Raw genomic sequence first — 115,343 nt, 5'->3', positions numbered from 1 at the left:
CGTCCGGACCCCGTCCGGTCGGGCGGTCACGGACCTGCTGACCACGGTCGTCGACATCGCGCTGACGCAGGAGCTCCGGCGCTCCGTCCCCGTGCTCGACGTCGCGTTGCAACGTGGCACAGACCGCGCGGCGCTCCAAGCGGAACTCAGCTCCCGGTCCGCTGTGCACGGCCGGGACCGTGCGCGGTTCGCGATCGCGTTCGCGGACCAGCGCACTGGATCGGTCGGGGAGTCCATCGCCCGGGTCGCGCTGGACGAGGTCGGGGCACCACGGCCGCGACTCCAGGTCGACTTCCAGGACCGAGCGGGTTTCGTCGCGCGGGTCGACTTCTGGTTCCCCGACCAGGGCGTCGTCCTCGAGTTCGACGGCGCGGCGAAGTACCGGGACCCGGCTCTGCGCGCTGCCGGCCTCACCGCCGAGGACGTCCTCGTCCAGGAGAAGCGTCGCGAGGACCGACTCCGACTCGTCCCGGAGGTGCGGCGGGTCGGGCGGTTCGGCTGGGCGGAGACGCAGGACACGAGCCTGCTGCGGGCACTGCTCGTGGGCCTCGGCCTCCCGCTGGAGGAGCGACGGTTCCGGACGATCCGGTGAACGACGGCAGCGGCACCGCGGGGTCCCAGCGCGGATCGGCGCCGCACAACGAAGACCGCCCCGAACCACGGATGGCCGTGGTTCGGGGCGGTTCGTGTTGTGCGGGTCCGACCGGCACCGCGGGGCACGCCGCGCGGCCCGCGCTACGCGAGCTCGAGCAGGACGTGCCCGGAGGAGACCGTCTGGCCCACGGGGGCGTTCAGCCCCGTGACGACGCCGTCCTTGTGCGCCTGGACGGGCTGCTCCATCTTCATGGCCTCGAGGACGACGAGCAGGTCGCCCTTGACGACGGTGTCGCCCTCGGCGACCGCGAGCTTCACGACGGTGGCCTGCATCGGCGACGCGACCGAGGAGCCCGACGCCGCGCGTCCACCCTTGACGGCCGAGGACCGGCGCTTGGGCGGCGCGGAGGGGCCGGACGGACGACGGGCGCCACCGGAGCCACCGACGATCGACGGCATCGTGACCTCGATGCGCTTGCCCTGCACCTCGACGACCACGCTGTCACGCTCGCCGGGGACCGGGAGCTCCTCGGGCTCACCGCTCCAGGCCGGGATCTCGTTGACGAAGTCGGTCTCGATCCACTGCGTGTAGATCGAGAACGGCGTGGCGTCGTCGGTCGCGAAGGCCGGGTCGCTGACGACCGCGCGGTGGAACGGGATGACGGTGGGGAGCCCGGCGACCTCGAACTCGGCGAGGGCGCGGCGGGAGCGCTCGAGGGCCTCGGCGCGGGTGGCGCCGGTCACGATGAGCTTCGCGAGCATCGAGTCGAACGAGCCGGAGACGACGTCGCCCGACACCACGCCGGAGTCGACCCGGACGCCGGGGCCCGACGGGGCGTTGAAGACGTGCACCGGACCCGGCGCGGGGAAGAAGTTGCGGCCCGGGTCCTCCCCGTTGATGCGGAACTCGAACGAGTGCCCGCGCGGGGTCGGGTCGGCGTAGTCGAGCGTGCCGCCCTCGGCGATGCGGAACTGCTCGCGGACGAGGTCGATGCCGGTGACCTCCTCGGACACGCAGTGCTCGACCTGGAGACGGGTGTTCACCTCGAGGAACGACACCGTGCCGTCGGCGCCGATGAGGAACTCACACGTGCCCGCGCCGACGTAGCCGACCTCGCGGAGGATCGCCTTCGACGACGCGTACAGCCGCTCCTGCTGGGAGTCCGTCAGGTACGGCGCCGGGGCCTCCTCGACGAGCTTCTGGTGCCGACGCTGCAGGGAGCAGTCACGCGTCGACACGACGACGACGTTGCCGTGCTCGTCGGCGAGGCACTGGGTCTCGACGTGGCGCGGCTTGTCGAGGTACTTCTCGACGAAGCACTCGCCGCGACCGAACGCGGCGATGGCCTCGCGCGTCGCGGACTCGAAGAGCTCCTCGACGGAGGCGCGGTCGCGCACGACCTTGAGGCCTCGACCACCGCCTCCGAAGGCGGCCTTGATCGCCACGGGCAGGCCGACCTGGTCGACGAAGTCGAAGACCTCGGACACGTCCTGCACCGGCTCGATGGTGCCGGGGGCGAGCGGCGCCCCGACCTTCTCGGCCACGTGCCGCGCGGAGACCTTGTCGCCGAGGCGCTCGATCGACTCGGGCGACGGGCCGATCCAGGTGAGTCCGGCGTCGATGACGGCCCGGGCGAAGTCGGCGTTCTCGGCGAGGAAGCCGTAGCCCGGGTGGACGGCGTCGGCACCGGAGCGGCGGGCGACCGAGATGATCTTCTCGATGACCAGGTAGGTGTCGGCGCTCGTGGTGCCGTTCAGCGCGTAGGCCTCGTCGGCGAGGCGTGCGTGCAGGGCGTCACGGTCCTGGTCGGCGTAGACCGCGACCGAGGCCTTGCCCGCGTCGCGGGCCGCGCGGATGATGCGGACGGCGATCTCGCCGCGGTTCGCGATGAGGACCTTGCTGATGCGGGGCATGGAACATCAGCGTATTCGTGTGCCGAGGTCGTGTTTTGACCGGCATCCACAAGAAACCCCTCGGGATGCAGGTGGATGTCTACAGCGCCCAGAGGTCGTGCCAGGCGAGCCCGAAGCCCCGGAGGAGCATCGACCGGAGCACGGGGAGCGAGAGTCCGACGACCGCGGACGGTGTCCCGTCGATCCGCGCGATGTAGGCGGCCGCCCGGCCGTCGATCGTGAAGGCCCCGGCCACCTCGAGGGGCTCGCCCGTGGCGACGTAGGCGTCGATCTCCGCCGGGGACATGTCGTCGGCGAAGGTGAGGACAGCGCTGTCGACCGCGACCACGCGGTCGCCGTCGACGACGAGTGCCGACCCGCCGGCCGCGACGGCGCCCAGCGACGGGACCGCGTCGGTCGACGCCGACGTCCCGGACCCGGTCCGCGCCGGTGCTGCGGATCGGACGGGAGGCTCGTCGCCCGCCCGCCCCGCGCCTCCCGGCCCCGACACGGCCGGTCCGCTGCTGGCCCGCCGGTCGATGACGCAGTGGCCGCTCCACAGCGTCCCGCCACCGGCGGCGAGCATCTGTCGCCAGCGCTCCCGGGCGACCTCCGGGTCGTGCGGCTTGCCGTACAGCTGCCCGTCGACCTCGAACGCCGAGTCGCCGCCGAAGACGATGCCGTCGAGCGGAGCGCCGTCGTCGACCGCCACCGAGCCGTCGGCGACCGCGGTGGCCTTGGCGACCGCGAGCAGCGCCACGAGCTCCGGTCCGGTGAGGTCCCGCCCGAGCCGCTCCCGTTCCGCGGCGCCCACCGCGTCCTCGTCGACGCCCGGCGACACGAGCACCGGCTCGATCCCGGACTGCGCCAGGAGCGCACGACGGGCGGGGGAGGTGCTCGCGAGGTACAGACGCATGGGAACATCGAACCATGGGTGAATCCGTCGGCACACTGCTCGAACTCGACGTCACCGGGATCGCCCACGGCGGCATCTCGGTGGCACGGCACGAGGGACGCGTGGTGTTCGTCACGGACGCGGTCCCCGGGGAGCGGGTCATCGCCCGCGTGACCGAGGACCGGAAGAAGTCGTTCTGGCGCGCCGACACGGTCGAGGTCCTCGATCCGAGCGAGCACCGTGTCGACCACGTCTGGCCGGAGGCGGCTCTGGACCGTGACCCCGCCGTCCGCCCGGGCGGCGCCGAGTTCGGGCACATCGCCCTGGCCCACCAGCGGACCCTGAAGCGGGACGTCCTCGTCGACTCGTTCTCGCGGTTCGGCCGGATCGACCTCGACGACCTGCTCGGCACGCCCGTCGTCGTGGAGTCGGCGCCTGGCGACGACGAGTCGGACGGCCTCGGGTGGCGCACCCGCATCCGGCTGCACGTCGACGCCGACGGCACGCCCGGCCCCTTCGCTGCGCGGTCGCACACCGTCGTCCCGGTCACCTCGCTGCCGCTCGCGACCGCCGCCGTGCAGGCGTCCGCACCGATCGCCCGCGGCTCGATGCCGGGGGCGGAGGTCGTCGACGTCCTCAGCCCGAGCGGCTCCGAGGGAGCCCGGCTCGTGGTCGACGCCCAGCGTCCGACCGTCGTGCACGAGGTCGTCGGCGACCGGACCTTCGCCGTGGACGACACCGGCTTCTGGCAGGTGCACCGGGCGGCGCCCGCCGTCCTCACCGCCGCCGTGCACGACCTGGTCGACCCCGCGCGCCTGGACCCGGAGGGCCAGCACCTCGACCTGTACGGCGGCGTCGGCCTCCTCGCCGCCGCGCTCGCCGACCTCGCCGGCCCACGTGCCCGGGTCACGAGCGTCGAGAGCGCGACCCGGGCGACGGAGCACGCGCAGGAGAACCTCGCCGAGTGGATCGGTGCCCGTGCCGAGACCGGCCGGGTCGACCGCTGGTTGGCCCGCACGGTCGAGCAGGCCTCGCGTCCGGAGCGCGACCGCCTCCGCGCCGGCACCGTGGTGCTCGACCCGCCCCGGGCCGGTGCCGGTCGGGACGTCGTGGTGTCCGTCGCGGCGCTGCAGCCGGCCCAGGTCGTCTACGTCGCCTGCGACCCGGTCGCACTGGCACGGGACGTGGCCACCTTCGCCGACCTCGGCTACCGGCTGGAGGCCCTGCGTGCCTTCGACCTCTTCCCGCACACCCACCACCTGGAGGCCGTGGCCCGTCTGGTGCCGGTCGCCTGAGCCGGTCGGCGCATCCGGCCCGGCACTTCCGTCGCGGGGTACGAAGCTGGCCCTGACCTGGGTATCCTTGGTGTCTGGACGGCCGTCGGGACAGGGCCCGGTGCGTCGTCACAACGAGAGGCAACCGTGGGAGACACCACCAGCACATCGACCGGCACGACAGGGACTGCCGGTCTCGGGACACGACCGGTCCGGGTCGCCGTCGTGGACGACCACGAGTCGGTCCGACTGGGCATCCAGGCCGCCTGCCAGAACGAGGGGTTCGAGGTGGTCCTCACCGCCGCGAGCGTCCCGGAGTACATCGCACAGCTCGGCGGACGCGAGGTCGACGTCGTCGTCCTCGACCTGTCGCTCGGTGACGGCTCGACGGTGACCGAGAACGTCAAGGGCGTGCAGGGCACCGGCTCCGCCGTCCTCGTGCACAGCATCGCCGACCGCGTTGCGAACGTGCGCGAGGCACTGGCGGCAGGGGCCGCCGGCGTCATCCCGAAGTCCTCCGCCACGAAGACCGTGATGGCGGCCGTGGCGACCGTCGCTCGTGGCGACGTCCTCAACAACCTCGAGTGGGCGAGCGCGATCGACGCCGACCGGGACTTCGCGAAGGCGCAGCTCGGCCGACGTGAGCGGGAGATCCTGCACCTGTACGCATCGGGGCTGCCGCTCAAGCTCGCGGCCCAGCAGCTCGGCATCGGGTACTCGACCGCGCGGGAGTACCTCGACCGCATCCGCGTGAAGTACGTCGAGGTCGGCCGTCCGGCCCCGACCAAGGTCGACCTGCTCCGTCGTGCGGTGGAGGACGGGATCCTGCCGGGGCTCGACTCCGGCATCGACCCCGACGGCGATGGCCGCTGACGACGTCTGCGCCCGGCGGTCCTCGTGACGGCCGAGGCGGTCGTCACGTCGACGTCCACCATGGCGGACCCGTCCCGGTCCGTGCGCGCCACGATCACGCAGGCGTCCCTGGACCGGGCGTTCACGATCCTCATGGCGATCGCGGCGATCGGGTTCGGCGCGGTGAACACACCGTCGCTGTTCAAGCAGCTGCCGTTGCTCGATGCGTTCTGGGCGCCGGCGACGACCATCGTGGTCGGGCTGTCGCTCCTGGCGGTCGGCGCGTCGGCGTTCGCGCAGCGGTGGGCGCAGCCCGCGCAGATCCTCTGCGCGCTGCTGTTCTTCGTCGCGCTGGTGACCTTCCCGCTGACCGTCCGTGAACCGCTCTCGGCGGCCGAGATCCCGTGGCCGTGGTGGCTCTGCAACGTCGGCACCATCGCCGCGTCCCTCAGCTTCGCCACCTGGCGGGCGGCGGTCTACAACGCGCTCGTCCCGATCGTGTACATCGTGCTGCGGTTGTCGCCGGCGGGTGGGGCGGTCGGCCTCCAGCGCGCGCTGCTCGACGGCGTGTACACCGCCGTCCTCGGCACCGCGGCGCTCGTGCTCATCGTGGTGTTGCGTCGGGCCGCCGCGGCCGTGGACGTCGCCCAGGCGACCGCGGTGCGCCGCTACTCGCGGGCGATCCGCGAGCACGCCACCGAGGTCGAGCGCGTCCAGGTCGACGCGATCGTGCACGACAGCGTGCTCACGACCCTGCTGTCCGCAGCCCGGGCGGACACGCCCGAGGCGAAGACGCTCGCGGCCCGGATGGCACGCAACGCGATCGACCACCTCGCCGCCGCGGCCGCGGACGGTCCGGGGGAGGACCCGGCGGTGCCGTTCTCCGCGCTCCGGGACCGGATCGTCACCTCGGTGACCACGCTCGCCGCTCCCGTCGAGGTGCGCAGCGTCCCGTCCGACGGACCCGCCGTGCCGACCTCCGCCGCCGACGCCCTCGCGTCCGCCGCACTGCAGGCAGCGGTCAACAGCGTCCAGCATGCGGGAACGGACGCGCACCGGTGGGTGACGATCGACGCCGCGGACGGCAGGGTGCGGGTCGAGGTGGCCGACGACGGTGCCGGGTTCGACCAGCGGACGGTCCCCGCCGCGCGACTCGGCGTCCGGCGGTCGATCATCGAGCGGATGGCGGCGGCAGACGGCGTCGCCGAGGTGCTGTCGGCGCCGGGGTCCGGGACGCGTGTCGTGCTCCGGTGGCCCGCGCCGCAGCCGGCCCTCGGGACGGAGGGCCTCCGGTGAGGGCGTCGGTCACGGCCGGCAGCGCCACCGGGCTGGCTGCGTTGTTCTCGCTCGTGCACCTGGTGCTCGCCGTGTCCACGCTGCCCACCGACCCCGCCGACGCTGCCCGTGTCGTGTCGTGCATGGTCCTCTACGCCGCGGCCACCGCACTCGCGCTGTTCGTGCGCGGTCCGGTGTTGCCGGTGTGGGTCGCGTGCTTCGCGCTCGCCACCGCGATCGTCATGCCCGTCGTCTGTGCGCCGGCGGTCGACCTCAGCGTCGCACCGACCTACTCGACGTGGTGGATCGCGGCGGTCGGCACGCTAATGGTCGTGCTCGCCGTCCGGCAGCGTGGCCCGTTCGCCTGGGCCGGGGTGCTTTTCTGCACCGTGCACTCGGTCGCGTGGGCCGGGCCCGGTGCGCTCGGCGAGCTCGGCGCACTCGGCAGCGTCATCTGGCTGTCGGTGGCGACCGGGTTCGCGATCGCGATGAACCACGCCAACCGGATCACCCGGGACTTCGTCCGGGCCGAGCAAGAGACGGTCGACTGGCAGGCGGCGCAGGACGCGCACGTGTCGGAGCGGCAGGTGCGCCTCGGGCAGACCACCCGGATGGCGCTGCCGATGCTGCAGCGCATCATCGACACCTGCGGCGACCTCGACGCGGACGAGCGCGCGGAGAGCCTGCACCTCGAGCAGGCGATCCGGGACGAGATCCGTGGACGCTCCCTGCTGTCCGACGACGTCCGGGGCGAGGTGATGCGCCTCCGTCGCCGGGGCGCGGTCGTCCAACTGCACGACGACGGCGGTCTCGACGACCTCGACGCGACCGAGCTGGCACGCGTGCACGCCGAACTCGCGGACGCACTGCGGCGTGCGTTCGCTGCCCAGGCGGACAACGTGATCGTGCGGACCGTCCCGGACGGTGCCGACGAAGCCGTGACGGTTGTCGGGCTGCGTCTCGACGCGGCGGAGAGCGAGTCGGCGGCCCTGGGCGCGGCGGACGAGGACGACGACGAGGACGACGACTCGGTGGCGCTCTGGCTGGAGATCCCGCGGGCGGCGCCGGCGACCGCGAGCGGCGCGTAGCCGTACCGCCGCGGGCTCGTGTCGGCACTGCCGCAGGTGCGGGGCCGCACTACCGCGGGCGCAGCACTGCCGCAGGCGCGCCCGCACTGCTGCACGGGGTGCCGGAGACGGGAACGGGCCGGTCGGAGCTACCGACCGGCCCGTTCGCGACCCGAGGCAGAGCGACAACCCGAATATCGCCCTGACTCGTCACGGTGGTGGCTTCGTACCCTAGTCGGCCACCGACCGCCGATGCACTTCATCGAAGAACACCGAACAGGGACAATCCTGCCCGCACCGCCGCGGGGTGTCAGTCGTCATTTCGGGGGACAATCGTGCGGATCTGCGCGGATCGGCGGCTTACACGTCCCCCGAGTGAGGGGAGACGGAACGGTGTGTCGCCGCCGCCGACCCCGACGCGACGCCCACCTGGGCAACAGCTGTCGACCGGCTGCGATCGGGGTACACGCGGGTCAGCGGAGTGACCGACTCCACGTGCCCTGGTGGAGAGGGACGCGCATGCCCCGAGCGGAGGCGTCCCACCCCGACCGCGGCGAGTCCTCGGCGCGAGCGCGCCCAGCGGCCGCGGCCTCGTCGGCCTGGCGTTGCAGCACCGCGATGACGGCGGCGAGCTCTTCCGGCGTCGGGTCACCTGCGACGACCCGGACGTCCGCGACCGACGCGGGGGCGTCAGCGGGGACGGCGGCAGCATGACGCGGGGTCACAGCGGGATGTTCCCGTGCTTCTTCGGCGGCAGGGTCGCGCGCTTGCCGCGCAACGCCCGGAGCGCCTTGATGACCGAGACCCGGGTGGCGTGCGGCTGGATGATGCCGTCGAGCTCACCACGCTCGGCGGCCAGGTACGGCGACGCGACGTTGTAGGTGTACTCGTTCGCGAGCTTCGTCCGGACCGCGGCGACGTCCTCGCCGGCCTCCTCCGCCCGCTTGATCTCGCTGCGGTACAGGATGTTCACCGCGCCCTGACCGCCCATGACGGCGATCTCGGCGGTCGGCCACGCGAGGTTGATGTCGGCACCGAGCTGCTTCGAGCCCATGACGATGTAGGCGCCACCGTAGGCCTTGCGGGTGATGACCGTGACGAGCGGCACGGTCGCCTCGGCGTACGCGTAGAGCAACTTCGCGCCACGACGGATCACGCCGGTCCACTCCTGGTCGGTGCCGGGCAGGTAGCCGGGCACGTCGACGAGGGTGAGGATCGGGATCCCGAACGCGTCGCAGAAGCGGACGAAGCGCGCGGCCTTCTCGCCGGCGTCGATGTTCAGCGTGCCGGCCATGGCCTGGGGCTGGTTCGCGATGATGCCGACGGTACGACCCTCGACGCGGCCGAAGCCGATCATGATGTTCGGCGCGAAGAGGGGCTGCACCTCGAGGAACTCGCCGTCGTCGACGACGTGCTCGATGATCGTGGTGACGTCGTAGGGCTGGTTCGTCGAGTCGGGGATGACGACGTCGAGCTCGCGGTCGGCGTCGGTCGTCTCGAGTTCCGGTGCGACGTCGTAGCTCGGCGGGTCCGACAGGTTGTTGTCCGGCAGGAACCCGATGAGCGACCGCGCGTAGTCGAGCGCGTCGGTCTCGTCCTCGGCCAGGTAGTGCGCGACACCGGAGACGGCGTTGTGCGTCTGGGCGCCGCCGAGCTCCTCGAAGCCGACGTCCTCGCCCGTGACGGTCTTGATGACGTCCGGCCCGGTGACGAACATGTGGCTCGTCTTGTCGACCATGATCACGAAGTCGGTGAGGGCGGGGGAGTAGACCGCTCCGCCGGCCGCGGGCCCCATCACGATGGAGATCTGCGGGATGACCCCGGAGGCCGCGGTGTTGAGCCGGAAGATCTCGCCGTACTTGCCGAGCGCGACCACACCCTCCTGGATGCGGGCGCCGCCGGAGTCGAGGATGCCGATGATCGGCACGCCGGTCTTCAGGGCGTGCTCCATCACCTTGACGATCTTCTCGCCGGCGACCTCGCCGAGGGAGCCGCCGAAGACGGTGAAGTCCTGCGCGTAGACCGCGACCTGACGGCCGTGGATCGTGCCGTGTCCGGTGACGACCGCGTCCCCGTAGGGGCGCTTCGACTCCATCCCGAACGCGAAGGTGCGGTGGCGGACGAACTCGTCGAGCTCGACGAAGGAGTTCTCGTCGAGGAGCTGCGCGATGCGCTCCCTGGCGGTCATCTTGCCCTTGGCGTGCTGCTTCGCGATCGCGGTCTCGCCAGCGGCGGTCACGGCTTCGTGGTACCGGTCGCGGAGGTCGGCCAGACGGCCGGCGGTCGTCGAGAGATCGGGGGTGTCTCCTGTGGTCACCCGCTCACCCTACCGGCGGTCCCGACCGCACCCGTTGGAGGACCCCCACGGTTCCGCGCCGTAGGTTTGCGTGCATGTCCACACCGGTCGCGCCCTCGTTCCCCCGTGCCCGTGCCCTCGTCGAAGCGGCCGGAGCGGCGTTCGTGGTGCATGCGACGACAGGCTCGACGAACGCCGACCTGCTCCGTGACGCACCGGGCCTCGCGGACGGCAGTGTCGTCGTCACGCTCGACCAGACCGCGGGGCGGGGCCGACTCGACCGCTCCTGGGTGGCACCGGCAGGGCAGACCCTCGCCGCGAGCGTGCTCGTGCGGGCGGGACTCGAACCCCGCGACCGCGGGTGGTTGCCGCTCGTGGCCGGCGCCGCGGTGCGGGACGCGGTCGCCGGGGTCCTCGCCGCCCGGGCACCGGAGCAGGGGCAGCCGGATGAGCCGGGGCGGTCGACCGGGCAGCGGGTCCTGGTGAAGTGGCCGAACGACGTCCTCGTCGACGGCCGCAAGGTGTCCGGCGTCCTCTGCCAGGTGGCGTCCGACGGGTCCGTCGTCGTCGGCGTCGGCGTGAACACGACGATCCCGGTGGAGGCCCTGCCCACCCCGACGGCGACCTCCCTGCTGGTCGCCGGCGCGACCGAGCCGGCCGCAGTGCTCGCCGACACGGTCCTGGCGGACCTCTGGACGGGCCTCCAGGACGCGGTGTCGGGGCTCGCCGCCGGCGGGGCGGCGGCCGAGGCGGTCCGCTCCCACGTGCGGGCGGTCTGCGGGACCGTCGGCCAGCGGGTGCGGCTCGAGTTGCCCGACGGCTCGACGGTCGAGGCGGACGCCACCGGTGTCGACGACGACGGGCGCATCACGATCCGGGACCGGAGCGGCGTGCCCAGGGGCGTCGCGGTGGGGGACGTCACCCACCTGCGCTATGCATGACGGCATGACCGACGAACCGCCGCCCGAGCTGGTCGTGGCGCGGCTCCGACCGCACGCCCGACGGCTCGTCCGTCCGGCGGTGACGGTGGTGCTCGCAGCCGCCGCCGGCGGGTTCGGCTTCGGGGTGTTCCGGGCTGAGCTGGCCTGGCTGAACGTGGTGGTCGCCGTGGTGGCCCTCGCGCTCGTCGTGCTCGGCGGGGTCGTCCCGCTCCTGCGCTGGCTGTCGCAGCGGTACGTCGTCACCACGAGGCGACTCGTCGTCGTGCAGGGTCTCGGGACGCGCACGAGACGCGAGCTCCTGCACTCCCGCGGGTACGACGTGACCGTGCGACGCCGTGGTGCGCAGGGCCTGTTCCGGTCCGGGGACGTGCTCGTGTTCCCGGGGGACGACCCCGCGCTCGTACTCGCCGACGTCCCGCACGCCGACCTCGTGGTCGCGGTGCTGCACGACCTCGTCGAGGCGCACGAAGCCCGTCGTCGGCACCGGGAACCGGACTGGGACGACATCGTCAGGGGCACCGCACCGCGCGACGCGTGAGTGCTCCGTGGGTCGGGTGGCCGGCCGCGCGGACCACCGTCACGTGGATCGGCCCGGGAACCGGTAGCGTCGTGGCGTGCGTATCTCTGTCATCGGCTGCGGCTACCTCGGTGCCGTGCATGCCGCCTCCATGGCCAAGCTCGGACACGACGTCGTCGCCGTCGACGTCGACCCGGAGAAGATCGAACGGCTCGCCGCCGGTGAGGCACCGTTCTTCGAGCCGGGACTGCCCGAGATCCTCGGCGAAGCGATCGCGTCCGGGCGCATCCGGTTCACCACCGACATGGCCGAGGTGGCCGGGGCACAGGTGCACTTCCTCGCCGTCGGCACCCCGCAGGGCCCGACCGGCGCCGCCGACCTCCGCTACGTGGACGCGGCGATGGCCTCGCTCACGCCGTTCGTCTCCGCCGGCGAGTTCGTCGTCGGCAAGTCCACGGTCCCCGTCGGCACGGCCGCCCGACTCGGCGCCGACCTGACCGCGGCCGTCCCCGGTGCCACGCTCGTCTGGAACCCCGAGTTCCTCCGGGAGGGCTTCGCCGTGCAGGACACCATCACGCCGGACCGCTTCGTGTACGGCGTCCCGGAGGGCGAGGACGGCCAGCGCGCGGTCGCCGCGCTCGACGAGGTCTACGCCACGGCCCTCGCCGACGGCACCCCGCGCCTGGTCGTCGACCTGGCGACCGCGGAGCTCGTGAAGATCAGCGCGAACGCGTTCCTCGCGACGAAGATCTCCTTCATCAACTCGATGGCCGAGATCGCCGAGGTCGTCGGCGCGGACGTCACGGCGCTCGCCGACGCCATCGGACACGACGCCCGCATCGGCCGCAAGTTCCTGAACGCCGGCCTCGGCTTCGGCGGTGGGTGCCTGCCGAAGGACATCCGTGCGTTCCAGGCCCGGGCCGACGAGCTCGGGGTCGGCGAGTCGCTGGCGTTCCTGGCCGACGTCGACGCCACGAACCTCCGTCGTCGCGCGCACGTCGTCGAGCTCGCGCAGGAGCTGCTCGGCGGTGCCGTCGCGGGCAAGCGGATCGCGGTCCTCGGCCTCGCGTTCAAGCCGAACTCCGACGACGTCCGCGACTCGCCGGCCCTCGACATCGCCGCGCGCCTGCGCGACCTCGGGGCGACGGTCGCCTCGTACGACCCGGAGGCCGTGGTCACCGCACGCCGCGTGCACCCCGAGCTCGACTACGCCGAGACCGCCGAGGACGCCCTCACCGGTGCCGACCTGGTGCTCGTGCTGACCGAGTGGAACGAGTTCCGCGAACTCGACCCGACGGCGGTGGCGGCCCTCGTGTCCTCGCCGGTCGTCGTCGACGGTCGGAACTGCCTGGACCGCGAGGCCTGGCGCGCCGCCGGCTTCACCTACCGCGGCATGGGGCGCTGACCGCAGCACCGGTCACCGGCTGCGGGACCACCGTCGGGTGGCCCTGCAGCCGAGGACGTCCGGGTCAGCCGGAGCGCCGACCGCCGCGGAGCGCCGAGCGGAGCACGTCGCGGTAGCGTGCGCCGATCCGCACCGTCGCGTACTCGGCGGCGGCAGCGGCAGCGCCTGCCCCGTGGCGCGTCCGTGCCTCGTCGTCGGTCAACTCCCGAACGAGCGCGGCCCGCAGGGCGTCGACGTCGCCGGGGGCCACGAGCAGCCCGGACCGGTCGTCCCGGACGACCTCACGGATGCCGGGCAGGTCGCTCGCGACGATCGCGGCCCCGACCGCGGCGGCCTCGAGCAGCGTCACCGGCAGTCCCTCCTGGTCGCCGTTCGCGGCGGCGACGGAGGGCAGTGCGACCACGGTCGCCGATGCGAGCGTGGCGAGCACCTCCGACTTGCCGCGCTGCCCGAGGAAGGTCACCGGCAGACCGGCGGCCTGCCGTTCCAGGCGCTCCCGCCACGGACCGTCGCCGACGACGGTGAGCGACCACGGGACGTCCTCGACGCCCCGGAGGGCCTCGATGAGGTTCCCGAAGCCCTTCTTCTCGACGAGACGACCGACCGCCACCACGTGCCCCGGTCGGCGGGTCGCCTGCTCGCGGGCGGCGCGGGCCGGTCCGAGGTCGACGCCCATCGGGATCACGCTCGACCGGTCCTCCGGCACGCCCCACTCCGTCAGACGCTCGCGCATCTCGTCGTTGACCGTCGTGACGTGGGCGGAGCGCCCGAACACCCACTGCTTGAGCCGCACCAGCGGAGCGGCACGCAGCGCGTAGACGTCCCCGCCGTGGGTCGTCACGACGAGGGGGACGCCCGGGGCCGCGAGCGCCGCGACGAAGGCCTGCGGGATCGCCCAGTGCGCGTGGATGACGTCGGGCTTCCCGGCGCGGACGGCACGACGGACGGCGAGCCACTGCGCGGCCACGAGCGCCGGGACCTGCAGGACACGCTTCCGGTCGGCCTTGAGGTTGTCGAGGATCGCGCCGTCCGCCAGGTCCTCGAACCGTCGCGGGAAGTAGGCGAACCGGCGGACCCGGACGCCGTCGACGGTCTCGGTGCGCGCGGCACCCGCGACGCGCGGCGTGAGCACGGCGGTGTCGAACTCGACGGCCTCCTGTCGCGCGAGGTCGAGCACGAACGCGGGGACGCCGTCGTCGGGGTGCGACGGGAACGTCGAGGCGAGCACGAGCAGGCGCGGCCGACCGGACCCGGCAGCCCGGGTCATCTGTCGCTCGACCGCAGGGTGCCCGCCTCGAGCTGTCGGATCAGCTCGTCCGGGTTCGAGAGGTCCATCTGCCGCGTGTTGACGTAGAGCAGACGGTCGAACTGGCGGAGCAGAGCCACGAGGACCCGGTGCTCACGCTCGATCATCGCGGTCAGTCGCGGGTCACCGTGCAGGATCGCCGCGAGGCTGTCGTTGAGGTCCGCGGACGCCGCGATGCCGTCGGCCAGTTCGTCGACGTTGTCGTCGGTGATGTCGACGGACTCGACGCCGGGGCCGGTCTTCCGGAGGAACCCGACCGCCGTGTACGGCACCGCCTTCGCGAAGACCTCGCCCGGGTAGAGCTCGTCGGCATGGATCCGCGTCGAGATGAGGAACTCGCGGTGCAGGAGGCGTTCGAGCACCCAGCGCAGCACGTTCTTGGCGTACACCGCGGAGGAGTACTTCAGCGGCACCTTCGCGCCGACGAGGTTCTGCACGTTGTACGTGAAGATGTGCAGCGGTCGCGGGTAGGGGTGCACGATCCCGCTCGTCAGGTCGACGAACTGCAGGTCGTCACCGAGCAGCTTGTAGCCCGCCGCCATCAGCGACATGCTCAGCGTCGTCTTGCCGGTCCCGCCGTAGGCCGGGAGCAGGAAGCCCTTGGTGTCGGACGCGACACCGCCGGCGTGCATCAGCAGGACGTCGCGCTCGAGCAGCTTCGCGTAGATGATCGGCTCGAGCACCTGGGCCTGCAGGTACACGCCGATCGCGTTCATGTAGACCCGGTCGAGCCAGTGGCTGCGGAACCAGATCGTGACGTGGTCCGTGTCGAGTCCACGGATCACGTAGGAGAACTTGAACAGCCCCTTGAACCGCTCCGTACCGCGGACGTCACCCGGCTCGCGGCTGGGCGCCTTCTCCTCGATGCGGACGTCGACGGTGAGGGTCGCCCTCGGTGCGTCGGCGCTGGGCTTCGCTATGCGCGCGTACTCGTTGTCGAAGTAGCGGCGCCAACCGCGGTGCTCGGTCTGGAGGTTGACATCGAGAATGCCGTAGAAACTGTACGTGGTGGCCATCTCGGTGGATGCTACTGCAGGCTGACGCCCAGATCGAACTGCCCGCGCCCGCGCGTCTCGTACACTGGGGCGTCATCGTGGAGGGTGTTGTGGAGCAGACAGAGTCAGGAACGGGCGGCCGCGGCCGTCGCGTCCTCCGACGGGCCGTACCGATCGTCTTCTACGTGGCCCTCGCCGGCTTCCTCTTCCTGTACGTCCGGAGCGTCGACTGGGGCCAGCTCGCCGGCGTCGAGTGGAACTGGTGGTGGGTGGCCGTCGCCACGGTCATCAGCCTCGGCTTCCGCTACTGGGGCGTCGGCATCTGGTTCTTCCTGCTGCGCCGCCTGGGTGCGGAGAACCTCCGTGGCAGCGGCGTGACCCTGACCCACGTGTACGCCAAGTCGTGGATGGGGCGCTACATCCCCGGCGCTGCGACCTGGATCATCGGCAAGGTCTACTTCGCCTCCCAGCACGGTGTCTCCAAGGCCCGTCTCGGGGTCAGCGGCTTGCTCGAGGGAGCGTTGCAGATCGCGGCGACCCTGGCACTCGCCCTCGTGCTGCTGCTGATCGACCCCCGGACGCACGCGCTCGATCCGTGGATCATCGTGCTGATGATCGCGGCCTTCGTGGTGTGCGTCATCTGCCTGGTTCCGCGGGTGTTCGTCGCCCTGATCGGGTTCGCCCTCCGGATCCTCCGACGGCGCCCGCTGGAGGACGACGTCAAGCCCGCGCTCGGCACCGTCGTCGTCGGTGCCGGGCTGTACGTCCTCGGCGCGGTCATCTCGGGGACCGGCTACTACTTCATCTCGCTCGCGGTGTACCCGTCGCTGCGGGTGCAGGACGCGGCGTTCGTCATCGGTGCGGCGAGCATGGCGTCGGCGATCAGCATGCTCGCCGTGTTCGCGCCCGGCGGTCTGGGGGTCCGGGAGGGCGTGCAGGGGCTGTTGCTCGCCCTCGTCATGCCCGGGCCGGTCGCGCTGATCGTCGTGGTCGTGACGCGCATCTGGAGCCTCGCCGTGGACGCGCTCTTCCTGCTGACGACCGCCGTGCCGACGTGGTTCGGGCGCGGCAAGCGCGCAGCGGTGACGACCTCGCCGACGAACGCCGACGCGACGAAGGCCTGACGAGCCTCCAGGACCGACCCGAGCGGATCGGATCGGCCGGGGCCCAGACCGGTACTGGCCGGAGCTGCGTGCCGTCGGCTCAGGCGGAACCGCGCACCGGCTCCACCGCTCCTCTGGGCGACGGGTGTGGAGCGCGAGCCACCGCGATGGCCGAGACCACGAGCCCCACGACGACGAGGACGAGCACCGCAGCCACCAGGCCCGGCGGCACGGGGCCGAGTTCCCGGTACCGCTCGACGGCGGTGCCGGACGGCAGCGGGTGCGCGGCATTCCAGAACCAGTTCCCGGCGACCGCGACGCCGTACAGCCCGATGGCCGGCGCGACGATCGCCACGACCACGGCGACCACCCGACGGCCACGCGGGAAGACCCGGCGCCAGGCGACCGCGCTGATCGCGACGAGGCACAGCACAGCGGGGAAGTAGTAGCGGCCCTGGGTCGCGGCGACCTCGGTGGTGGTGAGGTACGCGCGGGCGCTCGTCGCGGTCTGCACGACGATGAGGAGCGCGGGGAACACCGCCAGCACGACGACCGGGCGGAGCAGCGGTCCGCGACGGAAGGCGAACGCGACGACCACCACGAGCACCACGATCGTCAGGACGGCGGTGAAGAGGTCGCCGATGCTCACCTGCGCTTTGATGCCGGGGCTGCCCCAGAACGTCCGGGTGAGGGTGCCCCAGCTGACGTCGAGGAAGTGTGTGAGGGACGGACCCCCTCCGGACGGGAAGTCGGCGGGCGGGCGCATCGCGGTGTACCCGTTCGGCTGGATCCGGCCGGTGGTGACGAGGTTGTGCACCCACCACCAGGAGCCGAGGGTCGCGCAGATGCCGAGCGTGACCACGGTCCGGAGGCAGCGTTGCCCGAGCCGGAGCGTCCCGGTGCCGGCCACCAGGACCGCGATGCCGACGAACGGGACGGCGGGCAGACCAGTGCCCTTCAGCCACACCAACACGCTGAGGGTGAGCCCGAGCGCGACGGTGGTCCGCCACCGGAGGTCGCCGGTCAGCAGGCGCGTGACGAGCCAGACGACGACGCCCGCCACCAGCAGGACGGGGGCGTCGTTCGAGACGGAGGCGCCGATGGAAGCCAGCTCGGGTGTCGCGAAGAGCGCCAGGGCTCCGACGAGGCCGGCGCGCGGGGACCGCGTGAGGCGGCGGACCGTGGCCCAGGCGAGTGCTGCGAGCGGCGTCACCGCGACGGCGTCGGCAACGCGGAGTGCGAGCACCGCATGGTCCCACCGGAGATCGCCGAAGTGCACCGCGCGGAGGACGACTGCTCCTGCCGCGTACACGGTCGGCGGGTGCTGCGTCATCTGATCGACCGTGTCGGACGTCCCGGGGGCGCCGGCGAGCAGTTCGGTCATGGTCGACCAATGGTCGCGCGAGACCGAGCCCTGCTGCGCGGCGGCGGCCTGGACGGCGTTCAGGACGCGGAGGTCGCCGGGGGCGGCCCAGGGGTCACCGACCGCCAGGTGCACGGCGGAATCGAAGTGGGCTGTCTCGTCGGGCGCCTGGAACGCGGGGACGACGACCGTCCAGAGGATCAACCAGAGGCCGAAAGTGGCGGTCACCACGACGACGGCGATCCGCTCCCACGCGGCGACCGGGGGGTGCGCTGACTCGACGTCGGGCATCGGTGCTGAGTGCGGTTCCGTTCCCGTCGCCATCCGACGATCCTACGGGAGCGGGGTCACGCCCCGCGCGCGTGGGTCCCGTGCTGGGCGGGCTCGTCGTCGCGGAGCGCGGCCACACCGTCGGCAGCATCGAGACGGTCGACCCGGTCGGCCCGGTCGGGGTGGTACACCCACGTCTTGTAGAGCCAGAACCGGAAGGCAGTGCCGAGCGCCAGGCCGATGACGTTGCCGGAGACGTTGTCCGCGAGCGCAGAGGTGAAGTGCAGCACGTAGTGGGAGACGGCGAGGCAACCGAGCGAGATGACCATGCCGCCAAGGGAGACGATGACGAACTCGACGCCTTCCTTCGCGGCGACGGAGCGGCGCTGGTGACGGAACGTCCAGTACCGGTTGCCGATCCAGTTCACGGAGATCGCGACGACCGTGGACACGACCTTCGCCCAGAAGGGTCCGGAGTGCACCTCGTCCGGTGCGAACACCGTCGCCCGCAGCAGGTTGAAGACGGAGAAGTCGACGACGAAACCGACCGCGCCGACGATGCCGAAGCGGGCGAGCTGGGCGATGAGGCGCCGCACGTGGTCTCCAGGATTCCGTAGAGTTGTCGCTGCCGGTCTGGTGGTCGGCAACGGGCGGATCGACGATCGGCCTCGCAGGATTGTAGTCGAGCGGGTCCGAGTCGATGGCTGCGGACCGAGGAAGGAAGCTCCCATGGCGTTGCGGGTCGGAGTCGTCGGCGGAGGCCAGCTCGCTCGGATGATGGTGCCGGCGGCCGTGGAGCTCGGCATCGACATCCGCGTCCTCGCCGAAGGTCCCGGCATGTCGGCGGCGATCGCCGCCACGGCCGAGGGGGACTACCACGACGCCGAGACGGTGCTGGCGTTCGCACAGGACGTCGACGTGGTCACGTTCGACCACGAGCACGTCCCGCAGGACGTGCTGCGCGCGCTCGTCGGCGCCGGCGTCCCCGTGCACCCGGGACCCGAGCCCCTCGCGGTCGCGCAGGACAAGATCCTCATGCGCACCCGCCTGACGGAACTCGGGTTGCCCGTCCCCGAGTGGGCGGCCGTGCACGACGCCGACGAGCTCCGCACGTTCCTGGCCGACCACGGTGGTCGTGCCGTGGTGAAGACCGCACGCGGCGGCTACGACGGCAAGGGCGTCCGTGTCGTCGACGACCCGTCCGACGTCGACGACTGGTTCGTCGCCGTCGCCGAGGCCGGCGGCGACCAGGCCCTCCTGGTCGAAGAGCTCGTGCCGTTCACCCGGGAGCTCGCGCAGTCCGTCGCCCGGCGCCCCTCCGGAGAGGTCGTCGCCTGGCCGCTCGTCGAGAGCGTCCAGCGGAACGGCGTCTGCGCCGAGGTCATCGCGCCCGCCCCCGGCAGCGCCGGACGCATCGCCGACCAGGCCGAGTCCCTGGCAGTGCGCATCGCCGAGGAGCTCGGCGTGACGGGTGTCCTGGCCGTCGAACTGTTCGAGACCGCCGACGAGCGCATCCTGGTCAACGAGCTCGCGATGCGTCCGCACAACACCGGTCACTGGTCCATCGACGGTGCCACGACGAGCCAGTTCGAGCAGCACCTGCGCGCCGTACTCGACCTGCCCCTCGGCGCCACCGGCATGCACGCGCCCGCAGCGGTGATGGTCAACCTGCTCGGTGGGCCGGCCGACGGTGACCTGGCCGGGCGGTACCCGTCCGCGCTCGCCGCCTTCCCGGAGGCCAAGTACCACCTGTACGGCAAGGCCCCGCGGCCCGGTCGGAAGATCGGGCACGTGACGGTGACCGGAGCCGACGTCGACGACGTCGTCTACCGAGCGCGGGCGGCGGCGGCCCACTTCGACTGACGCCGGGTCGGCCGACGAGCGTTCTCGGGGGCCGTCCTGGAGGTGTGGGCCGCCTCGACGACGTCGGCCACGTCCGCGACGTGGGCCGGGCCTCCAGGACGCCTGGTGGCGGCCCCGGCACGGCGTGCGGCCCGCAGGCGTCCACCCGCGGCTCGCGTGCGCGCGCCGGTTAGGCTCTCCTGCGTGACCGACACCACCGCCACCGCTCCGCTCGTCTCGATCATCATGGGGTCCGACTCGGACTGGCCGACGATGCGGGCCGCTGCCGACGTCCTGACCGAACTCGGCATCGCGTTCGAGGCGGACGTCGTCTCGGCGCACCGCACCCCGGACAAGATGGTGCGGTTCGCCCGTGCCGCCGCAGGGCGCGGGATCCGCGTCGTCATCGCCGGTGCGGGGGGAGCTGCGCACCTGCCGGGCATGGTGGCGTCGATGACCACGCTCCCGGTCGTCGGCGTGCCGGTGCAGCTCGCCCGCCTCGACGGGATCGACTCGCTCCTGTCGATCGTGCAGATGCCCGCAGGCATCCCGGTCGCGACAATGGCGATCAACGGAGCCGCGAACGCCGGACTCTTCGCCGCCCGGGTCATCGGGAGCTCCGACCCCGTCGTCGCGGCTCGACTGGCCGACCACGCGGACGGGCTCGTCGAGATGGTCGAACGCAAGGCGGAAGCGCTCCGCGAGCAGCTCTGACGCGGACGCAGCGCGACGGGTCGGTCGAGCTGCGCCGTGCGCGGCGGTGACGCGTGGAGTGCTGAGTCTGCGGCTTCCTGGGTCCCACGTGGCGCTGAGCCGCCGTCCCACGACCTGCCGACCGGCACTGTGTCGACCGGCACTGCACCGACAGGCACTGTGCCAGCTGGCACCGTGCCAGCTGGTGCCGTCAGCTCGCGGTGGCCGCGCCCGTGCGGGCGTCGACGGTGACCGTGCGCTGCGCGCCGTCCACGGTCACCAGGACCGTCCACACCGGCGCCGACTCCGGACCGCCGAGCTCGGCGGACACCAGCCTGCTGCCGGACACGGTGTTCGTGGCGGTGCTGACCGCGGCTGCGGCGTCGACCGTGGCCGCGGTGGCGCGCGCCGCGTCTGCCGCCTTGGTGGGCGCGTCGCTGTCCCTCGGGAACGGACCCGAGGTCACCCGACCGAGCGTCGCCGAGACGACGGACTGCGTGCGGGAGCCGTCCGGACCCGCGACGAGCACGGTCCAGTTGTCGCCCGAGCCGGCGAGCGAGATGACCGTGCCACCGCCGGCTGCGGCGACACCCTGCGCCGAGACCGCGGCGAAGTCGACGGTCTCGGGGTCGTCGACGCCGCTGCCGTTCCCCGTCCCGGTGCCGGTGCCGTCATCGGCCCCGGCCGACGGTCCGGCGGACGGGACCGCCGGGGCGGACGTCGACGAGGGCGACGACGCAGGTGACGACGGAGCGGCGCTCCGGGTCGGGGTCGGGGAGGCCGTCCGGTGGTGTGAGGCCGAGGGGGTCGGGTCGGGGGTACCACCACCCGAACAACCGGTGAGCACGGTCGCCGTCACGGCGACCAGGAGGATCGAGGCGGTGCTGACCGGACGGAGACGACGCGACATGGGTCCGATCCTGACAGGCCACCCGGCGCACACCCGACGACGACACGGGCGGTTCACCGCATCGATGCCGAGCCGTGACCGGCGCTGGTGACCCGGGCCGTCAGAGGTCGGCGTGCAGCTGCCAGGTCTCGAGTGCCGAGTCCCGCCAGTCGAACATCCGGGCTCGGTCCGGTCCGACGACGGCGAGCTTCTCGGCCAGGAGGCGGTCGTTCACGACCTGGTAGACCGCCTGAGCCAGGCGCGTCGGGTAGGAGTCGAGCGGCATGCGCTCGACCGTCACGCCGGCGTCGGAGGCGACTTCCCGGACCGCCGGGTCGTCGGAGTGGATGACCGGGGTGCCGAAGCTCATCGCCTCGACCACGGGGAGGCCGAAGCCCTCGGCGAGGCTCGGGAACACGAACACCGTCGCGCGGTCGTACACGGTGGCGAGGTCGGCGTCGTCGATCCGGCCGAGGATCTTGACCCGGTCGGCGGACAGACCGGCGCGCTCGGCCGTCTCGACCACGTCCACGTCGCCCCAGCCGTCGGGTCCGGCGATGACGAGGGGTACGTCGGTGGGCGCCTCGGGGTGGGCCATCGCCCGGATGAGGTGGTCCAGGCCCTTCCGGGGCTCCAGCGTGCCGACCGCGAGGACGTAGCGATCCGGCAGGCCGAGCCGCTCAGCGCGGACGGCGGCGTCCACCGGGACCCGGAGTCTGCTGCTCGGCGCGCCGCCGATGACCCGGATGCGGTCGTCGAAGCGGTGGATCCGGTTGAGGTCCTCGGCGACGGCGTGCGTCGGGACGACGACGGCGTCGGCGTGGCGGAAGGCGCGCTTCACCATCGCCTTGTGGAAGTGCACCCCGCGCGGCGTCAGGGTCTCCGGGTGCGACCACGGCACGGTGTCGTGCACGGTGACGACGATCTGGTTCCCGAGGTCACGTGTCCGGTCGTGCCGGACGAGGGGCGCCAGCACGCTCGGCGCGTGCACCATGCCGTGCGACGCTCCGCGGGCCATCCCGAGCTGCCACGCGAGCGAGAGCTCGCGGCGGGGGAGCGCCAGGCGGTCGATGCCGGCGATCCCGGGGAACAGGGTCCGCAAACGCTGCATCTCCGACGGCGACGCCGCCGACACGATGCCCTCGACGTCGCACCCGTCCGGCGCGGTCTCGACGAGTTGGCGGGTGAGTTCCTCCGCGTAGCGTCCGACACCGCCCGGGACCGGGGAGATCACCTGGTCCACGATCACGCGGAGTGTCGTCATGGAGCTCCTCTTCGGATCGCGGGGTCGGACAGCGGCCCAGACACTACCAGGGCCGCCGGGAGAGGCGCCGACCGTGCCCGGTGAGCGATCCTCGCGCGCTAGGCTTGTGCGGCAATCGACGAGGGGAAGCCTTGACCACCGTGAGGAACGACGCGCTGCGCCGCATCGCAGACCCGCGACGCGTCATCGTCGTGCTCGAACACCCGTGGACGCTCCGGGTCACACTGATCGTGTTCGTCGTCGTCGGCGCGTTCCTGTCCGTGGCCGTGCACATGCCGGTCGTGGACGGGGTCGGGCACGTGCCGTACGCCGGCACGATCGCCCCGGACGAGGGGCGACACATCGCCAACATCCTCTTCTACGCCGGACGCAGCTGGACCGCCGGGCCGATCATCACCGATGCCGCGCCGCACCTGTTGACGATGGGTGAGATCGAGCGCTTCCCGAGCTACGTCTACTACTACGTGATGAGCTTCCCGGTGAAGCCCCTGATCGACCTCGGGGCGCCGTACACCGTCATCGTCGTGATGCTGCGGGCCGTCAACGTCGTGATCGGCGCACTCGGCCTGGTCGTCATCCACCGGCTGTTCCGCGTGATGGGCTTCTCTGCGTCCATCGGCGCACTGGCGGTCATCGTGGTCGCACTGACCGGGCGCTACGAGTGGCAGAGCGCCGGCGTGACCTACGACACCCCGGCGAACACCCTGTTCTTCCTGTGCCTGTACTGGTGTGCCCGGATGATCCGTTCGTCGGACCGGCACTGGGGGCACCTCGTCCGTGCCGTCACGTTCGGCATCGCGGCGATCATCGTCAAGTACACGTTCGTGCCCTTCGTGATCGTGGCCCTCGTCGTCGCTGTCGTCCTCGTCATGCAGCGTGACGGTCTGCAGGCGTACGCGCACCCGGTCCGGCGACTCGGTGCTGCCTTCCGTCTCCGCCCGGTGGTGTCGTCGCTGTGGGCGCTCTTCCTCGCCGTCACCGCCGCGATCATGATCGAACGCACCGGCGGCAACCTGCTGCGCTACGGCCAGTTCAACCCCGCGTGCGTGAAGGTGCACACGCACCAGCAGTGCCTGTCGTTCGACATCTACCGCCGCAACTACATGGCCGAACGGGCGCACGACGTCGCGATCCTGCACGGCACCCCGCCGGACCAGTTCGACCTGTTCCGCTTCATCGGCGACTGGGTCAGCTCCTACTTCCAGACGATGTTCTTCTACCGCGGTCGCGACACCGAATGGCAGGTCGTGACGGGCGTCCAGGTGGTCGGTGGCGTCGTCCTGATCATCGCGGTCGTCGCCATGCTGCTGACCATGCGCACCCTGCTCCGGACACGGGCGTTCGTCTGGGGCACCGTGGTCACGTCGACCTACCTCGTCGCGATGTTCTTCTTCAACCTGCGTACCTTCCTGCGGCTCGACAACCAGTACGCCTTCGCCGGCCGGTACATCCTGCCCGTGTACCCGCTGCTCGTCGCGTTCGCGATCGTGTCGGTGATCGCCCTGTGGCGCACGCTGCCGCCCGGATGGCGCCGAGCACTCGCGCTGCCAGCCGTGGTCATCGCCGTGGTGGTCGCCGCGACCTACGCGGGTCCGTTCGCCTTCGCGGCGTACGCCCACGACCCGAGCTGGTACACGCCGCTGGCGCAGCGGGTCCTGCCGCACTTCCTGACGGGGGTCCGATGATGAGCACGCAGACGACACCGTGGTACCGCCGCCGTCGATGGTCCGTCGGCACGGCCGTACTGGTCCTGCTCGTCGTGGCCGTCGGGTACGAGTACGTGTCGGCCGGGCCCGCACCGACCACGGTCGCCGGGTGCACGATCGTCCCGGGCGCCTCGGTCGGATCGCACGCCGAGTGCGCCGGGCTCGACCTCGTGGACGCCGACCTCGCCGGGGCTGACCTCCGGCTCGCCGACCTGCACGGTGCCGACCTGCGTGGCGCCGACCTGAGCGGAGCGATCCTCTACGGCGCTGACCTGCGCGGCGCGGATCTCCGGCGGGCCGACCTGTCCGACTCCGACCTCTCCCAGGCGGACCTGACCGGCGCGTCGCTCGGCGCCACCGACTTCACGAACGCCGGGATCTCCGGCATGGTCGTCGAGGACACCGTGCTCGCGTCGTCGCAGTACTCCCGCTGGGTGGAGGACGACGACCCGGTGCTCGTGACCCTGACTGCCGGCAACCAGCCCGGGATCACGAACAACACCTGCCGCGAGCTCGAGGGGCTGTACTACCCGGGGCAGACCGTCGTGACGTGCCGGCTGAGCACCGATGCGCGCTACGACAACACCCTGTCCTACGGCCGGACCGTCGAGGTCAAGCGGCCGCCGGTGATCACCGCACCCGAGCAGGTCTCGCTCCGGGTCGGTCGCCCCGCATCCGTGCAGCTCCACGCGGAGAGTCCGTTCCCGACCGTGTTGACGGCGTTCTCGAAGTCGCTCCCGGCCGGGCTGCAGTGGGACCCGGAGACCCAGCGGATCGTCGGCGAGCCCACCGCGCGCGCCGTCGGCACGCGGACGCTCGAGTTCATCGCGGACAACGGCCGACAGGTCCGCTCGACGATCACCTTCACCGTGACGCGCTGACCGGACGACGACGGCCGATCCCGCGGATGCGGTGGTCGGCCGTCGTCGTCGGTCCGGGCGAGGCCCGTCTCAGGCTGCGAGGACCCCTGCTGCGATCGCCGCGTCCAGCGCGTCACGCCAGTCGCGGAGCGGCGCGATGCCGACGGCGGTCCAGGCATCGTGACCGAGCACGCTGTACGCCGGTCGGGGTGCCGGGCGCACGAAGGCGGCGCTGTCCGTCGGGAGCACGCGCTCCGGATCGAGCCCGGTCCCGGCGAAGATCGCCCGGGTGAAGTCGAACCATGACGCCTGCCCGCTGTTCGTCCCGTGGTAGACGCCGGCCGGGGCCTCCACGTCGAGCATCGCGACGATCTGCCGCGCGAGGTCTCCGGTCCAGGTGGGCTGGCCGACCTGGTCCGTCACGACGCTCACCGTGTCGTGCGATGCGGCGAGTCGGACCATCGTCTTCGCGAAGTTCGGGCCGCCCGCCCCGTACAGCCAGGCCGCGCGCACGATGTACGACGAGTCCGGGGCGATCGCGCGGACCGCGTCCTCGCCGGCGGCCTTCGTCCGTCCGTACGCACCGATCGGCCGCGTCGGTTCGTCCTCGGCGTACGGCGAGGTGCCGGTCCCGTCGAACACGTAGTCCGTCGACACCTGGACCAGCCGGGCACCGGCTGCGACGGCGGCGGTGGCGAGCACCGCCGGCCCCCGCGCGTTCACGGCGAAGGCGTCGTCCTCGTGCGACTCGGCGTCGTCGACCTTGGTGTACGCGGCGGCGTTGACGACGACGTCGTGTCCGGCGACGGCGGCGGCCACCGCGTCCTGGTCGGTGATGTCGAGGTGGGCGCGGGACAGTGCGGTGACGTCACGACCGGCGAGGGCCTGCTGCAGGTCCTGGCCGAGCATGCCGGCCGCCCCGGTGATCAGGTACCGGGTCATGCGATGGCCGCGCGCTCCTTGAGCGGCTCCCACCAGGCGCGGTTGTCGCGGTACCACTGCACCACGTCGGCCAGACCCTGCTCGAACGGCACCTGCGGCTCGTAGCCGAGCTCGGCCTGGATCTTCGAGATGTCGACCGAGTAGCGCAGGTCGTGCCCGAGACGGTCGGCGACGCGGTCGACGTACGACCAGTCCTTGCCGGTGGCGTCGAGGAGGAGCTGCGTGAGCTCCTTGTTGGTCAGTTCGGTGCCGCCGCCGATGTTGTAGATCTCGCCGGCACGACCGCGGGTCAGGACCATCGCGATGCCGCGCGTGTGGTCGTCGACGTGCAGCCAGTCACGGATGTTGTCGCCCTCGCCGTAGAGCGGCACGTGCCGGTCGTCGATGAGGTTCGTGACGAAGAGCGGGATGACCTTCTCGGGGAAGTGGTACGGACCGTAGTTGTTCGAGCAGCGCGTGATCGACAGGTCCAGCCCGTGCGTGCGGTGGTAGCTGCGGGCGAGGAGGTCGCTGCCGGCCTTCGACGCCGAGTACGGCGAGTTCGGCTCGAGCGGACGGTCCTCGGCCCAGGAGCCCTCGCTGATCGAGCCGTAGACCTCGTCGGTCGAGACGTGCACGAAGCGCTCGGTGCCGTGGCGCAGGGCCGCGTCGAGCAGGCGCTGGGTGCCGACGACGTTCGTCTCGACGAAGATCCCGGAGTCGCGGACCGAGCGGTCGACGTGCGACTCGGCGGCGAAGTGCACGATGGCGTCGACCGTCGGGACGACCTCGTCGAGCTTCGCGGCGTCGCGGATGTCGCCCTGCACGAAGGTGTAGCGGGGGGAGTCGGCCACCGGGGCCAGGTTCTCGAGGTTGCCCGAGTAGGTCAGGGCGTCGTAGACGACGACCTCGGCGCCTTCGAGACCCGGGTAGGCGTCCTCCAGGGTCCGACGGACGAAGTTGGAGCCGATGAAGCCGGCCCCTCCGGTGACGAGGATCTTCACGCTGGTTTCCTTTTCGGTGGCCGATGGGCGTCGGCGGAGGAGCCGACGGCGGTCGGCCAGCAGTCTAGTGGGGGAGGCGTGCCGCCGGGGAGGAGGCGCTCAGTCCCCGTACCGCGCGAGTTTCTGCAGGTCGAGCTGCTCCTCGGCGAGCGTCCGGTTCAACCGGGTCAGGTCCGCGACCACACCGATGGTGATCGAGAGCAGGGCGCTGATCATCAGCACCATGCCGAGGATGAGCGACTGCAGGTGGTTGCCGCCGCTGTCGGTCCAGAGGAGCACGAGGTACCGGACGAAGGGGATGAGCCCGGCGACGCCGAAGACCGCGCTGACCCAGGCGAACAGGGCCATCGGGCGGTACATGAGGTACACGCGGGCGATCGCCGACCCGGACTGGAACATGTGCTGCCAGATGTTCTTGAACAGCCGCGACTCGCGGGTCTTCGCGTTGGTCGTGATCGGGATGCTGGCGATCGCCAGGCGCTTGTAGCCCGCCTGGACGATGGTCTCCATGCAGTAGCTGAAGCGCGTGACGATGTTGAGCCGGATGAGCGAGTACTTCGAGTACGCGCGGAACCCGCTCGCGGCATCCGGCAGGTCGAGTCCCGCGGCCCGGCTGGCGACCCAGGAGCCGAACTGCTGCATGGCCTTCTTGAAGCCGGAGAAGTGCTCGATGGTGCGGGTCTGCCGGTCGCCGATGACGATGTCTGCCTCGCCGTGCAGGATCGGCTGCACGAGCTCGGTGATGTGCGCCTGCGGGTACTGGTTGTCACCGTCGGTGTTCACGACGATGTCCGCACCGTGCAGGAGCGCGTAGTCGACGCCGTCGCGGAACGAGCGTGCGAGGCCCATGTTGGTGGTGTGCCGGACGAAGTGCCGGACGCCGTGCGCCTTCGCGACCTCGACCGTGCGGTCGGTCGAACCGTCGTCGATGATCAGGACCTCGATCTCGTCGATGCCCGGGATCGAGGTCGGGATCGTCTCGAGGACCGAGGGGAGCGTCTGCTCCTCGTTGAGGCAGGGGATCTGGACGAACAGTTTCACGAGTCGGTGGGTCCCTGGTGTCGTCGGCCGGCGCGGTGATCCGGGTGTGGGAAGTCGGCGACCATCCTACGTGGGCGCACAGACTGCCAAGTCTATGCAGCCTCATGTGCCCGCGTGCCACGATGGGGCCATGGCAGCCCTCCGGTCGACCGTCGCCCGTCTCCTGGGGCGGACCACCCCGACCCCGTCCGCTCCGACCCCGCCGCTCGTCGGCTTCGTCGTGCACGGCGCAGGTGGCGTGCACCCCGCTTCCGCGCACGTCCGCGTGACCGGCAGGATGACCGCTCTCGCCGCCTCCGGCGCTGCACGGGTCGCGCAGGTGGACCCGGTGCGCTGGGCGGACGGCTCCGACACCGCGCACCTCGACGTGCTCCTGGTGCAGCGCGACGCGTTCCCGCTCGCCGCGCTCGACGCCGCCCTCGCCCGCGCGGCGCGGGAGGGCACCCGGGTCGTCGCGGAGGTCGACGACGACTTCTTCACCCCGGAGGCCCGTGCCCGGTTGGCGCAGGCCGAGTACGACCCCGACCGCCTCGCCGCCGTCGACCGCGTGGTGCGGTCCGCCGATGCGGTCGTGGTGTCCACCGAGCCGCTCCGGCGGGTGCTCGCCGCGGAGGGCGTCGACGCCGTGGTCGTGCCGAACGGTGTACAACCCGGCCTCTGGGACGCCGACTCGGACGGGGTCCGCGCCCGTGACACCGGCGGGACCCGTCGCGTGCTCTACATGGGGAGCGCCACGCACGGCGGCGACCTGGACCTGCTGCGCCCGGTCTTCGCGGAGGCGACGGACGACGAGGGCCGTCCGGTCCGGCTCGAGGTCGTGGGCGTGACCGGGGACGACGCGACCTGGTTCGACCGCCTGCCGTTGCCGGGTGACGCCACCCACTACCCGGACTTCGTCGCGTTCCTCCGCGCGCACGCCGGACGCTGGTCCGCCGGGGTCGCCCCGCTCACCGGGGACCGGTTCAACGACGCGAAGAGCGACCTCAAGTTCCTCGAGTACACGATGCTCGGGCTGCCCTTCGTCGGGTCCGACCGGCCGTCCTACCGCGGCGCGGACCGGCACGGCGGCCTGCTCGCCGGCGACGACCCGGCGGCGTGGCGGGACGCCCTGCGCACCGCCTTCCGCGAGGCCGACGACCGGGTGGCGCGCGCTCGCCGGTACGTCATGACGGAGCGCACGGTCGGGGCCGACCAGCCCGGCGAACGGGCCTGGCGGGCTGCGCTCGGCCTGTCCTGAGCCGGTGGGGTGAGGCGTCCGCACGGCGTGCGGGGGCGCTCCCCGCGGCGGCCGTGCCCCTTGCTAGGCTGCAGCGGTGCAGATCCGCGAACTCAAGATCCCCGGCGCGTGGGAGTTCACGCCCGTCCAGCACGGCGACGCCAGAGGTGCCTTCCTCGAGGCCTACCGCGCCGACGTGCTCGAGGAGACGGTCGGACACCCGCTCGACCTGCGGCAGGTGAACATGTCGATCTCGTCGAAGGGCGTCGCCCGCGGCATCCACTACGCCCTCGTCGCACCGAGCCAGGCGAAGTACGTCACCGCCGTCCGCGGCGCGTTCATCGACTACATCGTCGACATCCGCGTCGGCTCCCCGACGTTCGGGCAGTGGGACGCGGTCCGGATCGACGACGTCGACCGCCGTGCCGTCTACCTGTCCGAGGGACTCGGCCACGCCATCGTCGCGCTCGAGGACCAGAGCACGGTGAACTACCTGGTCAGCGCGCACTACGACCCCGAGCGCGAGAAGGGCATCAGCATCCTCGACCCCACGGTGGGCCTGGAGCTGCCGGACGGCATCGGCGAGCCGGTCCTGTCCGAGAAGGACACGAGCGCTCCGACCCTCGAGCAGGCCGCGGAGCAGGGGCTCCTCCCGACGTACGAGGAGTGCATCGCCTACACCGAGTCGCTCCGGACGAAGAACTAGGAGGGGCAGCCGATGAAGGGCATCATCCTCGCCGGGGGATCCGGCACGCGTCTCTGGCCGATCACCAAGGGCATCAGCAAGCAGCTCATGCCGATCTACGACAAGCCGATGGTCTACTACCCGCTGTCGACCCTCATGATGGCCGGCATCCGCGAGGTCCTCGTCATCACGACGCCGGAGTACAACGACCAGTTCCGGGCGTTGCTCGGTGACGGGTCGGCGCTCGGCATGGACATCCAGTACGCCGTGCAGCCCTCCCCGGACGGCCTCGCGCAGGCGTTCGTCATCGGCGAGGAGTTCATCGGGGACGACAGCGTCGCCCTGGTCCTCGGCGACAACATCTTCCACGGCACCGGCCTCGGCACGAGCCTGCAGAAGAACAACACCGTCCAGGGCGCGACGATCTTCGCGTACCACGTGGCCGACCCGACCGCGTACGGCGTGGTCGAGTTCGACGACGACTTCACCGCCGTCTCGATCGAGGAGAAGCCGGCCGAACCGAAGTCGAACTACGCCGTCCCGGGCCTGTACTTCTACGACAACGACGTGGTCGAGATCGCGAAGACCATCGAACCGAGCGCTCGCGGTGAGCTCGAGATCTCCACCGTCAACGAGCGCTACCTCGAGGCGGGCACGCTCGGCGTCGAGGTCCTCGACCGCGGCACCGCGTGGCTCGACACCGGCACCTTCGAGTCGATGATGCAGGCGTCCGAGTACGTCAAGGTCATCGAGGACCGCCAGGGCCACAAGATCGGGTGCATCGAGGAGATCGCCTGGCGCAACGGGTGGATCGACGACGACGCCCTCGCGGCGCTCGCCGCCCCGCTCGCGAAGAGCGGCTACGGCGTCTACCTGCAGAACCTGCTCCGCGGCTGACCGTGGCGCTGCGTGGCCGGCTCCGGCGCACCCTGGCCGGTGTCCGGCCGACGTCGGACGCACGCGCTGTGGACGCAGGGGCGTCCGACGGGACCGGGCCGCGCCTCCCGGTCGACACGTCACTCGAGACGGCGCCTCCCGTCGTCGAGCAGGGCCCGGCCGGAGCGTTCGACGCCGTCGTGACGGTGGCCGAGGGTGCGTACCGGGACGGCGCCCACGTGCCGACCGTGCGGGCGCTGACAGCGGCGGGGGCCGCGCGCGTCGTCGTCACCGTGTACGACGTCCACGCCGGGCCCACGAGCACGTACCCGCCGGTCACGGCGGGCGACGGCTGGACCGTGTCCCGGGACACCGTCACGGCGACCTGGGGCGGCGCGGTCGCCGCCGCCCGGCCGCTGCTGCGCGCCCCGCTGGTGCTCGTGCAGGACGCGTCGATCGCGCTGCCGGACGGCGCCGCGGCCGCACTGGTCGCCGCCGTCGCGCCGGCGGGAGCGGGAGGCACCGTCCCATCCGACCGGGAGGCCGTGGTCGCCGTCCCCGTCGTCCGCACCCCCGACGACGTGGTGGCGAGTGCGGGCGCGGCGCTGGTGCAGGGCACCGCCCCGGTGGCCGCCCTGCTGCGTGGGCACCCGGCGGAGGACGCCGAGCGGCTCCCCGACGGTGTCGCGGTGTTCGCCGGCGACGAGCCCTGCTTCGCGGCACGCACAGCGCACCTCGCGCTTCCGGTCCGGACCGTCGACACCCGCACCGCGGTCGCCCGACTGACCCGGGACACCGCCGACGCCGCCGGCGGCACGTGCGTCGTGCTCCCGCTCGGTCGCGTCTACCGCACCGGGACCGTCCGTGAGCGGCGCATCGACACCGACGGCGCGGACGCCCTGGCGGTGTGGCGGGACCGCGGCGACGACAGCGCCGAGCGGGTGCTCGCCGCGCTCGACCTCGCCGTGGGCACCGTGGCCGCCGACCCCGCCGCGGCACCGGTGGCCCTCCGCGAACCGGTCCTCCGAGCCGAACGCGGCCCGTCGCGCCTGACGGCGCGTGAGCGCGGCGAGCGGCTCCGGTGGTCGGTCCGGATCGCCGCACACCCCGGCCCGCGCGGCGACGACTGGGGGGACACGTTCTTCGCGCGCGACCTGGCCGCGGCCCTGCGGTCCCTCGGGCAGGAGGTCGTGGTGGACCACCGCGAGTCGCACGCCCGTCCGCTGTCGGAGCACCTGGACGACGTCACCCTGACGCTGCGCGGGCTCGACGACACCCCGGTGCACCCCGCGGCCACCAACGTGCTCTGGGTCATCTCGCACCCCGACCTCGTGACGCCCGCGGAACTCGCCCGGTACGACCTGCGGTTCGCGGCCGGGCCCGTGTGGGCCGAGCGGACCGAGGCGGCGACCGGCCTGCCGGTGGCCCCGCTCCTGCAGGCGACCGATCCGGCCCGCTTCCACCCCGGTGCCGCCGAGGACGCGTACGCCGGCCTGGACACCGTGTTCGTCGGCAAGACCCGGCAGGTGTTCCGGCCGGTCGTCTCGGACGCCCTGCAGGCGGGGGCGGACCTGGCCGTGTGGGGCGAGGGCTGGGCCGGCCTGGTGCCGGAGGGGGTGCACCGCGGGACGTTCGTGCCGAACGAGGACCTGCCGGCGCTGTACCGGAGCGCCCGGGTGGTCCTCAACGACCACTGGGACGACATGGCACGGGACGGCTTCCTGTCGAACCGGCTGTTCGACGCCGCCGCGTCGGGTGCGCTCGTCGTGACGGACCCGGTGCCCGGCGTCGAGGAGCTGTTCGGCGGGGCGGTCCTGCCCTACCGCGGCGTCGCCGAACTGCGGACGCTGCTGGGTCGGCGGGACATGGCCTCCGACGACGAACGCGCCGAGCGCGGCTCGCGGATCGGGACCGAGCACTCCTTCCGCCGGCGCGCGGAGACGCTGGTGGACGCCGTCCGGCAGCACCGGCGGCACCGGACGACCTGACCGGATCCGGCCCAGGTCGAGCCGGGCTCGGCCCGGGCGCTGTCCGACGTCAGCGCGAGCGGACCCGGCGGGCCAGACCGGCGGCCCGGTCGGCCACCTGCACGATCCGGCGCTGGCGGAACGCCGCCGTCTCGGCCCGGGCGGCTTCGGCGCGCTCCCGCTCGAACTGCACGGTCTCCCGCAGCGTCGTCGCGGTCGCCTCGGCCGCGCGCAGGGCGTCCTCGAGCTCGTCGATCCGCTCGTCGCGCGACGCCACCGCACGCCCGAGCGTCTGCAGCTCGTGGAGCTCGTCGGCCGGGACGAGGGGCTCGGCCGGGGTGTCGAGCGCCGTTGAGCCGGCCCGACGCAGCACCTCGGCGATCGTGTCGTCGCGGGTGAAGGGGCCGGTCGCGGCGTCCTCGTCGGTGACGAAGCGGAGCGAGAACACGGCCTGCAGCACCCCCTCCTGCAGCCGCCGGTAGTCGCGCATGCCGTGGTGCCGGGGGCTCGGGGTCAGGTCCGGGTTCGCCTCGTAGCTCCGACCGCTCACGTCGACGCGGTGTTCGTACTGCGCCCAGGACCGCCACGGCAGGTGCAGGACCTCGAGTTCGAGCCCGGCCGGCACGGGTGCACCGTTCGCGACGCTCGCCCGGTGGTTGCCCTGCACGACGGTGACGCCCGGGTCGCCGACGTGGACGGTGTTCGGGGTCGGGGGAGCGACCAGGCCGGCGGCACGCAGCTCGTCGACGGAGCGCTCGTCCCGCCAGTGGAGACGCTCGAGGCCGGCACCGGACGTGGCCATCGCGCCGGTGAGGTTGACGACGGGCACGAAGAACGCGCCGACCACCGGGTCGAGCTCCTCGAAGACCTGCCGGACCGTCCGCGTCCGGTCGACCGGCACGATGAACTCGTCCGCGTCGGCGTTGACGACCCAGTCCGCGCCGTGGACCGATGCGGCCTCGCGCGCCATCGTCGTGACGACGACGCCCTGCTGCTTCCGGTGCACCGGGTCGTGTCGCAGGTCCACCGTGACGTCGTCCCGCTCGGCGAAGGCGGCGAGCAGCTCGGCCGTGCCGTCCACCGACCCGTTGTCGGTGATGACGAAGACGTCGAAGCCCTGGGCGACGTGGTGGTCGAGCCAGGCGGTGATGACGTCCGCTTCATCGCGGACCATCAGGGTGACGGCGAGGATCATGGGGTGCGCTCCGGTTCGGGTGGGGATGCTCCCTGAGAGGTTATCGGGGTTCAGCGCGTGTGCGTGGCGCGGGCGCGGACGGTGAGCGCCACCCGGAGCGCGACGCGGAGCGGCCAGAGCCACCACGCCGAGTACTTCTGCGCGAGGAAACGGTAGGCGCTCTCGTGGTGCGCACGGCGCATCCGGTCCGAGGACCCCTGGGTCGCGGTCCCACCGACGTGCGTGGCGACGGCGGCCGGTTCGTACACGTTCCGGTAGCCGCTCCGGCCGATCCGCCAGCCGAGGTCCACGTCCTCGAAGTACATGAAGAAGCCCTCGTCGAACCCGCCGAGGCGGTCGAACACGTCGCGGCGGACGAGCACGCACGCGCCCGAGAGCCAGCCCGCGTCACGGCGGCCGGTGTGGTCGCCGTCCTGCCGGTACCGCCTCGTCCACGGGTTGTCCTGCCAGATGTTCGCGAACACGGCGTGCCCGAGACCGGTGCGGAGGGACGGCACGAGCCGCGCCGACGGGTACACCTGCCCGTCCGTCTCCAGCAGCTTCGGGCCGACGGCGCCGATCGTCGGGTCCGACTCCGCCGTCGCGACCATCCGGTCGAGGGCGGACGGTTCGAGCACGACGTCCGGGTTCGACACGAGCACCCAGCGCACGTCGGGGGCGAGCGTGGCGACGGCCCGGTTGACGGCCGCACCGTAGCCGAGGTTCGCACCGACGGCGACGAACCGGGCACCGGCGGCCTCGGTGACCGCGCGGAGCTCGTCGGCGGTCGTGGAGTCGTTGTCCGCGACGACGACCTCGACGTCGCGTCCGCTGGCGGCCGGCACCGACGCGAGGAACGGGGGGAGGACGTCGACCGACTCGTACGTGACCGTGACGACGGCGACCCGCGCGGGGTGCGTGTCCGTGCTCATGCGAAGACCTCCAGGTGGCGCTCGGCGCACGCGGCCCACGTGAAGGTCGCGGCGCGGGCCTCGGCGCGGGCCGTCCGTTCGGCCCGGAGCTCCGGCGCCTCGGCGAGCAGCACGGCGAGGGCGTCCGCGATCGGGCCGGCGTCCGGCTCGGTGTAGGTCACGGCGTCGCCGCCGACCTCGGGGATCGCCAGTCGACGGGTGGTGAGGACGTCCGCGCCGGAGGCCATCGCCTCGAGCACCGGCAGGCCGAAGCCCTCCGCGGTGCTCGGGTAGACCACGACGCGCGCGCCCCCGAGGAACGCGCGGAGCTCCTCGACCGGCAGGTACCCGAGGTAGCGGACCGGGGCACCGGGGACGTCACCCGCGGCGGTGAGCTCGGCGCGTGCGTCCTCGTCCCAGCCGAGTCCGCCTGCGACCAGCAGCGCCGGCACCGCCGCGCCGCCACCGTCGGCAGCCCGTGCGGTGAGCGCGCGGTGCGCGGCGATGAGCTCCGGCACCCGCTTGCGCGGTTCGACCGTGCCGAGGAAGGCGATCCACGCGTCGTCGCCGAGCGCGTGCGCCGCACGGAAGGCGGCCGTCTCCGCGGCCGTCGGCACCCGGAAGAGCGTGCGGTCGACCCCGAGGTGGGCCACGACCGTGGGACGCGCCGACCGACCCGCCAACCGGTCGAGCTCGGCGACGGTGGCGGCGCTCGGCGCGACCGTCCGTCGGGCGAGTCGCCGTGCGAGACGGGTCCAGGTCCGGAAGAACAGCACCTTCAGGCGCGAGTGCGCGGCGGGGTCGGAGAAGAACGTCGCGTCGTGCAGGGTGACGACCGTCCGGGAGGCCCGGGTCACCGGGAACGTGTAGTGCGGGCTGTGCAGGACCTCGGCGCCGACGCGACGCGCCGTCACCGGCAGCAGCGTCTGCTCCCACACGAGGCGCAGCGGACGGGAGGCGGTCCACCGCGGTGCCGCGTGGTAGCGGTGTCCGGGTGCGGTCCCGCGCAACCAGGCGAGGTCGCCCGGCTTGACGACCACGTCGACACGGACCTCCAGCTCGGCGAGGCCCTGCAGCAGCCCGGCGATGTAGCGGGCGACGCCGCCGCGGTTCGGCGGGATCGAGGTGGCGTCGACGAGCACGGGGAGTGCCCGCACCTCAGCTGACCTGGCGCTCGGTGGTCCGCGTCCAGGCGATCCCGGACTGCGTGTCCTCGTCGACGACGACGAACCGCGCCGCCTCGCGCTGGATGACGATGTGCTCCCCGTTCGGCTTCGCCAGGAAGACGTGCACGAAGTACTGGCCGCCGCCCAGCCGCAGGTCGTGCAGGTGCCACTCGACGGTCGCGGTCCCGCGCAGGGGGTCGTGACGGGTCTCGAGCTGCCGGCTGTCGACGCCGAAGGCGGGGTGCCCGAGGTGGTTCTCGATCTTGATGCCTGCGCGCCACTCGGGCAGGACCGTGGTGTGGGAGAACGCCGCGCGGACGACGAGGTCGTCGCCGTGGCGGTGCTCGGCGCCCGCGGGCTTGCCGGGGATCTCGAGCTCGACGTGCTCGACCTTGCCCGGGCTGGCGGTCTCCTCCGGGTGGTTCGCCTCGACCTCGGCGACGCGGCGGTCCTCGAGGATCTCGCGGAAGTTCTTCACGGCCAGGCGTGCCGACCCCTGGAACATGACCTCGCCGTGGTGCAGGACGACGGCGGAGTCGCAGAGTTCCTGGACCTGTCCGAGCGAGTGCGACACGAGGATGATCGTGCGGCCCTGCTCCTGGAACTCGCGGATCTTGTCGAGGCACTTCTTCTGGAACTGCTCGTCACCGACGGCCAGGACCTCGTCCACGAGCAGCACGTCGGGGTCGGTGTTGATCGCGACCGCGAAGGCGAGCCGGACGTACATGCCGGACGAGTAGAACTTCACCTGGGTGTCGATGAAGTCGCCGATGCCGGAGAACTGCAGGATGTCCTCGAAGCGGGCTTCGGTCTCCTCCTGCGTCTGCCCGAGGATCGCGGCGTTGAGGTAGACGTTCTCGCGGCCGGTCAGGTCCGGGTGGAAGCCCGCGCCGAGCTCGATGAGGGCGGCGAGGCGACCGCGGCGCTCCACGGTGCCGGTGGTCGGCTCGAGGATGCCGCCGATGGTCTTCAGCAGCGTCGACTTGCCGGAGCCGTTCGGGCCGAGCAGGCCGATCGTGGTGCCGGCCGGGATGTCGAGGCTCACGTCCTTGAGCGCCCAGAAGTCCTCGCTGTGCCGGCGGCCGGCGCGACCGAGCGTGACCACGCGCTCCTTGAGCGAGTTGTCCTTGCGGATGGTGAAGCGCTTGGAGACGTTCCGCACCGTGACGACGGCGGGAGCGTCGGAGAAGGGCGAGGTCGTGGCCTGCGTCAGGTCGTTGTCGATGCTCATCGGATCAGATCTCCTGGGCGAAGTTGCCCTGCAGCTTGGCGAACACGCGCTGGCAGGCGACGAGGGCGACGAGACCGACGACGCCCGCGACGGCCAGGCGGAGGAGCAGGTCGGACGGGTACTGCGAGTCGTTCCCCGCCGTCCAGAACGCCCGGTGGATCCCGAGCACCGCCAGCGTGATCGGGTTCGCCGTGTACAGGTTGAGCAGCCAGGTGTTCGCGGCGTTCGACACCATCTGCCAGCTGTAGACGATGGGCGAGCCCCACATGAGCAGCAGGACCAGGACCTCGACGAGGTACTGCATGTCGCGCAGGTACACGTTCGCGGCCGCGAGCAGGAGCGCGAGCGCCGTCGCCCAGATGAGGATGACGAGCGTCGCCGGGAAGAAGTAGAGCAGGTCGGGTCGCACCCAGTCGAAGCCGCTCTGCAGGACCGCTGCGGCGAGGAGCACGACGAGCTGGACGCCGAAGTTGAACAGCGCGGCACCGACACTGGCCAGGGGGTAGATCTCCCGCGGCAGGTAGACCTTCTTGATGAGCCCGCCGTTCGACACGATGGACGCCGTCCCGGAGGCCACGATCTCGCTGAACAGCCCGTAGAGCGTCAGACCGGAGAACACGTAGATGGCGAACTCCGGGATGTTCCGCGACGCGCCGAGGATCTGGCCGAGCACGAAGTAGTAGATCGCCAGCTGCACGAGCGGACGGATCAGCGTCCACGCGAAGCCGAGCGCACTGTCCTTGTACCGGGACTTCAGGTCGCGCCGGATGAGCAGGTCGAGCAGCTGCCGGTGGGCGAACACCTCGCGGATCGACCCGAGCACCGCGGTCGCAGGACGACCGGCGGGGGCCATGCGCTCCTGACGGAGACGCTCGAACCGCTCGCTGACGATGTTGCTCATGGGTTCCTCACGTAGGTGCGCTGGGGCGACGGACAACTGTACATCGGCCTCCGGGCGGGGCCGCTGCGACGGTCAGCGCCCGTTCTTGCTCTCGCGCATGATGCGCACACGGTTCTGGACCTTGTCCCGGAGACCGGACACCCCGTTCTGGCGGAGGTACCAGGTCGCGAGTCGGACGTCGCGGACGACGCCGTGGCGGCTGTTCGCGATCTCGTGGAACTGCATCTCGCGCTGACGGGCCGGGCTGAGCGCGACGCGCGGACGGCTGCCCGCCGTGACCGATCCCGCCGGCACGGCGGCGTCGTGCGCGCGGTCCGCGGCGACCTGCGGGTCTTTGCAGAACTCGACGAGGGGAGCGAGCGCACGCTCCCACGTGAAGTCGTCGCGGACGCGGCTGACGGCAGCCCGGGCGGCGGCGGCGGCCTCCGGGTCGTACAGCATCGACTCGAGCGCGGCGGCGAGGGCGTCGACGTCGCGTTCCTTCACGGCGACGCCCATGCCCTCGGCCGCGACGAGGTCGCCGAAGCTGTCGCCGTCGGTCGTGACGATCGGCAGGTTCGCCCACATGTAGTCGAGGATGCGGGTGCGGAACGAGAAGGTCGTCTCGATGTGCGCGAAGTGCGTGCTGACACCCGCGTCGGCTTCGAGCAGGTAGTTCTGGCGGTCGTCCAGCGCCACCCACTGCTCGTTGAAGAAGACGTGCTTGCCGGTCAGGCCGAGCTGGTCGCTGATGCGGCGCGTCTCGGCGACGATCGCCATCTCGGGCACGTCCGGGTTCGGGTGTGCGACTCCGAGGAAGAACAGGCGGATGTCGTCGTGGCGTTCGGCGACCTGGGCGACCGCGCGGACGAGCGACGGGGTGTCGAACCAGTTGTAGATGCCACCGCCCCAGATGACGACCTTGTCGTCCTCGCCGATGCCGGGCGTGACGCCACGGATCGCCTTGCGCTCGTGCTGCGGCGGCCGGGAGTCCATGCCGAACGGCGCGATCGCGATGAGCTTGTTGAGGTTGTCGTCCGCCAGGTAGTTGTCCGGGTTGACGCGACCGACGGCGGCGAGCTGCCCGAGCCAGAACAGGCGCTGCCGTTCCGATGCACACAGGAAGAAGTCACCGCGCTCGAGCTGCGCGTTGATGACCTCGGTGGTGCTCGTCACCTGGTTGCGCCAGCCGACGTCGCCGTTGTCCCGGGCCTGCTCGAGCTGCTCGAGGTGCATCGGGTCGTAGAGGTCGACGACCATGATCTTGTTCGACTTCTGCAGGGTCGTGAAGTGGTGCAGCGCGTAGCCCTGGAAGAAGATGACGTCCGCCCACTCCTCGTGCTCGCGCATCGCGCGCTCGTGCTGGAGCGGCACCCGCGTCACCTCGAAGGCGTCGGACTTCCGGTTGGCGACGTTCCAGGTGACCAGGCGCACGTCGTTGTCCGAGGACAGGGCCTCCGCGATCTTCCAGGCCCGCATGCCCGGGCCCGCCATCTTCTCGCCGAGGGCGTCCCCGGTGATGACGAGGACCTTCGTGCGGTGCATCGGCGCCTCGATGTCGAAGGCCTCGAGGATCGCGCGGTAGCCCTCCAGGAAGTAGCCGTCCTCGAAGAGCGGCTTGAACGCATCGCCGAACAGGCGGAAGACGTCCTTGTCGCTCCGGACGCGCTGCGACTGGATCCGGCGACGCTCCTCGGACAGGCGGGGGAGGTCGGCCACGAACTGGTCGAGCGCGAAGAACCCGGCGACGGTCTCCTTCGAGATCGGCGTCAGCGCGTCGAACTCGTCGGGTGCGCCGGTGAACCGACGGATGTCGAACTCCTCGGAGTCCCGACCGCTCTTCGCGACCGCGCGGCGGGCGAGGAGGGCGAGGGCGGCGGGGAGGAAGACACCGAGGTTCTCGTCCGACAGGTTCTTGTACAGCAGGTGCAGGGCGTTCCGCTCGAGCAGGTACATCTCGCGGTGGTCGCCGAACGACTTCATCGAGCCGTGGTGCTTGTGGAACACGACCGAGCGCGGCGCGAACCGGACGCGGTAGCCGAGCAGGTTCAGGCGCCAGCCGAGGTCCACGTCGTCGTAGAACATGAAGAGGCCCTCGTCGAACCCGCCGACCTCGAGGAAGACGTCCCGGCGGACGAACAGCGCAGAGCCGGTGCCGAAGAGCAGGTCCTGGGGCTCGTCGAACCGGCCGTCGTCGAGCTCGGCGATGTGGTTCTTGTAGCCCATGCCGAACCAGCTGAGCCCGGACTCGACGAAGTCGACCGTCCGGCCCTCCCAGTCGAGGACCTTGCTCGCCACGGCGGCGACGCGGGGGCTCGGTGCGAACCCGGCGATGCCCTCCTTGACCCAGTCGACGTGCGGCTTCGCGTCGTTGTTGAGGAAGGCGACGACGTCACCGGTGGCTTCGCGGGCGCCGAGGTTGCTGCCGCCGGTGAAGCCGAGGTTCTCCGCCGAGACGATGATCCGGACGTTCGCCTGGTCGCCGAGGGCGGCACGGAGCCGTGCTTCGCTGTCGTCGCCGGAGCCGTTCTCGACGACGACGATCTCCAGCCGGTCCGCGGGCCAGTCGACCTCGCTCAGCCGGGCGATGCACTCGAGGGTGTCGTCGGTCCCGCGGAAGTTGATGACGACGACGGACACGCGGGTCGCGGAAGAGGACATGGTGTGGACTCCGTACGTCGACTGGCAGCGGAGCGCGGAGGGCGCGCCGCGGGTTCCCCGGAAGGCGGCACCACTATACCGAGAAGTGCACGGGCCTCCCGGGGTGCGGGGTGTGCCGTCCCCGCACCCGCGGGTCTGCCTGGGAGACTGTGGGCGTGGACGTCTCCGTGGTCATCGTCGACTGGCACCAGCCCGTCCTCACCCGTCGCGCCGTCGAGTCGGTGCTCTCGCAGCGCGTGGACGCCTCGGTCGAGGTCGTCCTCGTCGTGAACGAGGCCGACGAGGCGACCGTGCGGGACTACCGCGCGGACTTCCCGTCGCTCGTGGTCGTCCCCGAGCCGACGAACGCCGGGTTCGCCGGCGGGGTGGCGCGGGGCATGGCGGCGTCGACGGCGGCCGTGGTCGTGCTGGTCAACAACGACGCCGTCGCGGACCACGGGTTCCTGGAGCGCGGGCTGGCCGCGCTGGCGGCCGGCGGAGCCGCGACCGCCGCGGTCGCCGCGACGGCGGTGCTCGAGGGGCGGTTCGTCCCGGTCGACGGCCGTGCACCGCGCTCGGACGACGACCTCGTCGCCGCCGACGGTCGCCGGTGGCGACGGACCGCGACCGGTGGCGTGACCCTGGTCAACGGGACCGGGGTCGTGCTCGACCGCAACGGCAACGGCCGCGACCGGGACTGGCTCCGACCGATCGACGACGCCCCCGAGCACGCGCCGCTCTTCGGCTTCTCCGGCGGTGCCGCGTTCCTCCGACGAGAGGCGGTCGAGGCGGTCGGCGGCTTCGACGAGTCCCTCTTCATGTACTACGAGGACCTCGACCTCGCCTGGCGGCTGCGGCTGGCCGGTCACCGCATCGGCTCCGCCCCGGACGCCGTCGTCGTCCACCGGCACGCGGCGAGCTCGGGGAGCGACTCGCCCCTCGTCCGCTACCAGAGCATGCGGAACCGGCTGCTGGTCACCGCCCGCAACGCGACGGCCGGCATGCTCGCCCGGGTCGTCGCGCGCACCGTCGTCCGCATGGTGGAGGACCTCCTCCGTCCGGGTCGCGCACAGCTCACCCCGGCCACGTGGGCACGGCTCGTCCGGGAGGCACCTGCCGCGCTCCGGCGGGCGCGCCGCCTCCGCCGGTCGGACGGGACGAGCCGGGCGGCACGCAGCGCCGTCGAGGCATCGCTCGAGGGCGCTGCGCGCCGCGACGCCCCGGCCGCCTGAGGCCTGAGCCTCCGTTCAGGCGCCGGCGGCGACGGCGGGCAGCCCGGGGACCACCGGCCGCACGGGGCGGTGCGGGCCGGGCCGGGCCTCCCGGACAGGGTGGTCCATGCGCCCTCCGTTCGGGGGCCATGCTGGGGGCTGTGTGATCGCTGTGGCGCAGGTAGGCTGCTGTGGCGCGTGTGTTCCGCCGCCATCAGGGGTCGACGGACACGTCTCCCGAACCGCGTGCCGGACCCACCCCGTCGCCGCCCCCGGAAAGGCCTCCGACGTGAAGAAGCTCGTCGCCATCGCCGCCAGTGTGCTCGCCGTCGCGAGCGTCCTGGTCGGCTTCCAGATCGCGGGTCCGTCCGCGCACCAGGAACCCGCCAGCGCCTTGAGTGGCTCGTCGTTCCAGGCCGGGAACATCATCTCGGACGCCAACTTCTACAACGGTACGTCGATGACCGTCGACCAGGTGCAGTCGTTCCTGAACGCGCAGGTGTCGTCCTGCACGAACAGCGGGTGTCTCCGCAACGGCCGGTACTCGATGAACAGCCGCTCGGCCGACGCCATGTGCGGCGCGGTGACCGGCGGCTCGTCGCTGTCGACCGCGCAGATCCTGACGCGCGTCGGCGCGGCCTGCGGTATCAGCCCGAAGGTCATGCTCGTCACCCTGCAGAAGGAACAGGGGCTCGTCACCTCGCGCGGCCCGTCGGCCGCCGTGCTCGAGCGGGCGATGGGCTACGCGTGCCCGGACAACGTCGGCGGCCACTGCGACCCCGCCTACGCGGGCGTCGGCAACCAGATCTACTGGTCGGCCTGGCAGTGGAAGCGGTACGGCAACCCCCCGGGCACGAGCAACTACTTCACCTGGTTCAACCCGGGCGGCACCCGCGCGATCCAGTACAACGTCCCGACCTCGTGCGGCACGAAGTCGGTCGCGGTGCAGAACAAGGCCACGGCTGCGCTGTACTACTACACGCCCTACACGCCCAACACGGCGGCGCTGAACAACCTGTACGGCACCGGTGACGGCTGCTCCGCGTACGGCAACCGCAACTTCTGGCGGATGTACAACGACTGGTTCGGGTCCACGACCGGCACCCCGCCCGTGGTCACCGCGGCGAAGGGCAGCTTCGACGGCCTGACGTCGAGCTACAACACCGTCACGGTCAACGGCTGGGCACTCGACACCCGCACCAAGGCGAGCACCCGTGTCCAGGTCACGGTCGGTTCGGCCACCAGGACCGTCACCGCGAACGGCAACCGGCCGGACATCGCTCGGGCCTACCCGAAGCTCGGCGCGAAGCACGGGTTCACGGCGTCGGTCAGTGCGCCCGTGGGCTCGCAGCAGGTCTGCGTGTCCGCGCTCACCGCCGCCGGCAAGACGAAGGCCGACCTCGGGTGCAAGACCGTCATCGTGGCGGACGGGTCCCCGCACGGATCCCTCGACCGGGCCTCCGCGGCACCGGGCGGCGTGTCCGTCGCCGGATGGGCGATCGACCCGGAGACCCCGAAGTCGATCGGCGTCTCGGTCAGCTCCGACGGGGCGTTCGTGAAGAAGCTCTCGGGTGCGAAGGACCGTCCCGACGTCGCCCGGGCCTACCCGAAGGCCGGCGCCGCGCACGGGTTCGCCGCGACCGTCCCCGTCCCGGCCGGCAGCCACCGCATCTGCGTGACCGGAGCGAACACCGGCAAGGGTTCGGACGCTGTCATCGGCACCTGCAAGACCGTCAACGTGCCTGGCTCGCGCCCGATCGGCTCCGTCGACAGCGTGACCGCGACGCCGACCTCGGTCGGGGTCACGGGCTGGGCGCTCGACGGGGACTCGAAGGACCCGATCCAGGTCGACGTCTCCGTCGACGGGGTCGTCAAGCGTGTGGACGCCACCGGTTCCCGTCCGGACGTCGCGAAGACCTTCCCGGCCTACGGGTCGGCCCGCGGGTTCAGCGTGACCGTCCCGGCCGGCAGGGGCAAGCACGAGGTCTGCGTCCGCGCCCGCAACGTCGGCAAGGGGAACGTCAGCCCGTCGCTCGGGTGCCGGACCGTCACCGTGGTGAACGCGGCACCGATCGGCAGCCTCGACGATGTCCAGGTCGTCAAGGGCGGCGTCAGCGTCTCCGGCTGGGCGATCGACCTCGACAAGACCGGGCCGATCTCGGTCGACCTGTCCGTGGACGCCACGGTCAAGCGGGTCACCGCGTCGAAGGAGCGTGCCGACATCGGCCGGGCGCACCCGAAGGCGGGACCGGCGCATGCCTTCGCCGTGACGCTCCCCACGGCCGCCGGTACCCATGAGGTCTGCGCGCAGGCGATCGACTCGGCCGGGGGAGTCGGCACCGCGCTCGGGTGCAGGACGGTGACCGTTCCCTGACGCTCGTGGAACAGCACCGAAGCCGTCGTCTCTCCGAGGCGGCGGCTTCCTGCTGTCCGCGGGGACGCGCCTCTCGGGGGAGGCGTCCCCTGTCGCCTGCTGTGAGAGGATCGTCCGGTGCTTGAGACCAGACCGCCCGTCGGGGGAGCGACGGACGGCGTCGCCGGGGGCAGCCCGGTGCGTCGTCGCCTCCTCGCGATCGCCGCCCCGCTGCTGCTCTGGATCGTGATCGCGGCCGCCGGGTGGCTCCGGTTGACGCCCGAGGTGCGCAACACGCTCTGGGCGGAAGACGGCAAGGTCTTCCTCGAGGAGCAGTACCGGCTGGGCTTCGCGGGGGCGCTCTTCCACGACTACGCCGGCTACCTGCACGTGGTGCCGCGCATCCTCGTCGCGGTGGCGTCGGGCGTGGCGCCGATCGACCGGTTCGCGGTGACGGTGTCGGTCCTCTGCGTGGTCGTGACGGCCGCGGTCGGCGCCGCCGTGTGGGTGCTCACCGCCGGTGTCCTCCGGTCCGTCGTGGCGCGGCTGCTCCTGGCGCTCGTGCCGGCGCTCGTGCCCCTCGGCCCCATGGAGATCCAGGCGAACGCGGCGAACCTGCACTGGTTCCTCATGTTCCTGATGCCGTTCGCGCTGCTCGCCCCCGTGCGCTCCTGGGTGAGAGGGATCCTCCTCGGGGTCGCGACGCTGCTCGCCGGTCTCACCGAGATCCAGATCGTCGCCTTCTTCCCCCTCTTCTTCGTCGGCATCCGCAACCGGTACCGGTGGCCGATCATCGCGGGATCCCTCATCGGTGGCGCCGCGCAGGTCATCACCACGCTGACCCATCCCCGCGCAGCCCCGACGGTCCCGCACAACACGGTCGCCGACATGGTGCTCGGCTACGCCGTCCAACCCTTCGCGGGTTCGTTCACCTGGAGCATGCCGACCGTCGGACGGCAGATCGTCAGCCACGGCGTCTGGGTCGTCGTCCTGCCGCTGGTCCTCGCAGCCCTCCTCGCGGTCGCGGGCTTCTGGTTCGGTGCGGCGCGGCAGCGGTGGATGCTCGCGTCCATGCTGTGGGGCTCGGCGGCGGTCTGGTTCGGAGCGGTCTTCCTCAACCCGAACGAGATGCTCGCGTTCGCGCACTTCGACGACGGCAGATGGTTGGGCAACTGGACGTTCCGGTACAGCGCGTCGGCGTCGATGTACGTCCTCGGTGCCTTCATCGTCATCGCCGACATCGCGCTGAGCCGCGGCGGGCTCGTCCGCTCCGGACCGAGCGATGCCCGGGATGCGGGCGTGTCCTGGGCCTTCCGGATCGTCGGCGTCGCACTGTCGCTCGTCGTCGTGCTCGCGTTCGCGCTCAACTACTCGATGGACAAGGCGAACCGCCAGGGCGGCCCGGTGTGGGACCAGCAGATCCGGATGTCGGAGCCGCAGTGCACCCGGACGCCCGAGGCCGACGCGTCGGTCCAGATCGCCCCAGGAGCGCAATGGGCCGTCACCGTGCCCTGCGCCATCATCGACCAGGACGCCGAGCGCTGAGCGCCGGGCCGACCGCGAACCGTGAGAAGGAAATGACCCGGAACACCGAATCCAAGCCCCTAGTGATCGTTCCGACCTACAACGAGGCCGAGAACATCCACGACATCGCGGCCCGCATCCTCGAGACGGTGCCGGATGCGGCCCTGCTCGTCGTGGACGACGGCAGCCCCGACGGTACCGGTGACCTCGTCGAGGCGATGGCGCGGACCGACGACCGGGTGCACCTGCTCCGTCGTGCCGGCAAGCTCGGCCTGGGGACGGCGTACGTCGCGGGCTTCCGCTGGGGACTCGAGCACGGGTACGACCTGCTCATCGAGATGGACGCCGACGGATCACACCCAGCGGACCGCTTGCCCGCCCTGATCGAAGCGGTGGCGGAGGCCGACCCTGCCGAGGACGTCATGCTGGCCATCGGGTCCCGGTGGACCACAGGCGGCTCGGTCGTGGACTGGCCCAAGCGACGCGAGGTGCTCAGCCGTGGCGCGAACACCTACGCGCGCCTCATCCTCGGGCTCGACGTGCACGACATCACCGCGGGCTTCCGCGTGTACCGCGCCGACGCGATCGCGCGGATGGACCTCGGGTCGATCGACTCGAAGGGCTACTGCTTCCAGATCGACATGACGCTGCGGACGCACGACCTGGGTGGCCGGATCGTCGAGGTCCCGATCCGGTTCCGGGACCGTGTGCACGGGGTGTCCAAGATGAGCAAGGACATCATCATCGAGGCGATGCTCCGCACCACCCAGTGGGGCCTGCAGCGTCGCATCCGTCCCGGGGCGCACCGCCGCGCCTGAGGGATCGACACTCATCCGGCATCTTCCTCCGCGTCACGGAGGAGGGAGAACTCCCGGGCTCGTCACCGTGTCGCCCTGTGGACGGTGTCAGGCCCGGGGGAGCCGGATGCGCCAGGACCGACGCCGTGCCGACACGACGAGCACCGTGACGAAGAGCATGAGACCCGCGCCGTGCAGCACGTAGCTCTCGGCAGCGCTCGTCACCCCGAGGAGCACGAGCACGGCTGTCGGCCAGACGTAGGCGACGCCGGGGAAGGTCGTCGCGGTCACCCATGACCGCGCGAACGCGAGCAGTGCCGCGCCGACGAGCAGCAGCATGCCCGCCAGGCCGATCTGCAGCCAGGCGTCGACCACGACGTCGAGGCCGGAGGTGAACCGCGCTCCGGACGGGTCGACGAACGTGACGAACGGGACGACCGGTTCGCTCGGCCAGGTGCCGACCCACCCCCAGCCCTGGATCGGGTACTGCTGGATGAAGCCGCGGATCTGCGCCCAGAGTTCGAGGCGGGTGGTCGTCCCGCCCGCAGCGCCGACTTCCCGCAGCACCCGGTCCCGCGCGACCACGAGGAGGACGCCCATCGCGACGAGGAGCGTGCCGAGCACGGTGTTCACCACCGGTCGGGTCCCCGGTCGGGCGTGTCGGAGTGACCAGAGGGCGAGCGCGGTCACCGTCAGGGCGATCATCGCCAGGCCGGTGATCGGCGACTGCACGAGCATGAGCGTGATGACGGCGATCGCGGTGGACCCGATCGCCCGCCACCGGGTGACGGACCGGGTGAGGAACTCGACGACGAACGTCACGAGCGCCGTCGCCGCGATGAACCCCATGAAGTTGCGCGTTCCGCCGATGCCCTGGATGGGCCCACCGAAGGCGATGTCCCCACGGATGCCGAATGCGGGGATCGGGAGGTCGAGGACGAGGCCGGACAGCACCTCGAGCCCGAGGGCGACGACCAGCAGGACCCGGAAGGCGTCCCCGCAGGCACGGATGACCTGCACGAGGTCCCGTCCGAGAGCGAGGTACAGGCCGAGGCCGACGAAGCCGACCATCGCCGTGAACCCCCGTAGCGCCACCCAGGAGTACTCGCTCCAGAGGACGCTGAGGCCGCAGTAGCCGACGAGGGCGAGCAGCGAGAGCGGCAGGACGCCGTGCCACTCGATCCGGTAGCGCTGTCCGAGCAGGCTGAGCCCGGCCAGGACGACGAGCGTGACGAGCACTGCCCACGTGCCCGGGGCGCCGACGAGGACCCGGACGGTGGGTTCACCGAAGGCGAAGATGACGATCGCGGTCGTGAGTGCCTGACTGAAGCGACCACCGGCCGAGAACCCGATCCAGGCGGACAGGTACCGCCGCGCGCGCACGCGTCGCGTCGTCCGGCCATCCGTCATCCGTCCATACTGGCGCACCCTGCCGTACTGCACCTGCGCCATCGCGGAGCGTCGATATCGCGGATCGTCGTTCTCCCGCTACCGTCGCTTCACGATGCGGCATGCTGGGACGGGACGGTGGACGTCGCTCAGGGCGGTGCTCGGGGCGGTGCTGGTCGGCGTGCTCGCCGCCGCGGTCGCCTGGCTCCGACTCGGTCCGGTCGCGCGGGGGACCGCCTGGGCGGAGGACGCCGGCCTGTTCTTCCGTGAGCACCTCGCGCTCGGTCCCCTCGACAGCGTCGCCCACCCCTACGCCGGGTACCTGCACCTGGTCCCACGGTTGGTGGTCGACGCGGCGTTCCTGCTGCCCGTCGAGTGGTACGCGCTCGCCGTGTCCGCCATGTGCTGCCTGCTCACCGGAGCGGTCTGCGCCGGCGTCTTCGTACTCGCTCGGGACGTCGTGCCGTCCCGGGCGCTCCGACTCGTGCTCGCCGCGGTGCCCGTCCTGCTCCCGACGGCCCCCTGGGAGATCTCCGGCAACGCCGCGAACCTGCACACCTACGGCCTCTTCCTCGCGCCGTGGCTGTTCGCACACCGCGTCCGCACCTGGTCGGGTGGCGTGGTGGTCGCCGTGGTCACCGTGCTGGTGGTCGGTACCGAGGCACAGGCCGTCCTCTTCCTCCCGCTCCTGGTCCTCGCCTGGTCGGGGCGGCCCGGGAGCGGTGGCGCTCAGCGGCACGGAGGACGGTGGCGTGCGCTCCCGGTCACCGTCGCCGCACTCGGCGCCGCAGCCGCCCAGGTGGTCACGGCGCTGACGACCGAGCGTGCCTCCCCGGCGGGTTCCCCCACCGTGTCGGACGTCGTGTCCGGCTGGACGCTGCAGACCGTCGGCGGCCTCCTGCGTGCGGACGTGGCGTCGGTCGGACGGGCCGTGGTCGCGGACGGCTGGGCCGTGGTCGCGGTGCCGGCGGTGGCGGTCGGCGCCGTCGTGCTGCTCGGCGCGGTCGTCGCGGTGCGCGACCACCGTCCCCGCCGAGCGGTGCTGGCCGTCGCCCTGACCCTGGGTTCCGGAGTCGTCTGGACGGCGGCCCTGGTCGCCAACGCGTCCGCGAACGGGCGGTGGTCACGGTCGACGCCGACGACCCTGGTCGAGGCGACCCCGTCCCGCTACGCGGCCGCAGCCGGCCTGCTGCTCACCGCCGCCGTGGTCGTCGCCGCCGCCGCCCTCGTCGACCGTGCCGTCCGTCCGCTCGGCGCGCGTCGTGGACGGACGGGAGGCCCGATCGCCGTCGTCCTCGTCGCCGTCGGTTGGTCCGTGGTCGCGCTGGTCCTGACCTCGTGGGTGGTCGCGTTCCCGGCGGAGGCGCAGCGGGCCTCCGGGCCGGTCTGGCAGCCGCAGTTCTCCGACGCGGAGCGCGCATGTGTCCGGCGTCCGTCGGCGTCGGTGCGGATCGACGCGCTGCCGTGGGCGACACGGGTGCCGTGCGCCCTGGTGCTCGGCGACGACTGACGAGTCAGGGGTTGGCGGCCCGTCGGAAGGCTCGTTCCGTCGCCGGTGGCCGAGGCCCGTCGTCGACCGAGACGGGTTCCTCGGTGACCAGGACGATCCGTGATTTGATCGCGATGAGCGCGAACAGCACCCAGTTGCCCTGGTAGAGCAGCCGCGACTCCGCGACGGACTGCACCAGGAGCGCGACGACGACGAGCAGCGGGAACAAGGTCACCGGGTCGAACGGCCGGGGCCTCAGGTCAGGGCCGAACCCGGGTCGGGTCGCGCTCGCCCACGTGCGGCCGGAGGTCGTGACGACGTAGGCGGCGAAGAGCACCACGCCGATGACACCGGTCTGCATCCAGACGTCCAGCGTGGCGTCGTGCGCCTGCAGGTACTCGACGCCGTTGCGTGGTGCGAGGCCGGACAGCAGCGGGATGTTCGGCCACCAGTAGCCGATCCAACCCCAGCCGACCACCGGGTGCTGCTCGACGAGACCCCACACCGCCGCCCAGATGGTGCCGCGACCGGTCAGGTCCGACGAACGGCCCAGGACGTCGAGCAGCGGTCCCCGTCCGGCCGCGACGGCGACCACCACGACGACGACCGCGGCGGCGAGCCCGGCGTACCGCGGTGCACGGTGTCCGCTGGGCACCCGGCGCATCCACAGCGCGGCCACGAGCACGGCGGCCACCACGACGGCGGCGACGATCACCGTCGACGAGCGTGTCAGGACGAACACGGCGCCCGCCACGACGAGCCAGCCGATCGCGCGGGTCCGCCGCATGCGGCCCTCGGCGAGCTGCACCGCGACCGCGATCGCCGCGAGGAGGGCGACCATCGCGAGCAGGTTCGCGTTGCCGGGGAGCCCTTGGATCCGTCCACCGGTGAAGAGCTCCGCGCGGGAGAAGTAGAAGGCATCGGGGACGTCCCGGTCGCCGTAGTGGGTCCAGATCGGAGCGATCGGGTGCCGCACGACGACGGCGACCATGGCCTCGAACAGCAGCGAGAGACCGAGCACCCACCGGAAGGCCAGGCTCGTGGCGTCCAGGATGCGCCGCCAGGTCAACGTCGAGGCGATCGCGAACGCGACGACGGCGCAGACCACCTGTGCGACCATGCTGGCGAGCGTCGCCGGACGCCAGTGCGACCAGAGTACGGTGACCAGGCACCAGGCGAGGAACAGCCAGAGGGCACGGGGGGTGCGGGCGATCGGCGGTCGAGCCCGGACGACCACGCTGATGCCCCACGCGCCCTCGAGCGCCCAGACGGCGGCGGCTCCGTACCAGGTGAGCGTGTTCGGGACCGCGTCCCCGGCGAACAGCGTCAGCAGGACCGCGGTGGCGAGGGCGAACGCCTCCCGCTCGGGGACGGATCCGCGCGCGAGGGGCCAGGTGTTCGTCACGGGTGACAGGCTAGCGCGCACCGGTCACCCGCCGAGCGAGGTCAGCGCCGCCCGCAGGCGTGAACCGAGGGCCGGCGCGAGGGTGGTCGCGAACGTGGCCGTCAGGTGGGTGGGGTCGCGGTGTGTCAGGACCCCGCCGATCACCGCCGGACACGTCGTCGCCGTGCAGTACCAGTCGGTCATGTCGACGTACCGCGCGCGGTCGCCGACCGCCGCGACCGCCTGCGCACTGCCGTCGAACGCGGCGAGGGCCTGGGCGCGGGGCAGGTCGCACGCACCGGTGGTCGGGCCCTGCATCTGCGCCAGGCACGCGAGCACGTCATCGCGCGCGACCGGGTTGTCCCGGAGGGCGATGACCGGCACGCCGCGCCCGGTGGCAGTCCGCCACGCTGAGACGAGACCGCGGACGACCGTCTCGTCGTTGCTGCCCCCGTCCGCGACGAGCACCGGGCTCTTCGTGGCGGCGTGTGTCACGACGAGGGCGTCCAGCTCGTGCGCGTGGTCCGCCACCCAGGTCATCGCGTTCTGCTTCCACCCCTGGCAGCTGTCGGTGTAGCTCTGGGTCGGGGCCTGCTGCTCGGCCGTGGTGAAGTAGCAGCCGATGTGACCGGCGACGTCGATCCGCCAGTGCTCCCGTTGCGCGACGGCACGGTAGGCGGTCATCAGCGCGTTGTTGTGCGAGTCGCCGACCGCGAGCAGGTGCTTCCGGTAGCCGGTGCGGGGTCCGAGCGAGCAGACGTTGAAGTCCGCCGTGGTGTTGGACCAGCAGGCACCGTCGTTCGCGTCGTCGTGCGCCGCTGCCGCCGGTGCGGGCACTCGGACGTCGGCGAGGCGGGGGTTCACGCAGGGGTCGGCGCTACCGATCCGCGCCGCCGCGCCGAAGCAGTCGACGTCCCCTCGCGCCAGTCGTCCGGCGAAAGCCTGGGCCTGGACCTGCTGGACGTGGACCGCCGTGAGGGTCCCGGCGCCGATCGCCACGACCGCCACCGTCGCGACCAGGCCGAGCAGCGCCACCCGAGCCGGGCGCATCCGCACCGCCCGGGTCCGGGCGCGCAGCGGCTCCTCGACGAGCAGGGTCGAGGCGGCGGCGAGCACGAGCGCGCCGACGAGCACCGCGACCTTGCTCGTGGTGCCCAGCGGGTGCCCGAGGACGACGGGCAGGAGCACGACGGCTGGCCAGTGCCAGAGGTAGATCGCGTACGAGGTCCGCCCGATGAAGGCGACGGGCGCTCCGCGGCCGACCACCTGCAGCCCGCTCCGGGCGCCGGCGGCCACGACGAGGCCCGCGGACAGCACCGGCAGGAGTGCCGCGGTCCCCGGGAACGGCGTCGACGGACTGATCACGAGGACGGACGCGACGAGGCCTGCGACCCCCAGCCACGTCCCTCCTGTCCGGACCGCCGCCGCCGCACGCGTCCGGGCCGGCGCGAGCGGGACGGTGGCCAGGAACCCGCCGAGCGCGAACTCCCAGGCCCGCGTCGCCGTGGAGAAGTAGGCGATGCCGGGAGCGGTGCGTGTCTCGACGACGCACCAGACGAGCGACGCGACACCGACGGCGCCGAGGAGCACCCGCGCGGAGCGCACCGGGTCGGCGTGGCGCGACCGGCGCAGCAGGAGGCCGAGCAGGACCAGGAGCACCGGGAGGGCGATGTAGAACTGCTCCTCGACCGAGAGCGACCAGAAGTGCTGGAACGGCGAGGGCCGGTTGTCACTGGCCAGGTAGTCGACCGCGTCGGATGCCAGCTGCCAGTTCTGCAGGTAGACGGTCGAGGCGATGAGCTCCCGTCCGTACTGGCCCCAGAGGGAACTCGGGACGAGGGCGAGGACCGCAACCCCGGTGGCCGTCAGCGTCAGGAACGCGCCCGGCAGGAGGCGCCCGGCACGTCGGGTCCAGAACGCCGCCAGGCCGATCCGACCGGTGCGCACCTGTTCGCGGAGCAGGTGCCCGGTGATGAGGTACCCGGAGATGACGAAGAACACGTCCACGCCCACGAAGCCACCCGGCAGTCGGTTCGGCCACAGGTGGTAGAGCACGACTGCCAGGACAGCGAACGCCCGGAGCGCCTGGACGTCCCAGCGTGTGTGGTCACGGACGGGTGTGGCTGGTGAGGACATCGCGGAAAGCATATGTTCCGTGACGGGTCCTCGGAGTTCACTCCGCTCGGCGCAGCGCGTCTTCGATCCCGCGCACCAGGTAGGGCTGGAGGGTCTTCGCGAACGTGGTCGTGATGTGCGTCTTGTCGCGGTACACGAGCACGCCGCCGATGACGGCCGGGCACGTCCGGTCGTCGCAGTACAGGTCGGTGAAGTCGATCACCTGTGCCAGGCGTCCGACCCGGTCCGCTGCCTCCTGCTGCCCGTCGAACGGCGCGGTCGCGGTCTCCCGGGAGCGGTCGCACGCCGTCGTGGTCGGCCCCTGCATCTCACTGACGCACGTCACGGTCCCCGGCTCCGGCACCGGGTTGTCCCGGATCGCGATGACGGGCACACCCTGCTCGGTCGCGGTCCGCCACGCGTCGACGAGACCGTCGACGGTCGCCTCCTCGGCCGAGACACCGCCCTCTCCGAGCACCGGCCGCGAGGTCGCCGAGTGCGTGACGAGGAGCGCGGTCAGGTCGTCCTGCTGCGACACGTAGTCCTCGGCGTGCTGCTTCCACGCCGCGCAGCTCGCCCGCAGCCCGGCGCTCGGAGCCGACTGCTCCGCCTTCGTGAAGTAGCAGCTCGGGTGCCCGGCGACGTCGATCCGCCAGTTGTTCGCCTTCGCGATCCGCTCGTACACGTCGATGAAGGAGTTGCTGTGCGAGTCCCCGAGGGCGAGGAACCGCTTCTCGTACCCGGTCTTCGGACCCAGGGTGCACCGGGTGAACTGACCGCCGCCGGCCGACCAGCACTCGCCACGGTTCGCGTCGTCGCGCCGGGCATTGGCCGCCGTCGGTACCCGCACCGAGCGCAGCGCGGGGTTGACGCAGGGGTCGGCCGACCCGATCTCGGCCGCCGCGCCGAAGCAACGGACGTCACCCCGTTCCAGCCGACGCGCCGCCTCCGCCGCCTGTGTCTGCTGCACCTGCAGCGTCGTCAGCGTCCCGGCGCCCAGGCCGACCACGACGAGGGTGGCGCAGAACCCGATGACCGCGACCCGGCGCGGTCGCCAGAGGCGGACACGACGAGCGAAGCGGAACGGCTCCTCGACGAGCAGCGTCGAGAGGGTGCCGACGAGCACCGAGCCCACGAGGATGACGACCTTGTCGACGGCGGCGAGGTCGTGCCCGATCACGAACGGGGCCAGCACGATGGCGGGCCAGTGCCAGAGGTAGATCGCGTACGAGGTCCGGCCCAGGTGCGCCACCGGGAACCACCGGCCGACGGACTCGAGGGGCGTACCCGCGCCGAGCAGCACCACGAGGGTGGCACCGACCACGGGCAGGACCGCCGCGCTGCCCGGGAACGGCGTGTCACCGTCGAGCACCCACAGCGACGCCAGGAGGAGGGCCAGTCCGGCCCAGGTCGCCATGATCCGGACGAAGGTGCCGGCGCGGGACGACGCCACCCCGATCGGCAGCGTCGCCGCGAGGCCACCCAGCGCGAACTCCCAGGCGCGTGTCGCCGTCGAGAAGTACGCGACGCCCGGGGAGGACTCGGTCTGCAGGACGCTCCACGCCAGGGACACCACGACCACGACGACCAGGACGACCCGCGCCACGGCCGCGGCCGGGACCCCGCGACCGCGGCGGACGACGCGGACCAGGCCGACCACCGTGATGAGCACGAGCGGCAACGCGATGTAGAACTGCTCCTCCACCGACAGCGACCAGAAGTGCTGGAACGGCGACGGGTCGTTGTCGCTCGCCAGGTAGTCCACTGCGTCCGCGGCGAGCTGCCAGTTCTGCAGGTAGACGGTCGACGCGATCAGCTGACGCCCGTACTGCCCCCACAGTGCGTTCGGCACCGCGAGCAGCACCGTGACCCCCGTCGCGGCGATCGCCAGGAACGCGGCGGGCAGCAGCCGGAGCGCCCGGCGCGCCCAGAACCGTCCGAGCGCGATCCGCCCGGACGAGAGCAGTTCGCGGACGAGGTGTCCGGTGATGAGGTACCCGGAGATGACGAAGAACACGTCGACGCCGATGAAGCCACCGGGCAGTCGGTTCGGCCACAGGTGGTAGAGCACGACGGCCAGGACGGCGAACGCCCGGAGTCCCTGGACGTCCCAGCGCGTGGCGTCCCTGCTCCGTCGGTCGTCGGCCGGTGTCGGGGCGGGGACGGCATTCTGCACCGGGACAGCCTACTTGCCGCACGGATCCGAGCCGTGCTTGCGCCCGGGAGGCGGCCGGATACGCTCGGACCATGTTCCTCGGCATCACGAACACCCCGCGCGACTACGCCTGGGGCTCCGTCTCCGCGATCCCCGAACTGCTCGGACGGACCGTCACCGGCGTCCCGCAGGCCGAACTGTGGCTCGGTGCCCACGCCGGCAGCCCCAGCGTGGTGGTCAACCCCGCGATGGTCGGCGGCGCGGACACGGTGCTCGACTGGATCACCGCCGAGCCCGAGACCGCCCTCGGCACGGACCGGTCCGGGCTGCCGTTCCTCCTCAAGGTCCTCGCCGCCGCGGCCCCGCTGTCCCTGCAGGCGCACCCGACCCCGGAGCAGGCCCGGGAGGGCTTCGACCGCGAGGAAGCCGCCGGGGTCCCGCTCGACGACCCGGCGCGCAACTACAAGGACCCGTTCCCGAAGCCCGAGCTCGTCGTCGCCCTGAGCGAGCGCTTCGAGGCGCTGAGCGGCTTCCGACCCGTCGCCGACGCGCTCGCCGAGGTCGAGGCGCTCGACGCCGGTTCCGGTCGGCTCGGTCCGCTCGTCGTGCACCTGCAGCACGGGCTCGAGGACACCGTCCGCTGGCTCGAGGAGACCGACGACTCGGCCCGCGCGGTCATCGGCGCGGTCGGGCACCTCGCGACGGAGGCGGTCGCCGCCGCAGGCGCGGACGGTCGGGTGACGCCGAACACCGCGACCGCCGCCGACCTCGCCCGTGCCTACCCGGAGGACCCGGGCGTGGTGGTGTCGCTCCTCATGCACCGGGTGACGCTCGCCCGCGGCGAGGCGATGTACCTGCCCGCCGGCAACATCCACGCCTACCTGGACGGGCTCGGCATCGAACTGATGGCGCCGTCCGACAACGTCCTCCGCGGGGGCCTGACGCCGAAGCACGTCGACGTGCCGGAGCTCCTGCGCGTGCTCGACTTCACCGCACACCCCGCACCGCTCCTCGAGCCGGAGCACCTCGCGCCCGCGGTGGACCGGTTCGCGCCGGAGGGCGTCGGCTTCGCACTGGTGCGCGTGACGAACGACGGGCGACCGGTCGGTGCCGGTGGCACCGCGCCCTTGGACGGGCCGTCGATCGCGATCTGCACCGAGGGGGTCGTGACCCTGGTCGGTGCGCACTCGGCGACCCTGCTCCGCCAGGGCGAGTCCTGCTACATCACGCCGGACGAGGGCGACGTGACGGTCGAGGCCGACGCCGGCAGCGGGACCACCGCGACGGTGTTCATCGCCACCGGCGCCTGATCGGCGCCTGATCGGCGCCTGACCAGCGCTTGACGGGCGGCCACCGGGCCGCCGGCGCCCGTTCCGCTAGCGTGGCGGCATGAGTTGGTTGGTCACCGGCGGTGCCGGGTACATCGGGTCCCACGTCGTCCGCGCGCTCGGTGCGGCGGGCATCGACACGGTCGCGTTCGACGACCTCTCGAGCGGGTTCCGCGCGTTCGTGCCGGAGGACGTCTCGTTCGTCCAGGGCACCGTCCTCGACGGCACGCTCCTCGAGCGGACCATGCGGGAGCACGCGGTGACGGGCGTCGTGCACGTCGCCGGGTTCAAGTACGCCGGGGTCTCGGTCGAGCGGCCCCTGCACACGTACGAGCAGAACGTCACCGGCATGGCGACGCTCCTCCGGGCCATGGCCGAGGTCGGGGTGGACAAGGTCGTGTTCTCCTCGAGCGCGGCGGTCTACGGCACGCCGGACGTCGACGTCGTCGTGGAGGAGACCCCGAAGGCCCCGGAGTCGCCCTACGGCGAGTCGAAGCTCATCGGCGAGTGGTTGCTGCGGGACATGGAGGTCGCTCGCGGCTTCACCACGACCTCGTTGCGCTACTTCAACGTCGTCGGCTCCGGGCAGCCGGACCTGTACGACGCGAGCCCGCACAACCTGTTCCCGCTCGTCTTCGACGCCCTGCTCGCCGGTCGGACGCCGCGCATCAACGGCGACGACTACGCGACGCCGGACGGCACCTGCGTGCGCGACTACGTCCACGTCGCCGACCTCGCGCACTCGCACGCGGTCGCGGCCCGGAAGCTCGAGACCGGTGAACCGCTGCAGCGCGCCTACAACCTGGGCAGCGGTGACGGCGTCAGTGTCCGGCAGATCATGGACGCGATGGCGCGGGGGACCGGCATCGACTTCCGGCCCGAGGTCGCCCCGCGGCGCGCCGGCGACCCGGCCCGCATCGTCGCGACCGGCGAGGCCGCCGCGCGGGACCTCGAGTGGGCGATGCGGCACTCGCTCGACGACATGGTGGCGAGCGCCTGGGAGGCCCGGCGGCACGCCGCCTGACCGGTCGCCGCGCCGTCGACCCCCGTGGTCGTCCTGGCCGCGGGGGTCGTTCCGTGTCCCCCGGAACGGGTCCGGACACGGCGCGACACGCCCGAATGGGGGACATGCGACGGCGGAACGCGGAGGGGCTCCTATGATCCGCGACTTGACTCAGAGGAATCACACCGCTGTAATTACACCGACGGCATCGTCGTCAGGGCCGCAACCGAGACGTCAAGGGGTGATCAGGGTGAGTGCATCCGACTTCGAAGCCGGAGTGCCGGACGACTGGCACGTCGACCCCGTGGCGCTCGGTGTGCCGGGAGTCCGTCGGACGACCGAGACCGACGACGAGAACCCGCTCTCCTGGCAGGTCGACTCGCTCTGCGCGCAGACCGACCCCGAGGCGTTCTTCCCCGAGAAGGGCGGCTCCACCCGCGAGGCCAAGAAGATCTGCACCTCGTGCGAGGTCCGGGCGCAGTGCCTCGAGTACGCGCTCGAGAACGACGAGCGCTTCGGGATCTGGGGCGGCCTCTCCGAACGTGAACGGCGGAAGCTGCGCAAGCGCGCCTGAGCCGCCGCTGGCCGACGCCGGTCCGGCCACCTTCGCAACGCGCCGCCGCCGCCCACCGGAACCGAGCCTCCCGGCCCGTAGAGTGGCGCCGTCATGCAGCCCAGTGCCTCCTCACGCCGCGTCACAGCGATCCTCGTCGCCGCCGATGCGGCTGACCACCTCGACCGCACGCTGAACGCCCTCGCTGCGCAGACCCGTCCGCCCGAAGCGCTCGTCGTCGTCGACGTCGGGTCCACCGACGGGTCCACCTCGGAACTCTCGTTCGGCGGCAGCGCCCAGCTCTCCCGGATCCCGGCCGGCCGGCCGTTCGGTGAAGCCGTGCGGCACGGCGAGCGGGTGGCCCCCCGCGCCGAGGCCGAGGACGGCGTCGACGAGTGGCTCTGGCTCGTCGGACACGACAACACCCCGACGCACGGGACGCTCGCGGCACTCCTGGCGGCCGTCGAGATCGCCCCGTCAGTCGCGATCGCCGGGCCGAAGCTCGTCCACGTCGACGACCCGGCGCGCATCGCCGCCTTCGGCGAGAGCATGACCCGGCTCGGGCGCTCCGTCACCCTGGTGCAGGACGAACTCGACCAGGGGCAGCACGACCGCCAGACCGACGTGCTCGGCGTCTCGGCCGGCGGCATGCTCGTCCGGCGGTCCGTGTGGAACAGCCTCGGCGGGTTCGACCCGGCGCTGCCGGACGTCGACGCCGCCCTCGACTTCTCCGTCCGCGCGCGCCTGGCGGGGCACCGCGTCGCCGTCGTGCCCGAGGCCCGCGCCACCAGCGCCGGGCCGATCGAGGAGTTCGGCCGCGCCAAGGTCTCCGAGCGTCGCCGCGTGCGGATGCACCGGCAGGCACAGCTGCACCGGCGCCTCACCTACGCGCCCGTCGGCGTCCTCTGGCTGCACTGGCTCACGCTCCTGCCCTTCGCCGTCGGCCGCGCGGTCGGACACCTCGTCGCCAAGCACCCCGCGGCGGTCGCCGGTGAACTGGCGGCCGCGCTCGCGGTCGCCTTCGGCGGTGGCGTCCGACGTGCCCGTCGGACGCTGGCCGCGAACCGGAAGACCGGGTGGGCGGCGATCGAGCCGCTCCGCGTGAGCTGGCGGAGGGTGCACGAACACCGCACCACATCCCGTGACGTCGAGCTCGCGCGGGCGGAGGACGCACCGGTCGCCCGCGCGTCCTTCCTCGGGGACGGCGGCGTCTGGGTGGTGCTCGCCGCGGTGGTGCTGAGCGTCGTGACGCTGTTCCCCCTGCTCGGCTCGCCGGCGCTCACGGGCGGGGGACTCCTGCCGCTGAGCACCGACGTCGGCGACCTCTGGCGGAACGTCGGGTACGGCTGGCACTCGCTCGGCACCGGCTCCACCGGACCGTCGGACCCGTTCGCCGCGGTGCTCGCCGTCCTCGGGTCGATCACGTTCTGGTCGCCGTCCACCTCGGTCGTCGTCGTGATGCTGCTCTCGTTCCCGCTCGCCGCGTTCGGCGCCTGGGCGGCCGTGCGCAAGGTGACGACGCGGACCTGGGTCCCGGTCATCGGCGCCGTGCTCTACACGCTCGCCCCCGCGCTCGTCGGCGCGGTCACCTCGGGTCACCTCGGCGCCGTGATCGCACACGTGCTGCTGCCCTGGCTGTTCCTGACGCTCGTCGAGGCGCACCGCTCGTGGGCGTCCGCGTCGGGCGCCGCGCTGCTCTTCGCGGTCGTCGCCGCGTGCGCCCCGTCGCTCCTGCCGGTGCTGCTCGTCGGGTGGCTGGTCGCCCTGGTGGTCGGCTTCCGGCACGCGCACCGACGCGTCTTCGTGCCGGTCCCGGCGGCCGTGCTGTTCCTGCCGCTGGTCCTCGCGCAGGTGGGCAGGGGGAACCCGCTCGCCGTGTTCGCCGACCCGGGCGTACCGACGGCCACACCCGCGCCGAGCGCACTCCAGCTCGCCATCGGGCAGCCGCTGCCGGACTGGAACGGCTGGCTGTCCGCCACCGCGCCCCTCGGCCTCGGCAGCGCGGTGCTGCCCGTCGCGATGGCGGTCCTGGCACTCCCGGTCGCCGCGAGCGCCCTCGGCGCCGTGCTCGGACACCGCTGGACCCTCGCGGGCACCGCGCTCGTCGCCGCACTCCTCGGGTACGCGACCGCGTTCGGCGCGACCCACCTCGCCGTCACCGGTGTCGGGTCCACGACGACGATCGTCTGGCCGGGCAGCGCCCTGTCCGTCATGGCCCTCGCCCTCGTGGTCGCCGCCTGCATCGGCATCGACACCGTGCCACGTGCGGCCCCGGTCGTCGGTCTCGTCGCGAGCGTCTTCGCGGCCGTCGCCGTCGCGCCTGCGTTCGGGGCCTTCTACCTCGACCGCGCGGCGATCCAGCCGACCTCGGGACGGGTGTTGAGCGCGTACGTCAACGCCGAGGCGCAGGCGAACCCGGACGTCGGCACCCTCGTCGTGCAGCCCCAGACCGACGGGTCCCTCGCGGTCTCCCTCGAGCGCGGCCAGGGCTCGACGCTGGACGACCAGTCCACGCTCGACGCGACCGCGCTGTCGCTCAGCCGGTCCGGTTCCCGGTTGGCCACGCTGGCCGGGAACCTCGCGAGCCGCAGTGGCTACGACCCCGAGCCGGCGCTCCGGGAACTCGGCGTCAGCTTCGTGCTGCTCGACGACGCGCCGGACGACCCCGAGGCCCGGGCGGTCCACGACCGCGCGGCCGGGGCGATCGGCCAGAACGCGCTCTTCACGAGCATCGGCGAGACGACGAACGGCGCGCTCTTCCACTACGAGGGCGACGTCGACCGCACGAGCACCGGGTCCGCCGCCGCGAAGGCCACGCACGTGCTGTACCTCGTGGTGATCGGGATCGTGTTCGGTGCCGCCGCACTGCTCGCCGTCCCGACCGCGCCGCGTCGACGCCGTGCCACCTCGAACGTGATCGAGGCCGACGAACCCGCCACCACCTTCGACGAGGAGCGCGACGAATGAGCACGAGCACCGCGCGCCGCTGGGCGCTCCGCGGCACCGCGACCGCCGTCGCCGTCGTCGTCGCGGCCGGCACGATCGCCGCCGCGCACACCATCGGCACCAGCGAGACGCCCGGGCACCCGGCGGGTCGGACCGTCACGCCCGTCCCCGCCGCGGCGGAACGGGTCTGCGCGGGGAGCGCGCTGCGGCTCTCCGACGACGCCGGCAACGACGCCACCCGGGCGAGCGCGGTCGGTTCCCCGGAGATCGCGAGCGCCACCACGGGTGGGACCGTCGAGCGCACGCAGCTCGAGGGGTCGAGCACCGGCAGCAGCGACCCGACCCTGCTCACCGCGCCCGCCGGGGACACCGCGCCGCAGGTCGCCGGCAGCAGCGTCCAGAGCGTCTCGGACGGCGACCTGGTCGGCATGGGGGCGGCGTCGTGCGACGACCCGTCGCAGTCGACCTGGTTGGTCGGCGGCTCGACGGAGACCGGCCGGACGAGCCTCGTCACGCTCGCCAACCCCACCGACGTCAACGCGACCGTGGACCTGGCGATCGCCGACGCGGAGGGCACCGTCAGCGCGCCCGGCACGACCGGCATCGTCGTCGCCCCGAACTCCCAGAAGGTCGTCCCGCTCTCCGGCTTCGTCACCGACCAGGGCGCGACGGTGGTCCACGTCACCTCGACCGGGGGCCAGATCGTCGCGCACATGCAGGAGACCGTCGTCCGGACGCTCACCCCCGGTGGGTTCGACATCGTCTCGGGCGGAGCCGCTCCCGCGCGCACGCAGGTCATCCCGGGTGTCGTGCTCGACGACGCCGAGGGGGCGCAGCGTGGCGAGGACACCGCGGACGCGGCACCCGCGCTCCGGCTCTACGTGCCGGGGGACCGGGCGGCGCGCGTGACGCTCGGCATCACGACGGCGGACGGCGGTGGCACCACCGTGGACGCCACCGCGGAGCCCGGCATCGTCACCGACGTGCCGCTCGACGACTTCCCGGACGGCCGGTACTCGTTCACGATCACCTCGACGGTGCCGATCGTCGCCGCGGCGCGCACGACCACGCCGACCGAGGACGGCCGGACGGACCTCGGCTGGTTCGCCTCGGCGGAACCGCTCGGCGCGTCGACGGTCACCGCCGTCGCCCCCGGTTCCGGTGCCAGGCTCAACCTCGTCAACCCCACGCGGGAGGACGCGACCGTCACGATCGCGTCCGGTGAGGACTCCCAGGAGGTCGAGGTCGCCTCCGGGTCGACCGCGACGGTCAGCGTGCCGAGCACGCAGCAGCTGCGGATCACCGGCGCGGCGGGACTGGTCGCCGGCGTCACGTACCAGAGCGACGACGGCATCGCCGGGTTCCCGGTCCGGCCGTCCACCGAGGTGTCCAGCCCGCTGCGGGTCTACCCCTAGCGGGTCTGCCGCTGGCGGGTCTGCCGCTGGCAGGTCTGCCGCTGGTGCGTCCGCCGGGTCGGCCGGCGGTCGTCGCCTGTGCGCGGTGCCGGCCGGGAGGCCCGGGTCACCAGTGCCGGTAGCGGTCCGGTGCCAGGTCCCACGGGTCCTTGTCGATGAGCTCGGCCACGGCGCGGAACACCGCGGTCTCGACGACGATGCGCCGGTCCACGTCGTCCTTCTCCGGGCTGTGCGTCACGCGCTCCACCGGGATCCGGAACACCGTGACGCGGCGGCCGTCCCGGTCGATCCGCCACCGCGGCAGAGCGTCGGGGAGCGTCGCGTCGTGCGGCATGTCCGCGACCTGGAACACGACCCCGGCGAGCTCCTCCGGCCAGAGGCCGACCAGGTAGTGCGCGGTGTCGCCGACGACGCGGTCGAAGACCTCGGCGCGGGTCGTCACGGGTGCGAGCTCGGGACCGGTGACGCTCGAGCGGTACCCCCGGCCGTGCCGGGAACGCCCGCGAGCACGGTCGACCCGCGGGACGGGAGGGGGCTTGCGACGCATCCGCCCATCGTACGCGGCGGCCCCCACGGCGGCTGCCGGTAGGGTCGCAGACGGTATGGACGTACGGATCTGCAGCAAGGTCGCCTGTGGCGCGGGCGCCTCGGCGACCCTGACGTACGACTACGCCGACTCCATGGTGGTCGTCGGACCGCTGTCCACGCGCGTCGAACCGCACGGCTACGACCTCTGCGCCCGGCACGCCGCGACGCTCCGGGTGCCGCGGGGATGGCAGGTCGTCCGCCGGGACCCGCCGCCGAGGACCCCGGACCGCACCCCGTCCTGACCCGGGTCCGGAGACCGTGGGAGACTGGTCCCCATGCCGATCGAAACCCGCGCCGCCGTCCCGTTCCGCGTCGCCGACCTCACGCTCGCCGAGGCCGGACGCCACCAGATCCGCCTCGCCGAGAACGAGATGCCCGGCCTGATGGCCCTGCGCGAGGAGTTCGGCGCCTCACAGCCCCTCGCGGGCGCGCGCATCGCCGGCTCGCTGCACATGACCGTGCAGACGGCCGTCCTCATCGAGACCCTCGTCGCGCTCGGCGCCCAGGTCCGCTGGGCCAGCTGCAACATCTTCTCCACGCAGGACGAAGCGGCCGCGGCCGTCGCCGTCGGCCCGACCGGGACGCCCGATGCCCCGGCCGGCGTCCCCGTGTTCGCCTGGAAGGGCGAGACCCTCGAGGAGTACTGGTGGTGCACCACCCAGGTCTTCGACTGGAGCGCCGAGGCCGCGGCGGCCGGGGCCGACTGGACCGGGCCGAACCTCATCCTCGACGACGGCGGCGACGCGACCATGCTCGTGCACACCGGTGCCGACGCCGAGGCAACCGGCCGGGTGCCCGAGGCCGGTGCGGACGCGAGCGCCGAGTGGAAGATCGTGCTGGCAACGGTCGCCGCCTCGCTCGAGGAGTCCCCGGACCGCTGGACCCGCATCGCGGCCGAGGTGCAGGGCGTCACGGAGGAGACCACGACGGGCGTGCACCGGCTGTACGAGTTGGCCCGGAACGGCGAGCTGAAGTTCCCGGCGATCAACGTGAACGACTCCGTGACGAAGTCGAAGTTCGACAACAAGTACGGCATCCGCCACTCGCTGCCCGACGGGCTGAACCGGGCCACCGACGTCCTCATCGGCGGCAAGGTCGCCTTCGTGGTCGGCTACGGCGACGTCGGCAAGGGCGCTGCCGAGGCCCTCCGCGGGCAGGGCGCGCGCGTCATCGTCAGCGAGGTCGACCCGATCTGCGCACTGCAGGCCGCGATGGACGGTTACCAGGTCGCCCGGTTGCAGGACGTCGCCGGCGAGGTCGACATCGTCGTCACCTGCACGGGCAACCTCGGTGTCGTCGGTGTCGAGGACATGCTGGCGCTGAAGCACCTCGCGATCGTGGCGAACGTCGGGCACTTCGACAACGAGATCGACATGACCGGGCTCGAGACCCTGCCGGGAGTGGAGAAGGTCGAGATCAAGCCGCAGGTGCACGAGTGGCGCCTGCCGAACGGCCGCTCGATCCTCGTGCTCAGCGAGGGCCGCCTCATGAACCTCGGCAACGCCACCGGGCACCCGTCCTTCGTGATGAGCAACTCGTTCACGAACCAGGTGCTCGCGCAGATCGAGCTGCACACCCGCCTCGACGCCTACCCGACCGGGGTCTACGTGCTGCCGAAGCACCTGGACGAGAAGGTGGCGCGGCTGCACCTCGACGCGCTCGGCGTGCGGCTCACCGAACTCCGTCCGGAGCAGGCGTCCTACATCGGTGTCGCCGTCGAGGGCCCGTACAAGCCCGAGCACTACCGGTACTGACGCCGGCGCCGGCTCGCGTCCGCGTGGCTCAGCGCGGGAAGCCGGGCGGGCGGGCGCCCGCCACACCGGTGGCCGTGTCGAGCGCGCGCAGCCGGGAGCTGAACGCCCGGGCGTCGCGCTGTCGTCGGAGCGCCACGACACCGGCCAGGAACTCCTCCGGCGGCACCGGCGGGACCGGGTGCGCGTACTCGGCGACCTCGGCCGCGAGGGCGCGGGCTGCGGCGTCCCGGTGCGCTGGCTGTACGGACGCGGCCCCGCGGAAGAACGCCCCGAGCCGGTTCTCGAGCCGCTGGGGCAGCGCTCGGACGTCGGCCACGCGGGCCCAGCCGGCCAGTGACGGCGGCAGGGACACCGACGGGGCAGCGGAGCGCGGGAGTCGTTCGTGCTGGACCACGGTGCCGGCGAGCAGGTCGCCGAGGCGGCGCGGTCGGGAGCCGAACAGGGCGACCACGAGCGCGAGCGACCCGACGGTGCCCCAGAGCTCGAGCAGACCGACCAGCGACCGGGTGAAGGCGTGGCGGAAGGACACCGCGCCGCCGTCGAGCCGGACCACCCGCGTCCCGAGCGCGTACCGCCCGACGCTCTTGCCCCGGGTCGCGGTCTCGACGGCCGCGGGGACGAGCACGAACACGGTCACGACGACGGCGATCTGCGACGCGGCCGCCCAGGCGTCGTCGATACCTGTCGGCCAGACGCGCGACAGGCCGATGAGCAACATCACGAGGAGCGCGCCGAGGCAGAGCGCGTCGAGGAGCGCCGCCGCGAGACGGAGCACGATGCCCGCCGGGACGACGTCGAGCGCCACCGCCTCGCCGACGACGAGTGCGTCGTCGGTGTCGTCGAGCGCGCGGACGAACCGTCCGTCCGCCAGGTCGCGGGGCGTGCTGCGCTTCGGCATGGGATCATTCTGGCGGAAGCGTGCCACGAGCGGCAGGACGGGCTCGACGCGGTGACGGTGGGGGCGACGTCCCGGTCGACGCCGTGACGGCCGTCGGCGGCGGAGGACCGAGGGGGAGACGGATGGACCTGGACGCGTACGCGGACGTGCACCGCGAGCGGTGGACGGAGCTCGACCGGCTCGCCCGGCGCCGCCCGTCCTCCGGTGCCGACGTCGACCGCCTGGTCGCCGGGTACCAGGCCGCCGCGACCGACCTCGCGCGGATCCGGGCCGCCGCGCCCCGGTCCGCCACGGGGGACCGGCTGTCCCTGACCCTGCACCGTGCCCGGCTCCGGTTCACCGGGACACCGGCCGACCCGCTGACCGTGCTGACCAGGTTCTTCGCACTGCAGCTGCCGGCGGCGCTGTACCGCATCCGCTGGGTGACCATCTGGGTCGCGGTCGCCACCGTCCTCGTCGCGGGCATCACGGCCGTCTGGATCGCCTCCACACCCGGCGCCGTCGCCACCTTCGGCACGGACGCCGCGCTCCGGCAGTACGCGACGCAGGACTTCGTCGACTACTACTCGGACCACGGCCTCGGTGCCTTCACCGCGCAGGTGTGGACGAACAACGCGTACATCGCGGCCAGCATGGTCGCGTTCGGGATCACCGGACTGTTCGTGCCGTACGCGATCATGCAGAACGCGGTCAGCCTCGGTGTCTCGGCGTCGATCATGCACTCGCAGGGGCGGCTCGGCGACTTCTTCCTCTACATCGCGCCGCACGGGCAGCTCGAGCTGTACTCGATCTTCCTCGCGGGCGGTGCCGGCCTCATGATCGCCTGGTCGTGGATCGCCCCCGGTGCCCGGACCCGCGCGCAGGCCCTCGCCGAGGACGGGCGGGCGCTCATCACGGTCGCGATCGGGCTCGTGCTCACGCTGCTGCTGTCCGGCGTCGTCGAGGGCACCGTGACCCGGCAGGAGTGGCCGTGGCCGGTGAAGATCGGCATCGGGACGGTCGCGCTCGCCCTGGTCCTGGCGTACCAGTGGGTGCTCGGCGGTCGGGCGTACCGGGCGGGGGAGCGCGGGGACCTCGACGAGTTCGACCGCGGCGCCGCGGCGATCGTCGCGGGCTGATCCGGTCCGCGGCCGCGCCCGGCCACCGGCCACCGGCGGTCAGCGGCCCGCGACTGACCGCTCCGGGGCTGCGCACAGCGTCCGCCGCGACTGCCCGCTCCGCGGCTGTGCGCCGCGCCCTGCCCGTTCCGGACCCGTGCCCCTCCGCCGCGCCCTGCCCGTTCCGGACCCGTGCGCCGCGTCCGCCGCGCCCTGCTCGCTCCGGACCCGTGCGCCGCGTCCGTCGCGACCCGCCCGCCGGACCGGGTCAGAGCCTCCCGGACGCCTTCGCCCGGATGTACGCGTCCGCGGTGCGCGGTGGGACGTCCTCGGGCAGCCCCCGCACCACCTCGGCACCCGCGCGTCTGGCGACGTCCGCGACGCCGTCGGCGTCGAGGAGCGTCCGTTCCGCGGCGGCGCGTCGGTACACCTGCTCCGCGTCCTTCCGCGACCAGCCGTCCCGCACCGACCGGCCGTCCAGCACTGACCAGCCGTCCCGCACTGACCGGCCGTCCCGCCGTGACGAGCCGAGCCGACGCGACGACCCCGTCCGGCGACCCGTCGGGGCTCCGTCTCCGTCCCGGTCCCTGGCAGCGCGTCCGGTCCGGTCTCGTTCCGCGCGCCGACCCGCCGCGTCCGCCCCGCCCCCGTCCGTCGTCCCACCGGTCGCGGCCATCCGCACCACGGCGGGGTCCTCGACCGACGTGACGACCACGGCGTGCCGACGGCCGAGCACGGGCAGCACCGCGAGCAGGTCGCCGGACGCGCCCACCGAGTCGAGGCTCGTCGCGAGCACCACGAGCGCACGCTGCGTCGTCACCGCGTCGACGATCGCCGGGACGGCCGCCCAATCGGTGGCCCGGAGCCCGGGCTCGGCGGTGGCCAGGGTCTCCCCGAACCGCTGCACGACGTCCGCCCGGGTGGCGCCGTGCACGCGACCCCGGACGGTGTCGTCGAGCACCAGAAGGTCGACCCGGTCCCCGGCAGCGGCGGCGAGCGCCCCGACGAGCAGCGCCGTCTCGATCGCGGTGTCCAGGCGGGGCTCGTCGTCGACCCGTCCGGCTCCGGCACGACCGGCGTCGACGACGACCACGACCCGGCGGTCGCGCTCCGGCCGCCAGGTGCGCACGACGAGGTCCTGCCGCCGGGCCGTGGCACGCCAGTCGATCGACCGGACGTCGTCCCCGCGGACGTAGTCGCGGAGGGAGTCGAACTCGGTGCCGTGCCCGCGCAGCTGCAGGGTCGTCTCGCCGTCGAGTTCCCGCAGGCGGGCCAGGCGTGACGGCAGGTGTCGCCGCGACCGGAACGGCGGGGTGACCACCAGGGCGTCCGGCGCCGCGACGACCCGTTGCCGCGCGGCGAGTCCGAGTGGGCCGGCTGCCCGGAGCGCGATCCCGGCGGTGGTGCGTCGGCCGCGACGGAAGGGGGCGAACCGCATCCGGGCGGTGCGACGCTCGCCTCCGGGCACGGTCATCGGGATCCGACGCGGTCCGTGGCCGGCCGAGGGCTCCCACATGTCCCGGACCACCGCCCGCAGCACCCGCCGACCGTCGTTGGCGAGCACCAGCGTCCCCTCGGCCGTGGTGTCGCGGCGGGCGAGGCGGGGCATCCGGCGTTCCACCCGCACCAACCGCAGGTCGGCCGCCAGCACGAGGTCGACGGCGGCGGCGAGCACCACGAGGCCGATCCACGCGAGACCGCCCCACCCGCTGCCGAGCAACACGGTGGGGACGATCGCGACGGCGAGGAGCGCGACGAACCGACCGGTGACGGCCACTAGATCGGCACCCGGACCTGCTCGAGCACCTGCTGCAGCACGCCGTCCGCCCCGACACCCTCGAGTTCGGCGTCGGGCGCGATGCGGAGCCGGTGCCGCCAGACGGGCAGGAGCATCGCCTGCACGTGGTCGGGCGTGATGGCGTCGTAGCCGGTCAGCCAGGCCCAGGCCTTCGCTGCGGCGAGGAGCGCGGTCGACCCGCGCGGGCTCACCCCGACGCGGACGGACGGTGCCTGCCGGGTGGCACGGGCCAGGTCGACCACGTACGCGAGCACGTCGTCCCGGGCACCGACGGCCCGTACGGCGCGCTGCGCGGCACGGACCTCGTCGACGCCGACGACGGGCACGATGCCGGCGGAACGGACGTCCCGCGCCACGAACCCGTCGGCGTGCCGGCGGAGGACCTGCCACTCGACGTCGCGCGGTGGCAGGTCGAGCGTGAGCTTCATGAGGAAACGGTCGAGCTGCGCCTCCGGGAGCGTGTACGTCCCCTCGAACTCGATGGGGTTCATCGTCGCCGCGACGAAGAACGGGTCGGGCAGCGGCCGGGCGGCACCGTCGACGCTGACCTGGCGTTCCTCCATGGCCTCGAGCAGCGCGGACTGCGTCTTCGGGGGCGTCCGGTTCACCTCGTCCGCGAGCAGCACGTTCGTGAACACCGGTCCCTCGCGGAACGGGAAGGTCCCGGTCGAGGCGTCGTACACGAGCGAGCCGGTGACGTCGCCGGGCATCAGGTCCGGTGTGAACTGGATGCGCTTCGTGTCGAGCGACATCGCCGCCGCGAGGCTCCGCACGAGCAGGGTCTTCGCGACGCCGGGGACGCCCTCGAGCAGGACGTGTCCCTGCGCGAGCAGACCCACGATCATGCCGGAGACCGCGCCCTCCTGGCCGACGACGGCCTTGCCGACCTCGGTGCGGACGCGACCGAGGACCTCGCGCAGGGGGTCGCCGCCTGAGCGGGGCCCGGGTGCGGGTGTGGTGGGCAGGTCGGTCACGGTCGTCCTCCTGGTGGTGTGGGCGGGGTCGGTGTCGTGGACGGGGGTGCCGGCGGTGCGGCCCGGCCGGCGACGCCGTCCCGGGGACCGCGCCGCGCGGGCGCACCTGTGGGGGGAGTGCGGCTCGCGTCGTCGGTGGTCCTCGGCGGAGCCGTCCGGGAGGCTCGGCGCACGTCCCCGGACACGGCCAGGCCGACCGCGTCCTCCAGGTCGTCGAGGGCGGTCGCGCCGGCGACGAGCGCACGGTCGTCGCCGGTGGGCCCGCCGACGAGCACCGCTCCGACCTGCCCGACCGGCCGGCCGGTCACGGCGGCGGTCCGGCGCACCACCTCGTCGACGTGTGCGGAGCGGGGCAGACCGAGCTGCCGCCCGATCCGGCGGACCGCGGCGATCCGGAGCGTGTCGAGCGTGTGCGTCCGGTCGCGGACCCGCACGGCGAGGCGCGCGCGTCCCTCGGTGGTCTCGGCGGCACGGACCACGACCGGCAGGTGTTCGACCACGAGGGGGCCGAGCCGTCGGCCGCGCCAGACCGCCGCGGCGACCGCCACGACGCCGAGGACGCCGATCGCGCTCGGGACCCACGGCGGAGCGAGGTCGCCGAGCGAGGGAGCGGCGTCGGCGCCCCCGGCCGTCGGCACGTACCAGACCAGGTCCTCCTGACTGCCGAGCAGTCCGAGCGCCAGGGCCGCGTTGCCCGCACGGGTCACGGTGTCGTTCCGGAAGGCCGCCGTCGTGCCGACGACGGTGACGTGCCCGGCCGGGGTCGCCGTGCGGAGGAGACCCCACCGACGGTCCGCTCCGGTGCCGGACGGGACGCAGCGGACCACGTCCGGGTCGTCGGTCGCGTAGGTGACCCCGGCGGTGCTGACGGTCCCGGCGTCGCGGGCGGCCGGGATCGCGCACGACGCGGTCGACGCCGTGGTGTCCGTCGAGGACGCGCCGGCCGGACGCGCGTCGAGGCCGAACGCCTCCAGGACGCCGGGGTCGGTGGTGACGAGGACCACGTCGGCCGCGGTCCTCGCGATGCGGCGGGCGACGGACGGGGCGAGCACCCCGGCCGAGTCGTCCACCAGGACGGTGCCCTCGCCGCTGCCGATCCGGTCGGCGTCGGAGACGACCGTGACCTCGGTGCCCTGCTCGCCGAGGACCCGCACCAGTGCCCGCGAGCCGCTGCCCGTCGTCGACGACGGGTCGAGCGGGACGTCCGACGGCTGCTGGCCGGGACCGACGGCGGCGGTCAGGACCGCCAGGAGCAGCCCGACGACGATCACCGCGGCCCAGGCACCCATGCGCAGGGCACGGTCACGCGGGGTCGGCCCGGTCGGGGCGGCAGCCGTTCCGGCCGGTGCCGCCGGCGTCGCGGTGGTGCTCATGCGCGGACCCCCGGGTCGGCGTCCGTCCGGTCGGCGTCCGTCCGGTCGGCGTCCGTCTGGTCGGCGTCGGTCCGGTCGGCGGGCCGTGCCGGGACAGTGGGACCCGCCGGGCCGGGAGCGCTGGCGGCGTCGGTGCCGGTCCCTGTGCCGGCGCGATGTCCGCCCGGGCCGCCGGGGCCGCCCGTCGTGACCGGTCGGGCGGCGCGCACCGCCGCGGAGGCGTCGAGCACGCGCAGGGCGGTCTCCTCGTCGGCGTCGACCCCGAGGTACCGGACGGCGTCGAAGGCGTCCGACGCGTCCCGCAGCACGGTGCCGAGGGCGGGGAACGGCACCGTGGCGCGGTCTGCGATGGCGCGGGCGGTGGCCCCCGGGACCACCGTGACCAGGTCCCGTTCGCCGAGACTCCGGGCCAGCGCGCGGTACCCCTCGAGCACCGCGGTCGACCAGTCCCCGGCCCGGAACGCCGCGCTGGCCGCAGCGGCGACGGCGCTCGCCGAGCGGAGGTCGTCGTCGTCGAACACCCCGCCCGGGTCCTCGCCGCGCAGCCGTGCTCGTCGGCGCGGCAGCCCGCGGGTGACCACGACGAGCACCACGACGGCGACGAGCACGACGACCGCGATCACGAGCAGGGTCCGCCCGGGCGTGGTGGAGCCGCCACCGTCCGGCAGCAGGGACCCGAGCCAGTCGAGGAAGGCCCGGGAGGCGCGGTCCCACCAGGTCTCCTGCGCCCCGCGGTACTCGGCGCGGCCGAGCTCCTGCTCGAGCAGGCGGCGGGCCTCGTCCGGGTGGACCGCGGTCACGGGCGACCGCTCGGCGGGTCCTGCTGCTCGGGCCAGCGCTGCTCTGGCCAGCCCTGCTGCTGCCAGCCCTGCTGCTGCTGCCAGCCCTGCTGCTCGGGCCAGCCCTGCTGCTCGGGCCAGCCCTGCTGCTGGGGCCAGCCCTGCCGGGGCGACCACGACTGCCGGTCGCCGGGGCTCGACGGCGCGAAGGGGTCGGCCGGCTGCCCGGTCTCCAGGTGCGCGGCGATGCGCTGGTCGAGCGCCTCGGTCCGGATGCGCCGGTCGATCGTCAGGAAGGTGGTGATCGACGCGGTCAGCACGTCCGTGACGCACTGCACCGCGATCACGAGCAGGCTGCCGATGGCGAGCGTGACGACGGCGCCGACCGAGGGCGGCCCTCCGGCGGTCGAGGAGCCGGTCTGGCCGAGCGGGTCGAACACCCCGGAGAACAGCGTGAGCCCGACGGTCAGCGGGACGCTGGCGATGCTCGCCGCGAAGGCCAGCACCACCTGCACGAGCAGCAGGATCCCGAAGGTCCGCCAGAACGCGCCACGGGTGAGGCGCCACGACTGCCCGGCGGCCGAGAAGACCCCGCGGCCCTCGAGCGCGATGGTCGGGACGGTGAAGGCGAACCGCGTGGTGAAGAAGGCGACGAGCACGGCGAACCCGAGGACCATCACGACGATCGTCAGGACGAACCACCCGACGGCACCGTCACCGGCGGACAGGGCGGCCACGAACGCGAGCACGACCAGGACGAAGACCGTCCCGAGCACGACCCCGCCGGCGAGCTGCAGCAGGATCCACCCGAGGACCGATCGCCGACGTCCGGCGAGCAGTGCCCACAGCCCACGGAACGTGCCGCGCCGTCCGAGGACGCGCTGCCCGGTGTCGACCGCGATCGGGGCGACGAGGAACCCGCGCGCCAGGTACGCCAGGAACGGGAGGCCGATCGACAGCACGGCGTACAACGTCACGGTGCCCGCGATGATCGTGTCGGCGTCACCCGTGCCGTCCACCGCCGCGAGCATGCGGGACTGCAGGGTGCGCTGCCCGAAGGCCGAGGTGAGCGTGGACACGAGGCCCAGCACGCCGGAGAGCAGTACGGCCCAGAGCAGCAGCACCCGCGCGTTGCGGCGGAAGACCGTGAAGGCGCCGGCGAGCACGTCGCCGAGGCCGAGCGGACGGAGCGGGATGACCGGGCGGACGGGCTGCGGACCCGGCCCTCCGACGGACGGGAGCGGTGGCGGCTGGTGCCCCGGACCTCCCGGCCCACCGACGGACGCCGGCCATGCGGGGGAGTACACCGGGCCTCCCGGGCCGCCGTGACCGCCCTGCGTGGGCCACCCTGGTGCGCCGGACGCGCGCTCGGGCCCGCCCGTGTGCTCCGGTGGCGTCCCCGCCCCCGGAACGTGCCATCCGCCGTCGACCATGCGCCGTCCCCCGTCGTCCGGTCGCCGCCGGACGCGGCGACCGTGTCCATCCTGTCGGAAAACGTGCGCCGATGAGGGCTCGGCTATCGTGAGCGGAGCGTGCCCGTCCCCGGGCACCCCCGCCCTGCCCCTCGGAGTCCCGATCCCATGACACCGCGCATCCTCGTCGTCGACGACGACCATGCCCTCGCCGAGATGATCGGCATCGTCCTCCGCTCGGAGGGCTACGAGGCCGACTTCAGCGCCGACGGCAACGACGCCGTGGACGCGTTCCACGCCACGAAGCCCGACCTCGTGCTGCTCGACGTCATGCTGCCGGGCATCGACGGCATCGAGGTGTGCCGCCGGATCCGCGCCGAGAGCGGCACGCCGATCATCATGCTCACCGCGAAGGGCGACACCGCCGACGTCGTCGCGGGGCTCGAGAACGGTGCCGACGACTACGTCGTGAAGCCGTTCAACCCGAAGGAGCTCGTCGCGCGCATCCGCACCCGGCTCCGGCCGTCCGCGTCGGACGCGACCGTCCTGCACGTCGGTGACCTCGTCGTGGACGTCCCCGGACACGAGGTCCGCCGCGGAGACCGGCCCATCGCGCTCACCCCGCTCGAGTTCGACCTGCTCCGTGCCCTCGCCGAGAAGCCCAGCCAGGTGTTCACCCGCGAGATGCTCCTCGAGCAGGTCTGGGGCTACCACTACAAGGCGGACACCCGGCTCGTGAACGTGCACGTGCAGCGCCTCCGCGCGAAGATCGAGCACGACCCGGACAACCCGCGCATCGTGACCACCGTCCGCGGCGTCGGGTACCGGGCCGGCGCGCAGAGCTGACGGCCGTGCCGTCGACGTCGGTCCCGGTGCCGCTCCGCCGGGTGCGCCGGCGGGCCCGGTACTGGCTCCGCCGCGTCTGGCGCGGGATCGCCTACCTGTGGCGCCGCTCACTCATGGTCCGGTCCGTCGCGATCACCGTGGCGACCACCGGTCTGGCCGTCGCGGTCATCGGCACCGCCGTCATGGTCAGCATCTCGAACAACGTGTACGCGCAGCGTCGCGACCAGATCGAGGCCGAGTCGGCGCGCGCCACCATCGTCGCGCAGGGGATCTTCGACGCCGCCACCGCGGCCGAGGACAACAACCAGACCGAACTCGAGTCCCTGCAGAGCGAAGCGCAGAACGCGATCCTCTCGAACACGACGAGCCCGGGCGGCACGAGCATCGCGATCGAGCGGACACCCGGCGAACCGACCCCGCAGATCCTGCAGAACGTCGCGAGCACCCGGTTCCCCGACGCCGTCATCACGGACGAACTCCGGAAGCGGGTCGCCGCGGACACCGGCGAACTCAGTCTGCAACCGGTGCGGCTCGACGGTCCGGACGGACGCGGCCCCGGTCTCGCCGTCGGGTCCACGCTGCAGATCCCGAGCGCCGGCCAGTACGAGCTGTACCTGGTCTACGACCTGTCCGACGCGCAGCAGACCCTGGACTTCGTGTCGCAGACGCTGTCCATCGGCGGTGTCGCGCTCATCGTCCTCATCGCCCTCGTCACGTCCCTCGTGGTGCGGCTCGTCGTCCTGCCGATCCGCGGTGCCGCCGAGACGAGTCGGAAGATCGCCGCGGGACGCCTCGACGAACGCATCCCGGTCCGGGGCGAGGACGACATCGCCACCCTCGCCCGGAGCTTCAACGACATGGCGGACGCGGTGAGCCGGCAGATCACCCAGCTCGCCGAACTCTCCCGCGTGCAGCAGCGCTTCGTGTCGGACGTCTCCCACGAACTGCGTACCCCGCTCACCACCATCCGCCTCGCCGGGGACCTGCTCTACGACGCCCGGCACGCCTTCGAACCCGCCGCCGCCCGCTCCGCGGAGCTGCTGCACGCCCAGGTCGACCGGTTCGAGCTGTTGCTCGCCGACCTCCTCGAGATCTCGCGGTACGACGCCCAGGCCGTCGAGCTCGAGACCGAGCCGGTCGTCCCGGCCGCGCTCACGGCCGACATCGTCGACGAGTTCCGTCCGCTCGCCGAACGGGTCGGCATCGAACTCCGCTTCGCCAGCCCCGGCGGGCACACGCCGATGCAGCTCGACGGCCGCCGGATCCGTCGGGTGCTCCGCAACCTCGTCGGCAACGCGGTCGAGCACGGTGACGGCCGCCCGGTCGACGTCGTGGTCGACAGCGACTCGCGCTCCGTCGCGATCGCGGTCCGGGACCGCGGCGTCGGGATGCCGCCCGAGGACACCGCCCGGGTGTTCGACCGGTTCTGGCGGGCCGACCCCAGCCGCAAACGCACCATCGGCGGCACGGGGCTGGGGCTCGCCATCAGCCTGGGCGACGCGCAGCTGCACGGCGGCCGCATCGACGTCTGGTCCCGCCCGGGTGAGGGATCGGCGTTCGTGCTCGTCCTGCCGCGCCGTACCGACGAGGCTCCGGCGACCTCGGCCATCCCGCTGCCCGCACTCGACGAGTCGTACGACGGACCCACCGCACCGGAGGACCGACCATGACCAGGACCGCTCGACCCGGAGCCCGGCGACTCCGACGCCTGCTCGCGACGGCGCTCGCGGCCGTGACGCTCCTCGCCGTCTCGGCGTGCGCCGCGATCCCCGAGGAGGGGCCGGTCCGCGCGGGGCGGTCGATCACGGACGAGTCGCAGTCCGGCGGCGTGGACTACCGCCCCTCCGGCCCCGAGGCCGGATCCGACCAGACCGAGCTGCTCACCCAGTTCATCGACGCCGCGACCGGCGCCCAGAACGACTACGCCGTCGCCCGGGAGTTCCTCAGCGCCGGCTTCTCGCAGAAGTGGAACCCGCGCCAGGGCGTGACGATCCGGCAGGGTGACGGGCAGGTCGAGCGGGTCGGGACGCGTGAGCTCACCTACACGCTCAGCGCGAGCGCCTCGGTCGACGCGGACGGCGAGTACACCCAGGCGGTCCGCCCGACCTCGTCAACGTTGACGTTCCAGTTCACGCGGGAGGACGGTGAGTGGCGGATCGCCTACGCCCCCGACGGCATCATCCTGTCCCCGATCAACTTCGTCTCGGTGTTCCAGCCGCACGCGCTCTACTTCTACGACCCGACGTACCGGTACCTCGTGCCGGACGAGCGGTGGTTCCTCGCCCGGTCCTCGACGAGCACGCGGATCGTCAGCGCGCTCCTCGCCGGCCCCGCCGAGTGGCTCGAGGGCACCGTGGTCTCGTCCTTCCCCGAGGGCACACAGCTCTCGCTCAACGCGGTGACGATCGAGAGCGGCAGCGCCCAGGTCGACCTGTCGAGCGAGGCGCTGCGCGCGACCACCGTCGACAAGGTCCGGATGCGGGAGCAGCTCACCGACTCGCTGTCCTCCATCGCGACCGTCTCCTCCGTCGACCTCACCGTCGAGAGCGTGCCCGTGCCCCTGCCGGACTCGAGCGGCACGAGTGCCCAGCGGAACCCCGACGTCGACGCGAGGCCCCTGGTCGTGCAGGACGGCGCCGCCGGCTTCGCGACGCCGAGCACGGGGGACGTCACCGGCCTCGGCGGCGGGATGAGCGGCCGGATCGCCGCGCTCGACCCGCGGTCGCTCGCGCTGTCCGCCTCGGGCACCCTCGCCGCGGTCGGCAACCGCGACGGCGTGTTCGTCGTGCGCAGCGGCAAGGACCCGCTCCGGGTCGACACCCGGGACGACCTCGTGCCCCCGTCGATCGACGACCAGGGGTTCGTGTGGGTGGCGGAGCGCTCCGACGCCCGGTCGATCACGGCGTACGGCACCGGCGGCGACCCGCACCAGGTCACCTCGACCCTGCCGGAGGGGGAGCTCGTGTCCTTCCAGGTCTCCCGTGACTCCACCCGTGCGCTCGCGCTCCTCGACACCGACGACGGTGCTGCCCTGTACGTGGTCGCGATCACGAGGGGTTCGGACCGCGCCCCGACGTCCCTCGGTCCGCCGGTGCGCGTCCAGGCCGCGGCTGGCGACCCGGTGAGCGCGACCTGGGTGGACGAACTCGACGTCGCGTCCGTCGGTCGGACGAGCACGGGGGCGAGCGTCGTCCGGACGACCGTCGGCGGCCAGCCGGAGACGCTCGCGAAGCCCGGCGGCACGGCGACGACCATCGCCGGGGGGAGCGGTGGTGCGCTGCTGCTCCGGATGACCGACGGGTCGGTGCTGCAGTCGACCGGCGGAGGGTGGGACACCACCGGCGTCGACGCCGAGGTCCTCGGCATCCAGCGCTGAGCGCCTCCCCGTCACGGCGGGGCCGGCCGGGAGGCCCGTCCACAGTTCGCCGGGCGGCGCACCCGGACGGGGCTCCGCCGGGCGAGCATCGGGTCATGTCGTCCACACAGCTGCCGTCCGTGGTACCGCACGCTCCTGGACCTGGACCTGGACCTGGACCTGGACCTGGACCTGGGCCCGTGCCCGGGCCCGCGCCTGCTCCTGACGTCGGCCGTGCCTCCGCCCCGGATCCGGCCGAGCCCGGTCCGGTCGCCGGTCGTGTCCCCGGTCGTGTCCCCGGCGCGGACCGTCCATGGCGTGACGCCGTCAGCGCGGTGCTCGCCGTGCTCCTGCCCGTCGACTGCGTCGGGTGCGGTGCGCCCGACCGGGCGCTGTGCCACACCTGCCGGGGGACGTTCGCGGCCCTCCCCGGACGGACCCGGCTCGTCGCGGGGGTCCGACTCGACGCGGCGTACGAGTACGAGGGACTCGTACGGACGCTCGTGCTCGAGTGGAAGCTGCGCGGCCGGGTGGACGTCGTCGCACCCCTGACGGACCGGACGGCCGACCTGGTGCGGTCGGCGCTCGCCGCGGCGCCGGGCGCGGTCGTCCTGCGGGTGCCCCCGTCGGCGCGCGGGCACCGCCGTCGTGGGTTCGACCCCGTGGTGACGGTGCTCCGCCGCGCGGGCGTGCGGCGAGCCCCCGCCCTCCGACGGGTCGCCGTCGCGGCGGCGCTGCCGGGCGTGGACCGGGCGGCGTCCGGGCGCGGGGGTGCCGACCCGCACGGGGGCGGTGCCGGGCAGAAGGAGCGCACCGGCATCGAGCGCGTCGCCGCCACGGTCGGCACCCTCAGTGCCCCCGCGCTCGTCGCCGGGCGGGACGTCGTCGTGGTGGACGACGTCGTGACGACCGGGGTGACCATGGCCGAGGCGGTCCGAGCAGTGCGGGCCGCGGGCGGACGTGTGGCCCGGTGCGTCGCGGTTGCGAGCGTCGAGGTGTGAACGCCGAGTGTCCCCTGGGCATCCGGTGGGTGTCCCCGCCCGACCGCCCGATGCGAGCACCCGCTCGGGCGGCAGGGTCTAGCCTCGCGGCAAGGCGCTGGTGTTCGCCGGACGGAGGCGAACCGCCGAAAGTGGATGGGAGCCGCCATGGACGTGACGATCACGGGCCGGAACGTCGGAGTGACCGACCGATTCCGGACCTACGTGGAGCAGAAGTCCGAGAAGATCGACGCCCTCGCCGACCGGGCCCTCGCGTTCGAGGTGCGGTTGAGTCGGCACCACGAGAAGAGCAGCGGGGCGCAGGGCGAGGACCGCGTCGAGCTGACCATCATCGGACCCGGACCGCTCGTCCGGGCCGAGTCCGCCGCGTCGGACAAGTACGCGGCATTCGACCTGGCCTTCGCGCGCATCGCCGAGCGCCTGCGCCGGGCTCGGGACCGCAAGAAGGTGCACCGCGGGCGCCACCGCCCGACGTCCGTCGCCGAGGCCGCCGGTGCCGGCTTCGAGGGCATGGGGGTCGAGCCCGCCGACGGCAAGCTCATCGAGGAGGTCGCCACGGGCGCCGTTCCCGTGGTCGACGTCGACCAGGCAGCGGACCACGAGGACGACGACCAGGCGTACTCGCCCGTCGTCATCCGTCAGAAGGTGTTCGAGGCCGCCCCGATGACGGTCGACGACGCGCTGTACCACATGGAGCTCGTCGGACACGACTTCTACCTGTTCGTCGACTCCGAGACCCACCGGCCGAGCGTGGTCTACCGCCGCAAGGGCTGGGACTACGGCGTCATCGGCATCGACGAGAACCCGGGCGCCGACGCCCGGGGGAGCGAGCACGTCCTGGTCGAGGAGACGACCTCCGCGAACGCGTAACACCGATCCCGAGTGCGCACGGTCCGGTCGGACCGTGCGCACTCGTGCTGTCCGGCGTGCACTCGTCCTGCTCCCAGCGCCGGGCTGCGGCGGGTTGCTAGCATGACTGGCTGATCGGGCGCGCGGACCGCGCACGACGACTTCGTAAGGAGCTCACGTGGCAAACGTGCTGGAGAAGGTCCTCCGCATCGGTGAAGGACGGACCCTCCGTCGGCTGAAGGCGTACGCCTCGGCGATCAACGACCTCGAGGACGACTTCGCGAGTCTGACGGACGAGGAACTCCTCGAGGAGACGACCGAGCTCCGCGAGCGGTACGCCAACGGCGAGACCCTCGACGACCTCCTGCCCGAGGCGTTCGCCGCCGTGCGCGAGGCCTCCAAGCGGACCCTGGGCATGCGGCACTTCGACGTGCAGCTGATGGGCGGCGCGGCGCTCCACCTCGGCAACATCGCCGAGATGAAGACCGGTGAGGGCAAGACCCTCGTCGCGACGACCGCGGCGTACCTGAACGCCATCCCGTCGCGCGGCGTGCACGTCATCACGGTCAACGACTTCCTCGCGTCGTACCAGTCGGAGCTCATGGGCCGCGTCTTCCGCGCCCTCGGCATGACCACGGGCTGCATCGTCGCGGGCCAGTCGCCGGCCGAGCGCCGCGAGCAGTACGCCGCCGACATCACCTACGGCACGAACAACGAGTTCGGCTTCGACTACCTGCGCGACAACATGGCGTGGCAGGCGTCCGACATGGTCCAGCGCGGCCACTTCTTCGCCATCGTGGACGAGGTCGACTCGATCCTCATCGACGAGGCCCGGACGCCGCTCATCATCTCCGGCCCGTCGTCGGGTGAGGCGAACCGCTGGTTCACCGAGTTCGCCGCCATCGCCACGCGGCTCACCCCGGGCGAGGACTACGAGGTCGACGAGAAGAAGCGCACCGTCGGCGTGCTCGAGCCCGGCATCGAGAAGGTCGAGGACTACCTCGGCATCGACAACCTGTACGAGTCGGCGAACACCCCGCTGATCTCCTTCCTGAACAACTCCATCAAGGCCGTCGCCCTGTTCAAGCGCGACAAGGACTACGTCGTGATGAACGGCGAAGTCCTCATCGTCGACGAGCACACCGGCCGCATCCTGATGGGCCGCCGCTACAACGAGGGCATCCACCAGGCGATCGAGGCCAAGGAGGGCGTCGAGGTCAAGGCCGAGAACCAGACGCTCGCCACGATCACCCTGCAGAACTACTTCCGCCTGTACCAGAAGCTCTCCGGCATGACCGGTACCGCCGAGACCGAGGCGGCGGAGTTCATGTCCACGTACAAGCTCGGCGTGGTCCCGATCCCGACGAACCGCCCGATGCAGCGCATCGACCAGACCGACCTCGTGTACAAGAACGAGCAGGCCAAGTTCGAGCAGGTCGCGAACGACATCGAGGAGCGTCACCAGAAGGGCCAGCCGGTCCTGGTCGGTACCACGAGCGTCGAGAAGTCCGAGTACCTGTCGAAGCTCCTCGCCAAGAAGGGCGTGAAGCACGAGGTCCTCAACGCGAAGAACCACGCGCGTGAAGCCGCGATCGTCGCCCAGGCCGGTCGCGCCGGCGCCGTCACGGTCGCGACGAACATGGCCGGTCGTGGAACCGACATCATGCTCGGTGGCAACGCCGAGTTCCTCGCGGTGCAGGAGATGCACGCGAAGGGCCTGTCGCCGACGGAGACGCCGGAGGAGTACGAAGCCGAGTGGGACAAGGTCTTCTCGGCGATGAAGGCCACCGTCGAGGAGGAGAGCGAGAAGGTCCGGGAAGCCGGCGGTCTGTACGTCCTCGGGACCGAGCGGCACGAGTCCCGCCGCATCGACAACCAGCTGCGTGGTCGATCCGGTCGTCAGGGCGACCCCGGCGAGAGCCGCTTCTACCTGTCGCTGACCGACGACCTCATGCGGCTGTTCAATTCCGGTGCCGCCGAGAGCCTCATGGGCCGCGGCAACGTGCCGGACGACCTGGCGATCGAGAACAAGCTCGTCGGGCGGGCGATCCGCTCCGCACAGGCGCAGGTCGAGGGCCGCAACGCCGAGATCCGCAAGAACGTCCTGAAGTACGACGACGTCCTGAACCGCCAGCGCGAGGCCATCTACAGCGACCGCCGCCACATCCTCGAGGGCGATGACCTGCACGAGCGCGCGCAGTCGTTCCTGAAGAGCGTCGTGGACGACGTCATCGACACCCACACCGGCGAGGGTTCCCCGGACGACTGGGACCTCGACGCCATGTGGACCGAGCTCGGCACGTTGTTCCCGATCTCGATCACCATCGACGAGGTCATCACCGAGGCCGGTTCGAAGGGCAAGGCCACGCGGGACTTCCTCGCGCGGGAGATCCTGTCCGACGCCCAGCTCGCCTACCAGAAGCGCGAGGAGACCCTCGGCGAAGAGGCGATGCGCGAGCTCGAGCGTCGCGTCGTCCTCTCGGTGATCGACCGCCGCTGGCGGGACCACCTGTACGAGATGGACTACCTCAAGGACGGCATCGGCCTCCGCGCGATGGCGCAGCGTGACCCGCTCGTCGAGTACCAGCGCGAGGGCTACGCGCTGTTCCAGACGATGATGGGCCAGATCCGCGAGGAGTCGGTCGGGTTCCTCTTCAACCTCGAGGTGCAGGTCCAGTCGGACGGCGACAGCGCCGTCATCGAGGCGAAGGGCCTCGGCGAGGAGGGTGAGAACGCCGGACTCGAGTACTCGGCGCCGTCCATCGACGGCGAGGTCGAGGTCCGCGACGAGGCCGGCCGCCTCGAGCAGGCAGCGACAGCGCGGGCCCAGCGCGAGCAGGCCGAGCAGGAAGCGGCGGCCCCCGAGCGGGGTTCGGCCTTCGGCTCCGCCGCGACCGCCACCGGGCAGGCTGACGCGAACAACCGCGCCGAGCGCCGGGCGGCCGCCAAGAAGGGCTGACGGCCCGTACGACACGACGGGAGGCCCGGTACCAGCTGGTACCGGGCCTCCCGTCCGTCTTCCCGGGGCCGGCGCCAGCGCCTGCACCGGCACCGGCAGGGCGGCCGACACCCGGACCGGCGCCGGGCGTGGGACCGGCACCGGGAGCGGGGAGCGGGGAGCGGGATCGGGCCCGGGACCGGCGTCGGGGACCGGCAGCGGCGTCCGGACCGGGACCGGCGTCGGCGACCGGCAGCGGCGTCGGGACCGGGACCGGCGTCGGAGACCTGCACCGGCGTCGGGGACCGGCAGCGGCGTCGGGCCCGGCACGGAGATCGACGTCGACCCTGCTCGACGCGCCCGGCTCCGCGCACTCAGAGCACCCCGATCGCGGTCGCCCGCCAGCGACCGTTGCGGACCTCGAGCCGGATGGCGACCGCCCGGGCGCGACTCCGGGTGTGGACGACCACGGCCGCCTCGGCGACGCCGTCCCGGGGCCCGTCGAGCACGACGCCGCCGACCCTGATGACCGCACGCTGTCGTGCGTGGCGGGACACTGACCGGGCACGCGCCGCGACCGCCGCCCGGTGCTGCAGGTGTCGGTGCACCTCGTCGGTGATCCACCGCGAGATGGTGTCGACCTCCCGGGCGCCGGTGAGGATCTCGGCGACGCACAGGGCGAGGGACCGCGCCGTCTCGCCGGCGTCCGGGAGGTCCGTGCCCGCGCCGCCGCCACCCGCACCGACAGCCGCATGCGTCTCGTTCGCGCCCGGCGCAGCCCCGGTCCCGGACGGATCCAGGACCGCCGCGGTTCCGGACGGATCCAGGGCCGCTCCGGTCCCGGACGCACCGAGGGCCGCTCCGGTCACGGACGGACTCAGTACCGCCCCGGTCCCGGCCGTGCCGACGGCCGCGCCGGTCCCGTCCGTGTCGACGTCCACCCCGGGGTCGACCGTGCGGACGACGCTCGAGGAGGAGGAGGGCACGGCGTGGGTGCCGCCCGTCCCGTCGTCCTCGGCGCGATGGCGGTCCCTCCGGTCCTCCTCGGTCTGGTCGTACCTCCCGACCGGCTCCTCGTCGATCCGTTGCGCCGTGTCCGTCACCCCGGCCCCCTTTCTCCAGGGCTGAGCGTATGGGCCGTGCAACATCACATTTCGCAGAGCGGTGTTGCCTGTGGAGAGTGCGCCGTCTCCACACAGCGGCGGACCTAGACTTGGCTGGTGTCGACCCTCAGTGACCTCGTCCTCGCACAAGGCCGTTCCTCCGAAGCCGACGTGGAATGGCTGCACCTGCTCGTCGGCGACTGGCAGCTGCTGGCCGACCTGTCCTTCGCCGACATGGTCCTCTGGGTGCCGACCGCCGACGGGTCGTCATTCGTGGCCGTCGCCCACGCCCGGCCGTCCTCGGCGGCGACGCTGTTCTACCGCGACATCGTCGGGCAGGAGATCCGCGAGGAGTGGCGCGACCAGGTCACCCAGAGCTTCACCGGGAGCCGCGTCGTCGACTCGGCCGAGCCCGACTGGTACGAGGACACCCCGACCCGCGTCCGCGCCATCCCGGTGCTCCGACGCCTGACCGCGAAGAGCGCCGAGACCACCGAGCGGCCGATCGCCGTCGTGACCCGCCACTCCAACCAGGACGAGTCGCGCACGCCGAGCCGTCAGGAGCTCAACTTCACCGCGAGCGCGAACGACCTGTTCGGCATGATCGCCACCGGCGACTTCCCGGACCTCGGCGCACCCGCTGGCCCCCGCCGTGGTGCGCCGCGAGCCAGTGACGGTCTCCTCCGCCTCGACACCGACGGCGTGGTCACGTTCGCGAGCCCGAACGGTCTCAGCGCGTTCAACCGGATGGGCTTCGAGGGCGAACTCGAGCGCAAGTCCCTGGCCGAGGTCACGACGGAGCTGCTCGGTGCGCAGCTCGACGTCGACGAGTCCCTGCCGCTCGTGGTCACCGGCCGCGCTCCGTGGCGGGCGGACATCGAGGCGAAGGGTGTCACCGTGACCCTCCGGTCGATCCCGCTCCGCGACCACGGTGACCGCATCGGCGCCGTCGTCCTCTGCCGCGACGTCACCGAGATGCGGCACCAGGAGCGCGAGCTCATCACCAAGGACGCGACGATCCGTGAGATCCACCACCGCGTCAAGAACAACCTGCAGACGGTGGCGTCCCTCCTGCGGATCCAGGCCCGGCGCACGCACTCGGACGAGGCGCGGACCTCCCTGCAGAACGCGATGCGGCGCGTGGCCGCCATCGCCGTCGTGCACGACACCCTGTCGACGGGGCTCAGCCAGACCGTCGACTTCGACGAGGTGTTCGACTCGGTCCTCAAGCTCGTGACCGAGGTCGCGGCGTCGCACAACACGACCGTGCACCCGAAGAAGACGGGGGAGTTCGGTGTGCTGCCGTCCGAGGCCGCGACCCCGCTCGCGCTCGGTCTCACCGAACTCGTCACCAACGCCGTGGAGCACGGGCTCGACGGGCGCGACGGCGAGGTCGAGATCGTGGCGAACCGGCACGACGACCACATCGAGATCCAGGTCCGCGACAACGGCGTCGGCCTGCCGGAGGGCAAGGTCGGGTCGGGGCTCGGGACGCAGATCGTCCGCACCCTCATCCAGGGCGAACTCGGCGGCACGATCGACTGGCACACCCTCACGGGCAGCGGCACCGAGGTGACCATCTCGATCCCGTTCCGCTGGCTCACGGCGGCACCGGCAGCGACCGCCTGACCACTCGCGGTCGTCCGCGACGGCCTGGAGGCCCGCACCCGGTCGACCGTACGTCATCCTCTCCGTACTCTTGCACCATGACCGACGACCCGATGCGCGACCTCCTCGAGGAGGCGACCACCACCGTCGCAACCGGCGGCGACGTGAGGCGAGCGGTCGGCCTCGCCAGCCTCCTGTCCCTCGTCACTGGGAGCGTCGCCACGGTGACGGCCGCGACCATCGCCCTCGTCGTCTTCCTCTTCGTCCTGTCGCCGTTCGCCTTCCTTCTCGGTTTCGGACTACTGCTCGGCTGAAAGCGGTACGGCACCGGCGTGAGTCCGGCAGCAAGATCGGCTACGGAGACGCCGTCGTCTGGCGGCGGTGATGGAGAGGCGATCGGCCGATCTGGCGTTCGAAGGCACTGCTGAATGCGCTTTCCGAGCCGTAGCCGAGGTCGGTGGCGAGAGCCATCACGCGGACGTCAGGGTCGCGGAGTGCGCGCTGAGCGAGGACCATCGCCAGTGCGTCAGGTAGGACGATGGCGTGCTGCCAGAGACCGTGCGGAACCGCTCCGCGAATCGGTGCGCGACATCTCGGCGAGGCTTGCAAGCTCTCCGGCGACGCATCCGCCACGCGCGTACGTGGGCCCGATCACGGCCAGGGGTCAGCGCTCCATCTCACGACGTGGATATCACCAAGTAGACTGATCCGCCGCCTCCGGCGGTCGCACCGGACATCGTCACGGACACGGGTTCGTCGCCCACCTGAGTGAACCAGGGCTCCCCGTTCTCGCCGAATCCGGCGGCCTCCATCCGCTTGCCGACCCGCGCCTTCCAGTCTGGCGTCGCCGCTGCGTCGAACGCGTAGTCGATGGATGGACCCGGGCCCGCGCCCAGGGGCCTGACCGCGACACCGGTCTCGGTGCGTCTCGCATCCGGAATGACGCTCCGAAGATCGATGCGCTGATCAACGACGCGCATCGCGGTGAAGGCCGCGTCTGTCTTCTCACGCTGATTCGTGTCGTACCAGACACGCACCCCGACAGCGGCTCCGACGATCGTCAGCATCGCGATCGATGCAACCAGCACGATGCGCGTTCGCCGCCTCATCCCCACGAGTGGAACCTAGCCGAACCCGACCCATCTCCCCCGAGTCTCGGGGATCGGGGTCGCCCGACCTCTCGTCGCGGAGGGTGGGTCCTGGTTTGCGCGGCGACCGCTGATCGGGTCAGGGGGCTGCCCTGTAGGACTGTCACATGATCGATCTTGCCGAGACCCGTGAAGTCACGCTCGAGAGCCCCAAGTCCTCAGAGCGCGCAGTGCAAGTCATCGCCGGTTGGCTAGCCGAGAAGAGCGGCAGCCCCGTTGAAGCGACGACGGAGGGTGCTGTCGATCTGGGCTCGCGGTTCACGTACCGAATGTGGGGCACCACGCGACGAGGATTACGCAAGCTGCCGATGCGGCTGACTTGGCATGTTGCCGACAGTGCGACGGGTAGCAGCATCTCGATTCAGATGCGCAGCGACGAGGGCAAGTACCTCGTCCGTACCTATCAGCATCATCTGGTCTACCAACGCACGTTCGACGTGTGGAGTGACGAGTTGAACGCGCTGCTGACAGAGCTGCGCTGCGGCGACCGTTCGACGATCGGCTGCTGAAACGGCTCTAGGATCACCGAATGCAACTCGAGCGGCCGTCCGAACGGCTCTTCAGATCGTTCCAGCAGTCCATGCTCGAGTGGGATGGCGCGCACCAGGACGGTGCCGGCATCCGTGACGCAGCCCTGTTGGCGACCGAAGGCGGATTCGCTCAATGGGTGATGCAACTGCGCACCGAGGAAGGCGTCCCCGCGGGCGACGGGTTCGTCACGTGCAGCTACTACTGGATGGTCCAGGACGACGAGTACCTGGGAAGCATCGCGCTCCGTCACGAGCTCAACGACTTCCTTCGCTCTTACGGCGGCCACATCGGCTACAGCGTTCGCCCGAGTGCCCGACGCCGAGGACTTGCAACTCGCGCACTCCAGGGCGTCCTCCGTATCGCTCATCATCGTGGTCTGGCAGAAGTGCTGGTCACCTGTGACGCGCAGAACCTCGGGTCCCGCCGCGTGATCGAGGGCAACGGGGGTCGATTCGAAAGCGAGGTCACCGACGCCGCCGGGCGAGTGTTCCAACGTTTCTGGATCTCGACGGGCGCAGAGCCTACCGAGCTGTAGCACTGACGGATCGGCTACCGGGACGAGTGGTGGCTTCGCGAGGACAGAGGCGACGTAGCCCGGTCCCATGGATGACCAGCGGCCCCGCAGCATGGCCGAGCTGTTCGCAGAGAGCGAGGAAACGATTCCGGCATCTCGCGGTGCAATCCGCGCTGCGAGTCAGCTCCGCCGCCCCGCTGACGGATCGCCCATCGGGCGGTCACGCTCCGCTGAGAAGCGCCCAGACGGTGCCTGGCCGGACTTGGTTGTGTCCGGCCAGGCGCCGTCCTACGCGACCTACGCGACCCACACGACCTACGCCGAATGGTCGATGCGTCGGGTCGTCTGTGCCCGTACGGTCGGAAGGTGCTCCAGCGAACCGCCGCCGTCACCGCAGCCCTCGTGATCACGCTCGTCTCGGTCACGGGGTGCACAGTCGGGCCGGGAGGCACAGCCTCCTCCGCCACGACGGCGGCGGCGGTCCCGCAGCTGGACCCGCAGGTCGCGTCCACGCTCGACGACGCGCTCCGCACCGTGCGGGCGAGCCCCGGCGTCGCGAGCGCGACGAACCGGATCGAGCTGCACCAGCGCTACACCGCCGCCGACGGAACAGACGTCACGCCCCCTGGCCTCGAGGCATGGGACAACCGCGATGCCGGCCCGGCCGCACCGCCGCCGATGGGCGGTGTCTCCCCGGACGATCCCACGCTCCCGCCGGTACCCACGCCCTCGGCTCGTCCCACACCCCCAGTCGGTGCGACCGAGACGCACTCGTTCTCGAGCGCCTTCGTGGTCACGATGGACCCGGACGCAACCCCGTCGGAAGCGTCCGCGGTTCCGGTCGCGATGGCGGAGCGGATTGCCTGGACCGGTGTCACCCTCACGCTGCAGGTGCCGGAGGGGCCGGGACACGTTCTCTCCACCGTCACCTACTCGGGCACGTTCGACCAGCGGATCCCTGACGAAACCGCCCTCGGTGTCGCGTCCGGATCGGCCACGCTCGCGGCCACTCCAGGCGTGACCGGAGTCGAGGCGAGCATTCCGCAGACGATGCGCATCGACTACGGCTCGCTGACGATCGGGGTCTCCCCGGCGGACGACGCCACGCTCGCGCGGGTACACGGTGTTGTTGACGGAACCGTGTTCGCCGGGACGACGCTGCACGGGTCGTTCGGGAACGGGGCGAAGCCCTAGTCGGAGGCATGACTGCACGCTCAACCAGCGGCCGCACATTCACCTGCACCTGTCGCCGTCGAATCCGGCTTCCGTGTGGTCTGAGGTCCGAGTAGTACACCGTCCCGTCAGCCGATTCCCCACCGGAACGATCAAGAGCGACCGAGCCAGCGTTCGGTGGTCCAACGGCCATCGGGACGGAACTCTGGGATTGCATGCCCCTTGTCGCCCGCCGATAGCTTGACCCTGTGAACAACCCGCAACAGCAGGGAGCCGCCGACCTCGTGGGCCTGCTCATCGGTGCCCCACTCGCCATCATCGGTGTGTTCGTGCTTGTCAGCGCCGGGAGTACACCGGTAGCCATCCTCGGCGGCACTCTGCTGCTTTCGGGAGTGATGCTGGTGTCCACCGCGCTGCTCATCCGAGGGCTACGCCGACGGTGAGGCGGCTCACTCGCCGATCGTCCATCGGACGGGACAGTGCTCAGCGGCCGGAGGCAAGAAGACCTCCCAGAGAACTTCGCCGTCGATGACAGCGGTCGTGGGTGCAAGCCCGGTCCGGCGCGCGACGTGCTCGGAAGCTGTGTGGTCGGGATGAATGGAAGCCCTGATGTGCCGCACGTCGACCGAGCGCAACCAAGTCACGACGGTGGATGGACTGGCGGCCGTACCGTGCGCCCAGTTGGTCCAGGGTCGGTGGCTCGCCGCCGGTGAAGAGGTAGAGCTCTGGTGGAGCCAGGGTGGTGACCATCTCGCTTGCGTGTTCGACGGCAAGCGGTTCCAGGGCGAGACGATCCGAATCCAGGGGATCAGCCTGTGGCCACGACATGACCCGAGCCTTGCAGATCGCTCGGTCGACCGTCGTCTACCGGGACGCTGCTCACGTCAGGGCAAGTGATCTGGCAGCGGTGCCGGACATCGGCGTTGTGGCGGGTGCTTCGCAGCGCGGGTCGGGACAGACTGGTCGGCAGCCGACAACGAGGTGCGGGCCTCCAGGCGTCCCGCGGTGCCCCTGCGGCACAGTGTCACGGGCCGGACGCAGGAGAGCCCGCCACCCCGAGGGGTGGCGGGCTCTCCTGTCAGGTGCGCGCGGTCAGGAGGCGCGGCGGGCGCGGGCGGCGCGGCGCTTGAGCGCGCGACGCTCGTCCTCGCTGAGGCCGCCCCAGACACCGGAGTCCTGGTTGTTCTCGAGGGCGTACTGCAGGCACATCTCGGTCACGGTGCACCGAGCGCAGACCGACTTGGCCTTCTCGATCTGGTCGACGGCCGGGCCGGTGTTCCCGACGGGGAAGAAGAGCTCGGGGTCTGCGGTGAGGCAGGCAGCCTGGTCACGCCAGTCCATGTGTGGTGCTCCTTGCGGTAGATGCTCGAACGGCAGGCCGCGGCCGTGACTCGGGGGATCGGGACTCTGCACATGCTCATGTGACGTACGGGAGGCTTCCTGTGGGGGAGGAGCCCGCGCGGGGAGAGTTCGACGCCCGCGGAACGCTCGGGGGAGGAGCGTCGAACCACGGGAGACGTACACCACATCGTGCCGTCCAAACGACCTCGGACATCGTTCCATACTGGTATGGCCAAATCAAGGGTTTCACTGCTGGAGGATCGCTGTGCCTGACACCACCACGGACGACGAACTCGTCCCCCGGAGGCGGCCCGCTGCACTCCTCGTGCTCGTCGCCGTCGTCGGGCTCGAGTTCCTCGCGATGGCCGCCGTGACGGTCTTCCTGCTCGTCGAACTCCTCACGACCCCGGCAGAGGGCATCGCGTCCGGGATCGCCCTGCTCGTCCTCGCGGTGCTCGCGACCGTGTGGCTCGGCGCGATGGTGGCCGGACTCCGCCGCGGCCGCGCCTGGGTGCGCAGCGGTGTGGTCGTCTGGCAGGTCCTGCAGGGCGCCCTGGCGATCGGGGCGTTCCAGGGCGAGTCGCGGGTGGCGTCCGTCGGGTGGGCGCTGCTCATCCCGGCGCTGCTCGGCATCACGCTCGTGCTCAGCCGGCCGGTAACCACGGCACTCGTGCGCCGGGATTGAGCGGCGCCGGGACTGAGCGGCGCCGGGACTGAGCGGCGCCGGGACCGAGCGGCGCCGGGCCCGAGCAGCACCGGGCCCGAGCAGCGCCGGGAGGTGGGCCGTCAGACCAGGCCGAGCTTCTTCCGCAGGCTCGCCACGTGGCCGGTGGCCTTGACGTTGTAGAGCGGCAGCTGGACGCGGACTTCCTCGTCGACGACGATCGTCGACCGGATGGTGCCGGTGACGATCTTGCCGTAGTTGTTCTTCTCACCCCATGCCCCGTACGCGCGGTGTACGGCGAGGTCGGGATCGCTCAGCAGCGGGAAGCTCAGGGCCTGCTCGGAGTGGAAGCGCTGCAGGGCGGGCAGCTCGTCCTTCGAGACGCCGAGGACCTCGTAGCCGGCGGCCTGGAGCGACGACATGTTGTCGCGGAAGTCGCAGGCCTCGGTGGTGCAGCCCGGGGTGGACGCCGCGGGGTAGAAGTACACGATCACCTTCCGTCCGCGGAGGTCTGCGAGCGCGTGCTCGGTGCCGTCCTGGTCGGGGAGGGTGAAGTCGGGGGCGGTGTCGCCGGCGGCGAGACGGTCGCTCAAGTGGGGCTCCTGTTCGTCCGGTGCCGCGAGTGGTCAACGGCACGCAGAAGTCATGCTATTGTTGATTCCCGTCGCGGGGCGCACGCCGAAGCGGCAGGACAACGCAACACCACGCACCTCTAGCTCAATTGGCAGAGCAACTGACTCTTAATCAGTGGGTTCTCGGTTCAAGTCCGAGGGGGTGCACCAACCGAAGACCCCGACCAATCCGGTCGGGGTCTTCGTCGTCGTACCGGCGTTCCACGCACCGTGCCTCGCGAGACCGTCGTGCCCGACACGCCCGACCCGTTTCCGGACACCATCTCAACCGGACAGCCCAGCCGCCGGCGCTGCGTCACCCGTCGGACAGCTCCACCACCCGCTCCTCGCCGACCACCGCGTCGAGCCCGCCCGACGACACCGCCGCCAACTCCGCCCGGAGTGCTGCGATCCCGTCGCTCGGCACCCACACCTCGAACGTCGCCTCGGTGCCGTAGACCGTCGCGCCGGAGGTGGCGTCGTGCCGCTGCACCCACGCGCGCAGGGCGTTGTCCACCCGTCCCGCGTCGGCGTGCGGGACCGCCACGGTCACCTGCGTCCGGGCGGCGCGGCGGACGACCTCCGCCCGGTCGAGGGTCTCGGACACCGAGGTCGAGTAGGCCCGGACCAGCCCACCGGCACCGAGCTTCACGCCGCCGAACCACCGGCTGACGACCACGACGACGTCGGTGAGGTCCCGCCGACGGAGGACCTCGAGCATCGGGACGCCCGCGGTGCCCGACGGTTCACCGTCGTCGGAGGACCGGGCCTGGTCCCCGAGGACGCCGGTGACCATCGCGGTGCAGTGGTGCCGGGCGTCCCACGAGCGACGGCGGACGTCCGCGATGACGGCCTCCGCCGCCGCCGGGTCCGCGGCGGGGTGCGCGAGGGTGACGAACCGGGAGCGCGACACGACGATCTCGTGCTCGACCGGGCCGGCGATGGAAGCGGGGTACCGGCGGGACACCCGTCCGAGGGTAGTGGCGCAGTAGGGTGGTCGGGCACGGGATCGAAGGGGGCGACGATGACGGGATCGGTGCCGAAGGGCGGCGTGCTCGACGCGGGGGAGCTCGCGCGACGGCTCAACCTGCTGCTCGACTTCGAGGAGTCGCAGCGTGGTGCACCCGTGCCCTTCGCGGAGATCGAGCAGTACGTGGCCGACGGCGGCGGTTCGCTCTCGCGCGCGAAGTGGACCTACATGGTTTCCGGTGACGGGCGGCGGAACAGCGACACCCAGCTGCTGCGCCTGCTCGCGGGCTTCTTCGAGGTCGACGACCGTTTCCTGCTCGAGGACAGCGAACTGCCCGAGCGCATCGGCGCGCAACTCGCCCTCGTGCGGGCCGTCCGTTCGGCTCGGGTGAGCGGCTTCGCAGCGCGGACCTTCCCCGGTGAACTCTCGCCGGAGGCCCTCCGCCGCATCGCCGAGGTCATTGAGCAGGAGTCGCGCAGCGGCGGTGCGGTGTGACCGCGCCGACGCTGGTCGACCGGTTCTGGCAGCTGGGCGAGGACGCGGGCTGGACCGGGATCGACGACGCCGTCGCGGCGGCCGAGGACCTCGTCGGCAAGCCGATCACCGTCCGCGAGGAGTCGTTCCTGGCCGACGAGCCGGTGTGCGGCTTCGTCGCGACGCTGGAGCACCGTCACCTCGTGATGATCTCCCCGACGCCGTCCCCGACCTTCCGCGCGTTCGTCATCGGACACGAGCTCGGCCACGTCCTGCACGGACACCACGAGACCGCGCCGCAGGCCGCCGCCATCCGGAGCCTCATCCCGGACCTGCCCGAGTACAAGGTCGAACGGGCCCTCGCCCGCGGCCTCTTCGAGAACGAGTACGAGCGCGAGGCCGAGCTCTTCGCCGACCGGCTCGCGCAGCTGATCCGCGGCCACCGCGAACGTCCCAGTGCGTTCCGCGGGGTCTTCGGGTGATCCTCGCCGTCGTCCAGGCGGTCCTGCTCGTCGTCGGGGCGGTCGTCCTCTCCGTCGTGCAACGCGGGCAGGACCGGACGCTGGCACTGACGTTCCTGCTGTTCTCGGGCACGGTCGTCGCCGGCGTCGACCCCCTGTACCGAGCCGTCGACCCGCTGCTCGGCGGACGGAACGTCCTGACCCTCGTGTGCGACGTCCTGATGGCGGCGGGGACGAGCACGCTGCTCTGGGGCGTCGCGAAGGCCGTGGGAGCGGCACGGCCGTGGATGCGCAGGGCGGTCGTCGCGTCGTGCTCCGTCGTGGTCGTCGCCGTCGTGACGGCGTTCGTGCTGCTCGACCCGGTCCGGACGACCACGACGTTCATGCTCGCCGTCGGTGCGCAGCCCCTCGCCGCGGTCTACTCGATCGTGCAGACGACGTACCTGGGCGTCGCCCTCGGCGCCACTGGGCTCATCTGCGTGCTGCGCATCCGGGAGGCCCGGACCGGTCCGGACCGAGTCGGCCTGTGGGCGCTCGTCGCCGGCGGGGTCTTCGGCGTCGTCCGCATGGTGGTCGTCGCGGTGATGGACCTGGCCCACGTCGCCGGCCGGGTCGACGTCACGCGGGCGCTCGCCCTGCCGTACGACGTCACGACACCGGGAGCGGTGCTGCTCGTCGCATCCGGCATGCTCCTGCTCGTCCTCGGCCACCGGCTCTGGCAGAGCAGACGGACCCGGGCGCTGCAGGATGCCCTCCGCCGTCTCGAACCGGTCCACGCCCGACTCGGCACCGACAACGAGTACCCCGACTCCGACGACCCCGCGACCCGGCTCAGCCGTCTCATCGTCGAGGTGAACGACGGCGCCCGTCGACACCGCACACCGCTCAGCCCGGCCGACCAGGCAGCGCTCGCGGAGGCGGAAGCGGTCCTCGCGGGCACCTGACCCCGGGCCCGACCACCCGGTCGTGTACGCTCTGTAGCACGTGCTACACCCGGTGTGGTCGCGGGTCTCGGCCGGTCGTGGGGGGCGGCCGAGGCCCGGGCGTAGGATGGTCGGGTGCTCGTCTTCGCTGCAGTGGTCCTGATCGTCGGCGCCGTCTTCAACGTGGTCGCGTGGCCGCGCTTCTTCCAGCGCGTCGCGAAGGACTCCCGCGCCCGGGACGCCGCGGGCCGCCCGACGACGTTCTGGCGCGTGCACTTCGTGCTGCTGCTCATCGCGCTGGTGATCGCGGTGGCCTCCGTGCTCGCCGCGGTGCTGCTGCTGGTCTGACGCCCGCCCGCCCGCGTCGTAGCGACGTCGCAGGCAGGGGCGGGCGGGAGTGGCGCACCGAGCGCCGAGCGCAACGCGACGTCGGCGACCGCCTCGTCGGCGGGGGAGAGCAACACCCGCCAGACGTCGTCCGGCGTGACGAACTCGACGCAGACCGCGTCGTCGTCGCACTCCTCGATCCGCCACCCCTGCACGGCGTCCATCGGGACCGGGAGCAGTGCGTCGCGCTCGAAGCTCGTCTCCGCGGTGACCCGGTCACGGAACACCCGCACCCGGCACGTGGCGCCACGCCAGGTGTGCTGCAGGTCGAGCGTCGGGAGAACAGGAGAGTCCGGCACCCGCTGATCGTACCGGCGGGTGCCGGACCCGTGCCACGTCGGGGAGGTCAGCTGCGGCCGTCGCCGTCCCTGTGCTCGGTGGACCGCCGCACCTGCGCGGCCGGGTCGCGGCCGGTGATCGGGTACGGACCGGTGACGCCCTGGCGCAGCGAGGCGATGCGGAGGATCCGGTCACGCTGCAGGAACCAACCGACGACCAGCAGCGGGATGACGACGACCAGCGAGGCGATCGTGTACGTCCCGACCGGGTAGTCGATCGCCATGAGGACGATCACCGACGCGAGGAACGCCAGCGTCAGCCAGCTCGTGACGGGAGCCCCGGGCAGCCGGAACGTCGGTTCCTTCGCCAGCCCCTGCTTGGCCCACTGCCGCAGCTTCATCTGGCAGAGGATGATCGTGCCCCACGCCGTGATGATGCCGAGGCTGGCGATGTTCAGGGCGATCTCGAACGCCTGGCCGGGCACGAAGTAGTTCAGCACGACACCGGCGACGGTGAAGGCCGCGGTGAGCAGGATGCCGGCGTACGGCACGCCGCCCTTCGACATCTTCGTGGTCCACTTCGGCGCCGAGCCGTTCATGCCCATCGAGTGCAGCGCGCGGCCGGTCGAGTACAGCCCGGCGTTCAGGGACGACAGCGCCGCGGTGAGCACGACGAAGTTCATGATCGACCCGACGACGACCCCCACCTGCGGGTTCCCGATCGACGAGAAGAACGTGACGAAGGGGCTCTCGCCCTCCTTGTACGCCGTGTACGGCAGCAGGATCGACAGGAGGACGATCGAGCCGACGTAGAAGACCGCGATGCGGAAGACGACGGAGTTGATCGCGCGCGGGATGACCTTCTCGGTGTCCTGGGTCTCGCCCGACGCGGTGCCGACGAGCTCGATCGCGGCGTAGGCGAACACGACGCCCTGGATGACGAGGACGGCCGGCAGGACGCCGTTCGGCAGGAGCCCGCCGTTGTCGCCCCAGATCGAGAAGCCGGTCCGGACTGCCTCGCCGCCGGTCTCCACCGGGAACGCGAAGACGAGCCAGACGATCGCGACGACCAGGAACGCGACGAGCGCGGCGACCTTGATGAGCGCGAACCAGAACTCGAGTTCGCCGAACACCTTCACCGCGACCATGTTCGCGGCCAGGACGACGACCAGGGCGATGAGTGCGAGGAGCCACTGCGGGGCCGCGGTGAACGCCGACCAGTACTTCAGGTAGACCGCGACGGCCGTCGTGTCCACGATCGAGGTCATCGCCCAGTTGAGGAAGTACATCCACCCGGCCGCGTAGGCGAACTTCTCGCCGTAGAACTCGCGGGCGTACGAGATGAACGACCCGGAGGAGGGCCGGTGCAGCACGAGCTCCCCGAGTGCTCGGAGGATGAAGAAGGCGAACACGCCCGCGATCAGGTACGTCACCGCGAGGGCGGGACCGGCGGTGTGGAGCCGGCCACCGGCACCGAGGAACAGGCCCGTCCCGATCGCGCCACCGATGGCGATCATCTGCAGTTGCCGGGGCTTCAGCCCGTGCTGGTAGCCCTCCTGCTCGTGCGAGAAGTCGTTCGCCGGAGCGCGGTCGACCCCCGTGTCGTTCTTCGCTGTCATGGCCGACACGCTACCGCCGCACGTCCGACCCGGGCGCCCTGCGGCCTCCGCACCTCGTCCCACCGCGCCCGATGGCCTTCCCGCGGCCCGCTCCCTGGCCGCCGCCTGGACGACGAGCGACGCGGGACCCACCACGATGGACGGATGGACATCTTCCTCCGACTCCTCGTCGCGATCGGGATCGCCCTGCTCGTCACGGCCGTCGCGTCGCTCGTCCTGCACCTGGTCTTCCGGGCGCTCGGTCGGCGGGAACGCTGGGCTGCCGCGCTCTCCCGGCGCACGAAGCACCCGACCCGCACCACCCTGCTCCTCGCCATGCTCTGGACGGCGTTCAGCACGAGCATCCCGCGCGACGCCGACCGGTTCCCGTGGCGGGACGAGGTGTCGCACGTCTTCCTCATCGCGATGATCGGCGTCGGGTGCTGGTTGGCCTGCGAGCTCGCGATCTTCCTCGAGAGCCTCGGGCTGCACAAGTACCGCGTGGACGTCCCCGACAACCGGGTCGCCCGCCGGGTGCGAACGCAGGTGCTCATCATCCGGCGACTCACCGTCGCCGTCCTCGTCATCATCGCCGTCGGTGCGATCCTGCTCACCTTCCCCGGGGTGGAGGCCGCCGGCGCGAGCGTCCTGGCGAGTGCCGGGCTCCTCTCGGTGATCGCCGGTCTCGCCGCGCAGTCGATGCTCGGGAACGTCTTCGCGGGCATGCAGCTCGCCTTCTCCGGCTCGATCCGGGTCGACGACGTCGTGGTGGTGGAGACGCAGTGGGGCCGGATCGAGGAGATCACCCTCACCTACGTGGTCGTGCACCTGTGGGACGACCGGCGGTTCGTGCTGCCCTCGACCTACTTCACGAGCACCCCGTTCGAGAACTGGACCCGCACGGGCAGCGAGCTGCTCGGTGCGGTCGAGTTCGACCTCGACTGGCGGGTGAGCCCGTCGGAGATGCGCGAAGAGCTCGACCGCATCCTCGAGACGAGCACGATCTGGGACGGCCGCACCAAGGTGCTGCAGGTCACGGACGCCGTCGGGGGACTGGTGCGCGTCCGCATCCTCGTCACCGCGCCCGATGCCGGCGGCCTGTTCGACCTCCGGTGCTACGTCCGCGAGGAGATGGTGGAGTGGATGCAGCGCCAGCACCCGGAGGCACTGCCGCTGCAGCGCGTCCAGCTCACCGACCCGGTGCAGGAGCCCGCGGCACCGCGCCGGCCGCGGAGCGAGAACGACTCCCAGCTGTTCGGTGAGGGCGACGAACGCTCCGCCCTGTTCACCGGCCCGATCCAGACCTCGGGCATCCGCGCCGAGGACGTCCCGCCCGAGCGGCGCTGACCAGCTGTCCCATGACGGACGGGAGGCCCGCTACCAGCTGGTAGCGGGCCTCCCGTCCGTCGTGTGGTGCCGTCAGCGTGCTGCGCGCTGCTTCGCCTTCACCGCGCGGTCGTCCTCGACGACCGTGCCGACCGCCACGATCGTGGTCGAGAGCCAGGCCACCCAGGTCAGGGCGAGCCGCCAGTCGCGCGGTCCACGCCTGGTCGTCTGCAGCACGCTGTAGCCGCTGATGAGCGAGCCCCACACCGCACCGCTGAACATGAACTTCCGCACGGGTTCCTCCTGTCGTCGTCCGGCCCACGTTACCGGGCGGTACATTGGAGCGCCGCCGGGCGCACAGGGACCGCCGGCCATCCCAGCAAGGAGTCGCATCGTGCGCCAAGCCGTCATCGGAGCCGTCCTGCTCGCCGTCGGGGCGGTGTGCGTCGCCCTCGGGTTGCTGCCGCTGCCCGAACTCGCGGCGCTCGCGGAGCGGGTCCTGCCGGTGCTCGGCTTCGTCCTCGGGCTGACGATCGTCTCCGAGCTCGCCGCGGACGCGGGCGTCTTCGACCGGCTCGCCGACCTCGCCGCGCGGGTCGGCGGCGGACGGACGATCGGCCTGTGGGCCGCGGTCGTCGTGCTCGCCGTGGTGTGCACGGTGTTCCTGTCGATCGACACCACCGCGGTCCTGTTGACACCGATCGTCATCACGCTCGCGCGCCGGGTCGGGCTGCCGCCGATGCCCTTCGCCCTCACCACCGTCTGGCTCGCGAACACGGCATCGCTGCTGCTGCCGGTGTCGAACCTGACGAACCTGCTCGCGGTGGACGGCATCGGACTCGACGGGCCGCTGCCGTTCGCCGGGCTGATGGTGTGGGCGGCGCTCGCCGGGGTCGTCGTGCCCTGCGCGGTGCTGCTCGTGGTGTTCCGTCGCTCGCTGTTCGGGCGCTACACGCCGGTCGGGCTGCGGAAGGCGTCCGATCCGGTCTTCTCCTGGGCGGCGTCCGTCGTCCTCGTCGCCCTGGTCGTGGCCCTGACCGCGGGGGTCGAGGTCTGGGTCGCCGCCGTCCTCGCGGCGCTCGTGCTCATCGGGGTCGCGGCGTGGCGGGCACCCGCGGAGCTCAGGCCGTCCCGCGTGCCCTGGTCCACGCTCGTGTTCGCCGCCGGGCTCTTCGTCGTCGTCGAGACCCTGCACGGCACCGGGGTCACCGACCCGATCGTCCAGGCGGTCGGCGGGGGCACCGGGACAGGTCCGCTGCTGCTCCTCGGCGGGGCAGGGGCCGTCGCGGCGAACGCGATCGACAACCTGCCCGCCTACCTGGTGCTCGAACCGGCCGCGGGGCACGAGGCCCTGCGGTACGCGGCGCTGCTCGTCGGCGTGAACGCCGGGTGCCTCATCACGCCGTGGGCCTCGCTCGCGACGCTGCTGTGGCACGCGCGGCTCACGGCCGAGGGCATCCACCTGTCGTGGGGGCGCTACATCGCCCTCGGGTGCGTGGTCGCGCCGCTCACCGTCGTCGCGGGCGTGCTGGCGCTGCAGATCTGATCCGTCGTGCCCGGCGCGCTCGCGGTGCCGGCACTCAGAGCCAGTCGCGGTGCTTGAACGACCGGTAGAGGACCAGCGACGTCACCACGGTGAGCGCGAGCGACGCCCACAGCCCGCTCCACTCGCCCTCGCCGGGGAACTCCACGTTCTGCCCGAAGAAGCTCGTGATGCCGGTCGGGATGGCGATGATCGCCGCCCAGCTCGTCACCTTCTTCATGACGGTGTTCTGCCGGTTCGACGCCAGGTTCAGGTTCGTCTCCAGGACGCTGGAGACCGCGTCGCGCTGCTGCTCGACGGTGTCCGCGATCGACACGAGGTGGTCCTCCACATCGCGGAAGTACGGGCGGACCCCGTCGACGATCGTCTCGGCGTCACCGTGCAGCAGCGACCCCACGCTGTCCCGGGTGGGGACGACGAGCCGGCGCAGCACGCCGAGCGCCTTCCGGAGCCGGAACGAGCGCCGCTGGATCTGCTGCTCGCGCGGGTCCCCGTTCTCGAACAGGTCGTCCTCGAGCGCGTCGATGTCCCGCTCGATCGTCTCGAGGACGCTCGTGGCGTGGTCGACGACCGTGTCGAGCAGGCCCCACAGCAGCCACGGGACCCCGTGGTCGGCGAGGTCGCTGTTGGCGTCCCACCGGCGCTGGACCGCGGAGGTGTCGAAGTCGGCGCCGTGGATCGTCACGAGCGCGTGGGAGGTGACGAACGCCTTCACCTCGTGGGTGACGAGTCCACCGTCCTCGCCGGGGCCGTGCGCGTCGTAGACGACGAGGAACAGGCTGTCCCGGTACCGGTCGAGCTTCGGGCGTTGCCCGCGCTCCACGGCGTCCTCGACGGCGAGGGCGTGGATGCCGAGCTCGCCCTCGACCTGCTCGAGGTCGGCCGGTGTCGGATCCGTGAAGTCGACCCAGACGAAGGCGCCGTCGCGGGCGACCAGTTCCGACACGTGTCCGACCGGGAAGTCCTGCTCCGCCGGCGACCCGTCCTGCCAGCAGCGCGTGCTCACCATGGGGCGAGCCTAGTGAGGCGGTCCGGTGGCACCCGACGGTTTGGGCGCTCCGGTGCCCGTCCGTGAACATCCGCTCAGCCCGGTCGACCGGTCGCTGGTAGTTTCGGGGTCGACGCCCCGGCAGGCCGCCGGGCAGGAACGGAGCACCCGCCACCCATGCCCGCAGACCGCACGGACAGCACCCGGTACGCATTCATCGTCGCCTCGAACCGACTGCCCGTCGACCGGGTGGTCGAGGAGGACGGTTCGGAGGGCTGGCGGCACTCTCCCGGCGGCCTGGTCACGGCGCTCGAGCCGGTGATGCGCCAGAACGACGGGGCCTGGGTGGGGTGGGTCGGCCAGCCGGACGTCACGGTCGAGCCGTTCGACAACGAGGGCATCCACATCGTCCCGGTCCCGCTCAGCGCGGACGACGTGCAGGAGTACTACGAGGGCTTCAGCAACGACACACTGTGGCCCCTGTACCACGACGTCATCGAGCACCCGAGCTACCACCGCGACTGGTGGAACGCGTACAAGCGTGTGAACCAGCGCTTCGCGGAGCAGGTCGCCGAGATCGCCGAGCAGGACGGCATCGTCTGGGTGCAGGACTACCAGCTGCAGCTCGTGCCGGCGCTCCTGCGCACCCTGCGTCCCGACCTGACGATCGGGTTCTTCAACCACATCCCGTTCCCGCCGGTCGGCATCTACGCCCAGCTGCCCTGGCGCGCGCAGATCCTGGACGGCCTGCTCGGTGCGGACGTCATCGGGTTCCAGCGGCAGGACGACGCGAGCGACTTCCTCCGTGCGGTGCGGCACATCAAGGGCTACACGACGAAGGGCTCGATCGTCGACGTCCCGGTGGACGACCCGCAGGCACCGCGGAGCCGCAAGGGCGTCACCGTCCGGCACGTCGAGGCCCGGCACTTCCCGATCTCGATCGACGCCGAGAGCTTCGAGGAGATCGCCCGCCGTCCCGAGGTGCAGCAGCGCGCGAAGGAGATCCGCGACGGTCTCGGCAACCCCACGACCGTCCTGCTCGGCGTCGACCGGCTCGACTACACGAAGGGCATCCGCCACCGCATCAAGGCGTTCGGCGAGCTCGTCGAGGACGGCCGCCTCGCGGTGGAGGACGCCGCGCTCATCCAGGTCGCCAGCCCGAGCCGGGAGCGCGTCGACACCTACCGGATGCTCCGCGACGAGATCGAGCTCACCGTGGGACGCATCAACGGCGACCTCGGCGTCATCGGCCACCAGCCGATCTCGTACCTGCACCACGGCTACCCCCGCGAGGAGATGGTGGCGCTCTACCTCGCCGCCGACATCATGCTCGTCACGGCGCTCCGCGACGGCATGAACCTCGTCGCGAAGGAGTACGTCGCGAGTCGCTTCGACAACGACGGCGTGCTCATCCTCTCCGAGTTCGCCGGTGCCGCCGACGAGCTCAAGCAGGCCGTCATCGTCAACCCGCACGACATCGGGGCGCTGAAGGACTCCATCCAGCGCGCGATCGAGATGCCCCGACGGGAGCGCTCGACGCGCATGCGGGCCCTCCGCAAGCGCGTGCGGGACAACGACGTGGCGCGCTGGTCCCGCTCGTTCCTCGAAGCGCTCGACCGCCATGCGCCGAAGAGTGCCCAGATCGACCCGGACGCAGCCGACCAGGGGGAGCCGCACCGCGAGGCGCCGACCGACGGCACGTCGATCTTCGACCAGGACGCCCAGACCGCGCGCGCCGCCGAGGACACCCGGGAGGACCGCGATGCCTGACCGGACGACGGAGACCGGTCTCGCCCAGGCGCTCGAGACGCTCGCGGCTGCGCCGCGACTGCTCGTGGCGCTCGACTTCGACGGCACGCTCGCGCCCTTCGCGGACGACCCCGCACGGGTGGGTGCGCTGCCCGGCAGTTGGGCCGCCGTCCTCACCCTGCAGCGCGCGCGGGACACGGAGGTCGTGCTCGTGTCCGGACGGCCGCTCGGCAGCCTGGCAGCGGTGTCCCACGCGCCGGAGACCATGGCGCTGATCGGCTCGCACGGCGTCGAGTGGCGTGTCGACGGCCACGACGAAGCCGCGCTGACCGAAGAAGAGACCGCCAGGGTCGCCCGGATCGGCGCTGCACTCGACGCGGTCGGTGCCCGCCACCCCGGCGTCGTCATCGAGCACAAGCCGGCGGGCCACGGTGTGCACACCCGGCGGGTGAGCGCGGAGGAGGCCGCCGCGACGAACGCCGAGGCGAGCCGTGCCGCGCACGACGCCGATCCCGGCGTGCTCGAGCGCGGGGGCAAGGACATCCTCGAGTTCGCGGTCCGCCACGTCACGAAGGGCGACGCGATCGACCGCCTCCGGGAGCTCCGCGGAGCGGACGCGGTGTTCTTCGCCGGCGACGACGTCACCGACGAGGACGGCTTCCGGGTGCTCCGCGACGGCGACGTCGGCGTGAAAGTGGGGGAGGGGGACACCCTGGCCGCCCACCGTGTCGCCGACCCGGCAGCCCTGACCGACGTGCTCAAGCAGCTCGGACGACTCCGGGCCACGCGCTGACCGAGGGCGCAACACGATGCAGACGCATGGTGTTGCGCCACTGGTATCCCAAACGGTCCTAGACTCTGGACATGCCTGACATCGACGTGAAGCCGCGCAGCAGGGTCGTCACCGACGGGATCGAAGCAACCACTTCGCGTGGCATGCTGCGGGCCGTCGGGATGGGCGACGAGGACTGGGAGAAGCCGCAGATCGGCATCGCCTCGTCCTGGAACGAGATCACCCCCTGCAACCTCTCCCTCGACCGCCTCGCCCAGGGCGCCAAGGAAGGCGTCCACGGCGGCGGCGGGTACCCGCTGCAGTTCGGCACCATCTCCGTGTCGGACGGCATCTCGATGGGCCACGAGGGCATGCACTTCTCGCTCGTGTCGCGTGAGGTCATCGCCGACAGCGTCGAGACGGTCGTCAGCGCGGAGCGCCTGGACGGCACCGTCCTGCTCGCCGGCTGCGACAAGTCCCTGCCGGGCATGCTCATGGCCGCCGCGCGCCTCGACCTGGCGAGCGTGTTCCTCTACGCCGGGTCGGTCATGCCGGGCTACGTCAAGCAGGCCGACGGGTCGATGAAGGAAGTCACGATCATCGACTCCTTCGAGGGTGTCGGTGCGTGCAAGGCCGGCACCATGACCGAGGAAGAGCTCAAGAAGATCGAGTGCGCGATCGTCCCCGGTGAGGGCGCCTGCGGTGGCATGTACACCGCGAACACGATGGCGAGCCTGGCCGAGGCGCTCGGCATGTCGCTCCCCGGCTCCGCCGCGCCGCCGAGTGCCGACCGCCGCCGCGACTACTACGCGCACCGCTCGGGTGAAGCCGTCGTGAACATGCTCCGCCTGGGACTGACCGCCCGGCAGATCCTGACGCGCGAGGCCTTCGAGAACGCCATCACCGTGCTCATGGCCCTCGGTGGGTCGACGAACGCCGTGCTGCACCTCCTCGCGATCGCCCACGAGGCCGAGGTCGAGCTCACCCTCGACGACTTCAACCGCATCGGCTCGAAGGTCCCGCACCTCGCCGACATGAAGCCCTTTGGCAAGTACGTCATGGTCGACGTCGACCGCAACGGCGGCATCCCGGTGATCATGAAGGCCCTGCTCGAGGCCGGCCTGCTGCACGGCGACTGCATGACCGTCACGGGCAAGACGGTCGCCGAGAACCTGGCGGCGATCGACCCGCCCGAGCTCGATGGCGAGGTCTTCCGGAAGATCGACAACCCGATCCACGCGACCGGTGGCCTGACGATCCTGCAGGGCTCGTTCGCGCCGGAGGGTGCCGTCGTCAAGACGGCCGGCTTCGACGCCTCCGTGTTCGAGGGGCCCGCGCGGGTGTTCGACCGCGAGCGTGCCGCGATGGACGCCCTCACCGAGGGCCGCATCCAGAAGGGCGACGTCGTGGTCATCCGCTACGAGGGACCCAAGGGCGGACCGGGCATGCGCGAGATGCTGGCCATCACGGCGGCCATCAAGGGCGCAGGCCTCGGCAAGGATGTACTACTGTTGACGGACGGTCGATTCTCAGGCGGCACAACCGGCCTCTGCATCGGCCACATCGCACCGGAAGCCGTGGACGCAGGTCCAGTGGCATTCGTGCGCGATGGCGACCGCATCCGTGTCGACATCGCGGCTCGCTCGCTCGACCTACTGGTCGACGACGCCGAGTTGGAATCCCGCCGAGCAGGCTGGGAACCGTTGCCCCCGCGCTACACCCGCGGAGTCCTCGCGAAGTACGCCAAGCTCGTCCAGTCCGCCGCCCTCGGCGCGGTCACGGGCTGACGTCGACACCCGACACATCGCCATCCCTCCAGGCAAGGAACCGTTCATGCCCACGGAAGCCACACCGCTGTCCGCTGCCGGAGCACGTCGCTCACCAGAGGTCCTGACCGGCTCGGGAGCCGTCCTCCGGACGCTCGAGCACCTCGGGATCACCGACGTCTTCGGCCTGCCCGGCGGCGCCATCATCCCGTTCTACGACGAGCTCATGGCGTCGACGACCATCCGCCACATCCTGGTCCGGCACGAGCAGGGCGCCGGCCACGCCGCCGAGGGCTACGCGTCCTCGTCCGGCAAGGTCGGCGTCGCGATCGCGACGTCCGGCCCCGGTGCGACGAACCTCGTCACCGCGATCGCCGACGCCTACATGGACTCCGTGCCGTTCATCGCGATCACCGGGCAGGTCTTCTCGACCCTGATGGGGACGGACGCCTTCCAGGAAGCCGACATCGTCGGGATCACGATGCCGATCACGAAGCACTCGTTCCTCGTCACGAAGCCCGAGGACATCCCCGCCACGATCGCCGCCGCGCACCAGATCGCGACGACCGGCAGGCCCGGCCCGGTGCTCGTGGACATCACCAAGGACGCGCAGCAGATGTCGGCGCCGTACATCTGGCCGCCGAAGATCGACCTGCCGGGCTACCGTCCGGTCACGAAGGCACACGGCAAGCAGATCACCGCCGCCGCGCAGCTGCTCGCCGAGTCGAGCCGCCCGGTCCTGTACGTCGGCGGCGGAGTCATCCGTGCCGGTGCCTCCCCGGAACTCCTGCGCTTCGCCGAGGCGACGGGCGCGCCGGTGGTCACGACGCTCATGGCGCGCGGTGCGTTCCCGGACTCGCACCCGCAGCACCTCGGCATGCCGGGCATGCACGGCACCGTGCCCGCGGTCCTCGGGCTCCAGGAGAGCGACCTCATCATCGCGCTCGGCGCCCGCTTCGACGACCGTGTGACCGGGAAGGCCGACGAGTTCGCCCCGGACGCCAAGGTCGTGCACGTCGACATCGACCCGGCCGAGATCTCGAAGATCCGCTTCGCCGACGTGCCGATCGTCGGGGACGCGAAGGTCGTGCTGGCGGATCTGCTCGAGGCGTGGGCCGCCGTCGACCAGTCCGAGCGCGCCTCCACGGCCGACTGGTGGGCGCACCTCGACAAGATCCGTGCCGACTTCCCGCTCGGGTACGTCGAGCCGCAGGACGGCCTCATCGCACCGCAGCACGTCATCCGCCGCATCGGCGAGATGACCGGACCGGAGGGCGTGTTCGCCTCCGGTGTCGGGCAGCACCAGATGTGGTCGGCACAGTTCATCCAGTACGAGCGCCCGAACGCGTGGCTCAACTCCGGCGGCGCCGGCACGATGGGCTACTCCGTCCCCGCAGCCATGGGTGCCAAGGTCGCCCAGCCGGACCGAGTGGTCTGGGCGATCGACGGTGACGGCTGCTTCCAGATGACCAACCAGGAGCTCGCGACCTGCGTCATCAACGACATCCCGATCAAGGTCGCGGTGATCAACAACTCGTCGCTCGGCATGGTGCGGCAGTGGCAGACGTTGTTCTACGACGGCCGGCACTCGTTCACCGACCTGCAGACCGGGCACGGCACCCGCCGCGTGCCGGACTTCGTCAAGCTCGCGGACGCCTACGGAGCCCTCGGCATCCGGGTCGAGCGTCCCGAGGACATCGACGCCGCGATCCAGCTCGCGCTCGACACCAACGACCGCCCGGTCGTCATCGACTTCGTGGTCAGCCGCGACTCGATGGTCTGGCCGATGGTCCCGCAGGGTGTCGGCAACTCCTCCATCCAGTACGCCCGCGAACTTGCGCCCACCTGGGACGACGAGGACGCCGACATGACGGGGGAGCCCGCATGAGCCACGTCCTGTCCCTCCTCGTGGAGGACAAGCCGGGTCTGCTGACCCGTGTCGCCGGGCTGTTCGCCCGACGCGGCTTCAACATCGAGTCGCTCGCCGTCGGCAGCACCGAGGTGGACGGCCTGAGCCGCATCACCGTTGTGGTCGACGTCGAGGACCTGCCGCTCGAGCAGGTGACGAAGCAGCTCAACAAGCTCGTCAACGTCATCAAGATCGTGGAGCTCGACTTCCCCCAGTCGGTGCAGCGCGAACACATGCTCGTGAAGGTGCGTGTCGACAACCAGACCCGGTCCGCGGTGCTCGACGCCGTGACGCTGTTCCGGGCGCAGGTCGTCGACGTCGCCACCGACTCGCTCGTCGTCGAGGTGACCGGTGACCCCGGCAAGATCCAGGCGATCCTGCGCGTCCTCGAGCCCTACGGCATCAAGGAGCTGGCCCGCGCCGGCCTCCTCGGCATGGGCCGCGGACCGAAGAGCATCACCGACCGGGTGCGCTGAGCACCGGTCAGCCAGAGACCACCGAACCAAGGAGATCACGCACCGTGACTGACATCGTGTACGACGCCGACGCCGACCTCAGCCTCATCCAGGGCAAGAAGGTCGCGGTCATCGGCTACGGGTCGCAGGGCCACGCCCACGCCCTCAACCTCCGCGACTCCGGCGTCGAGGTCAAGATCGGCCTCAAGGAGGGCTCGAAGAGCCGCCAGAAGGCCGAAGAGGCCGGCTTCGAGGTGCTGACCCCGGCCGACGCCACCGCGTGGGCCGACGTCGTCGTCATCCTCACCCCGGACCAGGTGCAGCGGATCGTCTACAAGGACGACATCGCCCCGAACCTCAAGCAGGGTGCGACGCTCGTCTTCGGTCACGGCTTCAACATCCGCTACGGCTACATCGAGGCGCCGGAGGGCGTGGACGTCTCGCTCGTCGCGCCGAAGGGCCCGGGGCACACCGTCCGCCGCGAGTACGAGGCCGGCCGTGGTGTCCCGGTCATCGTCGCGGTCGAGGTCGACGCGTCCGGCAGCGCCTGGGACCTCGCCTGGTCCTACTCCAAGGCCATCGGCGGTCTGCGCTCCGGCGGCATCAAGACCACGTTCACCGAGGAGACCGAGACCGACCTGTTCGGTGAGCAGGCCGTCCTCTGCGGTGGCACGTCGCAGCTCATCCAGTACGGCTTCGAGACCCTGGTCGAGGCGGGCTACCAGCCGCAGATCGCCTACTTCGAGGTCCTGCACGAGCTCAAGCTCATCGTCGACCTCATCTGGGAGGGCGGCCTCACCAAGCAGCGCTGGTCGATCTCCGACACCGCCGAGTTCGGCGACTACGTCTCCGGCCCGCGCGTGATCTCGCCCGAGGTCAAGGAGAACATGAAGGCGGTCCTCGCCGACATCCAGGACGGCACCTTCGCGAAGCGCTTCATCGAGGACCAGGACGCCGGTGCCCCGGAGTTCCAGGCCCTCCGCGAGAAGGGCGAGGGGCACCCGGTCGAGGCGACCGGCCGCGAGCTCCGCAAGCTCTTCGCGTGGAAGCAGGCGGACTCCGACTACGTCGACGGTTCGGCCGCGCGGTAGTCTGCCTGAGACAAGCTCGACCCGCGAGGCGGCGGTGCAGTGCACCGCCGCCTCTCGATGTGACCCGGACACGATGCAGCAGCTCCTCCAGAACCCCGACGTCTCCGGACGTCGACACAGCGCGACGACGCCCGACGTCGTGCCGGTCGTCGCGCCCACGGCGTGGCGCGGGCCCGCCGCCGGACATGGGATGATCGTCGGATGGCGGTGACGAGACGAGCGGTCCACATCGGCGCCGGCAAGATCGGGCGCGGGTTCGTGGGCCAGTTCCTCGTGGCGAGCGGCTACGACCTGACCTTCGTCGACGTCGACGAGCGTGTGGTCGCCGCCCTGAACGAGGCCGGCCGGTTCGTCGTGCACGAGGTCGGCGAGATGCCGGTCGAGCACACCGTCGCCGGGTTCCGCGCGCTGAACAGCAAGACGGACCGCGACCGCGTGGTCCGGGCGATCGCCGAGGCCGACGTCGTCACCACCGCCGTCGGGGCCCGCACCCTGCCTCTCGTGGCGCCGCTCATCGCGGAGGGCCTCGCGGCCCGTCCGCTCGACCGCGGCGAGGTGACGATCGTCGCGTGCGAGAACGCGTTCAACGCCACCGACTCCCTGCACGCGAGCATCCGCCGTGCCCCGATCCTCGAGGACCGCGACATCGCCGCGGTCTTCGCGAACTGTGCGATCGACCGCATCGTCCCGGACCAGTCCGGCGTCCTCGGCCAGTCCGGCGGTCTCGACGTCGTGCTCGAGCCCTTCTACGAGTGGGTCATCGAGCGCACGCCCTTCGCCGGGACCGCCGCCGAGCACCCCGTCATCGACGGCGTGACCTGGGTGGACGACCTGCAGCCGTTCGTCGAGCGCAAGCTCTACACCGTCAACACCGCGCACGCGACCGCCGCCTACCACGGCTGGGTGCGTGGCATCCGGCTGATCCGGGAGGCCCTCCAGGACCCCGCCGTGCGCGCCGAGGTCGACGGGGTGCTCGCGGAGACGACCGCACTGCTCGTCGCGAAGCACGGCTTCGACCCGGAGGAACACGCGCGGTACGTCGCGGCGAACCTGACGCGCATCGCGAACCCGCTCCTGCCGGACACGACGCTGCGCGTCGGCCGGAACCCGCTGCGCAAGCTCGGTCGCCGCGAGCGGTTCATCGGCCCGGCCGCGCAGCTCGCGGAGCGGGGCCTCCCCGTGGACCACCTCCTCGGCGCCGTCCGCGTCGCGCTCGAGTTCGACGACCAGGACGACCCGGAGTCGTACGAACTCCACGCGCTGCTCCGCTCCGGTGCGACGGCGCACGCCCTCACCGAGATCCTCACCGGACTGATGGAGGGCCACCCGCTGTTCCCCGCCGTCCGCGACGTCGTGGCCGGTGTCCTCGAGACCCAGCCAGCCCAGGCATGAGCGGCGACCCTCGTAGACTCGACGGCATGACGGAGGCACGCGAACCCGACGACGACGCCCTGTCGTGGGGTGACGCGGACGACGCCACGCACGTGGACGCCGCGCACAACCCGATCGCCGTCCGAGAGCGCGACGAGCGTGACCCCGACGCGCCCGAGACCTCCGGGGCGCTCATCGGGTTCGGCGTGTTCGGCGGGCTGTACCTGCTGTACACCGTGGCGTGGCTGCTCACCGCCTCGACGACCTACGTGTCCGGCGTCGACCGGGTGCTGAGCGGCTACGTCGAGGTCCTGCGCTTCCTGTCGATCGTCGCCCCGGCGCTGTGGTTCACGGTGGTGCTCTGGGCGGCCCGCGGTCGGAGCACCCGCACCCGCCTGCTGTGGATGCTCCTCGGCGCGGTCGTCCTCTTCCCCTGGCCGTTCCTCATGACGCGGAGCTTCGGGTGACGGCGGTCGACGGCCGTGCGGGCCGCGCGGCACGGTCCCGCACCGGACTCCTCGGCCGGATCGCGATCTGGGCCGTGTTCGCCGTGCTGCTGGCGTACATGACCGTGCAGAGCGTCGGGAACCTCGTCACCGTGTCGCGCTCGGTGCAGGAGTTCAACGCGTTCATCGCGAGCTCGTCCGGAGGTGATTCGCTCCGACGCGCCGTGCCGTGGGTCTGGCTCGTCCTGGACATCGTGATCGCGCCGCTGGCCTTCGTCGTCGCGCTGTGGGTCACCCGCCGGTCGACGCTCGCGGTGACGGCAGCGGTGTTCCTGCTCGCCTTCGCGGCGGCCGGAGCGCTCTGGCTCGACCTGCAGCTCTTCGTCCCGCGCCTGCTCGACTTCTGAGCCGGACGGGCCGTCCGGGTCGGCGACGGTGACGGCGTCGTAACGACCCCGTCGCGTCGGTAGGGTGGTGGTACACCACCCGTCTCGTGTGAGGAACAGCAGTCGTGTCGAAGCCGGTCGTCCTGATCGCCGAAGAACTCTCGCCCGCCACCGTCGACGCCCTCGGGCCCGACTTCGAGATCAGGAACGTCGACGGCACCGACCGTCCGGCCCTGCTCTCCGCGCTGTCCGACGCGCACGCGATCCTCGTCCGGTCCGCGACGAAGGTCGACGCCGAGGCGATCGCCGCGGCACCGCAGCTGCAGGTCATCGCCCGCGCCGGCGTCGGGCTCGACAACGTGGACATCAAGGCGGCCACGACCGCGGGCGTCATGGTGGTGAACGCGCCGACGTCGAACATCATCTCGGCTGCCGAGCTGACCGTCGGGCACATCCTGTCGCTCGCGCGCCACATCCCGGCGGCGCACGCGTCGCTCGCCGCCGGCGCATGGAAGCGGTCGTCCTACACGGGCGTCGAGCTGTACGAGAAGACCGTCGGCATCATCGGCCTCGGTCGGATCGGCGCGCTCATCACGCAGCGCCTCCAGGCCTTCGGCGTCTCGGTCATCGCGTACGACCCCTACGTCACGACGGCTCGTGCACAGCAGCTCGGGGTGGAGCTCGTGTCCCTCGAGGACCTGCTCCGCCGTGCCGACTTCACCACGATCCACATGCCGAAGACCCCGGAGACGATCGGCATGATCTCCGACGACCAGTTCGCGCTCATGAAGCCGACCGCGTTCGTCATCAACGTCGCCCGCGGCGGCCTCATCGACGAGGACGCGCTGTACCGCGCCCTGACGTCGAACACGATCGCCGGTGCCGGGCTCGACGTCTTCGTGTCCGAACCGCCGAAGGACTCGCCGCTCGTCTCCCTGCCGAACGTCGTCGTGACGCCGCACCTCGGCGCCTCGACCGACGAGGCGCAGGAGAAGGCCGGTGTCGCCGTCGCCAAGTCGGTCCGCCTGGCACTCGGGGGCGAGCTCGTGCCCGACGCGGTCAACGTCGCCGGCGGGGTCATCGACCCGTACGTGCGGCCCGGCATCCCGCTCGTCGAGAAGCTCGGCCAGGTCTTCACCGCGATGGCGACCTCGCCGGTCACGAGCATCGACGTCGAGGTGCACGGCGAGCTCGCCGAGTACGACGTCAGCGTGCTGAAGCTCGCCGCGCTCAAGGGCGTGTTCACCGACGTCGTCAGCGACCAGGTCTCCTACGTCAACGCGCCGCTCATCGCGGAGCAGCGCGGCGTCACCGTCCGGCTCATCACCGACGGCGACAGCCCCGAGTACCGCAACCTCCTCACGATCCGCGGCGCGCAGTCCGACGGTCCGGCGATCAGCGTCTCCGGCACGCTCACCGGCTCGAAGCAGGTCGAGAAGCTCGTCGAGATCAACGGCTACGACGTCGAGGTCGCGCTCGACAAGCACCACGTGGTCATGGCCTACACGGACCGGCCGGGCATCGTCGCGGTGTACGGCAAGGAGTTCGGCGACGCGGGCATCAACATCGCCGCCATGCAGATCGCCCGCCAGTCGGCCGGTGGGGAAGCGCTCAGCGTGCTGACCGTCGACTCGCCGGTCCCGGACGAGGTGCTCGAGCACGTCCGTTCCACCATCGACGCGGCGTCGCTCCGCGAGATCGACATCACGCTCTAGGAGACCCATGTCGCAGACGCTCAAGCTGGCGGTCATCCGCGGGGACGGCATCGGCCCCGAGGTCGTCGACGAGGCCCTCAAGGTCCTGCACGCGGTGGCCGGTGCGGAGCTCGACGTGCAGGAGACCGCCTTCTCGCTGGGTGCGAGTCGCTTCCTCGAGACCGGGGACGTCCTCACCGAGGACGACATGGCGGCGATCGCCGAGCACGACGCGATCCTCCTCGGAGCCGTCGGCGGTGACCCGCGGGACCCGCGGCTCGCCGGCGGGATCATCGAGCGCGGGCTGCTCCTGAAGCTGCGGTTCGCGTTCGACCACTACGTCAACCTCCGGCCGACGACCGTGCACCACGCCGTCGCGTCACCGCTCGCCGCACCCGGGGACGTGGACTTCGTCGTCGTCCGCGAAGGCACCGAGGGCCCGTACGTCGGCAACGGCGGCGCGATCCGCGTGGGGACGCCGCACGAGATCGCCACCGAGGTCTCGCTCAACACCGCGCACGGCGTGGAGCGCGTGGTGCGGTACGCGTTCGACCTGGCCTCGCGGCGACCACGGCAGCACCTCACCCTCGTGCACAAGAGCAACGTCCTCGTGCACGCCGGGTCGCTCTGGCAGCGGACCGTCGCCGCTGTGGGCCAGGAACACCCGGACGTCACGGTCGACTACCAGCACGTCGACGCCGTCATGATCCACATGGTGCGGGAGCCGTCGCGGTTCGACGTCATCGTGACGGACAACCTCTTCGGCGACATCATCACCGACCTCGCCGGGGCGATCAGCGGCGGCATCGGTCTCGCCGCCTCCGGGAACATCAACCCGGACGGCACCTTCCCGAGCATGTTCGAGCCGGTCCACGGATCGGCGCCCGACATCGCCGGCCAGCAGCTGGCCGACCCGACCGCCGCCGTCCTGTCCGTCGCCCTCCTGCTCGACCACATCGGCCGGCCGGACCTCGCGGCGGCGGTGACGCAGGCGGTCGAGGCCGACCTCGCCGACCGGGGCACCACACGGCGGTCGACGGCCGAGATCGGTGACGCCATCGTCGCCGCGGTCACCGCACGCACCACCACGGCCTGACAGGAGCCATCCCATGAGCAACGACACCAGCGACGGCAGCGACAGCAGCGGCGCCGACTTCGCACTGGACTTCGCGACCACTCCGTCCCCGGAGCGTCGTGCCGCGGCGGAACGCGAGGAGATCCTCGCCGACCCCGGCTTCGGCAAGCACTTCACCGACCACATGGCGTCCGTCTCGTGGACGATCGACGACGGCTGGCACGACGCCTCGGTCCACGCGTACGGACCGCTCTCCCTCGACCCGAGCGCGAGCGTCCTGCACTACGCGCAGGAGATCTTCGAGGGCATGAAGGCGTACCGGCACGCCGACGGGTCGGTGTGGTCGTTCCGTCCGGACGCGAACGCGCGACGGTTCGCCCGTTCCGCGCGACGGCTCGCGCTCCCGGAACTGCCCGAGTCGGTCTTCGTCGAGTCCGTCCGGCAGCTGGTCCGCGCGGACGAGGCCTGGGTGCCGTCGGCTCCGGAGACGAGCCTGTACCTCCGCCCGTTCATGATCGCGACCGAGGCCTTCCTCGGCGTCCGCGCCGCCCACGCGGTCCAGTACCACTGCATCGCGAGCCCAGCTGGGGCGTACTTCACCTCGGGGCCGGAGCCGGTGTCGATCTGGCTGTCGACCCGGTACGCCCGCGCAGCCCGGGGCGGCACCGGTGCGGCCAAGACCGGCGGCAACTACGCGGCGTCCCTGCTCCCGCAGCAGGAGGCGTACGAGCACGGCTGCCAGCAGGTGATGTTCCTCGACTCCGAGAAGGGCGAGTACCTCGAGGAGCTCGGCGGCATGAACGTGGTCCTCGTCCGCGCCGACGGCACGCTGATCACGCCCGACTCGGACTCCATCCTCGAGGGCATCACGCGCGACTCGATCCTGCAGCTCGCGGTGGACCGCGGCCTCCGGGTCGAGCGTCGTCCGGTCAGCCTCAGCGAGTGGCGGGACGGCGTCGCGGACGGCACCATCACCGAGGCCTTCGCGTGTGGCACCGCGGCGGTCGTCACGCCGATCGCGGAACTCCGTGGTGATGGCTTCACGATCGGTTCGCCGACCACCGGTGCCGGCGAACTGACGATGTCGCTGCGTACGGAACTGACGGACATCCAGTACGGACGCCGTCCCGACCCGCACGGGTGGATGGTCCGGTTGACGGAGCCGACGACCACCACGAGTGCTGAGTAGGGTCGACGCGTGAAGATCGCACGGTTCAGCACCGAGGGGGAGGACCCCCGTTACGGCATCCTCGATGAGCGCGCACTGGTGGTGCTCGCCGGCGACCCGATGTACCAGGGCTTCGAGACGACGGGGGAGCGGGTGCCCCTCGCGGACGCGAAGCTGCTCGCCCCGGTCATCCCGCGGTCGAAGGTCATCGGCGTCGGGCTCAACTACGCCGAGCACGTCTCGGAGATGGAAGAGCACACCGCCGACGACCCGGTGGTGTTCCTCAAGCCGAACACGTCGGTCATCGGTCCCGAGGACCCGATCCGGCTGCCCGCCGACATCGGCCGCGTCGACCACGAGGGCGAGCTCGCCATCGTGATCGGGTCCCTCGCCAAGAACGTCGCGAAGGAGGACTTCGCGAGCGTCATCCTCGGGTACACGATCGCGAACGACGTGACCGCCCGTGACCTGCAGGCGCGCGACGGCCAGTGGGCCCGCGCCAAGGGCTTCGACACGTTCTGCCCGCTCGGTCCGGTGATCGAGACCGAGATCGACCCGTCGGACATCCGCATCGAGACGCGCGTCGACGGGGACCTCCGTCAGGCCGCGTCCACGAACGAGATGGTGCACGACATCCCGACGCTCATCGAGTTCATCTCGTCGATCTGGACCCTGCTCCCGGGCGACGTCATCCTGACCGGCACCCCGGCGGGCGTCGGCGCGATCCGCGACGGCGAGGTGGTGGAGGTCACGATCTCCGGCATCGGATCGCTCCGCAACCCCGTGATCGCTCGGCACTGACCGGCGACGGCACTGACCGGCGACGTCGCCGACCTCGAGGCCCGACACCGTCACGGTGTCGGGCCTCCGTCCGTCCCGGGGCCGGCCCCGTGCGCGCTGGCCGTGATCCGCGGAGGCGTGGGCGACACGCCCGGGATGGACCCCGGTTGGCAGGTCCTCGCAGGCTGTGTAGAGTAATCACTCGTTGCCGCTGAGGCGGAGAACGGATCGGCCGAGACGCTGACGGAGTTCGACTCCGGGAGATGCAGTCTGGCTCCGGTTCTTCCCCGGGCAACGAGCCAGCCTCTCTGGCGAAGCATCCTGGTGGTGTGGAGTGGGGAGTGCGTCTGGTCCTTGAGAACTCAACAGCGTGCACATTGTCAATGCCAATTTTATTGACCTCGTGCCTGGTCGGTTTTTTTCCGGTCGGGTCATGAAGCAATTCCTTTTGGATTGAAGATTGTCAGTAGACAGTCAACAGTCAAGATCAACTCGCTGGCACTTCGGTGTTGGTTGTAATTTTTTTACGGAGAGTTTGATCCTGGCTCAGGACGAACGCTGGCGGCGTGCTTAACACATGCAAGTCGAACGATGATCAGGAGCTTGCTCCTGTGATTAGTGGCGAACGGGTGAGTAACACGTGAGTAACCTGCCCCTGACTCTGGGATAAGCGTTGGAAACGACGTCTAATACTGGATATGACT

100 protein-coding genes, 1 tRNA gene and 1 rRNA gene (1 of these 102 running past the window's edge) are annotated in these 115,343 nt (G+C 71.9%); 64 read left to right on the top strand and 38 right to left on the bottom strand.

Annotated elements, in window-relative coordinates; all coding sequences use genetic code 11:
• A protein-coding gene (locus tag DEI84_RS05285) for a hypothetical protein (RefSeq protein ID WP_146234082.1) crosses the window boundary here: on the top strand, positions 1-592 show its 3' portion. Its footprint begins 359 nt before the window's first position; 592 of the gene's 951 nt are visible here — the last part of the coding sequence; its start codon lies beyond the left edge, outside the window; its stop codon occupies positions 590-592.
• A 143-nt stretch (positions 593-735) separates the two neighbouring features.
• Here DEI84_RS05285 and DEI84_RS05280 read toward each other — a convergent pair whose 3' ends face one another.
• Together DEI84_RS05280 and DEI84_RS05275 are read right to left on the bottom strand one after the other, a co-directional pair.
• Positions 736-2,508 (bottom strand): biotin carboxylase N-terminal domain-containing protein, encoded by a 1,773-nt coding sequence (locus DEI84_RS05280; protein ID WP_110824544.1) that lies wholly within the window; start codon positions 2,506-2,508, stop codon positions 736-738.
• 79 nt (positions 2,509-2,587) lie between these two features.
• Entirely contained in the window at positions 2,588-3,403 is an 816-nt protein-coding gene (locus tag DEI84_RS05275) for a nucleoside triphosphate pyrophosphatase (RefSeq protein ID WP_110889959.1), read from the bottom strand.
• A 14-nt stretch (positions 3,404-3,417) separates the two neighbouring features.
• Here DEI84_RS05275 and DEI84_RS05270 point away from each other — a divergent pair, with 14 nt between their 5' ends.
• The 4 genes from DEI84_RS05270 (at position 3,418) to DEI84_RS05255 (ending at position 7,871) form a co-directional block, all read left to right on the top strand.
• Entirely contained in the window at positions 3,418-4,677 is a 1,260-nt protein-coding gene (locus DEI84_RS05270; protein ID WP_110889958.1) for a class I SAM-dependent RNA methyltransferase, read from the top strand.
• Between the two features lie 126 nt (positions 4,678-4,803).
• Positions 4,804-5,529 carry a response regulator transcription factor gene (locus DEI84_RS05265; protein WP_181419566.1) on the top strand — a complete coding sequence of 242 codons (726 nt, stop codon included), beginning with the start codon at positions 4,804-4,806 and terminating at the stop codon, positions 5,527-5,529.
• Positions 5,530-5,553: 24 nt separating this feature from the next.
• Positions 5,554-6,804 carry a sensor histidine kinase gene (locus tag DEI84_RS05260; RefSeq protein ID WP_110889957.1) on the top strand — a complete coding sequence of 417 codons (1,251 nt, stop codon included), beginning with the start codon at positions 5,554-5,556 and terminating at the stop codon, positions 6,802-6,804.
• A complete protein-coding gene (locus DEI84_RS05255) occupies positions 6,801-7,871 on the top strand; it encodes a hypothetical protein (protein WP_110889956.1) in 1,071 nt (356 codons plus the stop codon). The genes DEI84_RS05260 and DEI84_RS05255 overlap by 4 nt, the downstream gene beginning before the upstream one ends.
• Positions 7,872-8,323: 452 nt before the next feature.
• Here DEI84_RS05255 and DEI84_RS05250 read toward each other — a convergent pair whose 3' ends face one another.
• Positions 8,324-8,575 carry an acyl-CoA carboxylase subunit epsilon gene (locus tag DEI84_RS05250; protein WP_110889955.1) on the bottom strand — a complete coding sequence of 84 codons (252 nt, stop codon included), beginning with the start codon at positions 8,573-8,575 and terminating at the stop codon, positions 8,324-8,326.
• Complete coding sequence (locus DEI84_RS05245; protein WP_110889954.1) at positions 8,572-10,167, bottom strand: acyl-CoA carboxylase subunit beta; 1,596 nt, start codon at positions 10,165-10,167, stop codon at positions 8,572-8,574. The genes DEI84_RS05250 and DEI84_RS05245 overlap by 4 nt, the downstream gene beginning before the upstream one ends.
• Positions 10,168-10,241: 74 nt before the next feature.
• Between DEI84_RS05245 and DEI84_RS05240 the strand changes: the two genes are divergently transcribed.
• The 3 genes from DEI84_RS05240 (at position 10,242) to DEI84_RS05230 (ending at position 13,009) form a co-directional block, all read left to right on the top strand.
• Positions 10,242-11,087 carry a biotin--[acetyl-CoA-carboxylase] ligase gene (locus DEI84_RS05240; RefSeq protein WP_110889953.1) on the top strand — a complete coding sequence of 282 codons (846 nt, stop codon included), beginning with the start codon at positions 10,242-10,244 and terminating at the stop codon, positions 11,085-11,087.
• A 4-nt stretch (positions 11,088-11,091) separates the two neighbouring features.
• Entirely contained in the window at positions 11,092-11,625 is a 534-nt protein-coding gene (locus DEI84_RS05235; RefSeq protein WP_110889952.1) for a PH domain-containing protein, read from the top strand.
• A gap of 76 nt (positions 11,626-11,701) precedes the next feature.
• Positions 11,702-13,009 carry a UDP-glucose/GDP-mannose dehydrogenase family protein gene (locus tag DEI84_RS05230; protein ID WP_110889951.1) on the top strand — a complete coding sequence of 436 codons (1,308 nt, stop codon included), beginning with the start codon at positions 11,702-11,704 and terminating at the stop codon, positions 13,007-13,009.
• A 64-nt stretch (positions 13,010-13,073) separates the two neighbouring features.
• Here DEI84_RS05230 and DEI84_RS05225 read toward each other — a convergent pair whose 3' ends face one another.
• The gene (locus DEI84_RS05225; protein ID WP_110889950.1) at positions 13,074-14,276 is read right to left on the bottom strand and encodes a glycosyltransferase; all 1,203 of its coding nucleotides are present in this window, start codon (positions 14,274-14,276) and stop codon (positions 13,074-13,076) included.
• Entirely contained in the window at positions 14,273-15,331 is a 1,059-nt protein-coding gene (locus DEI84_RS05220; RefSeq protein WP_110889949.1) for a hypothetical protein, read from the bottom strand. Before DEI84_RS05220 ends, DEI84_RS05225 begins: the two co-directional genes overlap by 4 nt.
• An 89-nt stretch (positions 15,332-15,420) precedes the next feature.
• Here DEI84_RS05220 and DEI84_RS05215 point away from each other — a divergent pair, with 89 nt between their 5' ends.
• Complete coding sequence (locus DEI84_RS05215; protein WP_181420360.1) at positions 15,421-16,434, top strand: lysylphosphatidylglycerol synthase domain-containing protein; 1,014 nt, start codon at positions 15,421-15,423, stop codon at positions 16,432-16,434.
• Positions 16,435-16,513: 79 nt separating this feature from the next.
• On the opposite strand, the gene DEI84_RS05210 is transcribed toward DEI84_RS05215, so the two are convergent.
• Together DEI84_RS05210 and DEI84_RS05205 are read right to left on the bottom strand one after the other, a co-directional pair.
• Positions 16,514-18,100 carry a DUF2142 domain-containing protein gene (locus tag DEI84_RS05210; protein WP_110889947.1) on the bottom strand — a complete coding sequence of 529 codons (1,587 nt, stop codon included), beginning with the start codon at positions 18,098-18,100 and terminating at the stop codon, positions 16,514-16,516.
• A gap of 23 nt (positions 18,101-18,123) precedes the next feature.
• Positions 18,124-18,642 (bottom strand): GtrA family protein, encoded by a 519-nt coding sequence (locus tag DEI84_RS05205; protein WP_110889946.1) that lies wholly within the window; start codon positions 18,640-18,642, stop codon positions 18,124-18,126.
• Positions 18,643-18,775: 133 nt separating this feature from the next.
• Here DEI84_RS05205 and DEI84_RS05200 point away from each other — a divergent pair, with 133 nt between their 5' ends.
• Entirely contained in the window at positions 18,776-19,909 is a 1,134-nt protein-coding gene (locus DEI84_RS05200) for a 5-(carboxyamino)imidazole ribonucleotide synthase (RefSeq protein WP_110889945.1), read from the top strand.
• A 183-nt stretch (positions 19,910-20,092) separates the two neighbouring features.
• Positions 20,093-20,602, top strand: coding sequence for a 5-(carboxyamino)imidazole ribonucleotide mutase (purE, locus tag DEI84_RS05195; protein WP_258368289.1), 510 nt, complete (start codon positions 20,093-20,095; stop codon positions 20,600-20,602).
• 190 nt (positions 20,603-20,792) lie between these two features.
• On the opposite strand, the gene DEI84_RS05190 is transcribed toward purE, so the two are convergent.
• Together DEI84_RS05190 and DEI84_RS05185 are read right to left on the bottom strand one after the other, a co-directional pair.
• Positions 20,793-21,491, bottom strand: coding sequence for a PepSY domain-containing protein (locus DEI84_RS05190; RefSeq protein WP_110889944.1), 699 nt, complete (start codon positions 21,489-21,491; stop codon positions 20,793-20,795).
• Positions 21,492-21,591: 100 nt separating this feature from the next.
• Complete coding sequence (locus DEI84_RS05185) at positions 21,592-22,734, bottom strand: glycosyltransferase family 1 protein (protein WP_110889943.1); 1,143 nt, start codon at positions 22,732-22,734, stop codon at positions 21,592-21,594.
• Between the two features lie 131 nt (positions 22,735-22,865).
• On the opposite strand from DEI84_RS05185, the gene DEI84_RS15920 reads away from it, so the two are divergent.
• Both DEI84_RS15920 and DEI84_RS16005 read left to right on the top strand, forming a co-directional pair.
• On the top strand, positions 22,866-24,419 hold the full coding sequence (locus DEI84_RS15920) for a hypothetical protein (protein ID WP_110889942.1): 1,554 nt from the start codon (positions 22,866-22,868) through the stop codon (positions 24,417-24,419).
• On the top strand, positions 24,416-25,321 hold the full coding sequence (locus DEI84_RS16005; protein ID WP_110889941.1) for a pentapeptide repeat-containing protein: 906 nt from the start codon (positions 24,416-24,418) through the stop codon (positions 25,319-25,321). Before DEI84_RS15920 ends, DEI84_RS16005 begins: the two co-directional genes overlap by 4 nt.
• A gap of 69 nt (positions 25,322-25,390) precedes the next feature.
• Here DEI84_RS16005 and rfbD read toward each other — a convergent pair whose 3' ends face one another.
• The 3 genes from rfbD to DEI84_RS05160 form a co-directional block, all read right to left on the bottom strand.
• The gene (rfbD, locus tag DEI84_RS05170) at positions 25,391-26,242 is read right to left on the bottom strand and encodes a dTDP-4-dehydrorhamnose reductase (protein ID WP_110889940.1); all 852 of its coding nucleotides are present in this window, start codon (positions 26,240-26,242) and stop codon (positions 25,391-25,393) included.
• Entirely contained in the window at positions 26,239-27,225 is a 987-nt protein-coding gene (rfbB, locus tag DEI84_RS05165; RefSeq protein WP_110889939.1) for a dTDP-glucose 4,6-dehydratase, read from the bottom strand. The genes rfbD and rfbB overlap by 4 nt, the downstream gene beginning before the upstream one ends.
• Before the next feature lie 99 nt (positions 27,226-27,324).
• Complete coding sequence (locus DEI84_RS05160) at positions 27,325-28,266, bottom strand: glycosyltransferase family 2 protein (protein WP_110889938.1); 942 nt, start codon at positions 28,264-28,266, stop codon at positions 27,325-27,327.
• Positions 28,267-28,396: 130 nt separating this feature from the next.
• Between DEI84_RS05160 and DEI84_RS05155 the strand changes: the two genes are divergently transcribed.
• From DEI84_RS05155 to DEI84_RS05140, 4 genes are all read left to right on the top strand, one after another.
• Positions 28,397-29,503, top strand: coding sequence for a hypothetical protein (locus DEI84_RS05155; RefSeq protein WP_110889937.1), 1,107 nt, complete (start codon positions 28,397-28,399; stop codon positions 29,501-29,503).
• A gap of 76 nt (positions 29,504-29,579) precedes the next feature.
• The gene (locus DEI84_RS05150) at positions 29,580-30,188 is read left to right on the top strand and encodes a dTDP-4-dehydrorhamnose 3,5-epimerase family protein (protein ID WP_110824517.1); all 609 of its coding nucleotides are present in this window, start codon (positions 29,580-29,582) and stop codon (positions 30,186-30,188) included.
• A gap of 12 nt (positions 30,189-30,200) precedes the next feature.
• The gene (rfbA, locus tag DEI84_RS05145) at positions 30,201-31,064 is read left to right on the top strand and encodes a glucose-1-phosphate thymidylyltransferase RfbA (protein ID WP_110889936.1); all 864 of its coding nucleotides are present in this window, start codon (positions 30,201-30,203) and stop codon (positions 31,062-31,064) included.
• Between the two features lie 68 nt (positions 31,065-31,132).
• Complete coding sequence (locus tag DEI84_RS05140) at positions 31,133-33,031, top strand: glycosyltransferase (protein WP_146236311.1); 1,899 nt, start codon at positions 31,133-31,135, stop codon at positions 33,029-33,031.
• A gap of 49 nt (positions 33,032-33,080) precedes the next feature.
• Here DEI84_RS05140 and DEI84_RS05135 read toward each other — a convergent pair whose 3' ends face one another.
• The 6 genes from DEI84_RS05135 to DEI84_RS05110 form a co-directional block, all read right to left on the bottom strand.
• Positions 33,081-34,205 (bottom strand): glycosyltransferase family 2 protein, encoded by a 1,125-nt coding sequence (locus DEI84_RS05135; protein ID WP_110889934.1) that lies wholly within the window; start codon positions 34,203-34,205, stop codon positions 33,081-33,083.
• 50 nt (positions 34,206-34,255) lie between these two features.
• The gene (locus DEI84_RS05130; RefSeq protein ID WP_110889933.1) at positions 34,256-35,116 is read right to left on the bottom strand and encodes a glycosyltransferase family 2 protein; all 861 of its coding nucleotides are present in this window, start codon (positions 35,114-35,116) and stop codon (positions 34,256-34,258) included.
• Positions 35,113-36,252: a glycosyltransferase family 1 protein gene (locus DEI84_RS05125; RefSeq protein WP_220032869.1), complete on the bottom strand. Its 1,140-nt coding sequence runs from the start codon at positions 36,250-36,252 to the stop codon at positions 35,113-35,115. Before DEI84_RS05125 ends, DEI84_RS05130 begins: the two co-directional genes overlap by 4 nt.
• A 1-nt stretch (position 36,253) precedes the next feature.
• Complete coding sequence (locus tag DEI84_RS05120; RefSeq protein WP_110889932.1) at positions 36,254-37,492, bottom strand: ABC transporter ATP-binding protein; 1,239 nt, start codon at positions 37,490-37,492, stop codon at positions 36,254-36,256.
• A gap of 4 nt (positions 37,493-37,496) precedes the next feature.
• Positions 37,497-38,393: an ABC transporter permease gene (locus DEI84_RS05115; protein ID WP_110824511.1), complete on the bottom strand. Its 897-nt coding sequence runs from the start codon at positions 38,391-38,393 to the stop codon at positions 37,497-37,499.
• A 72-nt stretch (positions 38,394-38,465) separates the two neighbouring features.
• Positions 38,466-41,033: a glycosyltransferase gene (locus DEI84_RS05110; protein ID WP_110889931.1), complete on the bottom strand. Its 2,568-nt coding sequence runs from the start codon at positions 41,031-41,033 to the stop codon at positions 38,466-38,468.
• Between the two features lie 155 nt (positions 41,034-41,188).
• Between DEI84_RS05110 and DEI84_RS05105 the strand changes: the two genes are divergently transcribed.
• The 4 genes from DEI84_RS05105 to DEI84_RS05090 all read left to right on the top strand — a co-directional run bounded on the left by DEI84_RS05105 (position 41,189) and on the right by DEI84_RS05090 (position 46,918).
• Positions 41,189-42,244 carry a glycosyltransferase family 2 protein gene (locus DEI84_RS05105; RefSeq protein ID WP_181420358.1) on the top strand — a complete coding sequence of 352 codons (1,056 nt, stop codon included), beginning with the start codon at positions 41,189-41,191 and terminating at the stop codon, positions 42,242-42,244.
• Positions 42,245-42,512: 268 nt separating this feature from the next.
• Positions 42,513-44,597 carry a hypothetical protein gene (locus DEI84_RS05100; RefSeq protein ID WP_110889929.1) on the top strand — a complete coding sequence of 695 codons (2,085 nt, stop codon included), beginning with the start codon at positions 42,513-42,515 and terminating at the stop codon, positions 44,595-44,597.
• 117 nt (positions 44,598-44,714) lie between these two features.
• Positions 44,715-46,121, top strand: a complete 1,407-nt coding sequence (locus DEI84_RS05095) for a hypothetical protein (RefSeq protein ID WP_146234084.1) — start codon at positions 44,715-44,717, stop codon at positions 46,119-46,121.
• 32 nt (positions 46,122-46,153) lie between these two features.
• Entirely contained in the window at positions 46,154-46,918 is a 765-nt protein-coding gene (locus DEI84_RS05090) for a polyprenol monophosphomannose synthase (protein ID WP_110889927.1), read from the top strand.
• A gap of 87 nt (positions 46,919-47,005) precedes the next feature.
• On the opposite strand, the gene DEI84_RS05085 is transcribed toward DEI84_RS05090, so the two are convergent.
• Positions 47,006-48,307, bottom strand: a complete 1,302-nt coding sequence (locus DEI84_RS05085) for an O-antigen ligase family protein (RefSeq protein ID WP_110889926.1) — start codon at positions 48,305-48,307, stop codon at positions 47,006-47,008.
• Between the two features lie 94 nt (positions 48,308-48,401).
• Between DEI84_RS05085 and DEI84_RS05080 the strand changes: the two genes are divergently transcribed.
• Positions 48,402-49,796 carry a hypothetical protein gene (locus DEI84_RS05080; RefSeq protein WP_146236310.1) on the top strand — a complete coding sequence of 465 codons (1,395 nt, stop codon included), beginning with the start codon at positions 48,402-48,404 and terminating at the stop codon, positions 49,794-49,796.
• 4 nt (positions 49,797-49,800) lie between these two features.
• Here DEI84_RS05080 and DEI84_RS05075 read toward each other — a convergent pair whose 3' ends face one another.
• The 3 genes from DEI84_RS05075 to DEI84_RS05065 are packed head-to-tail and all read right to left on the bottom strand — an operon-like array spanning position 49,801 to position 55,450.
• Complete coding sequence (locus DEI84_RS05075) at positions 49,801-51,180, bottom strand: O-antigen ligase (protein ID WP_110889924.1); 1,380 nt, start codon at positions 51,178-51,180, stop codon at positions 49,801-49,803.
• 24 nt (positions 51,181-51,204) lie between these two features.
• Positions 51,205-53,295 (bottom strand): acyltransferase family protein, encoded by a 2,091-nt coding sequence (locus tag DEI84_RS05070; protein ID WP_181420357.1) that lies wholly within the window; start codon positions 53,293-53,295, stop codon positions 51,205-51,207.
• A 37-nt stretch (positions 53,296-53,332) separates the two neighbouring features.
• Positions 53,333-55,450, bottom strand: a complete 2,118-nt coding sequence (locus DEI84_RS05065; protein ID WP_110889922.1) for an acyltransferase family protein — start codon at positions 55,448-55,450, stop codon at positions 53,333-53,335.
• A 71-nt stretch (positions 55,451-55,521) separates the two neighbouring features.
• Between DEI84_RS05065 and manA the strand changes: the two genes are divergently transcribed.
• From manA to DEI84_RS05040, 5 genes are all read left to right on the top strand, one after another.
• Positions 55,522-56,739, top strand: coding sequence for a mannose-6-phosphate isomerase, class I (gene manA / locus DEI84_RS05060; protein WP_110889921.1), 1,218 nt, complete (start codon positions 55,522-55,524; stop codon positions 56,737-56,739).
• Between the two features lie 79 nt (positions 56,740-56,818).
• A complete protein-coding gene (galE, locus tag DEI84_RS05055; RefSeq protein ID WP_110889920.1) occupies positions 56,819-57,781 on the top strand; it encodes a UDP-glucose 4-epimerase GalE in 963 nt (320 codons plus the stop codon).
• Positions 57,782-58,001: 220 nt separating this feature from the next.
• Entirely contained in the window at positions 58,002-58,334 is a 333-nt protein-coding gene (locus DEI84_RS05050) for a WhiB family transcriptional regulator (RefSeq protein ID WP_375232109.1), read from the top strand.
• Positions 58,335-58,427: 93 nt separating this feature from the next.
• On the top strand, positions 58,428-61,280 hold the full coding sequence (locus DEI84_RS05045) for a glycosyltransferase family 2 protein (protein WP_110889919.1): 2,853 nt from the start codon (positions 58,428-58,430) through the stop codon (positions 61,278-61,280).
• The gene (locus tag DEI84_RS05040) at positions 61,277-62,674 is read left to right on the top strand and encodes a DUF5719 family protein (RefSeq protein ID WP_110889918.1); all 1,398 of its coding nucleotides are present in this window, start codon (positions 61,277-61,279) and stop codon (positions 62,672-62,674) included. The genes DEI84_RS05045 and DEI84_RS05040 overlap by 4 nt, the downstream gene beginning before the upstream one ends.
• Positions 62,675-62,780: 106 nt before the next feature.
• On the opposite strand, the gene DEI84_RS05035 is transcribed toward DEI84_RS05040, so the two are convergent.
• Positions 62,781-63,221: a metallopeptidase family protein gene (locus DEI84_RS05035; RefSeq protein WP_110824496.1), complete on the bottom strand. Its 441-nt coding sequence runs from the start codon at positions 63,219-63,221 to the stop codon at positions 62,781-62,783.
• Positions 63,222-63,276: 55 nt separating this feature from the next.
• On the opposite strand from DEI84_RS05035, the gene DEI84_RS05030 reads away from it, so the two are divergent.
• Entirely contained in the window at positions 63,277-63,504 is a 228-nt protein-coding gene (locus DEI84_RS05030; protein ID WP_110824495.1) for a DUF3499 family protein, read from the top strand.
• 33 nt (positions 63,505-63,537) lie between these two features.
• Positions 63,538-65,016 carry an adenosylhomocysteinase gene (gene ahcY, locus DEI84_RS05025; protein WP_110889917.1) on the top strand — a complete coding sequence of 493 codons (1,479 nt, stop codon included), beginning with the start codon at positions 63,538-63,540 and terminating at the stop codon, positions 65,014-65,016.
• A 28-nt stretch (positions 65,017-65,044) separates the two neighbouring features.
• Here the strand turns inward: ahcY and DEI84_RS05020 are convergent, their stop codons facing one another.
• On the bottom strand, positions 65,045-65,914 hold the full coding sequence (locus tag DEI84_RS05020; protein ID WP_110889916.1) for an RDD family protein: 870 nt from the start codon (positions 65,912-65,914) through the stop codon (positions 65,045-65,047).
• Positions 65,915-66,036: 122 nt separating this feature from the next.
• Here DEI84_RS05020 and DEI84_RS05015 point away from each other — a divergent pair, with 122 nt between their 5' ends.
• Positions 66,037-67,032 carry a stage II sporulation protein M gene (locus DEI84_RS05015; protein WP_110824492.1) on the top strand — a complete coding sequence of 332 codons (996 nt, stop codon included), beginning with the start codon at positions 66,037-66,039 and terminating at the stop codon, positions 67,030-67,032.
• 247 nt (positions 67,033-67,279) lie between these two features.
• On the opposite strand, the gene DEI84_RS05005 is transcribed toward DEI84_RS05015, so the two are convergent.
• The 5 genes from DEI84_RS05005 to DEI84_RS04985 are packed head-to-tail and all read right to left on the bottom strand — an operon-like array spanning position 67,280 to position 73,242.
• Complete coding sequence (locus DEI84_RS05005; RefSeq protein WP_258371700.1) at positions 67,280-68,788, bottom strand: DUF58 domain-containing protein; 1,509 nt, start codon at positions 68,786-68,788, stop codon at positions 67,280-67,282.
• Complete coding sequence (locus tag DEI84_RS05000) at positions 68,788-69,783, bottom strand: AAA family ATPase (RefSeq protein WP_375342312.1); 996 nt, start codon at positions 69,781-69,783, stop codon at positions 68,788-68,790. The genes DEI84_RS05005 and DEI84_RS05000 overlap by 1 nt, the downstream gene beginning before the upstream one ends.
• Positions 69,780-71,156, bottom strand: coding sequence for a DUF4350 domain-containing protein (locus DEI84_RS04995; protein WP_110889915.1), 1,377 nt, complete (start codon positions 71,154-71,156; stop codon positions 69,780-69,782). The genes DEI84_RS05000 and DEI84_RS04995 overlap by 4 nt, the downstream gene beginning before the upstream one ends.
• Positions 71,153-71,956 carry a DUF4129 domain-containing protein gene (locus DEI84_RS04990; RefSeq protein WP_110889914.1) on the bottom strand — a complete coding sequence of 268 codons (804 nt, stop codon included), beginning with the start codon at positions 71,954-71,956 and terminating at the stop codon, positions 71,153-71,155. Before DEI84_RS04990 ends, DEI84_RS04995 begins: the two co-directional genes overlap by 4 nt.
• On the bottom strand, positions 71,953-73,242 hold the full coding sequence (locus DEI84_RS04985) for a glycerophosphoryl diester phosphodiesterase membrane domain-containing protein (protein WP_110889913.1): 1,290 nt from the start codon (positions 73,240-73,242) through the stop codon (positions 71,953-71,955). The genes DEI84_RS04990 and DEI84_RS04985 overlap by 4 nt, the downstream gene beginning before the upstream one ends.
• 273 nt (positions 73,243-73,515) lie before the next feature.
• Here DEI84_RS04985 and mtrA point away from each other — a divergent pair, with 273 nt between their 5' ends.
• From mtrA to secA, 6 genes are all read left to right on the top strand, one after another.
• Positions 73,516-74,193, top strand: a complete 678-nt coding sequence (gene mtrA, locus DEI84_RS04980; RefSeq protein ID WP_110824488.1) for an MtrAB system response regulator MtrA — start codon at positions 73,516-73,518, stop codon at positions 74,191-74,193.
• A gap of 5 nt (positions 74,194-74,198) precedes the next feature.
• Positions 74,199-75,863, top strand: a complete 1,665-nt coding sequence (gene mtrB / locus DEI84_RS04975) for an MtrAB system histidine kinase MtrB (protein WP_258365944.1) — start codon at positions 74,199-74,201, stop codon at positions 75,861-75,863.
• Positions 75,860-77,569 carry a GerMN domain-containing protein gene (locus tag DEI84_RS04970; protein ID WP_110824486.1) on the top strand — a complete coding sequence of 570 codons (1,710 nt, stop codon included), beginning with the start codon at positions 75,860-75,862 and terminating at the stop codon, positions 77,567-77,569. The genes mtrB and DEI84_RS04970 overlap by 4 nt, the downstream gene beginning before the upstream one ends.
• A gap of 314 nt (positions 77,570-77,883) precedes the next feature.
• Positions 77,884-78,549, top strand: coding sequence for a ComF family protein (locus DEI84_RS04965; RefSeq protein ID WP_181420356.1), 666 nt, complete (start codon positions 77,884-77,886; stop codon positions 78,547-78,549).
• 147 nt (positions 78,550-78,696) lie between these two features.
• Positions 78,697-79,419 (top strand): ribosome hibernation-promoting factor, HPF/YfiA family, encoded by a 723-nt coding sequence (gene hpf / locus DEI84_RS04960; protein ID WP_258365945.1) that lies wholly within the window; start codon positions 78,697-78,699, stop codon positions 79,417-79,419.
• A 157-nt stretch (positions 79,420-79,576) separates the two neighbouring features.
• Positions 79,577-82,357 (top strand): preprotein translocase subunit SecA, encoded by a 2,781-nt coding sequence (gene secA, locus DEI84_RS04955; protein WP_110889911.1) that lies wholly within the window; start codon positions 79,577-79,579, stop codon positions 82,355-82,357.
• A 353-nt stretch (positions 82,358-82,710) separates the two neighbouring features.
• On the opposite strand, the gene DEI84_RS04950 is transcribed toward secA, so the two are convergent.
• Positions 82,711-83,439, bottom strand: a complete 729-nt coding sequence (locus DEI84_RS04950; protein WP_110889910.1) for an Rv3235 family protein — start codon at positions 83,437-83,439, stop codon at positions 82,711-82,713.
• Between the two features lie 117 nt (positions 83,440-83,556).
• Between DEI84_RS04950 and DEI84_RS04945 the strand changes: the two genes are divergently transcribed.
• On the top strand, positions 83,557-85,068 hold the full coding sequence (locus tag DEI84_RS04945; protein ID WP_110889909.1) for a sensor histidine kinase: 1,512 nt from the start codon (positions 83,557-83,559) through the stop codon (positions 85,066-85,068).
• Positions 85,069-85,145: 77 nt separating this feature from the next.
• Positions 85,146-85,361, top strand: a complete 216-nt coding sequence (locus DEI84_RS04940) for a hypothetical protein (RefSeq protein WP_110889908.1) — start codon at positions 85,146-85,148, stop codon at positions 85,359-85,361.
• Positions 85,362-85,724: 363 nt separating this feature from the next.
• On the opposite strand, the gene DEI84_RS04930 is transcribed toward DEI84_RS04940, so the two are convergent.
• Positions 85,725-86,162, bottom strand: coding sequence for a hypothetical protein (locus DEI84_RS04930; protein WP_110889907.1), 438 nt, complete (start codon positions 86,160-86,162; stop codon positions 85,725-85,727).
• A 140-nt stretch (positions 86,163-86,302) separates the two neighbouring features.
• On the opposite strand from DEI84_RS04930, the gene DEI84_RS04925 reads away from it, so the two are divergent.
• The 4 genes from DEI84_RS04925 to DEI84_RS04910 all read left to right on the top strand — a co-directional run bounded on the left by DEI84_RS04925 (position 86,303) and on the right by DEI84_RS04910 (position 88,856).
• The gene (locus tag DEI84_RS04925) at positions 86,303-86,704 is read left to right on the top strand and encodes a hypothetical protein (protein ID WP_110889906.1); all 402 of its coding nucleotides are present in this window, start codon (positions 86,303-86,305) and stop codon (positions 86,702-86,704) included.
• Positions 86,705-86,724: 20 nt separating this feature from the next.
• Complete coding sequence (locus DEI84_RS04920; protein ID WP_110889905.1) at positions 86,725-87,261, top strand: GNAT family N-acetyltransferase; 537 nt, start codon at positions 86,725-86,727, stop codon at positions 87,259-87,261.
• A 345-nt stretch (positions 87,262-87,606) separates the two neighbouring features.
• A complete protein-coding gene (locus tag DEI84_RS04915; RefSeq protein WP_146236309.1) occupies positions 87,607-88,434 on the top strand; it encodes a hypothetical protein in 828 nt (275 codons plus the stop codon).
• A gap of 227 nt (positions 88,435-88,661) precedes the next feature.
• Entirely contained in the window at positions 88,662-88,856 is a 195-nt protein-coding gene (locus DEI84_RS04910; protein WP_110889903.1) for a hypothetical protein, read from the top strand.
• 649 nt (positions 88,857-89,505) lie between these two features.
• Here the strand turns inward: DEI84_RS04910 and DEI84_RS04900 are convergent.
• Positions 89,506-89,754, bottom strand: a complete 249-nt coding sequence (locus DEI84_RS04900; protein WP_022904217.1) for a WhiB family transcriptional regulator — start codon at positions 89,752-89,754, stop codon at positions 89,506-89,508.
• Positions 89,755-90,019: 265 nt separating this feature from the next.
• On the opposite strand from DEI84_RS04900, the gene DEI84_RS04895 reads away from it, so the two are divergent.
• A complete protein-coding gene (locus DEI84_RS04895) occupies positions 90,020-90,439 on the top strand; it encodes a hypothetical protein (protein WP_110889902.1) in 420 nt (139 codons plus the stop codon).
• A gap of 101 nt (positions 90,440-90,540) precedes the next feature.
• Here the strand turns inward: DEI84_RS04895 and bcp are convergent, their stop codons facing one another.
• Positions 90,541-91,011, bottom strand: coding sequence for a thioredoxin-dependent thiol peroxidase (gene bcp / locus DEI84_RS04890; protein WP_110889901.1), 471 nt, complete (start codon positions 91,009-91,011; stop codon positions 90,541-90,543).
• Positions 91,012-91,124: 113 nt separating this feature from the next.
• On the opposite strand from bcp, the gene DEI84_RS04885 reads away from it, so the two are divergent.
• A tRNA-Lys gene (locus DEI84_RS04885) sits at positions 91,125-91,200 on the top strand.
• 145 nt (positions 91,201-91,345) lie between these two features.
• On the opposite strand, the gene DEI84_RS04880 is transcribed toward DEI84_RS04885, so the two are convergent.
• A complete protein-coding gene (locus tag DEI84_RS04880; RefSeq protein WP_110889900.1) occupies positions 91,346-91,996 on the bottom strand; it encodes a YigZ family protein in 651 nt (216 codons plus the stop codon).
• Between the two features lie 57 nt (positions 91,997-92,053).
• On the opposite strand from DEI84_RS04880, the gene DEI84_RS04875 reads away from it, so the two are divergent.
• The 4 genes from DEI84_RS04875 (at position 92,054) to DEI84_RS04860 (ending at position 94,205) form a co-directional block, all read left to right on the top strand.
• Positions 92,054-92,494 (top strand): hypothetical protein, encoded by a 441-nt coding sequence (locus DEI84_RS04875; protein ID WP_110824478.1) that lies wholly within the window; start codon positions 92,054-92,056, stop codon positions 92,492-92,494.
• Positions 92,491-92,955, top strand: a complete 465-nt coding sequence (locus tag DEI84_RS04870; RefSeq protein ID WP_110824477.1) for an ImmA/IrrE family metallo-endopeptidase — start codon at positions 92,491-92,493, stop codon at positions 92,953-92,955. The genes DEI84_RS04875 and DEI84_RS04870 overlap by 4 nt, the downstream gene beginning before the upstream one ends.
• Positions 92,952-93,878 carry a hypothetical protein gene (locus tag DEI84_RS04865; protein ID WP_110889899.1) on the top strand — a complete coding sequence of 309 codons (927 nt, stop codon included), beginning with the start codon at positions 92,952-92,954 and terminating at the stop codon, positions 93,876-93,878. Before DEI84_RS04870 ends, DEI84_RS04865 begins: the two co-directional genes overlap by 4 nt.
• Positions 93,879-93,992: 114 nt before the next feature.
• Positions 93,993-94,205 carry an SCO4848 family membrane protein gene (locus DEI84_RS04860; protein ID WP_110824475.1) on the top strand — a complete coding sequence of 71 codons (213 nt, stop codon included), beginning with the start codon at positions 93,993-93,995 and terminating at the stop codon, positions 94,203-94,205.
• Positions 94,206-94,590: 385 nt separating this feature from the next.
• On the opposite strand, the gene DEI84_RS04855 is transcribed toward DEI84_RS04860, so the two are convergent.
• Positions 94,591-96,141: an amino acid permease gene (locus DEI84_RS04855; protein WP_110889898.1), complete on the bottom strand. Its 1,551-nt coding sequence runs from the start codon at positions 96,139-96,141 to the stop codon at positions 94,591-94,593.
• Positions 96,142-96,285: 144 nt separating this feature from the next.
• Between DEI84_RS04855 and DEI84_RS04850 the strand changes: the two genes are divergently transcribed.
• Positions 96,286-97,467, top strand: a complete 1,182-nt coding sequence (locus tag DEI84_RS04850; protein WP_110824473.1) for a mechanosensitive ion channel family protein — start codon at positions 96,286-96,288, stop codon at positions 97,465-97,467.
• 72 nt (positions 97,468-97,539) lie between these two features.
• On the opposite strand, the gene DEI84_RS04845 is transcribed toward DEI84_RS04850, so the two are convergent.
• Positions 97,540-97,740, bottom strand: coding sequence for a hypothetical protein (locus tag DEI84_RS04845; protein WP_110824472.1), 201 nt, complete (start codon positions 97,738-97,740; stop codon positions 97,540-97,542).
• 100 nt (positions 97,741-97,840) lie between these two features.
• Here DEI84_RS04845 and DEI84_RS04840 point away from each other — a divergent pair, with 100 nt between their 5' ends.
• A complete protein-coding gene (locus tag DEI84_RS04840; RefSeq protein ID WP_110889897.1) occupies positions 97,841-98,992 on the top strand; it encodes an SLC13 family permease in 1,152 nt (383 codons plus the stop codon).
• 34 nt (positions 98,993-99,026) lie between these two features.
• Here the strand turns inward: DEI84_RS04840 and DEI84_RS04835 are convergent, their stop codons facing one another.
• Positions 99,027-99,998, bottom strand: a complete 972-nt coding sequence (locus DEI84_RS04835; RefSeq protein ID WP_110824470.1) for a magnesium transporter CorA family protein — start codon at positions 99,996-99,998, stop codon at positions 99,027-99,029.
• A 156-nt stretch (positions 99,999-100,154) separates the two neighbouring features.
• On the opposite strand from DEI84_RS04835, the gene otsA reads away from it, so the two are divergent.
• The 14 genes from otsA to DEI84_RS04765 all read left to right on the top strand — a co-directional run.
• On the top strand, positions 100,155-101,747 hold the full coding sequence (otsA, locus tag DEI84_RS04830) for an alpha,alpha-trehalose-phosphate synthase (UDP-forming) (protein WP_110889896.1): 1,593 nt from the start codon (positions 100,155-100,157) through the stop codon (positions 101,745-101,747).
• Complete coding sequence (otsB, locus tag DEI84_RS04825; RefSeq protein ID WP_110889895.1) at positions 101,740-102,519, top strand: trehalose-phosphatase; 780 nt, start codon at positions 101,740-101,742, stop codon at positions 102,517-102,519. The genes otsA and otsB overlap by 8 nt, the downstream gene beginning before the upstream one ends.
• 71 nt (positions 102,520-102,590) lie before the next feature.
• Positions 102,591-104,285, top strand: a complete 1,695-nt coding sequence (ilvD, locus tag DEI84_RS04820) for a dihydroxy-acid dehydratase (protein ID WP_110889894.1) — start codon at positions 102,591-102,593, stop codon at positions 104,283-104,285.
• A gap of 46 nt (positions 104,286-104,331) precedes the next feature.
• Positions 104,332-106,152, top strand: coding sequence for an acetolactate synthase large subunit (locus tag DEI84_RS04815; RefSeq protein ID WP_110824466.1), 1,821 nt, complete (start codon positions 104,332-104,334; stop codon positions 106,150-106,152).
• Positions 106,149-106,649, top strand: a complete 501-nt coding sequence (gene ilvN, locus DEI84_RS04810; RefSeq protein ID WP_110824465.1) for an acetolactate synthase small subunit — start codon at positions 106,149-106,151, stop codon at positions 106,647-106,649. Before DEI84_RS04815 ends, ilvN begins: the two co-directional genes overlap by 4 nt.
• 44 nt (positions 106,650-106,693) lie before the next feature.
• A complete protein-coding gene (ilvC, locus tag DEI84_RS04805; RefSeq protein ID WP_110824464.1) occupies positions 106,694-107,719 on the top strand; it encodes a ketol-acid reductoisomerase in 1,026 nt (341 codons plus the stop codon).
• Between the two features lie 201 nt (positions 107,720-107,920).
• Positions 107,921-109,111: a mannitol-1-phosphate 5-dehydrogenase gene (locus DEI84_RS04800; RefSeq protein WP_110824463.1), complete on the top strand. Its 1,191-nt coding sequence runs from the start codon at positions 107,921-107,923 to the stop codon at positions 109,109-109,111.
• Between the two features lie 26 nt (positions 109,112-109,137).
• Positions 109,138-109,557, top strand: a complete 420-nt coding sequence (locus DEI84_RS04795; protein ID WP_110889893.1) for a hypothetical protein — start codon at positions 109,138-109,140, stop codon at positions 109,555-109,557.
• Entirely contained in the window at positions 109,554-109,943 is a 390-nt protein-coding gene (locus DEI84_RS04790) for a hypothetical protein (RefSeq protein WP_110889892.1), read from the top strand. The genes DEI84_RS04795 and DEI84_RS04790 overlap by 4 nt, the downstream gene beginning before the upstream one ends.
• Positions 109,944-110,047: 104 nt before the next feature.
• Positions 110,048-111,637: a phosphoglycerate dehydrogenase gene (gene serA, locus DEI84_RS04785; protein ID WP_110889891.1), complete on the top strand. Its 1,590-nt coding sequence runs from the start codon at positions 110,048-110,050 to the stop codon at positions 111,635-111,637.
• A gap of 7 nt (positions 111,638-111,644) precedes the next feature.
• Complete coding sequence (locus tag DEI84_RS04780) at positions 111,645-112,712, top strand: 3-isopropylmalate dehydrogenase (RefSeq protein WP_110889890.1); 1,068 nt, start codon at positions 111,645-111,647, stop codon at positions 112,710-112,712.
• Positions 112,713-112,725: 13 nt separating this feature from the next.
• Positions 112,726-113,880, top strand: a complete 1,155-nt coding sequence (locus tag DEI84_RS04775; RefSeq protein WP_110889889.1) for a branched-chain amino acid aminotransferase — start codon at positions 112,726-112,728, stop codon at positions 113,878-113,880.
• A 9-nt stretch (positions 113,881-113,889) separates the two neighbouring features.
• Positions 113,890-114,660: a fumarylacetoacetate hydrolase family protein gene (locus tag DEI84_RS04770; RefSeq protein WP_110824457.1), complete on the top strand. Its 771-nt coding sequence runs from the start codon at positions 113,890-113,892 to the stop codon at positions 114,658-114,660.
• A gap of 502 nt (positions 114,661-115,162) precedes the next feature.
• Positions 115,163-115,343: ribosomal RNA gene (locus DEI84_RS04765) — 16S ribosomal RNA — on the top strand; the annotation flags it as partial.

Origin of the sequence: Curtobacterium sp. MCBD17_023, from assembly GCF_003224415.1 — a bacterium.
Classification (GTDB): domain Bacteria; phylum Actinomycetota; class Actinomycetes; order Actinomycetales; family Microbacteriaceae; genus Curtobacterium.
Note: the sequence above shows the minus strand (reverse complement) of the source record. Positions and strands in the feature narration are given on the sequence as shown.

Coding starts and splice junctions, on each gene's coding strand:
- DEI84_RS05210 (WP_110889947.1), bottom strand. CDS start 18,100: ATGGCGACGGGAACGGAACCGCACTCAGCACCGATGCCCGACGTCGAG.
- ahcY (WP_110889917.1), top strand. CDS start 63,538: ATGCCGATCGAAACCCGCGCCGCCGTCCCGTTCCGCGTCGCCGACCTC.
- hpf (WP_258365945.1), top strand. CDS start 78,697: ATGGACGTGACGATCACGGGCCGGAACGTCGGAGTGACCGACCGATTC.
- DEI84_RS05085 (WP_110889926.1), bottom strand. CDS start 48,307: ATGACGGATGGCCGGACGACGCGACGCGTGCGCGCGCGGCGGTACCTG.
- DEI84_RS05225 (WP_110889950.1), bottom strand. CDS start 14,276: ATGACCCGGGCTGCCGGGTCCGGTCGGCCGCGCCTGCTCGTGCTCGCC.
- DEI84_RS05090 (WP_110889927.1), top strand. CDS start 46,154: ATGACCCGGAACACCGAATCCAAGCCCCTAGTGATCGTTCCGACCTAC.
- DEI84_RS04875 (WP_110824478.1), top strand. CDS start 92,054: ATGACGGGATCGGTGCCGAAGGGCGGCGTGCTCGACGCGGGGGAGCTC.
- DEI84_RS04775 (WP_110889889.1), top strand. CDS start 112,726: ATGAGCAACGACACCAGCGACGGCAGCGACAGCAGCGGCGCCGACTTC.
- DEI84_RS05120 (WP_110889932.1), bottom strand. CDS start 37,492: ATGAGCATCGACAACGACCTGACGCAGGCCACGACCTCGCCCTTCTCC.
- rfbA (WP_110889936.1), top strand. CDS start 30,201: ATGAAGGGCATCATCCTCGCCGGGGGATCCGGCACGCGTCTCTGGCCG.
- ilvD (WP_110889894.1), top strand. CDS start 102,591: ATGCCTGACATCGACGTGAAGCCGCGCAGCAGGGTCGTCACCGACGGG.
- DEI84_RS05030 (WP_110824495.1), top strand. CDS start 63,277: ATGGACGTACGGATCTGCAGCAAGGTCGCCTGTGGCGCGGGCGCCTCG.
- DEI84_RS05200 (WP_110889945.1), top strand. CDS start 18,776: ATGGCGTTGCGGGTCGGAGTCGTCGGCGGAGGCCAGCTCGCTCGGATG.
- DEI84_RS05035 (WP_110824496.1), bottom strand. CDS start 63,221: ATGCGTCGCAAGCCCCCTCCCGTCCCGCGGGTCGACCGTGCTCGCGGG.
- DEI84_RS04855 (WP_110889898.1), bottom strand. CDS start 96,141: ATGACAGCGAAGAACGACACGGGGGTCGACCGCGCTCCGGCGAACGAC.
- DEI84_RS05080 (WP_146236310.1), top strand. CDS start 48,402: ATGCGGCATGCTGGGACGGGACGGTGGACGTCGCTCAGGGCGGTGCTC.
- DEI84_RS04900 (WP_022904217.1), bottom strand. CDS start 89,754: ATGGACTGGCGTGACCAGGCTGCCTGCCTCACCGCAGACCCCGAGCTC.
- DEI84_RS05240 (WP_110889953.1), top strand. CDS start 10,242: ATGTCCACACCGGTCGCGCCCTCGTTCCCCCGTGCCCGTGCCCTCGTC.
- otsB (WP_110889895.1), top strand. CDS start 101,740: ATGCCTGACCGGACGACGGAGACCGGTCTCGCCCAGGCGCTCGAGACG.
- DEI84_RS04995 (WP_110889915.1), bottom strand. CDS start 71,156: ATGAGCACCACCGCGACGCCGGCGGCACCGGCCGGAACGGCTGCCGCC.
- DEI84_RS04795 (WP_110889893.1), top strand. CDS start 109,138: ATGACGGAGGCACGCGAACCCGACGACGACGCCCTGTCGTGGGGTGAC.
- DEI84_RS16005 (WP_110889941.1), top strand. CDS start 24,416: ATGATGAGCACGCAGACGACACCGTGGTACCGCCGCCGTCGATGGTCC.
- DEI84_RS04800 (WP_110824463.1), top strand. CDS start 107,921: ATGGCGGTGACGAGACGAGCGGTCCACATCGGCGCCGGCAAGATCGGG.
- DEI84_RS05275 (WP_110889959.1), bottom strand. CDS start 3,403: ATGCGTCTGTACCTCGCGAGCACCTCCCCCGCCCGTCGTGCGCTCCTG.
- DEI84_RS04850 (WP_110824473.1), top strand. CDS start 96,286: ATGGACATCTTCCTCCGACTCCTCGTCGCGATCGGGATCGCCCTGCTC.
- DEI84_RS05015 (WP_110824492.1), top strand. CDS start 66,037: ATGGACCTGGACGCGTACGCGGACGTGCACCGCGAGCGGTGGACGGAG.
- DEI84_RS05235 (WP_110889952.1), top strand. CDS start 11,092: ATGACCGACGAACCGCCGCCCGAGCTGGTCGTGGCGCGGCTCCGACCG.
- DEI84_RS05040 (WP_110889918.1), top strand. CDS start 61,277: ATGAGCACGAGCACCGCGCGCCGCTGGGCGCTCCGCGGCACCGCGACC.
- DEI84_RS05280 (WP_110824544.1), bottom strand. CDS start 2,508: ATGCCCCGCATCAGCAAGGTCCTCATCGCGAACCGCGGCGAGATCGCC.
- DEI84_RS04920 (WP_110889905.1), top strand. CDS start 86,725: ATGCAACTCGAGCGGCCGTCCGAACGGCTCTTCAGATCGTTCCAGCAG.
- DEI84_RS05270 (WP_110889958.1), top strand. CDS start 3,418: ATGGGTGAATCCGTCGGCACACTGCTCGAACTCGACGTCACCGGGATC.
- DEI84_RS05155 (WP_110889937.1), top strand. CDS start 28,397: ATGGCAGCCCTCCGGTCGACCGTCGCCCGTCTCCTGGGGCGGACCACC.
- DEI84_RS05020 (WP_110889916.1), bottom strand. CDS start 65,914: ATGCCGAAGCGCAGCACGCCCCGCGACCTGGCGGACGGACGGTTCGTC.
- DEI84_RS04940 (WP_110889908.1), top strand. CDS start 85,146: ATGACCGACGACCCGATGCGCGACCTCCTCGAGGAGGCGACCACCACC.
- DEI84_RS04970 (WP_110824486.1), top strand. CDS start 75,860: ATGACCAGGACCGCTCGACCCGGAGCCCGGCGACTCCGACGCCTGCTC.
- otsA (WP_110889896.1), top strand. CDS start 100,155: ATGCCCGCAGACCGCACGGACAGCACCCGGTACGCATTCATCGTCGCC.
- DEI84_RS05070 (WP_181420357.1), bottom strand. CDS start 53,295: ATGTCCTCACCAGCCACACCCGTCCGTGACCACACACGCTGGGACGTC.
- manA (WP_110889921.1), top strand. CDS start 55,522: ATGTTCCTCGGCATCACGAACACCCCGCGCGACTACGCCTGGGGCTCC.
- DEI84_RS05185 (WP_110889943.1), bottom strand. CDS start 22,734: ATGACGACACTCCGCGTGATCGTGGACCAGGTGATCTCCCCGGTCCCG.
- DEI84_RS05135 (WP_110889934.1), bottom strand. CDS start 34,205: ATGATCCTCGCCGTCACCCTGATGGTCCGCGATGAAGCGGACGTCATC.
- DEI84_RS05190 (WP_110889944.1), bottom strand. CDS start 21,491: ATGTCGCGTCGTCTCCGTCCGGTCAGCACCGCCTCGATCCTCCTGGTC.
- DEI84_RS04815 (WP_110824466.1), top strand. CDS start 104,332: ATGCCCACGGAAGCCACACCGCTGTCCGCTGCCGGAGCACGTCGCTCA.
- DEI84_RS05115 (WP_110824511.1), bottom strand. CDS start 38,393: ATGAGCAACATCGTCAGCGAGCGGTTCGAGCGTCTCCGTCAGGAGCGC.
- rfbD (WP_110889940.1), bottom strand. CDS start 26,242: ATGACCCGGTACCTGATCACCGGGGCGGCCGGCATGCTCGGCCAGGAC.
- DEI84_RS05130 (WP_110889933.1), bottom strand. CDS start 35,116: ATGAGCACGGACACGCACCCCGCGCGGGTCGCCGTCGTCACGGTCACG.
- DEI84_RS05045 (WP_110889919.1), top strand. CDS start 58,428: ATGCAGCCCAGTGCCTCCTCACGCCGCGTCACAGCGATCCTCGTCGCC.
- DEI84_RS04925 (WP_110889906.1), top strand. CDS start 86,303: ATGATCGATCTTGCCGAGACCCGTGAAGTCACGCTCGAGAGCCCCAAG.
- DEI84_RS04835 (WP_110824470.1), bottom strand. CDS start 99,998: ATGGTGAGCACGCGCTGCTGGCAGGACGGGTCGCCGGCGGAGCAGGAC.
- ilvN (WP_110824465.1), top strand. CDS start 106,149: ATGAGCCACGTCCTGTCCCTCCTCGTGGAGGACAAGCCGGGTCTGCTG.
- DEI84_RS05110 (WP_110889931.1), bottom strand. CDS start 41,033: ATGTCCTCTTCCGCGACCCGCGTGTCCGTCGTCGTCATCAACTTCCGC.
- mtrA (WP_110824488.1), top strand. CDS start 73,516: ATGACACCGCGCATCCTCGTCGTCGACGACGACCATGCCCTCGCCGAG.
- DEI84_RS05220 (WP_110889949.1), bottom strand. CDS start 15,331: ATGGCCACCACGTACAGTTTCTACGGCATTCTCGATGTCAACCTCCAG.
- galE (WP_110889920.1), top strand. CDS start 56,819: ATGAGTTGGTTGGTCACCGGCGGTGCCGGGTACATCGGGTCCCACGTC.
- DEI84_RS04780 (WP_110889890.1), top strand. CDS start 111,645: ATGTCGCAGACGCTCAAGCTGGCGGTCATCCGCGGGGACGGCATCGGC.